Source organism: Bacillus sp. FSL M8-0071 (genome assembly GCF_037975455.1).
GTDB lineage: Bacteria > Bacillota > Bacilli > Bacillales > Bacillaceae > Bacillus > Bacillus subtilis.
In genome coordinates this window covers 1862126-1977468 of sequence record NZ_CP150256.1, presented here as the reverse complement: position 1 = coordinate 1977468, position 115343 = coordinate 1862126, and the positions used below count along the sequence as shown (strand labels likewise).

Annotated in this window: 100 protein-coding genes and 9 pseudogenes (2 of these 109 running past the window's edge); 41 read left to right on the top strand and 68 right to left on the bottom strand. The window is 41.7% G+C overall.

Translation table 11 applies throughout. From position 1 onward, the window contains the following. The 16 genes and pseudogenes from ppsB to nrnB form a co-directional block, all read left to right on the top strand. Positions 1-3738, top strand: the end of a protein-coding gene (ppsB, locus tag MKX71_RS09865; protein ID WP_339232007.1) for a plipastatin non-ribosomal peptide synthetase PpsB. It extends 3945 nt beyond the left edge of the window; only the last 3738 of its 7683 coding nucleotides appear in the window; the start codon falls outside the window, past its left edge; it ends in the stop codon at positions 3736-3738. Positions 3739-3754: 16 nt separating this feature from the next. After that, positions 3755-11422, top strand: coding sequence for a plipastatin non-ribosomal peptide synthetase PpsC (ppsC, locus tag MKX71_RS09860; protein ID WP_339232005.1), 7668 nt, complete (start codon positions 3755-3757; stop codon positions 11420-11422). Between the two features lie 25 nt (positions 11423-11447). Beyond that, complete coding sequence (gene ppsD, locus MKX71_RS09855) at positions 11448-22262, top strand: plipastatin non-ribosomal peptide synthetase PpsD (protein ID WP_339232004.1); 10815 nt, start codon at positions 11448-11450, stop codon at positions 22260-22262. 7 nt (positions 22263-22269) lie between these two features. Then, complete coding sequence (gene ppsE / locus MKX71_RS09850; protein ID WP_339232003.1) at positions 22270-26109, top strand: plipastatin non-ribosomal peptide synthetase PpsE; 3840 nt, start codon at positions 22270-22272, stop codon at positions 26107-26109. A gap of 107 nt (positions 26110-26216) precedes the next feature. Then, positions 26217-26609, top strand: a complete 393-nt coding sequence (locus MKX71_RS09845) for a DUF1360 domain-containing protein (RefSeq protein WP_015251983.1) — start codon at positions 26217-26219, stop codon at positions 26607-26609. Positions 26610-26744: 135 nt separating this feature from the next. Continuing rightward, positions 26745-28277, top strand: a complete 1533-nt coding sequence (locus MKX71_RS09840) for a glycoside hydrolase family 10 protein (RefSeq protein ID WP_339232002.1) — start codon at positions 26745-26747, stop codon at positions 28275-28277. A 104-nt stretch (positions 28278-28381) separates the two neighbouring features. After that, positions 28382-28549 (top strand): hypothetical protein, encoded by a 168-nt coding sequence (locus MKX71_RS09835; protein WP_032729029.1) that lies wholly within the window; start codon positions 28382-28384, stop codon positions 28547-28549. Continuing rightward, positions 28539-28841 (top strand): annotated as a pseudogene (locus MKX71_RS09830) (DUF5367 family protein). Before MKX71_RS09835 ends, MKX71_RS09830 begins: the two are co-directional and overlap by 11 nt. Positions 28842-28931: 90 nt before the next feature. Further along, on the top strand, positions 28932-30074 hold the full coding sequence (locus tag MKX71_RS09825) for an acyl-CoA dehydrogenase (protein ID WP_101172428.1): 1143 nt from the start codon (positions 28932-28934) through the stop codon (positions 30072-30074). 43 nt (positions 30075-30117) lie between these two features. Beyond that, a complete protein-coding gene (locus tag MKX71_RS09820) occupies positions 30118-31767 on the top strand; it encodes an AMP-binding protein (protein ID WP_339232000.1) in 1650 nt (549 codons plus the stop codon). Between the two features lie 9 nt (positions 31768-31776). Then, entirely contained in the window at positions 31777-33111 is a 1335-nt protein-coding gene (locus MKX71_RS09815) for an acetyl-CoA carboxylase biotin carboxylase subunit (RefSeq protein WP_101172430.1), read from the top strand. A 14-nt stretch (positions 33112-33125) separates the two neighbouring features. Then, on the top strand, positions 33126-33347 hold the full coding sequence (locus MKX71_RS09810; RefSeq protein ID WP_014479957.1) for an acetyl-CoA carboxylase biotin carboxyl carrier protein subunit: 222 nt from the start codon (positions 33126-33128) through the stop codon (positions 33345-33347). Between the two features lie 14 nt (positions 33348-33361). Then, entirely contained in the window at positions 33362-34261 is a 900-nt protein-coding gene (gene ldeG / locus MKX71_RS09805; protein WP_015714026.1) for a hydroxymethylglutaryl-CoA lyase, read from the top strand. Positions 34262-34281: 20 nt separating this feature from the next. Further along, positions 34282-35064 carry an enoyl-CoA hydratase gene (locus tag MKX71_RS09800; RefSeq protein WP_114523485.1) on the top strand — a complete coding sequence of 261 codons (783 nt, stop codon included), beginning with the start codon at positions 34282-34284 and terminating at the stop codon, positions 35062-35064. A 10-nt stretch (positions 35065-35074) separates the two neighbouring features. Further along, positions 35075-36610, top strand: a complete 1536-nt coding sequence (locus tag MKX71_RS09795; protein WP_080344200.1) for an acyl-CoA carboxylase subunit beta — start codon at positions 35075-35077, stop codon at positions 36608-36610. A gap of 169 nt (positions 36611-36779) precedes the next feature. Beyond that, complete coding sequence (gene nrnB, locus MKX71_RS09790; RefSeq protein WP_015714023.1) at positions 36780-37979, top strand: oligoribonuclease NrnB; 1200 nt, start codon at positions 36780-36782, stop codon at positions 37977-37979. A gap of 48 nt (positions 37980-38027) precedes the next feature. Here nrnB and MKX71_RS09785 read toward each other — a convergent pair whose 3' ends face one another. From MKX71_RS09785 to MKX71_RS09775, 3 genes are all read right to left on the bottom strand, one after another. Then, a complete protein-coding gene (locus tag MKX71_RS09785; protein ID WP_003231529.1) occupies positions 38028-38624 on the bottom strand; it encodes a DedA family protein in 597 nt (198 codons plus the stop codon). A 72-nt stretch (positions 38625-38696) separates the two neighbouring features. After that, complete coding sequence (gene galU / locus MKX71_RS09780; RefSeq protein WP_277737176.1) at positions 38697-39590, bottom strand: UTP--glucose-1-phosphate uridylyltransferase GalU; 894 nt, start codon at positions 39588-39590, stop codon at positions 38697-38699. Between the two features lie 6 nt (positions 39591-39596). After that, positions 39597-40043, bottom strand: a complete 447-nt coding sequence (locus MKX71_RS09775; RefSeq protein WP_167408187.1) for a GtrA family protein — start codon at positions 40041-40043, stop codon at positions 39597-39599. A gap of 594 nt (positions 40044-40637) precedes the next feature. Here MKX71_RS09775 and xynD point away from each other — a divergent pair. Continuing rightward, positions 40638-42179, top strand: coding sequence for an alpha-L-arabinofuranosidase (gene xynD / locus MKX71_RS09770; RefSeq protein WP_192858407.1), 1542 nt, complete (start codon positions 40638-40640; stop codon positions 42177-42179). Positions 42180-42309: 130 nt separating this feature from the next. Continuing rightward, on the top strand, positions 42310-43578 hold the full coding sequence (gene xynC / locus MKX71_RS09765; RefSeq protein WP_015251993.1) for a glucuronoarabinoxylan endo-1,4-beta-xylanase XynC: 1269 nt from the start codon (positions 42310-42312) through the stop codon (positions 43576-43578). 258 nt (positions 43579-43836) lie between these two features. Here the strand turns inward: xynC and MKX71_RS09760 are convergent, their stop codons facing one another. The 3 genes from MKX71_RS09760 to MKX71_RS09750 form a co-directional block, all read right to left on the bottom strand. Further along, positions 43837-44100 (bottom strand): YnfE family protein, encoded by a 264-nt coding sequence (locus MKX71_RS09760; RefSeq protein ID WP_003231535.1) that lies wholly within the window; start codon positions 44098-44100, stop codon positions 43837-43839. Positions 44101-44167: 67 nt separating this feature from the next. Next, on the bottom strand, positions 44168-45667 hold the full coding sequence (eglS, locus tag MKX71_RS09755) for an endo-1,4-beta-glucanase EglS (protein WP_003231540.1): 1500 nt from the start codon (positions 45665-45667) through the stop codon (positions 44168-44170). A 302-nt stretch (positions 45668-45969) separates the two neighbouring features. Beyond that, positions 45970-47367, bottom strand: a complete 1398-nt coding sequence (locus MKX71_RS09750) for an alanine/glycine:cation symporter family protein (RefSeq protein ID WP_339231998.1) — start codon at positions 47365-47367, stop codon at positions 45970-45972. A gap of 509 nt (positions 47368-47876) precedes the next feature. On the opposite strand from MKX71_RS09750, the gene MKX71_RS09745 reads away from it, so the two are divergent. Next, positions 47877-48230, top strand: coding sequence for a hypothetical protein (locus tag MKX71_RS09745; protein WP_014476950.1), 354 nt, complete (start codon positions 47877-47879; stop codon positions 48228-48230). Positions 48231-48255: 25 nt separating this feature from the next. Then, on the top strand, positions 48256-48381 hold the full coding sequence (locus MKX71_RS09740; RefSeq protein WP_003231548.1) for a hypothetical protein: 126 nt from the start codon (positions 48256-48258) through the stop codon (positions 48379-48381). Between the two features lie 46 nt (positions 48382-48427). On the opposite strand, the gene parC is transcribed toward MKX71_RS09740, so the two are convergent. From parC to MKX71_RS09725, 3 genes are all read right to left on the bottom strand, one after another. Continuing rightward, positions 48428-50848, bottom strand: a complete 2421-nt coding sequence (gene parC / locus MKX71_RS09735) for a DNA topoisomerase IV subunit A (protein WP_339231996.1) — start codon at positions 50846-50848, stop codon at positions 48428-48430. Positions 50849-50851: 3 nt separating this feature from the next. Continuing rightward, complete coding sequence (gene parE / locus MKX71_RS09730; protein ID WP_014479944.1) at positions 50852-52819, bottom strand: DNA topoisomerase IV subunit B; 1968 nt, start codon at positions 52817-52819, stop codon at positions 50852-50854. Positions 52820-53217: 398 nt separating this feature from the next. Continuing rightward, positions 53218-53625, bottom strand: coding sequence for a CoA-binding protein (locus MKX71_RS09725; RefSeq protein ID WP_003245606.1), 408 nt, complete (start codon positions 53623-53625; stop codon positions 53218-53220). A gap of 168 nt (positions 53626-53793) precedes the next feature. On the opposite strand from MKX71_RS09725, the gene plsY reads away from it, so the two are divergent. Beyond that, positions 53794-54375, top strand: a complete 582-nt coding sequence (gene plsY, locus MKX71_RS09720) for a glycerol-3-phosphate 1-O-acyltransferase PlsY (RefSeq protein ID WP_003231560.1) — start codon at positions 53794-53796, stop codon at positions 54373-54375. An 87-nt stretch (positions 54376-54462) separates the two neighbouring features. After that, positions 54463-54750, top strand: a complete 288-nt coding sequence (locus MKX71_RS09715; RefSeq protein WP_003231562.1) for a HesB/YadR/YfhF family protein — start codon at positions 54463-54465, stop codon at positions 54748-54750. A 30-nt stretch (positions 54751-54780) separates the two neighbouring features. On the opposite strand, the gene MKX71_RS09710 is transcribed toward MKX71_RS09715, so the two are convergent. From MKX71_RS09710 to acnA, 7 genes are all read right to left on the bottom strand, one after another. Further along, on the bottom strand, positions 54781-55080 hold the full coding sequence (locus MKX71_RS09710; RefSeq protein ID WP_024571429.1) for a hypothetical protein: 300 nt from the start codon (positions 55078-55080) through the stop codon (positions 54781-54783). Between the two features lie 15 nt (positions 55081-55095). Continuing rightward, positions 55096-55512, bottom strand: a complete 417-nt coding sequence (locus MKX71_RS09705) for a YbgC/FadM family acyl-CoA thioesterase (RefSeq protein WP_017696516.1) — start codon at positions 55510-55512, stop codon at positions 55096-55098. Between the two features lie 84 nt (positions 55513-55596). After that, positions 55597-55848: a small acid-soluble spore protein Tlp gene (tlp, locus tag MKX71_RS09700; RefSeq protein ID WP_003231568.1), complete on the bottom strand. Its 252-nt coding sequence runs from the start codon at positions 55846-55848 to the stop codon at positions 55597-55599. Positions 55849-55884: 36 nt separating this feature from the next. After that, positions 55885-56031: an acid-soluble spore protein SspN gene (gene sspN / locus MKX71_RS09695; RefSeq protein WP_003231569.1), complete on the bottom strand. Its 147-nt coding sequence runs from the start codon at positions 56029-56031 to the stop codon at positions 55885-55887. Between the two features lie 64 nt (positions 56032-56095). Further along, complete coding sequence (locus MKX71_RS09690; protein WP_003244964.1) at positions 56096-56221, bottom strand: FbpB family small basic protein; 126 nt, start codon at positions 56219-56221, stop codon at positions 56096-56098. An 81-nt stretch (positions 56222-56302) separates the two neighbouring features. Further along, positions 56303-56815, bottom strand: a complete 513-nt coding sequence (locus MKX71_RS09685; RefSeq protein ID WP_003244797.1) for a redoxin domain-containing protein — start codon at positions 56813-56815, stop codon at positions 56303-56305. 71 nt (positions 56816-56886) lie between these two features. Then, positions 56887-59616 (bottom strand): aconitate hydratase AcnA, encoded by a 2730-nt coding sequence (gene acnA, locus MKX71_RS09680; RefSeq protein ID WP_003231573.1) that lies wholly within the window; start codon positions 59614-59616, stop codon positions 56887-56889. A 227-nt stretch (positions 59617-59843) separates the two neighbouring features. On the opposite strand from acnA, the gene sspO reads away from it, so the two are divergent. The 4 genes from sspO to yneK all read left to right on the top strand — a co-directional run bounded on the left by sspO (position 59844) and on the right by yneK (position 61303). Further along, the gene (sspO, locus tag MKX71_RS09675; RefSeq protein WP_003244839.1) at positions 59844-59990 is read left to right on the top strand and encodes an acid-soluble spore protein SspO; all 147 of its coding nucleotides are present in this window, start codon (positions 59844-59846) and stop codon (positions 59988-59990) included. A gap of 31 nt (positions 59991-60021) precedes the next feature. Beyond that, the gene (locus MKX71_RS09670) at positions 60022-60168 is read left to right on the top strand and encodes a small acid-soluble spore protein P (protein WP_003221237.1); all 147 of its coding nucleotides are present in this window, start codon (positions 60022-60024) and stop codon (positions 60166-60168) included. Between the two features lie 80 nt (positions 60169-60248). Then, positions 60249-60641, top strand: coding sequence for an outer spore coat protein CotM (cotM, locus tag MKX71_RS09665; protein WP_015251997.1), 393 nt, complete (start codon positions 60249-60251; stop codon positions 60639-60641). A 233-nt stretch (positions 60642-60874) separates the two neighbouring features. After that, a complete protein-coding gene (gene yneK / locus MKX71_RS09660) occupies positions 60875-61303 on the top strand; it encodes a DynA interaction protein YneK (RefSeq protein ID WP_015251998.1) in 429 nt (142 codons plus the stop codon). A 30-nt stretch (positions 61304-61333) separates the two neighbouring features. Here the strand turns inward: yneK and MKX71_RS09655 are convergent, their stop codons facing one another. From MKX71_RS09655 to ccdA, 3 genes are all read right to left on the bottom strand, one after another. After that, positions 61334-61825 (bottom strand): CcdC family protein, encoded by a 492-nt coding sequence (locus MKX71_RS09655; RefSeq protein ID WP_010886519.1) that lies wholly within the window; start codon positions 61823-61825, stop codon positions 61334-61336. A gap of 78 nt (positions 61826-61903) precedes the next feature. Continuing rightward, entirely contained in the window at positions 61904-62266 is a 363-nt protein-coding gene (locus MKX71_RS09650) for a response regulator (RefSeq protein ID WP_003245707.1), read from the bottom strand. An 88-nt stretch (positions 62267-62354) separates the two neighbouring features. After that, the gene (gene ccdA / locus MKX71_RS09645) at positions 62355-63062 is read right to left on the bottom strand and encodes a cytochrome c-type biogenesis protein CcdA (protein WP_003231585.1); all 708 of its coding nucleotides are present in this window, start codon (positions 63060-63062) and stop codon (positions 62355-62357) included. Positions 63063-63281: 219 nt separating this feature from the next. Here ccdA and ynzD point away from each other — a divergent pair, with 219 nt between their 5' ends. Continuing rightward, positions 63282-63455: an aspartyl-phosphate phosphatase YnzD gene (gene ynzD / locus MKX71_RS09640; RefSeq protein ID WP_010886518.1), complete on the top strand. Its 174-nt coding sequence runs from the start codon at positions 63282-63284 to the stop codon at positions 63453-63455. Between the two features lie 73 nt (positions 63456-63528). On the opposite strand, the gene MKX71_RS09635 is transcribed toward ynzD, so the two are convergent. The 6 genes from MKX71_RS09635 to yneA all read right to left on the bottom strand — a co-directional run bounded on the left by MKX71_RS09635 (position 63529) and on the right by yneA (position 67890). Then, positions 63529-63747, bottom strand: a complete 219-nt coding sequence (locus MKX71_RS09635) for a YneF family protein (RefSeq protein WP_003221221.1) — start codon at positions 63745-63747, stop codon at positions 63529-63531. Positions 63748-63832: 85 nt separating this feature from the next. Then, complete coding sequence (sirA, locus tag MKX71_RS09630; protein WP_003231591.1) at positions 63833-64279, bottom strand: sporulation inhibitor of replication protein SirA; 447 nt, start codon at positions 64277-64279, stop codon at positions 63833-63835. Positions 64280-64431: 152 nt separating this feature from the next. Then, positions 64432-66435: a transketolase gene (gene tkt, locus MKX71_RS09625; protein ID WP_339231994.1), complete on the bottom strand. Its 2004-nt coding sequence runs from the start codon at positions 66433-66435 to the stop codon at positions 64432-64434. Positions 66436-66603: 168 nt separating this feature from the next. Then, positions 66604-66837, bottom strand: a complete 234-nt coding sequence (locus MKX71_RS09620; RefSeq protein WP_003231595.1) for a DUF896 domain-containing protein — start codon at positions 66835-66837, stop codon at positions 66604-66606. Positions 66838-66900: 63 nt separating this feature from the next. Next, positions 66901-67554, bottom strand: a complete 654-nt coding sequence (locus MKX71_RS09615) for a recombinase family protein (protein WP_015383764.1) — start codon at positions 67552-67554, stop codon at positions 66901-66903. A gap of 18 nt (positions 67555-67572) precedes the next feature. Then, complete coding sequence (yneA, locus tag MKX71_RS09610; protein WP_015252003.1) at positions 67573-67890, bottom strand: cell division suppressor protein YneA; 318 nt, start codon at positions 67888-67890, stop codon at positions 67573-67575. Positions 67891-68039: 149 nt separating this feature from the next. Between yneA and lexA the strand changes: the two genes are divergently transcribed. Beyond that, positions 68040-68657 carry a transcriptional repressor LexA gene (lexA, locus tag MKX71_RS09605; protein ID WP_339231993.1) on the top strand — a complete coding sequence of 206 codons (618 nt, stop codon included), beginning with the start codon at positions 68040-68042 and terminating at the stop codon, positions 68655-68657. Between the two features lie 286 nt (positions 68658-68943). Here lexA and MKX71_RS09600 read toward each other — a convergent pair. Then, positions 68944-69283, bottom strand: a pseudogene (locus MKX71_RS09600) (hypothetical protein). Beyond that, complete coding sequence (gene fosM, locus MKX71_RS09595) at positions 69207-69626, bottom strand: FosM family fosfomycin resistance protein (RefSeq protein WP_014479937.1); 420 nt, start codon at positions 69624-69626, stop codon at positions 69207-69209. The pseudogene MKX71_RS09600 and the gene fosM overlap by 77 nt, the downstream one beginning before the upstream one ends. Before the next feature lie 208 nt (positions 69627-69834). Here fosM and MKX71_RS09590 point away from each other — a divergent pair, with 208 nt between their 5' ends. Beyond that, positions 69835-70284, top strand: a complete 450-nt coding sequence (locus MKX71_RS09590) for a YndM family protein (RefSeq protein ID WP_044052523.1) — start codon at positions 69835-69837, stop codon at positions 70282-70284. A gap of 26 nt (positions 70285-70310) precedes the next feature. Here MKX71_RS09590 and pghL read toward each other — a convergent pair whose 3' ends face one another. From pghL to MKX71_RS09540, 10 genes and pseudogenes are all read right to left on the bottom strand, one after another. Then, positions 70311-71069: a gamma-polyglutamate hydrolase PghL gene (gene pghL, locus MKX71_RS09585; protein ID WP_339231991.1), complete on the bottom strand. Its 759-nt coding sequence runs from the start codon at positions 71067-71069 to the stop codon at positions 70311-70313. Positions 71070-71293: 224 nt separating this feature from the next. Further along, a complete protein-coding gene (locus MKX71_RS09580) occupies positions 71294-71608 on the bottom strand; it encodes a hypothetical protein (RefSeq protein WP_174223677.1) in 315 nt (104 codons plus the stop codon). Between the two features lie 87 nt (positions 71609-71695). Beyond that, complete coding sequence (locus tag MKX71_RS09575) at positions 71696-73336, bottom strand: YndJ family protein (protein WP_339231990.1); 1641 nt, start codon at positions 73334-73336, stop codon at positions 71696-71698. Further along, positions 73333-73949: pseudogene (locus MKX71_RS09570) on the bottom strand (DUF4166 domain-containing protein). The gene MKX71_RS09575 and the pseudogene MKX71_RS09570 overlap by 4 nt, the downstream one beginning before the upstream one ends. Before the next feature lie 4 nt (positions 73950-73953). Continuing rightward, the gene (locus tag MKX71_RS09565; RefSeq protein ID WP_339231988.1) at positions 73954-74760 is read right to left on the bottom strand and encodes a hypothetical protein; all 807 of its coding nucleotides are present in this window, start codon (positions 74758-74760) and stop codon (positions 73954-73956) included. A 126-nt stretch (positions 74761-74886) separates the two neighbouring features. Beyond that, positions 74887-76101 carry a Ger(x)C family spore germination protein gene (locus MKX71_RS09560; RefSeq protein WP_038827867.1) on the bottom strand — a complete coding sequence of 405 codons (1215 nt, stop codon included), beginning with the start codon at positions 76099-76101 and terminating at the stop codon, positions 74887-74889. Beyond that, positions 76091-77182, bottom strand: a complete 1092-nt coding sequence (locus MKX71_RS09555) for a spore germination protein (RefSeq protein ID WP_064671429.1) — start codon at positions 77180-77182, stop codon at positions 76091-76093. The genes MKX71_RS09560 and MKX71_RS09555 overlap by 11 nt, the downstream gene beginning before the upstream one ends. 29 nt (positions 77183-77211) lie before the next feature. Then, positions 77212-78774: a spore germination protein gene (locus MKX71_RS09550; RefSeq protein WP_339231987.1), complete on the bottom strand. Its 1563-nt coding sequence runs from the start codon at positions 78772-78774 to the stop codon at positions 77212-77214. Between the two features lie 293 nt (positions 78775-79067). Continuing rightward, positions 79068-79256 carry a hypothetical protein gene (locus MKX71_RS09545; RefSeq protein ID WP_339231986.1) on the bottom strand — a complete coding sequence of 63 codons (189 nt, stop codon included), beginning with the start codon at positions 79254-79256 and terminating at the stop codon, positions 79068-79070. A 37-nt stretch (positions 79257-79293) separates the two neighbouring features. Next, the gene (locus tag MKX71_RS09540; protein ID WP_015713998.1) at positions 79294-79416 is read right to left on the bottom strand and encodes a hypothetical protein; all 123 of its coding nucleotides are present in this window, start codon (positions 79414-79416) and stop codon (positions 79294-79296) included. A 148-nt stretch (positions 79417-79564) separates the two neighbouring features. Between MKX71_RS09540 and MKX71_RS09535 the strand changes: the two genes are divergently transcribed. Continuing rightward, positions 79565-79999 (top strand): SRPBCC domain-containing protein, encoded by a 435-nt coding sequence (locus tag MKX71_RS09535; protein ID WP_015713997.1) that lies wholly within the window; start codon positions 79565-79567, stop codon positions 79997-79999. 62 nt (positions 80000-80061) lie between these two features. Here MKX71_RS09535 and MKX71_RS09530 read toward each other — a convergent pair whose 3' ends face one another. Together MKX71_RS09530 and MKX71_RS09525 are read right to left on the bottom strand one after the other, a co-directional pair. After that, positions 80062-80460 (bottom strand): hypothetical protein, encoded by a 399-nt coding sequence (locus MKX71_RS09530; RefSeq protein WP_009967329.1) that lies wholly within the window; start codon positions 80458-80460, stop codon positions 80062-80064. 16 nt (positions 80461-80476) lie between these two features. After that, a pseudogene (locus tag MKX71_RS09525) lies at positions 80477-80636 on the bottom strand (hypothetical protein). 78 nt (positions 80637-80714) lie between these two features. On the opposite strand from MKX71_RS09525, the gene tatAC reads away from it, so the two are divergent. The 5 genes from tatAC to MKX71_RS09500 all read left to right on the top strand — a co-directional run bounded on the left by tatAC (position 80715) and on the right by MKX71_RS09500 (position 83111). Continuing rightward, positions 80715-80903 carry a twin-arginine translocase TatAC gene (gene tatAC, locus MKX71_RS09520; RefSeq protein ID WP_049140125.1) on the top strand — a complete coding sequence of 63 codons (189 nt, stop codon included), beginning with the start codon at positions 80715-80717 and terminating at the stop codon, positions 80901-80903. Positions 80904-81078: 175 nt separating this feature from the next. Beyond that, positions 81079-81303: a hypothetical protein gene (locus MKX71_RS09515; RefSeq protein WP_015713994.1), complete on the top strand. Its 225-nt coding sequence runs from the start codon at positions 81079-81081 to the stop codon at positions 81301-81303. Between the two features lie 245 nt (positions 81304-81548). Then, positions 81549-81905, top strand: a complete 357-nt coding sequence (locus MKX71_RS09510; protein WP_049140124.1) for a YoqO family protein — start codon at positions 81549-81551, stop codon at positions 81903-81905. 153 nt (positions 81906-82058) lie between these two features. Continuing rightward, a complete protein-coding gene (locus MKX71_RS09505) occupies positions 82059-82781 on the top strand; it encodes a YrpD family protein (protein WP_129010203.1) in 723 nt (240 codons plus the stop codon). Positions 82782-82823: 42 nt separating this feature from the next. Then, a complete protein-coding gene (locus MKX71_RS09500) occupies positions 82824-83111 on the top strand; it encodes a hypothetical protein (RefSeq protein ID WP_163182332.1) in 288 nt (95 codons plus the stop codon). Between the two features lie 122 nt (positions 83112-83233). On the opposite strand, the gene MKX71_RS09495 is transcribed toward MKX71_RS09500, so the two are convergent. Next, positions 83234-84073 (bottom strand): thymidylate synthase, encoded by an 840-nt coding sequence (locus tag MKX71_RS09495; RefSeq protein ID WP_015713990.1) that lies wholly within the window; start codon positions 84071-84073, stop codon positions 83234-83236. 275 nt (positions 84074-84348) lie between these two features. Continuing rightward, positions 84349-84513, bottom strand: coding sequence for a hypothetical protein (locus MKX71_RS09490; protein WP_003231643.1), 165 nt, complete (start codon positions 84511-84513; stop codon positions 84349-84351). Positions 84514-84894: 381 nt separating this feature from the next. Here MKX71_RS09490 and cotU point away from each other — a divergent pair, with 381 nt between their 5' ends. Next, a complete protein-coding gene (gene cotU, locus MKX71_RS09485) occupies positions 84895-85155 on the top strand; it encodes a spore coat protein CotU (RefSeq protein WP_064671425.1) in 261 nt (86 codons plus the stop codon). Between the two features lie 642 nt (positions 85156-85797). Here the strand turns inward: cotU and dutA are convergent. Next, complete coding sequence (dutA, locus tag MKX71_RS09480; RefSeq protein ID WP_003245820.1) at positions 85798-86232, bottom strand: dUTP diphosphatase DutA; 435 nt, start codon at positions 86230-86232, stop codon at positions 85798-85800. 29 nt (positions 86233-86261) lie between these two features. Beyond that, a complete protein-coding gene (locus tag MKX71_RS09475; protein WP_326237571.1) occupies positions 86262-86723 on the bottom strand; it encodes a DUF2691 family protein in 462 nt (153 codons plus the stop codon). Between the two features lie 461 nt (positions 86724-87184). Here MKX71_RS09475 and alr point away from each other — a divergent pair, with 461 nt between their 5' ends. Beyond that, complete coding sequence (alr, locus tag MKX71_RS09470) at positions 87185-88369, top strand: alanine racemase (RefSeq protein WP_116316095.1); 1185 nt, start codon at positions 87185-87187, stop codon at positions 88367-88369. A gap of 101 nt (positions 88370-88470) precedes the next feature. Here alr and MKX71_RS09465 read toward each other — a convergent pair whose 3' ends face one another. Beyond that, complete coding sequence (locus MKX71_RS09465) at positions 88471-89886, bottom strand: sugar porter family MFS transporter (RefSeq protein ID WP_339231985.1); 1416 nt, start codon at positions 89884-89886, stop codon at positions 88471-88473. Positions 89887-90298: 412 nt separating this feature from the next. Here MKX71_RS09465 and yncB point away from each other — a divergent pair, with 412 nt between their 5' ends. Continuing rightward, a complete protein-coding gene (gene yncB, locus MKX71_RS09460) occupies positions 90299-90934 on the top strand; it encodes an endonuclease YncB (protein ID WP_017697666.1) in 636 nt (211 codons plus the stop codon). A gap of 214 nt (positions 90935-91148) precedes the next feature. On the opposite strand, the pseudogene MKX71_RS09455 reads toward yncB, so the two are convergent. The 3 genes and pseudogenes from MKX71_RS09455 to xylA form a co-directional block, all read right to left on the bottom strand. After that, a pseudogene (locus MKX71_RS09455) lies at positions 91149-91314 on the bottom strand (glycoside hydrolase family 11 protein); the annotation flags it as partial. Positions 91315-91418: 104 nt separating this feature from the next. Then, positions 91419-92918 carry a xylulokinase gene (gene xylB / locus MKX71_RS09450; protein WP_213379404.1) on the bottom strand — a complete coding sequence of 500 codons (1500 nt, stop codon included), beginning with the start codon at positions 92916-92918 and terminating at the stop codon, positions 91419-91421. 149 nt (positions 92919-93067) lie between these two features. Beyond that, complete coding sequence (gene xylA / locus MKX71_RS09445) at positions 93068-94405, bottom strand: xylose isomerase (RefSeq protein ID WP_015252022.1); 1338 nt, start codon at positions 94403-94405, stop codon at positions 93068-93070. 247 nt (positions 94406-94652) lie between these two features. On the opposite strand from xylA, the gene MKX71_RS09440 reads away from it, so the two are divergent. Beyond that, positions 94653-95807, top strand: coding sequence for a xylose repressor (locus tag MKX71_RS09440; RefSeq protein ID WP_213385466.1), 1155 nt, complete (start codon positions 94653-94655; stop codon positions 95805-95807). A 137-nt stretch (positions 95808-95944) separates the two neighbouring features. Here MKX71_RS09440 and xynB read toward each other — a convergent pair whose 3' ends face one another. The 11 genes and pseudogenes from xynB to MKX71_RS09385 all read right to left on the bottom strand — a co-directional run bounded on the left by xynB (position 95945) and on the right by MKX71_RS09385 (position 104839). Then, on the bottom strand, positions 95945-97546 hold the full coding sequence (xynB, locus tag MKX71_RS09435; RefSeq protein WP_213379400.1) for a glycoside hydrolase family 43 protein: 1602 nt from the start codon (positions 97544-97546) through the stop codon (positions 95945-95947). 30 nt (positions 97547-97576) lie between these two features. Continuing rightward, on the bottom strand, positions 97577-98968 hold the full coding sequence (locus tag MKX71_RS09430; protein WP_003231671.1) for an MFS transporter: 1392 nt from the start codon (positions 98966-98968) through the stop codon (positions 97577-97579). An 856-nt stretch (positions 98969-99824) separates the two neighbouring features. Beyond that, entirely contained in the window at positions 99825-100295 is a 471-nt protein-coding gene (locus MKX71_RS09425) for a hypothetical protein (protein WP_069149639.1), read from the bottom strand. 129 nt (positions 100296-100424) lie between these two features. Continuing rightward, on the bottom strand, positions 100425-100589 hold the full coding sequence (locus tag MKX71_RS09420) for a hypothetical protein (protein ID WP_003231681.1): 165 nt from the start codon (positions 100587-100589) through the stop codon (positions 100425-100427). A gap of 110 nt (positions 100590-100699) precedes the next feature. Beyond that, positions 100700-100975: a hypothetical protein gene (locus tag MKX71_RS09415; protein WP_041335361.1), complete on the bottom strand. Its 276-nt coding sequence runs from the start codon at positions 100973-100975 to the stop codon at positions 100700-100702. 42 nt (positions 100976-101017) lie between these two features. After that, positions 101018-101336 (bottom strand): annotated as a pseudogene (locus tag MKX71_RS09410) (hypothetical protein). Positions 101337-101444: 108 nt separating this feature from the next. Then, on the bottom strand, positions 101445-102083 hold the full coding sequence (locus MKX71_RS09405) for a DUF3885 domain-containing protein (RefSeq protein ID WP_229762306.1): 639 nt from the start codon (positions 102081-102083) through the stop codon (positions 101445-101447). Beyond that, positions 102080-102310 (bottom strand): helix-turn-helix transcriptional regulator, encoded by a 231-nt coding sequence (locus tag MKX71_RS09400; RefSeq protein ID WP_003231687.1) that lies wholly within the window; start codon positions 102308-102310, stop codon positions 102080-102082. The genes MKX71_RS09405 and MKX71_RS09400 overlap by 4 nt, the downstream gene beginning before the upstream one ends. A gap of 542 nt (positions 102311-102852) precedes the next feature. After that, positions 102853-103233 (bottom strand): UPF0715 family protein, encoded by a 381-nt coding sequence (locus MKX71_RS09395; protein ID WP_339231983.1) that lies wholly within the window; start codon positions 103231-103233, stop codon positions 102853-102855. Positions 103234-103321: 88 nt separating this feature from the next. Next, positions 103322-104224, bottom strand: coding sequence for a CPBP family intramembrane glutamic endopeptidase (locus MKX71_RS09390; protein WP_029317836.1), 903 nt, complete (start codon positions 104222-104224; stop codon positions 103322-103324). Positions 104225-104302: 78 nt separating this feature from the next. Beyond that, positions 104303-104839: a GNAT family protein gene (locus tag MKX71_RS09385; RefSeq protein ID WP_029317835.1), complete on the bottom strand. Its 537-nt coding sequence runs from the start codon at positions 104837-104839 to the stop codon at positions 104303-104305. Positions 104840-105082: 243 nt separating this feature from the next. Here MKX71_RS09385 and MKX71_RS09380 point away from each other — a divergent pair. Next, positions 105083-105315 (top strand): annotated as a pseudogene (locus MKX71_RS09380) (hypothetical protein). Between the two features lie 53 nt (positions 105316-105368). Here the strand turns inward: MKX71_RS09380 and MKX71_RS09375 are convergent. The 10 genes and pseudogenes from MKX71_RS09375 to spoVK form a co-directional block, all read right to left on the bottom strand. Next, a pseudogene (locus MKX71_RS09375) lies at positions 105369-106161 on the bottom strand (hypothetical protein). A gap of 69 nt (positions 106162-106230) precedes the next feature. Beyond that, a complete protein-coding gene (locus MKX71_RS09370; protein ID WP_080262658.1) occupies positions 106231-106665 on the bottom strand; it encodes an SMI1/KNR4 family protein in 435 nt (144 codons plus the stop codon). A 183-nt stretch (positions 106666-106848) separates the two neighbouring features. Next, the gene (locus tag MKX71_RS09365; protein WP_144482428.1) at positions 106849-107100 is read right to left on the bottom strand and encodes a hypothetical protein; all 252 of its coding nucleotides are present in this window, start codon (positions 107098-107100) and stop codon (positions 106849-106851) included. Between the two features lie 130 nt (positions 107101-107230). Further along, a pseudogene (locus MKX71_RS09360) lies at positions 107231-107575 on the bottom strand (hypothetical protein). A 246-nt stretch (positions 107576-107821) separates the two neighbouring features. Further along, the gene (locus MKX71_RS09355) at positions 107822-108112 is read right to left on the bottom strand and encodes a hypothetical protein (protein ID WP_144482429.1); all 291 of its coding nucleotides are present in this window, start codon (positions 108110-108112) and stop codon (positions 107822-107824) included. Between the two features lie 326 nt (positions 108113-108438). Continuing rightward, complete coding sequence (gene glnA / locus MKX71_RS09350; RefSeq protein ID WP_003231737.1) at positions 108439-109773, bottom strand: type I glutamate--ammonia ligase; 1335 nt, start codon at positions 109771-109773, stop codon at positions 108439-108441. A gap of 58 nt (positions 109774-109831) precedes the next feature. After that, the gene (gene glnR / locus MKX71_RS09345) at positions 109832-110239 is read right to left on the bottom strand and encodes a transcriptional repressor GlnR (protein ID WP_014476884.1); all 408 of its coding nucleotides are present in this window, start codon (positions 110237-110239) and stop codon (positions 109832-109834) included. A gap of 110 nt (positions 110240-110349) precedes the next feature. Continuing rightward, positions 110350-111615, bottom strand: a complete 1266-nt coding sequence (locus tag MKX71_RS09340; RefSeq protein ID WP_339202584.1) for an aminotransferase class I/II-fold pyridoxal phosphate-dependent enzyme — start codon at positions 111613-111615, stop codon at positions 110350-110352. 17 nt (positions 111616-111632) lie between these two features. Next, the gene (hflX, locus tag MKX71_RS09335) at positions 111633-112895 is read right to left on the bottom strand and encodes a GTPase HflX (RefSeq protein WP_339202582.1); all 1263 of its coding nucleotides are present in this window, start codon (positions 112893-112895) and stop codon (positions 111633-111635) included. A gap of 132 nt (positions 112896-113027) precedes the next feature. After that, entirely contained in the window at positions 113028-113996 is a 969-nt protein-coding gene (gene spoVK / locus MKX71_RS09330; RefSeq protein WP_003231746.1) for a stage V sporulation protein K, read from the bottom strand. Positions 113997-114638: 642 nt separating this feature from the next. Between spoVK and cwlC the strand changes: the two genes are divergently transcribed. Further along, positions 114639-115343: the 5' portion of a sporulation-specific N-acetylmuramoyl-L-alanine amidase gene (cwlC, locus tag MKX71_RS09325; RefSeq protein ID WP_327842057.1), read on the top strand. It continues 63 nt past the right edge of the window; only the first 705 of its 768 coding nucleotides appear in the window; it begins with the start codon at positions 114639-114641; its stop codon lies beyond the right edge, outside the window.

The following is a 115343-nucleotide window of genomic DNA, read 5'->3' as shown; positions in this document are numbered from 1 at the left end:
GCTGCCGGAAGACCGCACGCCGATCTGGAGCGCGTCATCGGGATGTTCGTCAATACATTGGCGATGCGCAGCAAGCCCGAGGGCCACAAAACGTTCAGCTCCTATTTGCAGGACATTCGCCACTTGGCTCTGACCGCTTATGAGCATCAGGATTATCCTTTTGAGGAGCTGGCAGATAAGGTCGATACAAATCGAGAGGTAAATCGCAACCCGCTGTTCGATGCGATGCTTGTGCTTCAAAGCAGTGAAGATTTCCGGTTCGAAGTGCCTGGTCTGTCGATTTCGTCTGTCACTCCTAAACATGATATATCCAAATTCGATTTAACATTACACGCTGAGGAGCATCCGAGTGGAATACGCTGCCGTTTTGAATACAGCACTGCTCTTTTTGAAGAAGAAACCATTACGCAGTGGGCATCCTATTTTATTGAATTGGTGAAAGGGGTAACGGCGGATACCGAGATGAGAATTTCGGACATGCAATTGCTTCCTGCTGCAGAGCGTAGGTTGCTCCTTGAAAAAATGGGGCAGTATGCGGCTTATCCGAGAAATGAAAACATAGTAAGCTTATTTGAAAAGCAAGCCGCTCAGTATCCGGAGCATATCGCAGTGGTGTGCGGCCATTCTCAGCTTACGTATCGAGACCTGAATGAAAAAGCCGAGCGGGCAGCTGCTATGCTGATCAAACAAGGGGTCAGAACTGGCGATATCGTCGGTCTGATGCTCGATCGGTCACCTGATATGATCATTGGCATTTTATCGATTTTAAAAGCTGGAGGGGCCTATTTGCCGATTGATCCTGAATATCCCAAGGAGCGTATCAGCTTTATGCTCAATGACAGCGGAGCAAAACTGCTGCTGACAGAGCGCGGTCAAAACAAACCTGCAGACTACATCGGGCAAATTTTGTATATCGATGAATGTGAAAACGACTCAATTCCGGCTGATGTAAACATTCAAGAAATAGTAACGGATCAGCCCGCATACGTGATATACACATCTGGAACGACTGGCCAGCCAAAGGGAGTCATTGTCGAGCACCGCAATGTGATCAGTCTCTTGAAGCATCAAAACCTGCCTTTTGAATTTAACCATGAAGACGTCTGGACGTTATTTCATTCTTATTGCTTTGATTTCTCTGTATGGGAGATGTTCGGTGCACTATTGAACGGAGGTACATTAGTCGTGGTCTCTAAAGAAACAGCCCGTGACCCCCATGCATTCCGTTTATTGTTAAAAAAAGAGCGCGTCACTGTACTCAATCAGACCCCGACTGCTTTTTACGGCTTGATGCTTGAAGATCAAAATCATACAGATCATTTAAACATCTGCTACGTGATTTTTGGCGGCGAAGCCTTACAGCCCGGATTGCTTCAAAGCTGGAATGAAAAATATCCTCATACTGATTTGATTAATATGTACGGTATTACAGAAACAACGGTCCATGTAACATTCAAAAAATTGTCCGCAGCAGACATTGCAAAAAATAAAAGCAATATCGGCCGGCCGCTTTCAACTCTGCAGGCTTATGTGATGGATGCTCATATGAATCTGCAGCCTATCGGAGTTCCAGGGGAGCTGTATATAGGCGGAGAAGGTGTGACACGGGGATATCTCAACAGAGATGAGCTGACCGCTGACCGTTTTGTATCCAATCCTTATCTTCCGGGAGACAGATTATACCGAACAGGAGATCTTGCTAAGCGCCTGTCAAATGGCGAGCTGGAATATTTAGGCCGCATTGATGAGCAGGTGAAAGTCAGAGGGCACCGTATTGAGTTAGGCGAAATCCAAGCGGCACTTCTTCAGTATCCAATGATTAAAGAGGCGGCTGTCATTACCAGAGCAGACGAGCAAGGGCAAACAGCTATATATGCTTATATGGTGATAAGAGATCAACAGGCTGCGAATATATCAGACATCCGGGCTTACCTAAAAAACGCCTTGCCTGACTTTATGCTGCCTGCCCGTATGATACAAATTGACAGCATCCCGGTGACTGTTAATGGAAAGCTCGATCAGAAAGCCCTGCCAGAACCTGAAAAACACGCTTATACAGCTGATGATATCAGTCCTAGAAATGAGATTGAAACGGTGATGGCTGAAATTTGGGAGGAGCTTCTTAATGTGAATGAGTTGGGTGTAGGCGCCAATTTCTTTGAGCTTGGCGGAGACTCTATTAAAGCGCTGCAGGTTTGTGCCAGACTGAAGCAGCGCGGATTTGAAACGACAGTACGTGAGATGTTTGAACATCAGACTCTTGGTGAACTGTCCGCCCGGGTTCGAAAAGACGTACGCGCCATTGACCAAGGCCCGGTCGAAGGCGAGATTACTTGGACACCTATCCAGCAGTGGTTTTTCTCGCTATCTCTGGAAAGCCATCATTTTAACCAGTCCGTTATGATCTACCGGGCTGAACGATTTGATGAGGCTGCGCTTAGAAAAGTACTAAAAAGCCTTGTGACTCATCATGATGCACTGAGAATCGTATGCCGGCATGAAGATGGCAGGCAGGTGCAGATAAACAGAGGGATAGATCTTTCAGATGAGGAGCTATATGCACTTGAACTGTTTGATGTAAAGGATAGCCTAACAGAAGCACGGTACACGATTGAGGAAGCAGCCAGCCGGATGCAAGAACATATTCGTTTGGAAACCGGCCCCTTACTTCACGCTGGATTGTTTAAAACCGAGAATGGTGACCATTTATTTCTGACGATTCATCACTTAGTTGTTGATGCGGTTTCCTGGCGAATTTTGTTCGAGGATTTTTCAGCTGCTTACAAACAGGCAGTCTCAGGAGAATCTATTAAACTGCCGCAAAAAACAGATTCATATTTAACGTATTCACAAAGAATAGCTGACTACTCTAAAAGCCGCCAGGTGCAGCGCGAAGCAGCGTACTGGGATGAGTGCGAGAACCGTCACATCCAGCCTATTCCAAAAGACAATGACGCAGCATCTAACACATTCAAAGATACAGAAGTGATTGATTTTGAGCTATCTCGCCATCACACAGAATTACTACTAACGGCTGCACATAAAGCTTACAGCACGGAGATGAATGATATCCTTCTGACAGCTTTAGGTCTTGCTTTGCAGAAATGGACGGGAAATAACCAATTTAAAATCAGCATGGAGGGCCATGGAAGGGAATCATATCTTGAGGACATCGATATTAGCAGAACTGTTGGCTGGTTCACCTCCATTTATCCTGTGTGGCTTGATATGAGAGATTCCGATCATAAGGACAAAGAAGAGCGGCTGGGCCACCTTATTAAACAGACAAAAGATATGCTGCACCGTATACCGCATAAAGGCGCAGGCTACGGCGTGCTGAAATATATCAGCAAAAGATGGGGCTCTCAGAAAAACAGCCCAGAAATCAGCTTTAATTATTTAGGCCAGTTTGATCAGGATATTCAATCAAATGCCTTTGAGGTGTCTGACATCAAGCCAGGAAATGAGATCAGCCCGAACTGGGAGCGTCCTTATGCACTGGATATCAGCGGCGCCGTTTCTTCGGGGTGCCTGAACATGCACATCATCTATAACAGGGTTCAATTTGAGGAAAAAACAATCCAAACATTTTCCAGGCATTTTAAACAGACTCTGGAAAACATCATTGAGCATTGTACCGGCAAAGAAAACCGAGAGTGGAGCGCATCTGATTTCACTGATGAAGACTTAACGCTTGATGAATTGAGTGAGATCATGGGAGCCGTCAACAAACTATAGGAGAGGAGATTCACTGATGCCGCAGCAACCTGAAATACAGGATATATACCCTTTGTCATTTATGCAGGAAGGGATGCTTTTTCACTCATTGTATGATGAGCAGTCGAGAGCTTATTTTGAACAGGCTTCTTTTACGATCAATGGACAGCTTGACTTGGAGCGTTTCCAGAAAAGTATGGATGCTGTTTTTGACAGGTACGATATCTTTCGAACAGCATTCATCTATAAAAATGTAGCCAAACCTCGTCAAGTCGTGCTCAAGCAACGTCATTGCCATGTTCATGTTGAAGATATTTCTCATCTCAATGAAAAAGATAAAGAACATTGTACAGAGGCATTCAAAGAACAGGACAAATCAAAAGGCTTTGATCTCCAAACGGATGTACTGATGAGAATATCTATTTTAAAATGGGCGCCTGATCATTATGTCTGTATCTGGAGCCACCATCATATTTTAATGGATGGCTGGTGTTTAGGCATCGTCATTAAAGACTTTCTCCATATTTATCAAGCGCTTGGAAAAGGGCAATTTCCTGATTTGCCTCCCGTACAGCCGTACGGGACGTATATTAAATGGCTGATGCAGCAAGAGCGTGAAGAAGCAGCTGAGTATTGGAAAAAAAGGCTTCAGCATTTCGAAAAAGCTTCGCCTCTGCCTAAAAGAACAGATCAAATGTCGGATGGGACATTACAGCAGATCACGTTTACCATTCCTGAAAAAGAAACCTCCGAATTACAGAAAATCGCTGCAGCTTGTGGTGCGACACTTAACACTGTTTTCCAAGCTTTATGGGGAATCATGCTCCAAAAGTTCAATCGCCGCGACGATGCTGTGTTCGGATCAGTTATATCAGGCAGACCTTCTGAGCTAAAAGATGTGGAAAACATGGTCGGACTTTTTATCAATACCATTCCTATTCGAGTCCAAAGTGATTTTCTGTCTTTTTCTGACCTAGTCAGCAGAATGCAAAAGGACATGACTGAGGTAGAAGCTTATAGTTACTTTCCCTTATATGATATTCAGGCGCAGAGCGCTCTTAAACAAGAGCTGATCGATCATATTATCGTCTTTGAAAATACACCTACTCAACAAGAGATTGAAGAGCTGAATCAAGCTGGATCATTTGATTTCTCCGTGAAAGATTTTGAGATGGAAGAGGTAACTAATTATAGATGCAGTGTCAAAGTGATCCCAGGGCGTACTTTGTACGTTCGGATTCATTTTCATACAGGCACTTATCAACCAAATATGATGTCCGAAATAAAAGATTATTTACAGCACATGATCTCTGACGTCATCTCTGATCCATCTCTTCCTGTGTCAAAGATGACGTTGCTAGATGAGGACAAAACACGGAAAATCGTTTCTCAAAATAACAGGACAGTATCAGTTTCACCTGAAGCCCCAACCCTGCATGGGCTGTTTGAGCGACAGGCAGCTTTCACACCGGAGCGGCTGGCCATTCGCTTTTCAGGCGGTTCGCTGACATACGCTGAGCTTGACATGTATGCCAGCCGGCTGGCTGCGCACCTTGCGGCACGCGGCGTCACAAACGAAAGTATCGTCGGTGTCCTGTCTGAACGCTCACCTGACATGCTGATCGCTGTCCTTGCTGTATTGAAGGCCGGAGGGGCCTATTTGCCGCTTGATCCTGCGTATCCAAAGGAGCGGCTGAGCTACATGCTGAAAGACAGCGGGGCATCACTCTTGCTGACGCAGCCGAAATGTTCCGTACCGAACTTTTCCGGAGAGACGCTTGAAGTGGACATGACATCTCTTGCAGGCGAAAAAGCAGAGAACCATGAGTTTACTCCTGCTGATGGCGGTTCTCTCGCCTATGTCATCTATACATCGGGCTCTACCGGGCAGCCGAAAGGAGTGGCCGTTGAGCACCGCCAGGCTGTTTCCTTTCTGACCGGCATGCAGCACCAGTTTCCGCTTTCAGAAGATGACATTGTCATGGTGAAAACCTCTTTTTCCTTTGATGCGTCTGTGTGGCAGCTGTTTTGGTGGGCTCTTTCCGGTGCTTCGGCGTATCTGCTTCCGCCCGGCTGGGAAAAAGACCCCGCGTTGATCGTACAAGCCATTCATCAGGAAAACGTGACAACGGCTCATTTTATTCCGGCTATGCTGAACAGCTTTCTCGATCAAGCGGAAATGTTAGCGCTTGGTGACGGGACAAACCTAAAGCGTGTATTCGCCGGAGGTGAACCGCTTGCGCCGCGTACGGCAGCCCGTTTTGCTTCTGTATTGCCGCAGGTATCATTAATCCATGGTTACGGGCCGACAGAAGCAACGGTAGACGCGGCATTTTACGTATTGGATCCAGAACGGGACAGAGATCGTTTGCGGATTCCGATTGGGAAGCCCGTACCCGGTGCGCGTTTGTATGTTTTAGATCCGCATTTAGCCGTACAGCCTTCTGGTGTCGCCGGCGAACTGTACATAGCCGGAGCGGGTGTTGCCAGAGGTTATTTGAATCGGCCGGCATTAACGGAGGAGCGTTTTCTTGAAGACCCGTTTTACCCGGGTGAACGCATGTACAAAACCGGGGATGTGGCGCGCTGGCTCCCTGACGGGAATGTTGAATTCCTCGGGCGCACGGATGATCAGGTGAAAATCCGCGGCTACCGGATTGAGCCGGGAGAAATTGAAGCGGCACTAAGAAGTATAGAAGGTGTAAGAGAGGCGGCCGTTACCGTACGGACAGACAGCGGGGAGCCGGAATTATGCGCTTATGTAGAAGGGCTCCAAAGAAACGAAGTCCGAGCGCAGCTTGAGAGACTGTTGCCGGGCTACATGGTCCCAGCCTATATGATAGAAATGGAACAGTGGCCGGTTACACCAAGCGGAAAGCTCGACCGAAACGCCCTGCCAGCTCCTGGCGGAGCGGCAGATGCGGAGACCTACACGGCGCCGAGAAACGTGACTGAGATGAAGCTTTCTCAGCTGTGGGAGGACGTGCTGAAAAATGGCCCTGTCGGGATTCACGACAACTTTTTTGACCGCGGGGGACATTCCTTAAAAGCAACGGCGCTTGTCTCACGGATCACCAAAGAATTCGATGTACAGGTGCCGCTAAAAGATGTGTTTGCCCATCCGACAGTAGAAGGACTGGCTGCCGTTATCCGTGAAGGAACGGACAGTCCATATGAAGCAATTAAGCCCGTTGAAAAACAGGAAATCTATCCGGTTTCCTCTGCCCAAAAGCGGATTTATGTCCTTCAGCAGCTGGAGGACGGAGGGACAGGCTACAATATGCCGGCTGTGTTAGAGCTCGAAGGGAAGCTCAACCTTGAAAGGATGGACAGAGCTTTCAAAGAGCTGATCAAGCGCCACGAGTCGCTTCGTACCTTCTTCGAACAGGACGCAGGAGGCGATCCGGTGCAGCGCATCCATGACGAGGTGCCGTTTACGTTACAGACTACAGTTCTCGGCGCACGAACCGAAGAGGAGGCCGCAGCCGCATTTATCAAACCGTTTGATCTCAGCCAAGCGCCGCTGTTCCGTGCCCAAATCGTAAAGGTATCAGATGAGCGGCACCTGTTGCTGGTCGATATGCATCACATCATTTCAGACGGTGTTTCCGTCAACATTCTGATTCGGGAATTCGGCGAGCTGTACAATAATCGGAATCTTCCGGCGCTGCGCATTCAATATAAAGATTATGCCGTATGGCAAGAAGGATTCAAAACAGGAGACACGTACAAAACGCAAGAGGCGTACTGGCTGAAGCAGCTCGAGGGCGAGCTGCCTGTGCTGGATCTCCCCGCTGATCATGCCCGCCCGCCGGTGCGAAGCTTCGCGGGTGACAAGGTCTCATTTACGCTGGATCAAGAGGTTGCATCAGGCCTTCACAAGCTGGCACGAGAAAACGGAAGCACACTGTACATGGTGCTCCTTGCGGCTTACACCGCGTTCTTGTCACGCTTAAGCGGACAGGAAGATATCATCGTCGGCTCGCCAATCGCCGGCCGGCCGCACAAGGATCTTGAGCCGATACTCGGCATGTTTGTGAACACGCTGGCGCTTCGGACGCGTCCGGAGGGCGGGAAGCCATTCGTACAGTATTTGCAGGAAGTGCGTGAGACAGCATTGGAAGCCTTTGAGCACCAGGATTACCCGTTCGAAGAGCTTGTCGATAAGCTTGAATTAACACGGGATATGAGCAGAAATCCGCTGTTTGACGTAATGTTTGTTCTTCAAAACATGGATCAGGAATCGTTGGAGCTGAATGAACTTTGTCTCAAACCTGCAGCACACAATGGGCTTCAAACGTCCAAATTTGATTTAACCCTATATACACAGGAACAGCCCCACGGTTTGCTGACGTTCCAAATGGAGTTTAGTACTGACTTATATAAGAAAAAAACGATAGAAAAGTGGCTTCAATACTTCATCAATATGTTACTCTCCATCATCAAAGACAACAAAGCCGCTCTCGGAACAATAAATATCCTGAATGAGGATGAGACCCATTACCTTATCCACGAGCTCAATCGTACAAAAATAGATTATCCAAGAAATGAAACCATCAGCAGACTCTTTGAAATGCAGGCAGAACAAACGCCTAATGCTGTAGCAATTGTCAGCGACACCCAAGTATTCACTTACGAGGACCTGAACAGCTGGGCAAATCAAATTGCCTCAGTTCTACAGATAAAGGGCGTAGGGCCTGATAGTGTTGTAGCCTTGTTGACAGGCAGAACACCAGAACTCATTGCAGGAATGCTGGGCATTCTAAAAGCCGGGGGAGCCTATCTGCCTATTGCTTCTGATCTGCCTGTTGAACGAATAGCTTATATGCTGTCAGACAGCGGGGCGGCATTACTCCTTCAATCTGAAAAAACAGAAAAACAACTATTAGACATTGAATGTGAACAAATCATAATCGAAGATATTCAAAAGCAAGGAAAAACGAAGAACGTTGATTCTTCAGCAGGGCCACATTCACTCGCATATATCATTTATACCTCTGGATCAACCGGTAAACCAAAGGGTGTCATGATTGAGCAGCGAAGTGTAATTCGTCTTGTTAAAAACAGCAATTATATTACATTTACACCTGAAGACCGCCTTCTGATGACATCATCAATCGGTTTCGACGTTGGGTCATTTGAAATTTTCGGACCGCTGCTAAATGGTGCCGCTTTGCATCTGTCCGATCAACAAACATTTCTCGATTCCCATCAGCTTAAGAGGTACATAGAACATCAAGGAATCACAACGATTTGGCTGACATCTTCTCTATTCAATCATTTGACAGAACAAAATGAACAAACATTTTCACAGCTGAAACATTTAATTATAGGCGGAGAAGCTTTGTCGCCGAGCCACGTCAATCGAATCAGAAATGTCTGCCCTGAAGTATCTATATGGAATGGATATGGCCCTACCGAAAATACAACTTTTTCGACATGCCTTCACATTCAAAAAACATATGAACTTTCCATTCCGATCGGGCGGCCGGTTGGTAATTCCACCGCTTATATCTTAAATCAATGGGGAGTGCTGCAGCCGGTCGGAGCTGTCGGTGAACTTTGTGTCGGCGGAGATGGCGTCGCCAGAGGATATTTGGGCCGTCCTGATTTAACGAAAGAGAAATTTGTCCCACATCCATTTGCACCTGGCGATCGACTGTATCGCACAGGTGATCTGGCGCGCTGGCTTCCTGATGGCACAATTGAGTACGTTGGCCGTATTGATGATCAAGTAAAAGTCAGAGGCTATCGTGTGGAGCTGGGTGAGATCGAATCAGCACTTCGCCAAATAGACGGAGTCAAAGAAGCGGCGGTGTTGGCACGTACAGGACAGTCAGGGAGCAAAGAGCTGTTTGGCTATATCAGCGTAAAAGCAGGCACGAATGCTGAACAAGTGCGTTCTCTTCTTGCGCGTTCGCTGCCAAACTATATGATCCCGGCGTACATTATTGAAATGGAGGCTCTTCCGCTCACATCAAACGGCAAATTGAACCGAAAAGCACTTCCTGAACCAAATTTCACATCTAAACAAACGTACGCTCCGCCTCAAAATGACCTTGAAGACCAACTTGTGTTGATCTGGCAGGAGGTTCTCGGCATCCAGAGGATCGGAATAGAGGATTCGTTTTTTGAATTGGGCGGAGATTCAATCAAAGCGCTTCAAGTTTCTGCACGCCTTGGGCGCTATGGGCTAAGCTTGCAGGTAAGTGATTTATTCCGTCATCCAAAGATAAAGGACTTATCACCATTTATCCGTAAGTCAGAGAGAATCATAGAGCAAGGACCCATTCAGGGAGACGTTCCTTGGACGCCTGTTCAGCAATGGTTTTTTTCACAAGATATTGAAGAAAGACACCATTTCAATCAGTCTGTCATGCTATTCCATTCTGGACGTTTGTCTGAAAACGCCCTTAGACCAGCCTTGAAAAAACTGGCGGAGCATCATGATGCGCTTCGGATGGTTTATCGCAACGATGATAGTCGATGGATTCAAATCAACCAAGGCATTCATGAGTCACAGCTATACAGCTTAAGAACCTCTGATCTTTCACAGTCAGAAAGCGGCTGGGAGACGCAAATCAAACAAGAAGTTGCAGATCTTCAGCAAAGCATCAATTTGCAGGAAGGACCATTGTTGCACGCCGTTTTGTTTAAAACACTGACCGGAGATTACTTGTTCCTTGCGATCCATCACCTTGTCGTTGATGGTGTCTCATGGCGGATTTTGCTTGAGGATTTGTCAGCCGGATATCAACAAGCTGCTGCAGGCCAGACGATCCAGCTTCCGCCTAAAACGGATTCCTACCAGGAATACGCAAGACGCATACAGGAATATGCCCAAAGCAGTAAGCTGATTCGCGAAGAGGCGTATTGGCGAAGTATAGAAGAACAGCAAGCCGCAGAACTGCCATACGAAATACCGCAGCATCTGAACATGGACACCAGCAAAAGGGACTCATTAAGCTTTTCACTGACTGAAGCAGATACCGCCGTCTTGCTGCAAAACGTCAATCACGCCTATGGCACAGATACACAAGATATTCTGTTAACCGCAGCATCCTTGGCGATTTGTGAATGGACAGGAGGAAGCAAGCTCCGTATCGCTATGGAAGGACACGGGAGAGAACACATTCTGCCAGAGTTAGATATCAGCAGGACGGTCGGCTGGTTTACATCCATGTACCCGGCCCTCATAAGCTTTGAAAATCATAGGGATGAGCTCGGAACCTCAGTAAAAACCGTTAAAGATACACTGGGCCGGATACCAAACAAAGGGGTAGGTTACGGTATGCTGAAATACCTTACACACCCTGAAAATAAAAGCATTACGTTTTCAAAAACACCTGAAATCAGCTTTAACTATTTGGGCCAGTTCAACGACATCGAAAGACAGGACACCTTCCGCCCATCAAGCCTTGGTAGCGGAAAGGATATCACTCATACATGGAAGCGTGAGCAAATCATCGAGATGAGCGCAATGGCAGCAGACAAAAAGCTCCATTTCAATCTTAGTTATCCGTCAGCCCGCTTTCACAAAAACACAATGGAGCAGCTTATTAACAGGATTGAACACTTTTTGCTGGACATTATGAAACACTGCGCCGGTCAACAGAAAGCAGAAAAGACACTGAGCGATTTCAGCAGTCAATCATTAACGGCAGAGGACTTGGACAGCATATCCAGCTTGGTGGAAGAATTGTAGAAAATCGTGACAGGGAGACATGAACATGACAAAAGCGAATTCAATTCAGGATATTTATCCGCTGTCTTACATGCAGGAAGGGATGCTTTTCCATTCCCTCCTGCAAAAAGATTCACAGGCGTATGTTGAGCAAGCTTCTTTTACAATAGAAGGAAAAGTCAACCCGCAGTTTTTTCAAAACAGCATCAACGCTCTTGTAGAAAGACATGATATTTTCAGAACGATTTTTATCAGCCAAAATGTTTCCTCCCCCCAGCAGGTTGTTCTGAGAGAACGAAATATCATCGTCCTGGAAGAAGACATTACTCATTTAAACGAGGCGGAGCAATCACAGTTTATCGAGCAATGGAAAGAAAAGGACCGGGACCGGGGGTTTCATTTGCAAAAGGATGTGCTCATGCGCATCGCTCTGATTCAAACAGGAGAGAGCCAGTACTCTTGCATTTGGACCTTTCATCATATCATGATGGACGGTTGGTGCCTCAGCATTGTGCTAAAGGAGTTTCTGCATATTTACGCATCTTATGTAAATGCATCCCCTATAACATTAGAGCCGGTCCAGCCATACGGAAAGTATATCAAATGGCTGATGGAGCAAGACAAAGAGCAGGCGGTTTCTTATTGGGACCATTATCTTTCCGGCCACGAACAGCAAACCGTGCTCCCGAAGCAGAAGAAAAAAACAAAGGGAAGAAGCAGGCAGGAACACGTTACATTTTCATTCTCTAAGGAAGAAAGCAGCAGACTTTCAGAGCTTGCTGCAAGAGAAGAAGTGACACTCAGTACGATTTTCCATACTATTTGGGGCATTCTGCTGCAAAAATATAATAATAACGATGACGCCGTATTCGGTTCTGTTATTTCAGGAAGACCCGCAGAAATCGAAGGCATTGAACATATGGTAGGTCTTTTCATTAATACGATGCCGGTTCGGGTGCAGGGGGCAAAAACGCCATTTCTTCAACTTATAAAAGATATGCAAAAAGACCGTCTTGCCGCTGAAGCGTACAGCTACCACCCTTTATATGAGATTCAATCCCGCTCAGCTATTAAGCAAGGGCTGATTGATCATATTCTCGTATTTGAAAACTATCCGGTGCAGCAAGAGATTCAAATGCTGAACAAACAGGAACATGCTACTGATCTTTTTCAGATTCATAATTTCACTGTCGCAGATGAAACCAACTACAGCTTTTATCTTATGGTGGCGCCAGGGGAAGAAATTCATATCAAAATGAACTATGATGCGGAGCAGCACGATCGGTCTTTTGTGCTCTCTGTCAAAGAGCATCTTCTGAATGCTGTATCACAAATCTTAAATAATCCGAATCTTCCACCTGAAGAAATCGATATCACGACAGATACTGAAAAGCGGCAGCTGATTGGAGAAATCACAGATCGAACACCAGTTTACGAAACCATCCATGCCATGTTTGAAAAGCAAGCGGAAAAGACACCAGATGCTCATGCTGTAATTGATCAAGCCTGCTCATTAACATACAGAGAACTGAATAAAGCGGCTAACAGATTGGCACGGCATTTACGAATGAAAGGCGTTGTGAGACAGGAACCCGTTGCGATTATGATGGATCGCTCTGCGGCGTTTATCACCGGCGTTCTTGGAATCTTAAAGGCAGGCGGCGCCATTGTTCCCGTTGATCCGCATTACCCGGCTGACAGAATCCGTTATATTCTGCATGATTGCGGCTGTTCGCATGTTGTTTCACAAGCGCATCTTTCCTCATCGTTAGAAGACAATTACATTATCACTCATCCAGAAGAAATCGAAAGCAAAGTAGACGGCAGTAACATAAAGTCAGTCAACGATGCTGACGATCTGCTGTATATGATTTATACATCAGGCACAACAGGTAAACCAAAGGGTGTTCAATTTGAGCATCGAAACATGGCTAACTTGCTGAAATTCGAATATACTCACTCCGGCATTGACTTTGAAGCAGATGTTCTGCAATTTGCGACACCTTCCTTCGACGTCTGCTATCAAGAAATATTTTCTGCGCTTCTGAAAGGCGGCACACTCCACATCGTTCCAGAAGACATAAAAAGAGATGTGCCTCAGCTGTTTGCATTTATAAACAAGCATCAGACGAATATTGTGTTTCTCCCAACTGCTTTTATCAAAATGATTTTCAGCGAGCGAGAACTTGCGAACTCGTTTCCTGATGGCGTCAAACACCTGATCGCAGCCGGGGAACAATTAATGATTTCAGACCTTTTCCAAAATGTGTTGCGTGAACGCGGCATACACCTGCACAATCATTACGGACCTTCAGAAACTCATGTGGTATCTACGTATACCATTCATCCTGGAGACCCTATTCCTGAGCTTCCGCCAATCGGTAAACCGATAGGCTGTACTGATCTATATATTTTGAATCATCAAAAACAGCTTCAGCCATGCGGCGTACCAGGCGAACTCTATATTTCCGGCGCAAGTGTTGCCAGAGGATATGTCAATCACGATAAACTGACAAGCGACAAATTTTCATCCGACCCATTCAGGCCTGGTGTGATTATGTACCGGACAGGTGATTTGGCCAGACGGCTTGAAGACGGCAACATCGAATATATCGGACGGGCAGACAATCAAGTGAAAATCAGAGGTTATCGAATTGAGCCGCAAGAAATCGAAGTCACGCTAATGAATCATCCGGACATTAGTGAGGCTGCCATTCTCATCTGGCAAGATCAAAACGGTGAACATGAATTATGCGCTTACTATTGCAGTGTACAAAAGCTGAATGCAATAGATTTACGCAGTTATATGGCTAGTGAGCTCCCAGAATACATGATTCCGGCGAAATGGGTATGGGTTGACAGCATACCTCTTACCCCAAACGGAAAAGTAGATCGCGCAGCACTTCCGGAGCCAGATGCTTCAATCAGCGGAAACCCATATACTGCCCCTCGAAATCTATTAGAGGCAAAGCTTTCGCAACTATTTGAAGATGTGCTAAAGAATGGGCATGTAGGCATCCAAGACAACTTTTTTGACAATGGCGGCCACTCGTTAAAAGCAACAGTGCTTATGTCACGGATCGCAAAGGAATTCCATGTGCAAGTTTCACTTAAGGACATCTTTGCTCATCCGACTGTTGAAGGATTAGCTTTAATCATTCGAGAGGCAGAACAAAATCCGTATGCAGCAATTGAACCAGCAGAAAAAAGGGATACATATCCTGTATCTTCGGCCCAAAAACGAATCTATGTGCTTCAACAGCTTGATGAGGGTGTCGCCTATAACATGCCTGCGGTCTTAGAACTGGAAGGTGCACTGGATGTCGCCAAACTGTCTGCTGTATGTAAAGAACTGATCAGCCGGCATGAGCCGCTTCGAACTTCCTTTGTATCCGGAGCTGATGACGAGCCGGTTCAGCGTATCCACACCGAAGTGCCGTTTACGTTAAGTAAAGAGACCACTATCGAGGGATTTGTCCGTCCCTTTGATCTCAGCCAGGCGCCATTATTTAGAGCAGGCCTTATAGAAGTGTCAAACGAGAAGCATGTATTGCTGGTGGATATGCACCATATCATTTCAGATGGCGTATCCGTTCAGCTCCTAATCCGAGAATTTACCGATCTTTATGCAAACCGGCAGCTTAAGCCATTGCGGATCCAATATAAAGATTACGCCGTATGGCAGCAGAAATTTAAAAAGGGAGACTCGTACCAAAAGCAGGAGACTTACTGGCAGCAGCAGTTTAGCGGGGATCTTCCTATACTGGAGCTTCCAACAGATAAACGACGTCCGGCAGAACGTCAATTCATAGGCGGAAAAGTAACCTTTCAATTGGACAAAGAGATCACGGCCCGCATAAAGCGGCTCGCCCATAAAAACAGAAGCACGCTTTATATGACGCTTCTCGCTTTGTATTCAGCCTTTTTGTCTCGGTTAAGCGGTCAGGATGATATCGTGATTGGTTCACCTATCGCCGGACGGCCCCATGCCGACCTTGAAGCTGTTCTTGGGATGTTCGTCAATACACTGGCTCTCCGCACACGCCCGGCGGGTAATAAGACGTTTGAGGAATTTCTGAAAGAAGTCAGACAGACGGCACTAGAAGCGTATGAGCATCAGGATTACCCGTTTGAAGAGCTTGTGGACAAACTCGGTGTGCAGCGGGAAATGAGCCGGAATCCTTTGTTTGACACAACGCTAGTCCTTCAGAATATGGAACAGCAAAAGCTAAAAATGAATGATGTACAGCTTCAGTGGAACGACTTGGTGCACCCAATATCAAAATTTGATATTTCCCTATACGTTACAGAACATGATTCCGAGCTTTTCTGTCAGTTTGAATACAGTACAGCTTTGTTTGAGAAAGAAACCATCCAAAGGTGGGCCAGCCTTTTCACCACGCTTGTGGAACATACAGCTGCCAGTCCTGAAACAGAATTGGACAATATTCCAATCTTAACAAAAGAAGAAGAGCGAGATTTCATTGAATCATGCCATCTGTTTGAGGAGACGGGCTATTCAATGAATCAAACGCTCCACTATGCACTCGAACAGCAGGCAGCAAAAACGCCTGATCAGACGGCTGTTGTTTTTGAAGATGGAGTGATGACCTATAAAGAATTGAACGAACAGGCTAACCGTATCGCCTGGGAGCTGATCGGACGGGGGGTAAAACCCGAAACGACTGTTGCCATTATAGGAAAGCGTTCACCTGAAATGCTGCTTGGCATTTATGGCATTCTTAAAGCTGGCGGCGCTTATCTGCCCATCGACCCGGATTATCCGGAAGAACGAATCAGCTTTCTGCTGGAGGACAGCGGTACAAACATTCTCCTGCTTCAGTCTGCCAGCCTTCATATTCCGGCATTTACAGGAGAGATTGTCTATCTCAATCAGACAAATAGCGGACTGGTACATCGTTTGTCCAATCCGAATGTGAACGTTCTCCCGCAATCTTTAGCCTATGTCATCTATACATCCGGCTCTACCGGGATGCCTAAGGGTGTTGAAATTGAACATCGATCAGCGGTGAATTTTTTGAATTCCCTACAGTCCCGCTATCAGCTAAAGCATTCAGATATGATTATGCACAAAACATCATATTCATTCGATGCTTCAATATGGGAGCTGTTTTGGTGGCCTTATGCCGGAGCTTCTGTTTATCTGCTTCCTCAGGGAGGCGAAAAAGAACCTGAAGTGATCGCGAAGGCCATAGAAGAACAAAAGATCACAGCTATGCATTTTGTGCCTTCAATGCTCCATGCATTTTTAGAACATATAAAATATCGCTCTGTACCGATTAAGACAAACAGACTCAAGCGAGTGTTTTCTGGGGGAGAACAGCTGGGGACCCATCTTGTCTCCCGATTTTACGAGTTGCTTCCAAATGTTTCAATAACCAATTCCTATGGGCCAACGGAAGCAACCGTAGAAGCTGCATTCTTTGATTGTCCGCCGCAAGAAAAACTTGAACGGATTCCAATTGGAAAACCTGTTCATCATGTCAGATTATATATCCTGAATCAGAATCAGCGGATGCTGCCTGTTGGATGTATCGGTGAACTATACATTGCCGGAGCGGGTGTTGCCAGAGGTTATTTGAATCGGCCGGCATTAACGGAGGAGCGTTTTCTAGAAGACCCGTTTTACCCGGGGGAACGCATGTACAAAACAGGGGATGTGGCGCGCTGGCTCCCTGACGGGAATGTTGAATTCCTCGGGCGCACGGATGATCAGGTAAAAATCCGCGGCTACCGGATTGAGCCGGGAGAAATTGAAGCGGCACTAAGAAATATAGAAGGTGTAAGAGAGGCGGCTGTTACCGTACGGACAGACAGCGGGGAGCCGGAATTATGCGCTTATATAGAAGGGCTCCAAAGAAACGAAGTGCGTGCACAGCTTGAGAGACTGTTGCCAGGCTACATGGTCCCAGCCTATATGATAGAAATGAAACAGTGGCCGGTTACGCCAAGCGGAAAGCTCGACCGAAACGCCCTGCCAGCTCCTGGCGGAGCGGCAGATGCGGAGACCTACACAGCGCCGAGAAACGTGACTGAGATGAAGCTTTCTCAGCTGTGGGAGGACGTGCTGAAAAATGGCCCTGTCGGGATTCACGACAACTTTTTTGACCGCGGGGGACATTCCTTAAAAGCAACGGCGCTTGTCTCACGGATCACCAAAGAATTCGATGTACAGGTGCCGCTAAAAGATGTGTTTGCCCATCCGACGGTAGAAGGACTGGCGGCCGTTATCCATGAAGGAACGGACAGTCCATATAAAGCGATAAAACCGGCTGAAAAGCAGGAAACGTATCCGGTTTCCTCTGCCCAAAAGCGGATTTATGTCCTTCAGCAGCTGGAGGACGGAGGGACAGGCTACAATATGCCGGCTGTATTAGAGCTCGAAGGGAAGCTCAACCCTGAAAGGATGGACAGAGCTTTCAAAGAGCTGATCAAGCGCCACGAGTCGCTTCGGACCTCCTTCGAACAGGACGCAGGAGGCGATCCGGTTCAGCGCATCCATGACGAGGTGCCGTTTACGTTACAGACTACAGTTCTCGGCGCACGAACCGAACAGGAGGCCGCAGCCGCATTTATCAAACCGTTTGATCTCAGCCAAGCGCCGCTGTTCCGTGCCCAAATCGTAAAGGTATCAGATGAGCGGCACCTGTTGCTGGTTGATATGCATCACATCATTTCAGACGGTGTTTCCGTCAACATTCTGATTCGGGAATTCGGCGAGCTGTACAATAATCGGAAGCTTCCGGCGCTGCGCATTCAATATAAAGATTATGCCGTATGGCAAGAAGAATTTAAAACTGGAGACGCGTACAAAACGCAGGAGGCGTACTGGCTGAAGCAGCTCGAGGGCGAGCTGCCTGTGCTGGATCTTCCGGCTGATCATGCCCGCCCGCCGGTGCGAAGCTTCGCGGGTGACAAGGTCTCATTTACGCTGGAACCAGAGGTTGCATCAGGCCTTCACAAGCTGGCACGAGAAAACGGAAGCACACTGTACATGGTGCTCCTTGCGGCTTACACCGCGTTCTTGTCACGCTTAAGCGGACAGGAAGATATCATCGTCGGCTCGCCAATCGCCGGCCGGCCGCACAAGGATCTTGAGACGATACTCGGCATGTTTGTGAACACGCTGGCGCTTCGGACGCGCCCGGAGGGCGGGAAGCCGTTTGTACAGTACTTGCAGGAAGTGCGCGAGACAGCATTGGAAGCCTTTGAGCACCAGGATTACCCGTTCGAAGAACTTGTCGATAAGCTTGAATTGACACGGGATATGAGCCGGAATCCAGTGTTTGATGCGATGTTAGTTGTTCAAAATAATGATTACGAGCGATTGCATCTTCATGATTTGCAAATGAAGCCGGCACAAGTTTCTCATCTCGTTTCTAAATTCGATTTGACACTACAGGCATCTGAGGGCGACGGAAACATTCATTTCCTTTTTGAATATTCAACCGCATTGTTCGAGAAAACCACCATTGAACGCTGGGCATCGCATTTAACAAATGTACTTAGCATCATTGGTAAAAACCCGGAGGTGACACTCAACCATATCGACATCCTGACCCAAGAAGAGCGGCACCAGCTGCTTAATGAGTTTAACACCGGGCAAGCGAATCAATACGGAGTTCAAACAATCAGTCAATTGTTTGAGCAGCAAGCTGCACGAACACCAAAAGCTTCTGCACTTGTCAGCGGAGACAAAACACTGACGTATCAAGAGTTGGACGAGTGGTCCAATGGAATCGCACGTGCATTGCGCAACCGAGGTGTTAAGCCGGACACGCCAGTAGGCATCATGATGCATCGTTCGTTCAGTATGATAGCATCCATACTTGGTGTGTGGAAAGCCGGAGGCTGTTACGTTCCCATTGATCCTGAATACCCGAAAGAACGGAAACGCTATATCCTCAGCGACAGCGGAACGAAACTGCTGATGACAATAAATGAAGCGGATCTGGGAGTACTTGCTGACTTTGAAGGAGAGATCTTGACGATAGAAAGCGCGGAGGCATATAACAAATCGCCGCTGCCGCAAGTGTCGTCTGCCCATCATTTGGCTTATATCATTTATACTTCAGGAACGACGGGCCGGCCAAAAGGGGTGATGGTCGAGCATAAAGGGATTGCCAACACGCTTCTGTGGCGGCGAAACGCTTATGCATTCAACGAGACAGATGCCATCCTGCAGCTCTTTTCTTTCTCATTTGACGGCTTTTTAACTAGTATGTTTACACCACTTTTGTCAGGTGCAAAAGCCGTTTTGCTTCATGAAGAGGAAGCGAAGGATATTCTAGCCATTAAGCATCAGCTGTCTCGTCAACGGATTACACATATGATTATTGTGCCTGTTTTATATCGAGCGCTTTTGGACGTAGTGCAGCCGGAAGATGTAAAGACGCTTAGAGTCGTCACACTGGCGGGAGAAGCGGCTGACCGCGAATTGATCGACCGCAGCTTAGCTATATGTCCGCATACCGAACTCGCCAACGAATATGGACCGACAGAAAACAGCGTGGCGACTACCGTCATGAGACATATGGAAAAGCAGGCATACGTAAGCATCGGCCAGCCGATTGACGGGACTCAAGTGCTGATTTTAAATAGCAATCATCAGCTTCAGCCAATCGGTGTTGCGGGAGAGCTTTGTATAGCAGGAACAGGGCTTGCAAGAGGGTACGTCAATCTTCCAGAACTGACAGAGAGAGCATTCACGCAGAATCCATTTAAACCCGAAACACGAATGTACCGAACAGGAGACGCCGCCAGATGGATGGCCGACGGTACACTCGAATATCTCGGAAGAATCGATGATCAAGTCAAAATCAGAGGATACCGTGTAGAAACGAAAGAAATTGAATCGGTCATCCGGTGTATAAATGGTGTAAAAGACGCCGCAGTAGTTGCTCATGAAACAGCGTCAGGACAAACCGAATTAAGTGCTTATGTGGTGGCAAAACCAGAGTTGAGCACAAATGCTGTACGCTCAGAATTACAAAACAAGCTGCCGGTGTTTATGCACCCTGCGTTTATTGAAAGACTGGATTCACTTCCATTGTCATCAAACGGCAAGCTGGATCGCAGAGCACTACCGAAACCCGTATCGAAGAGCGGAGCTGAACGTCCATTCCTCCCGCCAGCCAGCAAAATGGAACAAATACTGGCAGATATATGGAAAGAAGTACTGGGGGCAGAAAAGATCGGAACAGCTGATTCGTTCTTTGAACTTGGTGGAGATTCAATCAAAGCGTTACAGGTATCTGCGCGGCTTCACCGGTTAGGCAAGCAAATGGCAGTGAAAGATTTGTTTAGCCATCCGACCATTCAAGAATTGGCAGCTTATATCCGTGATTCAGATACAAGTTCCAGCCAAGCTGCGGTTGAGGGAGACGTACAATGGTCGCCTGTTCAAAAATGGTTTCTTTCTCAAGATATAAAAGAAAAACACCATTTTAATCAGTCCGTAATGCTGCATCGAAGCACCTCTGTACAAGAAGACGCACTGCGCAAAACGTTAAAAGCAATAACGTGTCATCATGATGCGCTGCGAATGGTGTTTACACAGAATGAACAAGGAAAGTGGGATCAATATAATCGGCCGCTCAGTCATTCGGACGACGCGTTGTACGGCCTTCAGATGATTGATTTATCAGCTCCGGACGGCACTGATGGAAATAGAGCGTATGAGCCTATTATCAAACGCCATGTACTTGATATTCAGCAGAAAATGGATTTGAAGAATGGTCCGCTGCTGCAAGCCGGTCTTTTCCACACAATTGACGGTGATTTCTTATTTTTATCGGCTCATCACCTCGTCGTTGACGGCATCTCATGGCGGGTTCTGCTTGAAGATTTGGCTTTAGGGTATCGCCAAGCTGCTGGCGGGGAGGATATCAAACTGCCTCCTAAAACAAGCTCATTTAAAGCGTATACGAAAAAGCTCTCTGACTACGCTGAAAGCCAGCAGCTAATGAAACAGCTCAAGTATTGGCGCGAAGCCGAAGAGTATCAAACAGAGGCATTGCCTTTTGATCACATTGATGGCACTAGAGCACACGAGGGACAACGGTCCACGATTTCGTTTACCTTAAACGAGAAAGAGACAGCAGCACTCTTAAAAGACGCCAACAGCGCATATAACACTGATACGCAGGACATGCTGCTCGCTTCTGTCATTCTTGCGCTGCGCCATTGGACCAATCAATCCGCCTTCAAACTATCATTAGAGGGCCACGGGCGAGAGGATGTATTAGAAGGAATAGATGTGAGCCGGACGGTTGGATGGTTTACCGCCATTTATCCGTTATTGGTTAAATTGAACGCAGACTTGCCAGATTCGGAAGAATACATGGTTCATGTTCTAAAAACAACAAAAGATACACTGAGACGTGTACCTGACAAAGGATTCGGCTACGGTGTCATCAAATATTTGACGCCGCCTGGCAAAAAAGACATCAATTTCACAGGTGCACCAGAAATCAGCTTTAATTATCTTGGTCAATTTGAAAGCGGCCGCTCAGCTGAAGTACCTGAGGAGGACGCCTTCTCATTCTCTCCGCTTGGTGCCGGAGGTGATATCAGCACAACATGGAACCGTGAACAGTCGCTGGATATCAGCGCAATCGCTGCAGAAGGAAAATTGACTGTCAATATGACTTATGACAATGCCCGCTTTCAGCGCAAAACCATCGAACAGCTTAGCGAAACATGCCGTCAATTTTTATTACAGCTGATCGAACACTGCCAGAACAAAAGAGAAACAGAAAAGACGATCGGTGATTTTGATGATCAAGAACTAACCGAGGACGCGCTGCAAGAGATCGCTGATATGCTCAGTTTTCACTAATGAATCCGTGAAGAAAGGTGCAGACACTATGGATAACATCAAAAAAATCAAGAACATTTATCCTCTGAGTCATATGCAGGAGGGAATGCTGTTTCATTCCTTCCTCCGTAAAGAGGAGGGGGCATACGTTGAGCAGTCGCTCTTCACCATTAAAGGAAGCCTCAGCTATGAATGGTTTCAGCGCAGCATTCAAGCCATTATCGACCGCCATGATATTTTCAGAACTGTGTTTTTGCCGCACGTCCCGCATTTGTCGGGACCTCGGCAAGTCGTGATGACAGAACGTGAATTCCATTTGTACAGCGAAGACATTTCTCATCTGCCAACAAACGACCAGAATGAGTATATTGAACGCTTTAAGGAGAAGGACAAGCAAAAAGGCTTTGATCTGCAAAAAGACATGCTGATGCGGATTTCTCTATTCAAAACAGCTAAAGATGAGCATGTCTGTATCTGGAGTCACCATCATATTTTAATGGACGGATGGTGCCTAGGTATTGTTATGCAGGAATTTATGCAAATTTATCAATCAATTCATGCAGGAAAACCGCTTTCATTAGACCCTGTCCGTCCGTACAGCACCTATATTTCCTGGCTGACAAACCGAGACAAAGAAAAAGCAGCAGCCTACTGGGATACCTATTTAAAAAACTACAGCACTCCATCACCTCTGCCTCGTGTGTCTGATAAAGAAACAAAAGAAGGTTATCACCGTGAAGATTTGATATTTTCATTAAATAAACCACTGACAGACAAGCTGAAAGAGACTGCAAAACAACACGGCGTCACGCTCGCTACCCTAATTCAGGCGGTCTGGGGTGTGATGCTGCAGCAATATAACCGCACAGACGACGTTGTGTTTGGCGCAGTTGTATCAGGAAGACCGTCAGAAATCCCGGGCGTGGAGCAAATGATAGGGTTGTTTATCAATACCATACCGATTCGAATTAAAACACATCAAGACGAAACGTTTCAAGAACTGCTCATACGATGCCAGAAAGAAATGCTGGAAGCTGAGCCGTTTACCTGCCAGCCTTTATTTGATATTCAGGCAAACACCGCATTAAAACAGGAACTGATTGATCACATTATCGTCTTTGAAAACTATCCGTTACAGCAGAAAATCGCCGATTCCGCTGATCAAACCGATTCACCGCTGCAAATCGATCAAGTTCAAGTATCCGAGCAATCAGGATATAACTTTAATCTTGTCGTTGCTCCCGGCGAAGAGCTTGTCGTCAAGTTCAGCTATAATGCATTCGTTTACGATGCTGCCTGGATCAGCTGTATCAAGAGGCAATTTACGCAAGCGCTTAGCACAGCTGCACAGCACCCTCATATGCCAATTGCTGATTTTTCTTTTCTTGATGCAACAGAAAAAGAGCAGATTGTCACACAGTTCAACAATACAAAAACGGAGTATCCAAAGAATCATACAATTATCGATTTATTTCGCGAACAAGCAGAAAAGACGCCAGACCATACCGCACTTGTGTATGGCAATATGTCTATTTCGTATAAAGAGCTTGATAAACGCTCTAATGCGCTCGCCAGAGAGTTAATTCAAAAGGGATTTCGGAAAAACGAGACAGCCGGAATATTGGCTGCACATTCTCCCGAATTCATGATCAGTGTGCTCGCCGTATTAAAAGCAGGGGGAGCATACCTCCCGCTTGATGCGGAGCTTCCGCCTGAACGAGTCAGCTTTATGCTTGAGGAAACGCAAGCAAAAATGCTGATTGTTCAAAAGGGGCTGGAGCAAAATGCTACGTTCTCAGGAACATGTATGATTGCAGATGCGCAGGCATTGATGGGAGAGAACCATTTTCCTATCAACACCATCTCCAGTCCAGATGATCTTGCATATATCATGTATACCTCAGGATCAACAGGCCGGCCGAAAGGGGTCATGATCACGAATCGCAATGTCGTGTCCCTTATCAGCAACAGCAATTACACGTCTGCGTCCGGTGATGACCGGTTTATTATGACTGGATCTATCAGCTTTGACGCCGTCACCTTTGAAATGTTCGGGGCGCTTTTAAATGGCGCAAGCCTTCATATCATTGATAAATCGACAATGCTGACACCTGATCGGTTTGGAGCGTATTTGCTTGAAAATGGCATCACAGTGCTATTTTTAACGACGGCTCTTTTTAATCAGCTGGCACAGGTACGAGCTGACATGTTTCGCGGACTCCATACGTTATATGTCGGAGGAGAAGCACTCTCTCCTGCCCTGATGAATGCTGTCAGGCACGCCTGTCCAGATCTCGCGCTTCATAATATTTACGGGCCTACGGAAAACACGACTTTTTCAACCTTTTTTGAAATGAAGAGAGACTATGCGGGGCCGATTCCGATTGGAAAACCAATCAGCAATAGCACCGCTTACATCTTAGATACAAAAGGACGTCTTTTGCCAATAGGCGTTCCCGGCGAGCTTTGTGTTGGCGGTGATGGGGTCGCTAAAGGCTATTTGAACAGAGATGACATGACAAATACTGTTTTTTCTCCTCATCCTTTCTTGCCTGGAGAAAGAATTTACCGTACCGGTGATTTGGCACGCTGGCTGCCTGATGGAAACTTAGAATACATCAGCAGAATTGACAGGCAAATGAAAATCCGCGGAAAACGAATTGAGCCTGCCGAAATAGAAGCGCGCCTGTTAGAAATGGAAGGCGTTCAAGAAGCAGCAGTGACATTGAGAGAAAAAGATGGAGAGGCGCAGCTGTACACTCATTACGTCGGTGATCACAAAAAAACAGATACGGATTTTCGCGCCGATTTGGCGCGTGTGCTTCCAGACTATATGATCCCGCAGCACTGGGTGCGTGTGGAGCGGATGCCGCTTACCGGAAACGGAAAAATAGACCGCAGCGCGCTGCCTATTCCAGAAAATAAGCCTGCCAAACGACAGAACATCATATTGCCAAGAAACTTGGTTGAAGAAGAATTGGCGAACATTTGGAAGCAAGTCCTCGGTGTTAACACAATCAGTATTGATGATGACTTCTTTGCTATTGGCGGACATTCACTAAAAGCACTGCAAGTCATACATACACTAAAACATCAGCAGAACATTGACATACCGATTGATTTCTTGTTCGAACATCCGACAATCGCTCAGCTTGCCGAAAAACTTTATTCTAAACAGCTGAGAGCGGCAGATGAACAGCATGTGATCAAACTGAACCAGCACGGCGCGCAAAATCTTTTCTGCTTCCCGCCGATATCAGGATTTGGCATTTATTTTAAAGACCTTGCTTTATTACTGAATGAGAAGGCAGCCGTATACGGGTTTCACTTTATTGAACAAGACACCCGCATTGAACAATATGTTAATTGCATGACGGACATACAGCCTGAGGGCCCATACGTTTTATTAGGCTACTCTGCTGGCGGAAACCTGGCTTTTGAAGTGGCACAGGCTATGGAGCGCAAAGGATTGGAAGTCAGCGACTTCATTATCGTGGACGCTTATCTAAAAGAACAGCCTTTGCCTATCGATACCGGGAATGACGAATCTGCAGCATATCTGCCTGAAGCAGTCAGAGAAAAGGTGATGAAGAAAAAAAGAAACTATCAGGAATATTGGGCACAATTGCTGAATGAAGGCCACATCAAAGCAAGCATTCATTTCATCGAAGCTGGAATCCACCCCGAAACCAGCGGGCATACAGGCTTAACGAAATGGGAAGGCGCCTGCGGAAACTATAGTGAGTACACGGGTTTTGGCGCTCATAAAGACATGCTGGAAGGAACATATGCTGAAAAGAATGCTGACATCATCCTCGACATTTTAGAAAAGATCACTTCAAATAAAGCAATCCCGCACAAACAATAGAGCGGATTCGCGGACAAAAGCATTCTTTGTCCGCTTCTTTTTGTATCAAAGAATGGATCGATGACACTAGGGAATGATAACATCATCCTTTTTCTTGGAGGCTTGTCATGGAGCATTTATCTTTTCTTACGTTTATCATGCTGATTCTAGCCAGTTACAGGCTGACACATTTGATTGTATTCGACAAAATCACAGAATTTATCCGAAAACCTTTTATGAAAAAGAAAAGGATTGTTGATCAAAACGGGCATGTAGATGAAAAAAGCGTGCCGGCTTCTAACTTTGGATACATGCTCAATTGCTACTGGTGTGCCGGTGTTTGGTGTGCCATCTTGATCGGACTTGGCTATCTTTTTTTGCCTCGTATTGCAATACCGCTGATCTTTATTTTAGCCATTGCCGGAGCACAAGCGATCCTTGAAACGGCTGTCGGTGTCGGCGTAAAACTTATTGATGTGTTAAAAAGTCTGCAAACCATGATGAATGATAAAAAGTCCTAAAAGCGGTTCACAACATGCTTTAGGACTTTTTTCGTTTATTTAGTGAGATAGACATTCTGTTAATCACCCTTTTAAAGCCCGGGAATACCGTAATAGCGAATAGTGAAAGTGATGTAATGGGGGAGAAGAAACAGAATGAAGGTTTGCCAAAAGTCGATTGTCCGTTTCCTTGTCAGCTTGATCATCGGAACGTTTGTCATTTCCGTTCCGTTTATGGCCAATGCGCAGTCTGACAGGGAGCTGAGAGCCGTATGGATTGCTTCCGTATTGAACATTGATTGGCCGTCAAAAAAAGGGTTATCGGTTGAAAAGCAAAAGCAGGAGTATAGCAAACTGCTGGATGATGTGCAAAAAATGGGAATGAATGCCGTTATTGTTCAGATTAAACCGACGGCTGATGCCTTTTATCCGTCCGCTTACGGACCTTGGTCTGAATACTTAACAGGTGTCCAAGGGAAAGACCCGGGCTATGATCCTCTTGCATTTATGATTGAAGAAACCCATAAACGAAATTTGGAATTTCACGCGTGGTTTAACCCTTACCGTATTACAATGAATCATACAGATCTTAATAAATTGTCTGAGAGTCACCCGGCAAGAAAACATCCAGATTGGGTTGCCGCCTACGGAAACCAGCTGTATTATCATCCAGGCATTCCAGAAGCGAGAGATTTTATCGTCAAAGGCATTGAAGAAGTCGTAAAACATTATGATATCGATGCTGTTCATATGGATGATTATTTTTACCCTTATAAAATAGCAGGACAGGAATTTCCTGATCAAGCACAGTATGAACAATACGGAAAAGACGCTTTTTCTAATATCGATGACTGGCGGCGGGACAATGTGAACCAGCTTGTCAAACAAATCAACCAAACAATTAAAGCTGCAAAACCGTATGTCAAATTCGGCATCAGTCCCTTTGGAGTATGGAGAAACGCCGCAGATGACCCGACCGGATCGAATACAAAAGCAGGCGTCAGAAATTATGACGATCTATATGCAGACACAAGGCATTGGATCCAAGAAGGCGACATCGATTATATTGCTCCGCAAATTTATTGGAGTATCGGCTTTAACGCAGCGGCGTACGACGTGCTGGCTGATTGGTGGAGCAATGAAGTCAAAAATAGGCCTGTTCACTTATATATTGGCCAGGCAGCATATAAAATCAATAACAATTTTGATCCGCCTTGGTCCGACCCTGAGGAATATGTGCGGCAAATCACTTTGAACCGCCAGCTTGAACTGGTGAAAGGAAGCATGCATTTCAGCCTCAAGGATCTCAACAAAAATCCGCTTGGCATCAAAGACAGGCTTATCGCCGATCTTTACAGCAAGCCGGCACTGGTTCCGCAAATGCCTTGGCTTGACAATACCGCCCCAAAAAAACCGAAGCTTACGAAAGTCACCGAAGACAAAAACGGCAATCTTCTGCAGATTAAAGATCACCCATCAAATCAAAAAACGAAAGAAACAGCCTATTATGCGATATACAGAGCCGAAGGGAAAAAGCAGAGAACATTGCTGGCAACGCAAAGAAAAACACATGAGCAGCAAACCTTCTTAGATAACACGGCAGATCCCAACAAGAAATATACGTATTATGTCACTTCAGCAGACCGGCTTCATAACGAAAGCAAAGCTTCCAAACGAACAACAAAATAAGAAATGAGAAGGACGGCTTTCTAAGTCGTCTTTTTTAGTGATTTTGGAGACAGGAAACGATGGTAAACCGCTGTATTTTTTAAAAAAACAAAGGTGAGATTCACATGAATATGGAGGCGGTGTTTGGACATTTTCCATTATTGGAATCTGAGAAACTAGTACTAAGTAAAATCGAAGAGAAACACGTACAGGACGTGTTTTACGTTTTCATTTCTAGTCTGGTTAGGTGCCACATTATTTTTTGTGCTGTTCGGAGATGCTGTGTTGACTGATCCGGCTGAAGAAGCCTTTTTGACGAACTTTCTTCTCTTGGAAGCGGGCACCGCTCTTGTTTTATGCCTTGTGTTCTTTCTCTATCAAAAACTCGATCAATCACAGTTCGCGGTGATCAAGCTATATATGCGGATCAGCGGTCGGTTTATTGATTGATACGATTTCCCTTTGGAATCTCCCCTCATCTTCCCGGCTTTATCAAAGGGCCAAGTTTTTGCGTTTGCGATATGGATGGTATGCGCTTACTGCATGTATTTGCTCATTCCGCTGAAATTATCACATAAAAAATGATCCAGTTTTAATTTTCAGACTTTTCTTGTCAGGGAATGATTATAGAACTCGCCTAATAGGATGTTACAAAGATGTGAAGGAGGAAACGATGTGAATTTTGAGCTGACAAAAGAACAACAAATGGTGCGTGAAATGGTAAAAGATTTTGCGAAAAAAGAAATTGCTCCTCACGCTGAACATGTAGATCAAACAGGCGAGTTCCCGATGCAAACATTTGAAAAAATGGGTGAACTCGGCCTGATGGGTATTCCATTTCCAGAAGAATACGGCGGATCTGGCGGTGATACGATTTCATATGCCTTAGCGGTTGAAGAAGTCGGCAAAGCCTGCGGCAGTACTGGATTAAGCTATGCTGCAGCGGTCTCGCTAGGCGCAAGCCCTCTTTACTACTTCGGAACAGAAGAGCAAAAACAGACGCATTTGACGCCGCTGGCTTCAGGCACAGCACTCGGATCATTCGGCCTGACGGAGCCAAATGCCGGCTCAGATGCAGGAGGCACTCAAACAAAAGCGATTTCAAATGGTGACGAGTATGTAATCAACGGCGAAAAGTGCTGGATCACTAATGCAAGCTACGCACGCACAGTTATTGTAACCGCCGTAACAGGCAAAAACAAAGACGGAATAAACATCATCTCCGCATTAATCGTGCCAACTGACACACCAGGACTTACGATTACGAGCCCGTACGATAAAATGGGCGTACGCGGTTCGAATACAGCGGAAATTTTGCTTGAGGATGTAAGAGTGCCTGCGGCCAACTTACTTGGCGATCCAACAAAAGGGTTTAAACAGTTTCTATATACGCTGGACGGTGGTCGAATCTCCATCGCTGCTCTTGCAGTCGGCATTGCTCAAGCGGCCCTTGACGCATCATTGGCATATGCGAAAGAACGAAAGCAGTTTGGACAGCCGATTTCTTCATTTCAAGCGATTCAATTTAAGCTTGCTGACATGGCGATGGAAATTGATCTGGCACGGCAAATGGTGTTAAAAGCCGCCTGGCTGAAAGATCATAACCGCCCGTTCACCAAAGAAGCGGCGTACGCCAAGCTATTCGCATCTGAAATGGCGACAAGAGCTTGCAATCAAGCCATTCAAATCCATGGAGGTTCAGGCTATATGAAAGAGTATGGGGTGGAACGGATGCTGCGGGACGCAAAATTAATGGAAATCGGTGAAGGCACATCTGAAATTCAGCGTCTCGTGATCGCCAGACAGCTTTTAAAATAAAAATGTAAACGCTTTCCTATCATTAAGAAAGGAGGAACAATGAATGGCTGAACTCATCCATTCCACAATCGGCAGGCTGCTGGAACAAACAGCTGATGCGTATCCCGATCGAGATGCTGTTGTGTATCCAGACCGAAATATCCGCTATACGTACGCTCAATTTGACAGTCTGTGCCGTCAAACCGCTAAAGGTCTCATGCGGATGGGGATTGGAAAAGGAGACCACGTCGCCATATGGACTTCTAATATCCCTGAATGGCTTGCCGTCCAGTTCGCAACTGCGATGATCGGAGCCGTGCTCGTAACCGTCAATACCAATTATCAAGCACACGAACTGGACTACTTGTTAAAGCAATCGGATGCCGCCGCGCTTATTATCATGGATTCATACAGGGGCACTTCTTATCCAGACATCGTGAACAGTTTAATTCCAGAACTGCAAGAAGCAAAGCCCGGCCAACTGAAATCTGAACGCTATCCCTTTTTAAAAACGCTGCTCTATATTGGCAATAAACGGTTGCCTGGCATGTATCATTGGGACGATACAGAGATATTGGCGAAAACAGTGACAGATGCTGAGCTTGAAGAGAGAATGAACAGCCTGGATAAAGACAATGTGATTAATATGCAATACACATCAGGAACGACAGGGTTTCCAAAAGGCGTGATGCTGACCCATTTCAATGTCATCAATAACGCTGCTAATATCGCTGAATGTATGGCTTTAACCTCTCAAGACCGCATGTGCATCCCTGTTCCGTTTTTTCACTGCTTTGGATGCGTCCTTGGGGTTTTGGCATGTGTATCCGTCGGGGCAGCCATGATACCCGTGCAAGAATTTGATCCCGTTACCGTCCTTAAAACGGTAGAAAAAGAGAAATGCACAGCGCTCCATGGTGTGCCTACCATGTTTATCGCCGAGCTGCATCATCCGGATTTTGATGCATATGATCTATCGACGCTCCGAACAGGAATCATGGCCGGCTCTCCCTGTCCAAGTGAAGTGATGAAAGCTGTGATTGAAAGGATGGGCATGAAAGACATTACGATCGCCTATGGACAAACCGAAGCCTCGCCAGTCATTACACAAACGAGAGCAAATGATTCCTTCATAAGAAGAGTCGAAACTACCGGCCGTGCCCTGCCACATACTGAAGTGAAAATTGTAGAACCCGGGACATGTCAAGAAGTTCAAAGAGGCATGCAGGGAGAGCTGTGCACCCGCGGCTATCACGTCATGAAAGGCTATTATAAAGACAAAGAAGCGACCAGAAAAGCAATCAATCATGACGGATGGCTGTTTACCGGAGATCTTGCTGTCATGGATGAAGACGGGTACTGCCGCATCACTGGAAGATTAAAAGATATGCTCATCAGAGGCGGCGAGAACATTTATCCGCGGGAAATTGAAGAATTTTTATACCGGCATCCCGCTGTTTTAGATGTACAGGTCGTTGGTGTGCCTGACGCCAAATTCGGGGAGGAAGCTGCAGCCTGGATTAAACTGAAAGACGGTAAAAGCGTTTCACCTGATGAGCTTAAAGCCTATTGCAAAGGGAAAATCGCCCGCCACAAAATTCCGCGTTATGTTATTTTTACGGATGACTATCCGATGACGGCCTCAGGCAAAATTCAAAAATATAAACTGCGAGAAAAAACGATTGAAATGTTCAACCTATCATCAAGTCAATGAGGTGAAATCATGTTTACAAAAGTACTGATCGCCAACCGCGGAGAAATTGCAATGAGAATTATCCGAACATGCAGCCGTCTCGGCATTAAAACGGTCGCTGTTTATTCAGAAGCAGACAAGGACGCGCCCCATACAAAAGCCGCTACAGAGGCATATTTGATCGGGGAATCGAGAGTCAGTGAAAGTTATTTAAATATAGAGAGAATCATAAAGACGGCGAAAAAAGCAAAAGCCGACGCGATCCACCCGGGATATGGATTGTTATCAGAAAACAGCCGGTTCGCTGAACGCTGCAAGCAAGAAAAAATCGTGTTTATCGGACCTTCCCCTGATATCATCGCAAAGATGGGCAGCAAAATTGAAGCGCGAAAAGCAATGGAGGCTGCAGGTGTCCCTGTGGTGCCGGGCGTTTCTGAATCCCTCGGAGATATAGAGGCAGCCTGCCGCACCGCAAGTCAAATCGGCTATCCTGTCATGCTGAAAGCTTCAGCGGGCGGAGGGGGCATCGGAATGCAGCGTGTTGAAGATGAAGAAGCATTAAAAAAAGCGTACGAGGGAAACAAAAAACGCGCAGCAGATTTTTTCGGTGACGGGTCGATGTATATAGAAAAAGTTATTGAACATGCGCGTCACATCGAGGTTCAGCTTTTGGCCGATCAACACGGCCATACAGTACATCTGTTTGAACGTGATTGCTCTGTTCAGAGGCGCCACCAAAAAGTCATTGAAGAAGCACCGTCTCCATTTGTAGACGATGAACTAAGAATGAAGATCGGGCAAACAGCGGTAAAAGCAGCGAAGGCAATCGGCTATACGAACGCAGGCACCATCGAATTTATAGTTGACCAGAAGCAAAATTTTTATTTCCTCGAAATGAATACGAGACTGCAAGTTGAACACCCCGTGACTGAAGAAATAACTGGCCTGGACTTAGTTGAGCAGCAGCTGCGGATTGCTGCGGGCCATACACTCACATTCTCCCAAAAAGACATCCAACGGAACGGGCATGCGATAGAGGTTCGAATATACGCGGAAGATCCCAAGACCTTCTTCCCGTCACCAGGTACGATCACTGCGTTTTCACTTCCTGACCAAAAAGGAGTCAGACACGAATGTGCGGTAGCAAAAGACAGCACCGTTACCCCTTTTTATGACCCGATGATTGCTAAGATGATTGTCAAAGGCCAAACCAGAACAGAAGCAATTGAAAAACTAGAGACAGCGCTTCGCGACTATCGTGTAGAGGGAATCAAAACAAATCTTCCGCTTCTCATACAGGCTGCGGCAACAAAGGCATTTAAAGAAGGGGATGTCACGACTGACTTTTTGAAACAACACCTATAAAGGAGGCAGTTGTCATGACGGTTAGCATACAAATGGCAGGAAACCTGTGGAAAGTCCACGTCAAAGCCGGCGACCAAATCGAAAAGGGCCAGGAGGTAGCCATTTTGGAATCGATGAAAATGGAAATCCCGATCGTTGCAGATAGAAGCGGAATCGTAAAAGAAGTCAAAAAAAATGAAGGCGACTTTGTAAATGAAGGAGACGTACTGCTCGAACTGAGCAATTCCACTCAATAATTTGGAGGAAGACCATGTCATATCCTAAAAAAGTGACAATCAAAGAAGTCGGCCCGCGTGACGGCTTACAAAACGAGCCCGTATGGATCGCAACAGAGGATAAAATAACCTGGATCAACCAGCTTTCCCGGACAGGGCTTTCGTATATTGAAATCACATCCTTCGTTCACCCGAAATGGATTCCGGCGCTTCGAGATGCTATCGACGTAGCAAAAGGCATCGACCGTGAAAAAGGGGTAACGTACGCGGCACTTGTCCCGAATCAAAGAGGACTGGAGAATGCGCTTGAAGGAGGCATTAACGAAGCTTGCGTTTTTATGTCCGCCAGCGAGACGCACAACAGAAAAAACATCAATAAATCCACTTCTGAATCCCTTCATATACTCAAACAAGTAAACAACGACGCAAAAAAAGCAAACCTCACAACAAGAGCCTACCTCTCGACTGTTTTCGGCTGTCCGTACGAAAAAGATGTCCCCATTGAACAAGTCATTCGCCTTTCAGAAGCTCTATTTGAATTCGGGATTTCTGAACTGTCGCTTGGAGATACGATTGGAGCGGCTAATCCCGCCCAAGTGGAAACTGTACTTGAAGCTCTTTTGGCACGATTCCCGGCTAATCAAATTGCCCTGCATTTTCATGATACGAGAGGAACCGCTCTGGCCAACATGGTCACAGCACTCCAAATGGGCATCACGGTGTTCGATGGCTCGGCAGGCGGGCTTGGGGGATGCCCATATGCGCCAGGTTCATCAGGAAACGCCGCAACTGAGGATATCGTGTACATGCTTGAACAGATGGATATCAAAACAAATGTAAAGCTAGAAAAACTGCTATCTGCGGCCAAATGGATAGAAGAAAAAATGGGCAAACCGCTGCCGAGCAGAAATTTACAGGTGTTTAAATCATCTTGATAAAAGGGAGGACGCATACAATGGGAGACTCTATTCTTTTTACTGTTAAAAATGAACATATGGCGTTGATCACCTTAAACAGGCCTCAGGCAGCAAATGCTCTTTCAGCGGAAATGCTTAGAAACCTGCAAATGATTCTTCAGGAAATTGAATTCAACTCAAACATCCGCTGTGTCATCCTCACAGGCACCGGTGAAAAAGCGTTTTGTGCAGGGGCAGACCTGAAGGAACGGATAAAACTGAAAGAAGATCAGGTTCTGGAAAGTGTATCTCTCATTCAAAGAACGGCGGCTTTACTTGATGCCTTGCCGCAGCCGGTCATAGCTGCGATAAATGGAAGCGCATTAGGCGGCGGACTAGAATTGGCATTGGCATGCGACCTTCGAATCGCAACTGAATCAGCTGTGCTGGGACTTCCGGAAACAGGGTTAGCTATTATCCCGGGCGCTGGAGGGACCCAAAGGCTGCCCCGGCTGATTGGCAGAGGAAAAGCAAAAGAATTCATTTATACAGGCAGACGCGTGACCGCACACGAAGCAAAAGAAATCGGCCTTGTAGAGCATGTCACGGCTCCTTATGACCTTATGCCAAAAGCAGAGGAACTGGCCGCAGCCATTTCTGCCAACGGGCCGATCGCTGTCCGTCAGGCTAAATTTGCAATCAATAAAGGATTGGAGACAGATCTCGCTACAGGTCTTGCGATTGAACAAAAAGCGTATGAACAAACCATCCCGACAAAAGACAGGAGAGAAGGGCTTCAGGCCTTTCAAGAAAAAAGACGGGCCGTATACAAGGGAATATAAAAGGGAGGCAATGCTCATGGATTATGAAAAGGAACGAACAGAACGGGCTGAACGGATTCGAAAAGGCGGAGCGGAAAAGTATCATCAAAGCAATCGGGAAAAAGGCAAGCTCTTTGTCAGAGAGCGGCTTTCCCTTCTCTTTGACGATGACATTGAGCTAGAAGACGCTTTTTTTGCGGAATGTATGTCAGACGGGCTTCCCGCTGACGGAGTTGTAACCGCTATTGGCAAAATCGGCGGCCAAACCGTTTGCGTCATGGCGAATGATTCAACAGTGAAAGCGGGGTCATGGGGAGCAAAAACAGTTGAAAAAATCATCAGAATTCAAGAAACCGCCGAAAAATTAAACTGTCCGCTCATTTATTTAGTCGATTCGGCAGGCGCCCGAATTACCGACCAAATCAATGTCTTTCCAGGGAGACGCGGTGCAGGAAGAATTTTTTACAATCAAGTCAAATTATCGGGACGCATTCCGCAAATCTGTCTGCTTTTCGGACCATCTGCAGCAGGTGGCGCTTATATTCCGGCCTTCTGTGATATCGTCGTTATGGTAGACGGTAACGCCTCCATGTATTTAGGCTCGCCAAGGATGGCGGAAATGGTTATTGGAGAAAAAGTGTCTCTTGAAGAAATGGGTGGCGCCCGTATGCATTGCTCAATCTCCGGCTGCGGAGATATTCTTGCAGAAACTGAAGAAGAAGCCATACAGCTGGCGCGGGCTTATTTGTCTTACTTTCCGGCAAATTTTCAAGAAAAAGCGCCCATTCATGAGAAACGCCCGCCAAAACACTTCGACACTCCGCTTGCCGACGTCATTCCGCAAAATCAAAACGCACCTTTTGATATGCATGAGCTGATTGAGCGGGTCATAGATGAAGACTCATTTTTTGAGATCAAAGCCTTATTTGCACCGGAATTATTGACGGGCCTCGCACGAATCCACGGACAGCCTGTCGGCATTGTTGCAAACCAGCCGAAGGTAAAAGGAGGCGTCTTATTCCACGATTCAGCAGACAAAGCGGCTAAGTTTATTACCTTATGTGACGCTTTTCATATCCCATTGCTGTTCTTAGCCGATATCCCCGGTTTTATGATTGGCACAAAAGTAGAACAGGCTGGGATTATCAGACACGGAGCGAAAATGATTTCTGCGATGTCGGAGGCAACTGTTCCAAAACTCTCTGTCATTGTCCGAAAAGCTTACGGGGCGGGGTTGTATGCAATGGCAGGGCCGGCATTTGAACCGGATTGCTGTCTAGCGCTCCCAACCGCCCAAATCGCCGTCATGGGCCCTGAGGCCGCTGTAAACGCTGTCTACGCTAAAAAAATCGCCGAGCTGCCAGAAGAAGAGAGAGCCGCATTTATCAGCAGCAAACGGGAGGAATACAAAGAGGACATCAATATCTACCGTCTGGCTTCAGAAATGATCATTGATGCTGTTATCCCAGCCAATTCGCTGCGTGATGAGCTGGCCAAACGGCTCAAGGCATACATGACAAAGGAAATGACATTTACCAATCGAAAGCATCCGGTTTATCCAGTGTAAAAGCAAGAACTTAGGAGCGCAAAAAAAGCGCTCCTTTATATATTTACAATAACAACATTATGTAAACTAATTACCATTGCATAAAACGCTTGGTTTTTTAGAATAGTAAATAAAGGCTGCCGCACCTCTAGCGGCAATTGTCAGTTTATCATAAAAAGGGGCCCACATTATGTATCATTTATATTCACATAACGACTTGGACGGAGTAGGGTGCGGAATCGTAGCAAAATTAGCGTTCGGAAAAGACGTAGAGGTCCGGTATAACTCTGTCAACGGCTTAAACGCACAGGTGCAGTACTTTTTAGAAAAAGCGAAGGAGAGCAACAGACAGGACGCGTTATTCATCACCGATCTCGCCGTCAATGAAGAAAACGAAGAGAGATTGAATGAGTATGTTCATGCAGGGGGCAAAGTGAAGCTCATTGACCATCATAAAACAGCCCTTCATTTGAATGAGCATGAATGGGGATTTGTCCAGGTGGAATACGATGATGGAAGGCTCACATCCGCGACATCGCTTTTATATGGCTATCTCGTTGAAAATGGCTTCATGAAACCGACAAACGCCTTAGATCAATTCACAGAGCTCGTCCGCCAATACGATACATGGGAGTGGGAGCGGTACGATCAAAAACAGGCGAAGCGGCTTAATGATCTTTTCTTTTTGCTGTCAATCGATGAATTTGAAGCAAAAATGATCCAGCGCCTTTCCACGCATGACGAATTTTTCTTCGATGATTTTGAAGAAAAACTGCTTGATTTAGAAGACGAAAAAATCGAGCGCTACCTCCGCAGAAAGAAAAGGGAAATGGTACAAACCTTTGTTCACGAACACTGTGTAGGCATCGTTCACGCTGAATCGTACCATTCAGAGCTGGGGAACAGGCTAGGGAAAGATAACCCGCACCTCGATTACATTGCGATTTTGAGCATGGGGTCAAAACGAGTCAGTCTCCGCACCATTCATGATTACATCGATGTGTCAGAAATCGCCGGCCGATATGGCGGCGGAGGGCATGCAAAAGCGTCCGGCTGTTCAATAACCGATGAAGTATACGAGTTGTTTGTAGCTGAAGCTTTCCGCATTGATCCTGTACGGCCGGATGCCTTCCGTAACATCTATAATCTAAAGGGATCTGCGAATGGATCATTATATGAAAATCGCGCACAAATGAGATTTTTTCTTTTCCCTTTAGACAACGAATGGAATATTCAAATTAACGGAGAAACCCAAGACGAAACATTCGCAGCGTTTGAAGAAGCAGAATGGTTTATTAAGAGAAATTATGCCGCATCGCTTGTGCGGGATGAAGTGTTTGTTGCATTTTTAGCGGAGAATCTGAAGCTGGCAAATCAACATCGCAAGTAAAAAAATATGCATAGGGGAGCGTCAGTCACCCCTATGCATATCCGCTAGCTATCGTTTAAATATGGCTGTACGTTTCTTAATCACAAAATAAAGGGCTATCACGACAACAGCCAATATCATAATCGGTGTTGTATAAGTGCCCGCTATATTCTCAACATCATCCCACTGGCTTCCTAGCTGTATGCCTAAATAAACAAACAGAATAGACCATGGAATGATAGCAAGCACAGTCAGTACCACAAATTTGAGAAAAGGCATTCTGGCAATACCTGCCGGAATGGATATGGCATGTCTGACAACCGGTATAAAACGAGCCGAGAAGACAACTCCGGCGCCGTATTTCTGAAACCAGTTTTCCGACATGTCGATATGATGCTTTTTAATCAATAAATACTTCCCGTATTTGTCCAGAAATGGCCTGCCGCCATAGCGGCCGATCCAGTAAATAAAGATCTGGGCAATGGTGCCCCCGATAACACCCGCAATAATTGCGCCAATAAATCCAATCGTGCCCTCCGATACCATATAGCCGCCATAAGCTAATACAATCTCACTCGGAATGATTTCAATCATTAACCCAATCGCAATACCCGCATATCCCATGTTCGTCAGCCATGTTAAAATTTCGCTTATCAAACTGCCCACATTCTTCACAACCTGTCCTAATCTTTTTCACTATTATATGACTGATTGACGAGCAAGATGGTTACAATTTTTTTACCGCAGCATTTCTTTCGTTTCCCGTTTGATCACATCTTCTAAATAGGCCAAAAGCTGAGATCTCATTTCGGGACGTATTAAGCCGATTTCGGTGCTCGCTTTAAAACAGCCCAGCTTATCGCCAATGTCATATCGATTTCCTTCCAGCAACCGGGCATGGATCGGCTCCTTACGGCAAACCTCACGAAGCGCATCTGTCAGCTGAATTTCGTTGCCCGCGCCTCTGCCAATTGTCTTCAAAACGGAGAAGATCGAAGAATTCAGCACATAACGTCCCATTACTGCGATTTCCGAAGGTGCTTCTTCAGGAGAAGGCTTTTCCACTAAATCGTTCACTTCGTATACATGCCCTTGAGACCCTGATGTATTTATAATACCATATTTGCTGACATCCTCAGGGAGAACTGACTGTACACCGACAACCTCTGTGCCATAAACGTCATATACATCCATTAATTGCCGAAGAGCCGGTGTTTCAGACACCATAATATCATCACCTAAGAGAACGGCAAAAGGCTCATCTCCGATAAAATGCTCCGCACACAGCACCGCATGGCCTAATCCGAGCGGTTCTTTCTGGCGGATGTAATGAATGTTGGCCAAATCGGCAATCTGCTGCATTTCCTTAAGTGTCTCCGTCTTGCCTTTTTCCCGGAGATTGAATTCCAATTCCGCCGACCGATCAAAATGATCTTCAATCGAGCGTTTGTTTCTCCCTGTAATAATCAGTATATCTTCAATTCCTGACTCTGCGGCCTCTTCTACAATATATTGGATTGCTGGTTTGTCGACGATTGGGAGCATTTCTTTAGGCTGCGCCTTTGTCGCCGGCAGAAATCTCGTTCCTAAACCCGCTGCGGGTATAACCGCTTTTCTCACTTTTTTTCTCATTCATCTTCACTCCTGATCCTGTATGTTTTTCAGCGAATCTCCAAATACCCAGATTCGGTTTCCGATAAAATTCATCATCATTCCGCCGATAGTGGCGGCGAGCTTACTCACCAAAAGCGAGCAGCCGCAATTTTGAAACAAATAAAGTAGCAAAAAGGTGATCCCCGACGCGGCAATATTAATCATGAGAAAACGCACGACCTCTTTCCCGTCAGCCTTACGTTTCACACAAAACGTCCAATTCCGGTTCCACACATAGCTGTTGGCGATACCTGCAGTATAGGAGCAGATCTGCGCCGGCAGATAAGAGACATGACAAGCGGTAAGAAGAAAGAAGACACCAAAATCTATCAGCGTATTGCCGACGCCTACGGTGCAAAAACGGCCTAAGGTCTTTATTTTTTCTTTCAGCGTAACGGACCTCCCTTCATAAAAGATGCGAGTGGCAGTCATATTTGTTGATATGGATTACTATAGCGGACAGTGTTGAATAAACAATTAATAAAATATGAACAAAACATGAAAAAGCGGGTATACCGCTCAATAGTCTTATACTCTTGAAAAAAACAGCCGCATTGAACGGCTGTTTTTTGTGTCTGAAAACATACAAATATAAACGGAGTGTTAGCCCCATCTTATCAATGAATAAATGTATCCAGTTCCTTTGTAGAATCGAACACTAACTCCTCCAAAAGTTTCTATACACAATTTTTTTAATGATGTAGGATGTTAGATAAAGGGATATCTTGGATAATGATGTAATCTCCGTTCAATGTGATTAGTGGGAGGCCATGAACAATCCTGTCTTTTTATTTTCTGGACAATGGTCGCTAGGAATGGAGAAGTTTTTTTGAACAATTTTGAAGGAGTGGTGCGATCTCCTCGAAGAAAAGAGAGAATGGAGACACATGAAGATGAGCTTTCAGAACAACTGGGAACATTGCTAAACAGCTTCCGGCTACTTTATGCGTGCAATCTTCGTGACCTGTTGTTATCAAATTCCAAAAGAAAATCCCCCATTTTAAGGAAAAAGGAGGATGTGAAGTGATGAGGAAAAAGTGTAGCGTATGTTTATGGATTCTAGTTTTATTATTGAGCTGCTTATCTGGGAAGTCTGCGTATGCTGCCACTAGTACTACAATTGCAAAACATATAGGGAATTCAAACCCGCTTATCGACCATCATTTGGGAGCGGATCCGGTTGCGCTGACCTATAACGGAAGAGTCTACATCTATATGTCAAGTGATGACTATGAATATAATAGCAACGGAACAATTAAAGATAATTCATTTGCCAATTTGAATAGAGTATTCGTCATATCTTCAGCGGATATGGTGAACTGGACAGACCACGGAGCCATTCCGGTAGCAGGTGCCAATGGAGCTAATGGAGGCCGTGGAATTGCAAAATGGGCAGGTGCGTCATGGGCACCGTCAATCGCAGTAAAAAAAATCAATGGCAAGGATAAATTCTTCCTTTATTTCGCAAACAGCGGCGGAGGTATCGGGGTTCTCACCGCAGACAGCCCGATTGGTCCATGGACCGATCCAATCGGAAAACCGCTCGTAACGCCTAGTACGCCAGGAATGTCTGGTGTTGTATGGCTTTTTGATCCGGCAGTATTTGTAGATGACGACGGAACCGGTTACCTGTATGCCGGCGGAGGCGTTCCTGGCGGTTCAAATCCAACGCAGGGACAATGGGCCAATCCTAAAACGGCAAGGGTCATAAAATTAGGGCCTGATATGACGAGTGTTGAGGGAAGTGCATCTACAATTGATGCGCCTTTCATGTTTGAAGATTCCGGATTGCACAAGTATAACGGAACATACTACTATTCCTATTGCATCAATTTCGGCGGCATGCACCCGGCCGATAAACCCCCAGGTGAGATCGGCTACATGACCAGTTCAAATCCCATGGGTCCCTTTACATATAGAGGGCACTTCCTGAAAAATCCGGGTGCATTTTTCGGAGGCGGCGGAAACAACCATCATGCTGTTTTCAATTTTAAAAACGAGTGGTATGTGGTGTACCACGCGCAAACTGTCAGTTCCGCTCTGTTCGGGGCCGGCAAAGGATACCGTTCTCCCCATATTAATAAGCTGGTGCATAACCCAGATGGATCCATCCAAGAGGTAGCAGCAAATTATGCAGGTGTAACACAGCTTTCCAATTTGAATCCTTATAACCGGGTAGAAGCTGAAACGTTTGCTTGGAATGGACGCATTTTGACAGAGAAGTCCACAGCACCCGGCGGGCCAGTAAATAATCAGCATGTAACAAGCATTCAAAATGGAGACTGGATTGCTGTAGGAAATGCAGACTTCGGAGCGGGCGGTGCCAGGTCATTTAAAGCAAATGTAGCATCCACTTTAGGCGGGAAAATAGAAGTGCGCCTCGATAGTGCAGACGGTAAGCTTGTTGGAACTCTGAATGTGCCTTCAACAGGCGGAGCGCAAACGTGGAGAGAAATAGAAACTGCAGTAAGCGGGGCAACCGGTGTGCACAAAGTATTCTTTGTATTTACCGGAACAGGTACAGGAAACTTGTTTAATTTTGATTACTGGCAGTTTACGCAAAGATAGCACTCGTAATGGGACCGCTTAAAAACGAGGCGGGTGAAGTACGAGCCATCACCGGAACAGCCCGCCATTATGGATATGCCATGCAGATTTTTTAATACCGTAAAAGACACATGACGAAGGAGAGGAATAAATGATTCCACGCATTAAAAAAACAATTTGTGTATTATTAGTATGTTTCACTATGTTGCCAGTCATGTTAGGGCCAGGCGCTACTGAAGTTTTGGCAGCCAGTGATGTAACAGTTAATGTATCTGCAGAGAAACAAGTGATTCGCGGTTTTGGAGGGATGAATCACCCGGCTTGGATTGGGGATCTTACAGCAGCTCAAAGAGAAACTGCTTTTGGCAATGGACAGAACCAGTTAGGATTTTCAATCTTAAGAATTCATGTAGATGAAAATCGAAATAATTGGTATAAAGAGGTGGAGACTGCAAAGAGTGCGGTCAAACATGGAGCAATCGTTTTTGCTTCTCCTTGGAATCCTCCAAGTGATATGGTTGAGACCTTTAATCGTAATGGTGACACATCGGCTAAACGGCTGAAATACAACAAGTACGCAGCATACGCGCAGCATCTTAACGATTTTGTTACCTTCATGAAGAATAATGGTGTGAATCTTTACGCGATTTCGGTACAAAACGAGCCTGATTACGCTCACGAGTGGACGTGGTGGACGCCGCAAGAAATACTTCGCTTTATGAGAGAAAACGCCGGCTCAATCAATGCCCGCGTCATTGCGCCTGAGTCATTTCAATACTTGAAGAATTTGTCGGACCCGATTTTGAACGATCCGCAGGCTCTTGCCAATATGGATATTCTCGGAACTCACCTGTACGGCACACAGGTCAGCCAATTCCCTTATCCTCTTTTCAAACAAAAAGGAGCGGGGAAGGACCTTTGGATGACGGAAGTATACTATCCAAACAGTGATAACAACTCGGCGGATCGATGGCCTGAGGCATTGGATGTTTCACAGCATATTCACAATGCGATGGTAGAGGGGGACTTTCAAGCTTATGTATGGTGGTACATCCGAAGATCATATGGACCTATGAAAGAAGATGGTACGATCAGCAAACGCGGCTACAATATGGCTCATTTCTCAAAGTTTGTGCGTCCCGGCTATGTAAGGATTGATGCAACGAAAAACCCTAATGCGAACGTTTACGTGTCAGCCTATAAAGGTGACAACAAGGTCGTTATTGTTGCCATCAATAAAAGCAACACAGGAGTCAACCAAAACTTTGTTTTGCAGAATGGATCTGCTTCAAACGTATCTAGATGGATCACGAGCAGCAGCAGCAATCTACAACCTGGAACGAATCTCACTGTATCAGGCAATCATTTTTGGGCTCATCTTCCAGCTCAAAGCGTGACAACATTTGTTGTAAATCGTTAAGAGCACAAAGACACACATAAATAATAGAGTGTCTGAATTGGCGATTTTCCGATTGGGAAATCGCTTTTTTATTTTGTTGCTGAATTACAGGAAGAAGAAAGGATGTACATAAAAACAGCAAAGCTTTATTCTTCATCTTTTCTAGTTTACATAATATATATTCTAGGAAGTAAACAAAATAAATAAATTTCTGTCTCAATATCAAAGTATACTTAAGTTAGTGAGACAGAAATTGAAATTTTACTGCTGAATGACAAATCAAAAAAATGGTGTTGTCAATCCATAATAAACGGCTTCTAAATCTTCCAGCGTCATATCGCCATATGCGCATTTGATAACAGAATCAGCAAACACATCATAGTCATAATCTGTAGAAAATCCTTGCTGCAGCTGTTTTTCGTAAACTTCGATCTGATCTTTTTGATGCTGGATGTCTTTTTCCTTACCTGGATAGTCGGGACCATTTATCATATTACTCATTTTTTTATACAGCACCATATACTGTTTCAGTATTTCATCCACAACGCAAACCTCCTATTAGATGATAAAAACGGACATCGTTACTGATGTCCGCCAAAAAAAAGCTTAACTAATTTGGTTCTGTTCCCCAAATCAGTTTTCCTTGATCATATAATGTGATTTTTTTCGTTGTTTTAAACGTATTTGATTTGAAAAAGGAATAATCGCCGCTTTGTGCATAATTGCTCCAGTCATCATTGTGAAGACGGAGCTGAATATTCCCTGTGCTTGCTCCCGGTGCCAACGTTCCGTTTTTAAATCCAAGTTCCAGATAGGTATCTGCACCTTGCTTTGGTTTATGCAACGTCACAAACTTGTGTGTCACATTGCCGCATCCAATCTGCGCGTAGTCACAGTCAAAGTTTTGGCCTTTGTTTTTCGCTTTATACCAGTAACGGGCAGTGACATCTTTTAAATCAACCGTGGTATTGCCGTTATTTTTTATTTGAAGCTGCGGACGGATTTGGTTGCTGTTCATACTCCCATCCCCTGCTCTGTACTGTACAGAAATACCATTTTCCTGTGTGGGTTTATCTTTTGATGGCGTTTCAGGAATGTCCTTCGTCGAATCTTTGGTGCCGAGAATGTTTTCTCTAACGAATGTTCCTGAAGCAGATAAATCTGACAACCGCCAGCCGCCTGTTTTAGATGCCCCCGGCTTTAAAGCTGAGGATGATTCCTGCTTATCAGAAAGATTCCAGTTCACCCAGCTGATGGTCTTGCTGTCGAGATATTTCAGCCATTCCCTCGATTGATCAAGGAATACACCGCCATTGCCAGACGCGTCGCTTGTTCCCCACTCTGTCACAAAAATAGGTGCTCCTTTGCTGAGTGCATAGTTTGCTTTATCCCGTAAAAATTGGCCGTGTGTGCCGGCATAAAAATGAAGTGCGTACATAACGTTTGCATCTTTTAGCTGGTCATCGGCAGCATCATTCACATCCTGGCTCCATGTACCGGTTCCGACAATGATGATGTTGTCTGGATCATTTTTGCGGATAACTGAAATCACTTCTTCCGCATATGGTTTAATATCACGCTTCCAGTTCACATCACCGTTTGGTTCGTTTGCAATTTCATAAATGACGTTTGGCGTGTTTCCGTAAAGGCTTGACATTTCCTTGAAGAATTCTTTTGCCTTCTCTTTATTTTGGTTTGGATTACCGTCATTTAAGATATGCCAGTCAATGATGACATATATCCCAAGCTCTTTTGCCGCTTCAACCGCTTCTTTTACTTTATTTTTCACGGACGGGTTGTCAATATAACCGCCATCTGCCGTATACATCGCTGCACGGAAAACGGTGATACCCCAATCATCTCTCAGCCATTTTAAGCTGTCTTTATTGACATATTCTCCATACCATTGCAATCCGTGTGAACTGATCCCCTTCAGCTGTACCGCTTTACCGTCTCGGTTAACGAGCTGTGTACCTTTTATGCTAAGCTGGCCATTCTTGGCTACTGGCGTTTTTGTCCCTGCTGCTGATGCCGGCGAAGCTATCATGCCGCCCATTGTCAATAACGTAATCAATAAACACGTAATAAAAATAGAGATTGACCGTTTCATATCTGATCTTTTCCTCCTTCGCATCATTTTGGCTCTACACTTCTTATGAGCACGAACTCATTGTAAAAATCTTTCTCATGATTGTCTATCAACCTAATTTCTTGTTTTTGGGAGGTTTAAAAGCCTGTCAATTTGCTCTACCTCCAATGAATAAGACACACATGACACATATAGAACAAAGAAAACTGGACTGAATTGGGACTTTACACGTCATTTTTCATTCGAGTCGAAAAATTAAATTTATTTCCAATAATGAAAAAGCTGCATTCAACTATTGAATGCAGCTTTGTTTTATATTTATATTATACTTCTTGTTTCTCATCTTCCCATGTTTCAGCGTTTTTCAGCCCTGGGATGTTTTTCGCTTTGAATACAGGATCAAGTCCTTGTTTACGCTGTTTCGCGTAATCTTTATACACTTTGTAGGCAACGTTTGACAGCAGCGTAATCACAATTAAGTTGATCAGCGCCATGATACCCATAAAGAGGTCCGCCATATCCCAAACGATTTGGAAGCCTGATAAAGATCCATACACAACCATAGCAATTACAGCGATACGGTAAATGTTCAGCCATGTTTTGCTTGTTTTAATAAATTCAATGTTTGTCTCGCCATAATAATAGTTGCCGACAACTGAACTGAATGCAAACAAGAACATTGCGACTGCGATGAAAGTCGGCGCCCAGCCTCCAATATGATGGTTAAGAGCAGCCTGTGTGACTTGGATGCCGTCGCCTTTTGGCGTTACACTGTACAGCAAAATAATAAATGCTGTGGACGTACATATGATAAATGTATCGAAAAATACGCCTAATGTTTGAATAAAGCCTTGCTTTGCCGGATGGGATACATGAGCCGTCGCAGCCGCGTTTGGTGCGCTCCCCATTCCTGCTTCGTTTGAAAAAAGTCCGCGTTGCGCACCGATAACGATGATGCCGCCTATTCCGCCGCCGACGACTTGTTCAAAACCTAAAGCATTTTTAACAATTGTAGCGATAACGCCAGGGAAAGCCGTAATATTCGTGATGACAACAAATAAAGCGATAAAAATATAAATGCCTGCCATAACCGGCACAATTAACTGTGAAACAGCGACAACACGTTTTAAACCGCCGAAAATGATAAACGCAGTTAAAACCGCCAGAACTATGGCTACAACTATTTTATTCACATGGAATGCGCCATCCAATGCTCCAGCAATTGTATTTGTTTGAACAGCGTTAAAAATCAAGCCGAATGAGACGGTAATTAAGATTGCAAAAACGATGCCAAGCCATCTGGCACCAAGACCCTTTTGAATATAGTAAGCCGGGCCTCCGCGGAAATCCTCCCCGTCTCTCACCTTATAAAGCTGCGCTAACGTACTCTCAACAAAGCTTGAAGCCATGCCTACTGCAGCTACTACCCACATCCAAAATACAGCGCCTGGTCCGCCTGTCGCAATTGCTAAGGCTACACCAGTCAAATTCCCTGTGCCGACTCGGGATGCGGCCGAAATAAAGAATGCCTGCATAGATGAAACACCTTTATTTCCTTCCGGCTTCTCCCCTACTATTCTGAACATTTCAATAAAATAACGGAATTGGATAAAACCAAAACGTATGGTAAAAAATAATCCAAGCCCTATTAAAATATAAAATAGGTATTTCCAGATGAAATCACTTGGAATATTAATCAAACTATTGAAAAAAGACTCCATATTTACCTCCCGTTTTCATCAATTCAATACGAATTCGATTTTGATGTTAGATTTTTTAACATAACGAGTTTTATTATATCACAATATGACGAATTAGGAAGTTTTTTCGAGAAGAATATTGTCATAGCCAGATGTTACTCTGTCGACCCCTTCTCTATTATTTTCCTACGAATAAAAACATTCCTTGCAAGCTGGCTTTAAAAAAAGAGTACCCTATTAACAATGTAATCATTTCTTCCCATTCTCTTGCCTTTCTCTTTGATTTACACATAAATAAAGTAATAAATCCTAAACAACAAACATATCATTTAAAATATGTTTTTATTCACACCATAAACCGGGTATACATACGCTAATAAAAGAAGTTTTCTCTTTCAAAAATAAGCAAAAAGATATATACTTAACAAAGTTAAGTTTATTTTTAAATTTAATAAATCAGGTTTACTTTTAGGATGGATTGGGGTATTATTATAAAAATATTCAGTAATATTAAAGGAGGGGGAGATCATTTGAAAAAAGTAACGATATTGAAAGCATCCATCTTATTCTTGGCGATTGCCAGTTTTCATTTGCTCTCAATTCCCCACGCCTTTGATATCGGCCATCATTATAAAGCCGTAGCCGACCAGCAGGAAATGCATGAAATGAAAGCCGGCCAAAATGCTGATGATGAGAAGAAATCCATCACAGGGGCATTTACGCTGACCGCTTTATGGGCAATGGCTGTTCTGCTGCTGACCGCTGAAAGCAAAAGTACGGGATACTCCCGCAGACGTCAGCGGAAAAAAAGCTTTATACTGGCCAAATTTTATCAATCGTCTTATTTCGGCAAACTTCATGTTCAACATCACCCGATTATGTAACGAAAATATGGGGAGGCTGTTAAACATGTTGTTTATCTTAAGAATGGTGATTTTAGGCTTATTTTCTTTCACAGCGCTGAATTTATTTGTATGGCAGGGGATTGAAGTCATTCATGCTGTAACAGATCTATTCACCAACCATGAAAGCTGATAAAAAACAAACGAAACCCGCTCATATAGTATGAGCGGGTTTTTTATTATTGTTCTGTATGAAGGCGCCAAACAGCTGTAACCTTGCCTGATTCCTCTTCATCAAAAAAGAAAGAGCCATTGCTGTATCTGTCGTTTGTCCGCAACTCTTTTGCCTGCAGTTCTTTTCTATCGCCTTTTTCTGTTTCTGCCATTAGCCGCTGTTCAAGACCGCAAGCGAACAGTGCTACAACACGGTGAGGATTCTTTTTCAGTTCCCTTAGCATTACGACACCGCGTTTTGCGCGGGATGTCTTCTCGAACTCAGAAAGACTCATGCGTTTTACCGCTCCCCGCTGTGTGAACAAGACAATTGAATCAGATTGCTGAAGGATCTCACCGGAGACAACAAAGTCATCCTCTTTTAAGTTAATCCCTTTGACACCTGCCGCACGCGCGCCAACTACATTCACTTCGTCTTCTCCAAACCATAGACCATACCCTAAGTGAGTGGCCATAAAGATCTGGCTTTCCCCATTTGTTACATGTACATCAATCAGTTCATCTTCACCCTTCAGATTTAAGGCTACAAGCGCCTTAGAATAACGCTGTGCTTTATAATGGGTGAGCTCTGTCTTTTTCACCATCCCGTTTTTCGTAAAGAATAGAAGATATGCCGACGGATCAAATTCTTTTATCGGTATAGCCTTTACAATCGTTTCATCACGGTCAATAGTGATCAGATTTGAAAAATGCTGGCCCATGTCCTTCCATCTGATATCAGGCAGCTGGTGAACAGGACAATAGATGTAGCTTCCTTTGTTCGTAAAGAGCAGCAGCACGTCTGTCGTATTCATTTCAAACTGATGCAGCATCCTGTCCGTATCTTTCATTCCGAAGTCCTGACCGTTGGAAGCGGCAAATGAGCGCTGGCTCGTCCGTTTTAGGTAACCATCCTTCGTAACGGTTACATATACATCCTCAGATGCAACCATGACTTCGAGATTGATTTTAATTTCTTCAATTTTTTCTTCAATCACGGAGCGTCTCGTATCTGCATATTTCTTTTTCAGTGCTTTTAAGCTGTTTGTAATCACTTTTAGCAGTTTTTTATCATTGCTCAGAATAGATTCGAGCTCTTCAATTTTTTTACCGAGCTCTTCTGCCTCTTCCTTAAGCGCTGTAATATCTGTATTGGTTAAACGATATAGCTGCAATGACACGATGGCTTCAGCCTGAGGCTCCGTAAATTCATATTTCGCGATCAAATTGTTTTTAGCGTCACGTTTATCGCTAGAAGAACGGATTGTTGCAATCACTTCATCTAAAATAGACAAAGCTTTCATGAGCCCTTCTACGATATGATGTCTGTCTTTTGCTTTTTGAAGCTCATAAACGGACCGATTTGTGACAACTTCCTTTTGGTGTCCGATATATGCATCCAAAATAGACGGCAGGCTCATCAGCATCGGACGGCGGTTATGGATAGCTACCATATTGAAGTTATATGTGATCTGCAAATCAGTATTTTTGTATAAGAAATTCAAAATACCTTTGGCATCAGCTTCTTTTTTCAGTTCAATGACCACTCTCAGCCCTGTTCGATCCGTTTCATCACGAACCTCTGAGATGCCTTCAACCTTTTTATCAATACGGAACTCGTCCATTTTTTTTACAAGGTTTGCTTTATTTACTTCAAATGGAATTTCAGTAATGACAATTTGTTCTCGTCCGCCTCTGATTGTTTCAATTTCAGCCTTTCCGCGGATAATGATTTTTCCTTTTCCGGTTTCGTAAGCTTTTCTTATCCCTTCAACGCCCTGAATAATACCGCCTGTCGGAAAATCAGGCCCTTTAATGACTTCCATGAGTTCATCAACAGAGCAAGAAGGCATTTGAATACGCTTAATGACAGCATCAATGACTTCTCCCAGATGATGAGGGGGAATGTCGGTCGCGTATCCTGCTGAAATCCCGGTAGATCCGTTGACCAATAGGTTAGGAAACATCGCCGGGAGTACGACAGGCTCCTTGCTTGTATCATCGAAGTTCGGCACAAATTCAACCGTGTTTTTGTCAATATCCCGAAGAAGCTCAGATGCTATCGGAGATAATCGTGCCTCTGTATAACGCATGGCTGCCGGGGGATCTCCGTCGATGCTTCCATTGTTTCCATGCATTTCGATTAACACATTACGAACTTTCCAATCCTGGCTCATCCGCACCATTGCTTCATAAACCGAGCTGTCACCGTGCGGATGATAGTTACCGATGACGTTACCGACCGTTTTGGCCGCTTTTCTGAAGTTTTTATCAAACGTGTTTCCATCTGTATGCATTGCATACAGAATTCTGCGCTGTACCGGCTTTAATCCGTCTCTCGCATCGGGCAGCGCCCTGTCTTGAATAATATATTTACTGTAGCGTCCAAAACGGTCGCCGATCACCTCTTCTAATGGTAAATCATGAAATAATTCTGGCTGTGACAATCATTAAACCTCCTCAGCGACCGATAAGTTTTCATTTTCTAAAATATTGCTTTCTTCATCTAAGCCGAAAGCGACGTTTTTCTCAATCCACTTTCTGCGCGGCTCTACTTTGTCTCCCATTAACGTCGTTACACGTCTCTCTACACGTGCCGCATCGTCAATTTTGACCCTAACAAGTGTGCGGGACTCCGGATTCATCGTCGTTTCCCACAGCTGGTCTGCGTTCATCTCTCCAAGACCCTTATATCGTTGAATGGTATAGCCTTTGCCGACTTTTTTCAGGACATCACCCATCTCTTCATCAGACCATGCATATTCAATGATTTCCTTTTTCCCGCTTCCTTTACTGACCTTATATAAAGGTGGCAGCGCAATGAACACCTTGCCATGCTCAATGAGCGGTTTCATATAGCGATAGAAAAAGGTAAGAAGCAGCACTTGAATATGGGCGCCGTCAGTATCGGCATCGGTCATTATGATGATTTTGTCGTAGTTGATGTCATCGATTGAGAAATCTGCTCCGACTCCCCCGCCGATCGCATGAATGATCGTATTGATCTCTTCATTTTTAAAGATATCAGCAAGCTTAGCTTTTTCTGTATTAATAACTTTACCGCGTAAAGGCAGAACCGCTTGGAATCTGCGGTCTCTTCCCTGTTTGGCTGACCCGCCTGCTGAATCTCCCTCAACGAGATACAATTCATTTTTTGCCGGGTTTCTTGAACCCGCAGGCGTCAGCTTTCCGCTTAAAGTCGCTTCTGATTTTTTTCGTTTTTTGCCGCTTCTTGCTTCTTCACGGGCTTTGCGTGCCGCTTCGCGCGCCTGACTCGCCTTGATTGCTTTTTTGACAAGAAGCGTTGCGGTGTCCCGATTTTCCTCTAAAAAGTAAGCAAGCTGCTCTGAAACAATCGCATCAACCGCTGATCTTGCTTCACTGGTACCGAGCTTTCCTTTTGTTTGTCCCTCAAATTGAAGAAGCTCCTCAGGAATGCGGACAGAAATAATGGCTGAAAGCCCTTCCCTTATATCGGTGCCTTCAAGGTTCTTATCCTTTTCTTTCAGCAAAGCCACTTTTCGTGCATATTCATTAAAAGCACGCGTCATCGCAGTTTTTGCACCTGACTCATGCGTCCCGCCGTCTTTTGTTCTGACATTGTTGACAAACGACAAAATATTTTCAGAATAACCATCGTTAAACTGGAACGCAAAGTCCACTTCTATAGAATGATGCTCACCCTCAAACGAGACCACTTCAGACAAGACGTCTTTTTCTTCATTTAAATAAGCAACAAACGCTTCTATGCCGTTTTCATAATAAAAGACCTCATGCTGGTCATTGCGTTCATCAATCAGCTCAATTTTCAATCCTTTTAACAAAAACGCAGACTCTCTTAAGCGCTCAGAGAGCGTTTCAAAATTATAAGTGGTTGTGCTGAACATCGTTGGATCTGGCTTAAAGTGTGTAAGAGTTCCCGTCTTTTTTGTTTTGCCGATCTTTTCGAGAGATGTAACCGGTTTTCCTCCATTTTCAAATCGCTGCTGATAGACAAAACCGTCCCGCTCAATGGTAACCGTCAGCCATTCAGATAAAGCATTCACGACTGATGCACCAACTCCGTGGAGCCCGCCGCTTGTCTTATAGCCGCCTTGGCCGAATTTTCCTCCGGCATGAAGCACCGTTAAAATCACTTCAGGGGTTGGTTTGCCGAGCTTATGCATTCCGGTCGGCATGCCGCGGCCTCTATCCTGTACAGAAATACTATTGTCTTTATGTATTTTGACGATTATGTGATCTCCATGGCCGGCAAGCACCTCGTCGACAGAGTTATCTACAATTTCATAAACCAAGTGGTGCAAACCTCGCGCGTCAGTAGAGCCAATATACATACCCGGCCTTTTCCTGACAGCCTCAAGGCCTTCGAGCACCTGTATGGCATCTTCGTTGTAATCAAATTGCTGTTTTCTAGCCAAACGTACAAACCCCTTTCAAAAACTAACATTGTCTTTCTCTTTTTCAGTGTTACACATCATTTGTATATAAGATATTTTTTATAAACCTCGCCTCGAGCCAGTACTGCCTTGGACTCCTCATTATAACCAATATGTTTGCAATCGCAACATAGAGCTAACGAATCAGTTCTTCTCAAAACATCGGCTAGTGCTGTATTTACACTATGAGAACGTATGTTTGTTTATTATATATAAAGCAGCAGACCTTCGCAAATCGAACGGCCAAACCCAGCTGGACAAGGTATTCAAAAAAAGCTGTTCAAGCTTTATTGTATCTGTTTCACCGTAATACGCAAACAATATCTTAAAATTAAAAAGCAAAAATCCTTGAATTTACAAGGATTTTTGCAGTTCTGCACCTATTTTGTTACAGCGTGTGCCACTTTTATGCACAGATCCATGATAACCGTTCTGCCTTTTTCTTTTAGCATCTGGTATGCTTCCTCATTAACTAGCCCTTGCTGTGCCCAAAATACTGGCGCATCTGTCTCTAAAAACTCTTCCGCCACTCCAGGAAGCTGTTCTGAGCGCCGGAATACATTTACGATGTCAATCGGACCGTCAATCTCTTTTAAAGATGAAACGGCTTTGACACCTAGCGCCTCATCAATTGTCGGGTTCACAGGGATAATTTCATAACCCGCGTCCTGCATTGCTTTTGAAACCATATGTGACGTTCTATCCGGACGGTCTGAAAGCCCTACTACGGCTATACGTTTGCTTCTTTGAAGAATCTCTTTAATTTCCGCTTTAGAAGGGTTTTGCATCGTATGTCACTCCTTTTCCACTTATTTTACACGATCAAAACAGGAGAAATCAAAATATGATGCATGTTTGATTGGATTGTAAGCAAACTTTACAAAAAAACTTATCATCAGATCATGACATCTCATGTTAAAATAAAAAGAAGGGAATTTGAAAAAGGAGAAATGTAGATGTTAATTGCTTTATTGATTATTTTGGCCTACTTGATAGGCAGCATTCCATCTGGCTTAATTGTGGGCAAGCTTGCCAAGGGAATTGATATTCGGGAGCACGGAAGCGGCAACTTAGGCGCTACCAATGCATTCCGTACATTGGGTGTAAAAGCTGGTTCGGTCGTCATAGCCGGAGATATTTTGAAAGGGACACTGGCAACTGCATTGCCTTTTCTCATGCATGTTGATATTCACCCGCTTCTTGCAGGAGTCTTTGCGGTTTTAGGCCACGTGTTTCCCATCTTCGCCAAATTTAAAGGCGGTAAAGCCGTGGCGACATCAGGAGGCGTTTTGCTATTTTACGCACCCCTGTTATTTATCACGATGGTTGCGGTATTCTTCATCTTTTTATACTTGACTAAATTTGTTTCTCTCTCATCGATGTTAACAGGGATCTATACTGTTATATATAGTTTCTTTGTCCATGATACGTATTTATTGATTGTCGTTACCCTGCTCACTATTTTTGTGATATACAGACACCGAGCGAACATTAAACGAATTATCAATAAAACAGAACCTAAAGTAAAATGGTTATAAGCTTAAAAAACTTCTCTTTTGACACAGAATAGCCTAATACGTTTATAATAGAGAAAATTCAAATGAAGAACAAAGGGGTGTTCTGTTATGAATATGACAATTAACGAAGACGCATTGAACTGGTATAAAGAAGAACTCGATTTGGAAAGCGGAGACCAGGTTCGCTTTTTCGTCCGCTATGGAGGCTGCAGCAACGTTCAAAAGGGTTTTTCTCTCGGTGTAGCGAAAGATGCCCCACAAGAGGCTGGAGTCACTGCAGAAGCTGACGGCATTACCTTCTTTATTGAAGAAAGTGATTTATGGTACTTTGATAACCACGACCTTCTCGTCAGCTATTCAGAAGACGCTGATGAACCGGTTTTTGAATACCAATAAAAAAGAACGCACATCATGTGCGTTCTTTTTTTACAAATGAAATCGTATAAGATGATCGGTTAGGTTTTCTTGTTCCAAAATATATTTTTGTGTTTCACCCAGCAGATCAAAGTGGGGAAATTCACTTTTCTTATGGATCCATTCTTTTTTTAACCCGTACGCCGCTCCCCACTGAACCAGCTTATCAATGTCTGCACAGCCGGCTTTTGTCACGGTCCTTGCTTCTGGAAATCGGTCATCCAGCCAGTAATGTGTTAAAAATGCGATTTCTCCTCTTTTCACTGCTTGTTTCCACCGGTTAAGTTCCTCTCGTTTCACACCAAACGCCATATCCCATTCACTTCCCTATTTTTTGGCCTTTTCATATGCTGTGTGCCAATCAGGAAAAGCTTTGCGGAATTGAATTGGCTTAAAGCTTTCTTTATCCACACAAATATGAGATGAGGTGGCTTTGATGGAAAGCTCACCGGCCGGATTATAAATGTGATAACCATAGACGGTTTTAAAGCCGTTATATTCCTCTATCCATGTATGTACAACCGCGGTTTCTCCGTAATGAAGCGGCTTTTTATAGGAAATGTTGATATCAACGACTGGGGACAGAACGCCTCTTTTTTCCATATCACTATATAAAAAGCCTAAGTCCTTAATTAAGGCCGTTCTGCCGACCTCCATCCACACAAGATAATTAGCGTGATAGACAATTCCCATTTGATCTGTTTCTGCATAACGCACTTCTATTTCTTTTTTTGATACATGCAAGATTACTCTGCTCCCTTAACGTCAATTTAGCCCCATTTTACCATAATCAAATCAGAAAGAAAAAAACCAGGTTTCCCTGGTTTTTTAAGAACGGTATCCGTTTTGTCTCGCTGCAGATTCGTCCTGTATTTCATTACGAAACGCTTCAATGCTCTGTTCGCGCCTTGCATTTTTTTCTTTGATACGCTGTTTATCTTCTCCTGAAGCAAACTCCATTGATGCTTCTGCTTCTTCTATATTTTCAATTGTATTTTGAACCATATCCTGCAATTTTTCCACATTGTCAGAACGATCATCAGGATTAGGCTGCTGATATTGATTTTGGTTCTTTGTCATTCGGATGTACCTCCTAGAAATAAACTCGAATTTTCGCTACTCGCCTTTTGTCTGCATGATAATCGGCCGCTGTCCTGAAGTATCATGCATTTTTTCCCCTTTATTGGCTTTATATTTTACAGGCTTTGTACCCAAGTGGCTTGGAGCATATTGAGGCTGACCGTTTTTCTTGTTGTTTCCCATGTTTATCCCTCCTCAACAGATAGGTTTCTCAAAAGGAGGGGTAAACATGAATACAAATTAAAGGTTATTTTTGCTTAAATCGCTGTTCAAGCTTTTCCTCAAGCTGATTTAAATACTCTGTATTGGTCATCAGCTCTTTTTTGTTTTCCATGACGAGCTCATGAAAAGAACGTTTTCTCATCTTCTTCACGCTTCTCACCTCCGCATATTCTTTTATTTTTTCCAATTCTGAAAACTTGTAAGCATATCTGAGCATAAAAAAAAACTGAATCTAATCAAGATCCAGTTTTTGTTCCATTTCTTTTTTTGTCATGGTGCCAACATGTATGTCTTGGATAACACCTTTTTCATCTAAGATATATGTCGTTGGATATGACATCACGTTATAGTCAGCATTGATCCCTTTTTTATCAATCAGAATGGGGAACGTTAAGTCATAAGTATCAGCAAACGCTCGGACCTGTTTCTCACTTTTCTCAGCTGAAGTGAAATTTACCGCAACAACCGCAAGTTTGTCGGCGTACTCTTTTTGCAGCTTTTCCATCGCAGGCATTTCCTGACGGCACGGCTTACACCAAGTTGCCCAAAAATTGAGCAGCACTTTTTTGCCTTTTGCATCCTGTAAAGAGCTTTTCTCTCCTGATAGCGTTTTCAAAGAAAAATCAGGTGCTTGTTGCCCCTCTTGAATTCCGACTTCTTTTTTGCTGTATGTTTGATATAAATTCCATCCCGTATAACCGACTAGCATGATAAGCAGGATCCCTGCGAGCCATTTTTTCAGCATATGCCACCTCCGCAGCACATTGTGTCATAAAAAGAAGAGAAAGCGAAATGCCTTCTCTTCCTATTGATTCATCAGGACTGCTTCATTTTTTCACGAAGCACCATTTGAAGGATGCCGCCATGGCGGTAGTAATCAATTTCAACTTCACTATCAAAGCGGACGACTGCTTCAAAAGTTGTTACATTGCCGTCTTCATTGATTGCTCTTACAGTCACAAGGTCACGAGGACGAACTGTTTCATCAACATCTACCTCGATGACTTCTTTACCCGTTAAGCCGAGTGTATCCGCATTTTCACCTTGTTTAAACTGAAGCGGCAGCACACCCATGAATACAAGGTTGCTTCTGTGAATTCTTTCGAAGCTCTCTGCAATGACCGTTCTGATGCCGAGAAGGTTTGTTCCTTTTGCAGCCCAGTCACGTGAAGATCCCATACCATAGTCTTTTCCTGCTAATACGACAAGACCAGTTTTATCTTCTTTGTATTTCATGCATGCATCATAGATGGATGTTACTTCACCAGTCGGCCAGTACGTCGTAAATCCGCCTTCTGTACCCGGTGCAATTTGGTTTTTGATCCGAATGTTTGCAAATGTTCCTCTCATCATGACTTCATGGTTTCCGCGGCGGGAACCGTAGGAGTTAAAGTCGCGAGGAGAAACACCTTTTTCTTGCAAGTACTTTCCGGCAGGCGTATCTTTTCCGATTGCCCCCGCAGGAGAAATATGGTCAGTTGTGACTGAATCGCCGAATTTACCGACAACACGCAGTCCTTTTAATGGCTCAACCTTGCCTGGCTCAACAGACATTTCTTCGAAGAATGGCGGATTTTGAATGTAAGTTGACTCGCTATCCCATTTATATAAAGCTTCATCTGTTGTTTCAATTTCGTTCCAGCGCTTGTTGTCATCAAATACTGTTTCATACTCTTTGCGGAATAGCTCTGGCGTAACAGTTTGCTTAACAAGTGCATTGATTTCGTCCATTGACGGCCAAATATCATTAAAGTATACGTTTTGACCATCCTTGCCCACACCGATTGGATCGGTTTTTAAGTTAATGTTTACCGTTCCAGCCAGCGCATATGCCACAACAAGCGGCGGTGAAGCAAGATAGTTGCCTTTAACAAGCGGGTGAATACGTCCTTCAAAGTTACGGTTTCCGGAAAGGACAGACGTAATCAGAAGATCATTTTTCGCAACCGCTTCTTCGATTTCCGGTGAAAGCGGACCTGAGTTCCCGATACATGTTGTACAGCCGTACCCAACGAGGTTAAAGCCAAGCTCTTTCATGTATGGAAGAAGGCCTGAATTCACAAGATATCCTGTAACAACTTTAGAACCCGGTGCAAGTGACGTTTTCACGTAATTAGGCACCTTAAGCCCTAACTCAACCGCTTTTTTCGCTACCAGTCCGGCGCCGATCAGAACGTATGGGTTTGATGTATTTGTACAGCTTGTAATCGCAGCAATGGCGATCGCACCCGTTTTCATAACTGTTTCTTCGCCGTTAAGGAGTTTAAACTTAATTTCTTTATTTTCTTCCTCAGCATTTAAACCGAATCCTTGGTTACCTGCAGGGCTGACTAATTGCTTTTTAAACGTTTCCTGCATAGCAGATAGCGGGATCAAATCCTGAGGACGCTTTGGACCCGATAAGTTTGCTTCAATTTGAGACAGGTCAATTTCAACCACATCAGTAAATTGAGGGTCTTCCGCATCTGGAGTGTAGAACAAGCCATTGCTTCTGCAGTATGCTTCAACAACATCAATATGTTCAGGATCACGGCCAGTCAGGCGCAGGTAGTTAAGCGCTTCTTCATCTACTGGGAAGAATCCGCATGTAGCACCGTATTCCGGAGCCATATTCGCAATTGTTGCGCGATCTGCAAGCGGCAGTTCAGCAATTCCCGGTCCGAAGAATTCAACAAATTTACCGACAACGCCTTTTTCACGCAGCACTTGTGTTACTTTTAACGCCAAGTCAGTAGCTGTTGTTCCGTTCGGAAGCTTGCCGACAAGTTTCGCGCCGATTACCTCTGGAACTGGGAAGTAAGAAGGCTGTCCAAGCATTCCCGCTTCAGCTTCAATTCCACCGACACCCCAGCCGAGAACACCGATACCGTTAATCATTGTTGTGTGTGAGTCTGTTCCGACAAGCGTATCAGGATACGTTACAAGCTCGCCGTCTTCTTCAATGGCATGGACAACACTTGCCAAGAACTCAAGGTTGACCTGGTGCACAATACCTGTTGCAGGCGGTACTGCCTGATAATTGTTAAACGCTTTCTTTGCCCAGCTTAAAAATTTGTAGCGCTCTGCATTTCTTTCGAATTCCAAGTCCATATTTACTGCTAATGCATCTTCTGTACCCGCTTTATCTACCTGTACAGAGTGGTCGATAACAAGATCAACAGGAATTTCAGGGTTGATTTTATCAGGATCTCCGCCGACAGCTGCCATTGCTTTACGCAGTGAAGCCAGATCTACTACTGCCGGAACCCCTGTGAAGTCTTGTAAAATAACACGAGACGGTTTGAACGGAACGTCGATATCCTTTAATTCGGCAGTTCCCCATTTTGCCAAATTTTCCACGTGTTCTTTTTTGATAACGAAGCCGTCAACTTGACGCAATACTGATTCTAAAAGAACTTTGATGGAATAAGGAAGCTTCGAAACCTTTCCTATACCTGAATCTTCTAACGCTTTTAAAGAGTAGTAATGATATGTTTTCCCATTTGTAGTAAACGTTTTTCTCGCTTGGAAAACGTCTTTTGCTGCAGTTTTTTGCTCGTTTGCCATTCTCCAAAATCCCCCTTCAGATCAGATCATTCTCAGATGAACATTACATTCCATCACAATTTTCTCACAATTTCATATTAAAACAAAATCATACATAAGTAAATATCAATGTTTTTATTAAATACAATAAGTTCGACTTATGAGAAAAATGTACCGGTAATTTTTACTGTTTACGCTCTCTCATATAACACAATAAAAGAAGCCATATTATGATTGAGGTGATAATGATGGTCAAAAGAAAAGCGAATCACGTCATTAACGGAATGAATGACGCAAAAAGCCAAGGCAAAGGCGCCGGCTATATTGAAAACGACCAGCTTGTACTGACTGAAGCAGAACGCCAAAATAACAAAAAAAGAAAAACCAATCAATAACACCGAACTCTTTTAAGGAGGTTCTCATTTTATGACCAATAAGAATACAAGTAAAGATATGCATAAAAACGCCCCTAAAGGACACAATCCCGGCCAACCTGAGCCTCTAAGCGGAAGCAAAAAAGTAAAGAACCGAAACCATACAAGACAAAAGCACAACTCAAGCCATGATATGTAAGAAAAGCAGACCTTAGTGTCTGTTTTTTTATGCGTTCACCCATTTATAATCCACCGCATATGATGTAAAGCAAGGTTGATATGTGGAGGAATGCTTCCATGAACCATTCAAAACGCAACGATGCGAATGATTTCGATAGTATGGATGAATGGCTTCGGCAATTTTTTGAAGACCCCTTCGCCTGGTACGACGAAACATTGCCTATTGATTTATATGAAACAAGTCAGCAGTATATTATAGAAGCGGACCTGACTTTTTTACAGCCTACACAAGTAACAGTTACCCTTTCTGGATGCGAGTTCATCTTAACTGTCAAATCGTCAGGACAGACTTTTGAAAAACAAATGATGCTTCCTTTTTATTTTAATGACAAAACCATTCAAGCCGAATGCGAAAATCAAATACTCACAGTCGCCGTCAATAAAGAAACAGAAGATGGCTCTTCTTTTTCTCTTCAATTTCCTCTCAGCTAAACATAAAAAGTCACTTTCATCCCCTATTATGAAAGTGACTTTTTTTCCGTCCATTTATCGTCAAATACCCTCTAGTGACTCTCCCATGGCCAAATAGCAGATTCACTATACAATAGAATATGATCTACTATCTCTTTTGACTAGACGTCTATCACTTTTTTCTATTCTTTTTTTACTGTGTTCTTCTAATCTCTCTTCGTATACAATATGGTTAGAATAAGGGGGAATGATTGATGCTGGAAGGATGGTTTTTATGGTTTATTCTGTTTTGGGTGATCATGATGGTAGTCTTATTATCAATCGGCGGTTTTTTCATGTTTCGAAAGTTTTTAAAGCGTTTACCAAAAGAGGACGGCAGATCAGAGCTTGATTGGCAGGATTACTATATTGAAAACAGCAGACATTTATGGAACGATGAAAACAAACAGTTTCTAGATGAATTGACTGCGCCGGTGCCAGAGCTGTTCAGAGATGCAGCAAAAGCCAAAATCGCAGGCAAAATCGGTGAGCTTGCAATAAAAGAAAAGGTAGCAAAGATTGATCAGCAACTTATGATCAAAGGCTATATTCTCGCAACTCCTAAAAGAGACCATACCTTCTTAAAAAGGCATCTGCGGGACAAAAAAATCGATTTGGAACCTTATCAGACCCTTCTCAAATAAAAAACCTTTCCTGACAAGAGGAAAGGTTTTTTAATTCATTTGAATATTAGATGACTGCAGCTCGTTATGAAGTTTTCGATATGATAAATACATGGCGATTCTCCAAGGCACAATCATACCGAAAGCCAGAATCCAAAACATTCCGCTCAGTGCACCATAATCAATTGATGTGCTCAAGATCGATTTCATCACGATTCTGATCACCAAAAGACCGACTAATATAAAAACAAATGCTTTAGAGCGTTTCATGTAAATTTCATTATTTTTAATTTCGAACTTAGAAGTTTTGATTAGAAAAATAGAGAAAATCACACCTAAAGTGAATGCTTCCAAAAACTCTGCACCAGTTACCCAAAATACCGGAAATAAAAACATTAACGCTCCCGTACTCATAAAAATCGGCGGAAGAATGATTTTTTTTGGTGAAACAGGCTTGTCAGAGGACTTTATTCTGACCACCATCACAGCTACAGCCATTAACACAGCAATAATCGATGAAACTATAATCATCATACTTATCATTCCTTTGTTTCTCGGAGTGTTGATACTATATACTATACTCCAAAACAATAAAAAAAACCATTTTGAAAAGAAATGACTTTAATGTCCCATAACGCGGCTTACAGCTTCCAGCACTTTTGTTTCCTCAAACGGCTTAACAATAAAATCCTTTGCCCCCAGCTCAATTGCTTCCGTTACAATTCTTTGCTGGCGCATGGCGGTGCACATGATGACCTTCGCTTTAGGATCAAAGGTTAAGATATCACGAAGCGCTTTTATGCCGTTTTTCACCGGCATTGTAATATCCATTGTCACAAGGTCCGGGCGCAGTTTTTTATACAGGTCCGCTGCTTGTTCACCGTCCGCCGCTTCGCCTGCGATTATGTAATTTGCCTCTTCCAAGATCTCTCTGATTTTCACTCTCATGAACTTGGCGTCGTCTACAACTAAAACTCTTGTCATATTCCCCTCCAACAATCGATTTCCACAGATAATAGTCTTATTGTACCAAAAACAAAAGGATTAGTAGTAGTACGAAAGTAATTTACCGTCAAAAACCAGTAAAGCCTCCAAAAAGATCTGACAGCAAAATAATGATCAGGCTCATCCAATTAAAGAATAACAGCACACCAATCACAATCATCAAAACGCCACCAGCTTTCATAATGAAAAGCTGGTTCTTCCTTATCCACTTCAGCTTTGTGATAAAAAAAGACAATAAAAGAAACGGTACCGCAAAACCGAGTACATATAACATCATGTATGGCACCGCTGAGCCCGGATTGGTGCCTGCAAGTGTGATAACAGCAGCTAATATCGGACCGGTACATGGTGTCCATCCAGCTGCAAATGCCATTCCGATTAAGACCGACCCTAAAAACCCGCTTGGTTTATGCTTAAAATGGATTCTCCGCTCTTTCATCATAGCCTCAGGCCGGAACACACCGAGTGTAATGAAACCGAACAAAATAATAAGCAACGCGCCAATTTGCCGAATCGCATCGTGATAATCCCTAAACAGGCTGCCAATAAAAGATGTTCCATAGCCTAAAGCAATAAAAATGACTGAAAAGCCAAGCAAAAAACACAAAGTATGAAACAGGCTTCTTTTCTGCAGCAGCAGCTTTTCAGTTTTTACATCGTCCATGCTGACCCCTGTAATATATGACAAAAAAGCTGGGTAAAGCGGCAGGCAGCAAGGCGAAATAAAGGATAAAAACCCCGCTCCGAATGTCAAAAAATAATTCACGTCTCCCATGTCATCATCCCTTCATGATTTGACATTCCTTCAAGTTATGACAAAATCATTTCATTTTTTTAACACTTTCACTTGAAGGATTTCTATTTTCAGAAAAAACTTATATAATTTAATTTGACATTGAGACATTATACTCCTTCTCATTTGAAAATTAGTATAAATATGGATATAATATAAACATTCACTTTGAAGATCTAATGTATGAAAGGATACATCCCTGTGATTAGAGAGCATCTATTAAAAGAAATTGAAAAAAAAAGAGCAGAGCTGCTGCAAATTGTCATGGCGAACGGAATGACATCTCATATTACGATAGAGCTCAGTCAGGAGCTTGACCATCTTCTCATACAATATCAAAAGCAGCGCCTTCGAGCAGTAGCGGGTGATGAATGATTGCAAAATAAAAAACCCGTATAAGGGTTTTTTATTTTATAACCATGTTTCTCTATATCATAATCTTTACGTATTATTTCGTTTGATTATTCATGGCTTTCATCATTTGATTGATTTTCTTTTGAGAAGGTTTCATTCCCATTTGCATCATCATCATGCGTAACATTTGTTCATTAATAGGCGGATTCTTTTTCAGGTAGCTCATCATATATTTACGAGCAATAAAAAACCCGAGTGCAACACCTATGAGCAATGCAACAACGCCCACTAGGATGCCAACCCATAAAGTCATTTTATTTCCTCCTTCATGTTGTCTAGTTTAAAGTGTACTAAACCAAAAGCTATTATACAACATTTACATCTCTTTTTCTTCGGTTTTAGACAAAATTTCTTTCTTTCACCGGATTTAGCCATCCGTAACGCTTCGAATTGAAATCCATTGCTAAGAAGCAAGGGCTTACTTTTCTTAACACTTCAAAGAATATCGTTTCTGCCTCGTAATCTCCCGAAGCCACAATTTCTATCATGTGCTCCTTCATCATAAACGTCGCGTGGCCTTTTGCTTTCGGCAAAGCTATTCTATAAATATAATCCAGCTGCCTGTAATCCGTCTTGTTTAAATTCATTTTTAACCGCTGATGCATATGTAAAATAGGGATTGGTTGTGTAATATATTGAATCTGTTTCTCTGTCATTTCATACTGCTGCTTTTCAAGGCTTGTCCAATGATAGTCTTGAAACAGCTCAAACATAACCGATTCCCGGCCGAAATAGTGATTGGCAAATTCCTCTTTGATCAGGTACGTATAGTAGTGACGTTCCATCTTTTCATCCCCTTTTCCAGCAGCATTTCATTTGCTCTCTATTATACAAAAGAAGAAAAGAAAGAATTGTCTATTACTGTTAAACAGCCAATACTATTTTTGTCGGATAAACAAGAAAAAGAGGATGATTTGACTCATCCTCTTTCAAAAGCTTACTTATTGATTAATGCCTTAACTCGATTCACTACGTTCAGAACTGAGAAGCCGTATTCGTTAATGATGGTTTCACCAGGAGCAGATGCACCGAATCGGTCTATGCCGAGAACGTCACCTTCAAGCCCCGTGTATTTGCCCCATCCAAATGATGAGCCCATTTCAATTGCAAGACGTTTTTTCACATCTGCAGGAAGGACTTTGTTTTTGTATTCATCAGATTGTTTCTCAAAACGGTCCATTGAAGGCATGCTGACAACAGAAACATCGATATTTTCTTTTGCCAATTCAGCCTGCGCTTCAATTGCAAGACCTACCTCTGATCCGGAAGCGATGAGAAGAGCGTCAGGTGTTTCGTTTTTAGATTTAGAAACGACATATGCACCTTTTTCTACTCCTGCCAATGCTTCTTCAGCTGTTTGATCGATGGTAGGAAGGTTTTGACGTGTAAGCACTAGCGCTGTTGGGTGGTCAGTGCTTTGCACTGCAAGCTTCCATGCTGCTGCTGTCTCATTGCCGTCTGCTGGACGGATCAAAGAAAGGTTAGGCATCGCACGGAGTGAAGCAAGCTGTTCAACAGGCTCGTGCGTCGGACCGTCTTCACCAACCGCAATACTGTCATGTGTGAAGACATATGTCACAGGAAGGCCCATTAACGCTGCAAGGCGAATCGCAGGACGCAGGTAATCAGAGAAGACAAAGAAAGTTCCGCCGAATACACGAAGACCGCCATGAAGCGCCATACCGTTTAAGGCTGCACCCATCGCAAATTCACGTACACCAAACCAGAAGTTTTTGCCTGAGTAATCAACCGCTGTAAAATCACCGGCATTTTTAATAGTCGTTTTGTTCGATCCCGCTAGGTCAGCAGAACCTCCGACAAAGAAAGGAATTTTTTTCGCAAGTCCGTTGAGAACTTCACCGGAAGATGCACGGGATGCCAGGCTGCTTCCTTTTTCATACACAGGAACCTCTTGATCCCAGTCCTTCGGAAGCTCTCCTTTGATTGCCAGTTCAAGCTGTTCAGCAAGTTCAGGATAAACTTCTTTATATTTAGCGAATTGAGCATTCCATTCTTGTTCTTTTTTCTCACCTGATTCTTTAACAGCTGCAGCGAAATGCTCATAAACTTCTGACGGAACGTAGAAGTCTTCTTCATATGTCCACGCGTAAGCTTCTTTTGTTAATTTGCTTTCCTCTTTACCAAGCGGCGCACCGTGAACACCGGATGTACCGGCACGGTTAGGTGAACCGAATCCGATTGTCGTTTTCACTTCAATTAATGTAGGTTTCTTTTCATTTTGGCGTGCTTTTTCGATAGCCGCTGTTAATTCTTCAATATTGTTTCCATCCTCAACATAAAGAACTTCCCAATTCATTGCTTCAAAACGCTGTTTCACGTTTTCAGAGAATGAACGGTCGAGGTCTCCATCAAGAGAGATGTCATTAGAATCGTATAGTACGATCAGACGGCCAAGCTGAAGATGGCCTGCGAGTGAAGCGGCTTCAGAAGAAATACCTTCCATTAAATCACCATCACCGCAAATACTGTATGTATAATGATCGACTACGTTAAATGAATCGCGGTTGTATGTTTCCGCTAAATGGCGTTCAGCAATTGCCATACCGACTGCCATGGCAATTCCTTGGCCAAGCGGACCTGTTGTAGCATCAACACCGGCAGTATGTCCGAATTCCGGATGTCCTGGTGTTTTGCTGCCCCACTGGCGGAATCCCTTAAGATCTTCAATACTAAGATCAAATCCGCTTAAATGAAGCATGCTGTATAATAGTGCTGACCCGTGTCCAGCAGATAAAACAAAACGGTCACGGTTAAACCAGCCAGGGTTTGCCGGACTTACGTTCATAAATTTTGTCCACAGCGTGTATGCCATTGGAGCGGCTCCCATCGGCATCCCTGGGTGACCAGAATTTGCTTTTTCAATAGCGTCTATTGACAGTGTGCGAATGGTAGCAACTGATTTCTTTTCAATTGTATCCATAAAAATCCCCTTCCTTATGTGTTGTACCCTTACATCATAAATGTCTGACGACTTTTTCTCAACTGTTTCAGCTTAAATTTGAGAGAAACTTGTTGAATTTTGTCACATAAGAGTTTTGATTATAGTATATGCAAAAGAGGAATACGATATTGCCGTATTCCTCTTATATTAGTGAAGTTTGTTATTTCTTTGTTCTCTTTTTAGCTTTTCTGGTGTAACATCATTGCCTTCTGGGTCAATGATTTTCACACTTTTTAACGTGTTCTTCATAGAAGAACGAAAACCTTTCAAGTACTCTTGACGGAGCTTTTGCTGTTCGGCTTTTTCTTCTTCTGTAATAACGCCAGCTTTAGCTTTGGCAGCAAGTTCATTAATTCTGGCAATTTTCGCGTTTGAAATCATGTTAAACTCCTTTATTGCATTTTGTCTATATAGTACTAGATCAAAAAAAGTTTTACAACTGATTCACTCTGCTGTCTCTTCATTCTCTATGTATTCCTGAAAACGCCGGTGAACGGTTGCTTTAGAGACATCATAGCCAAACCCTCTTAGAGTAGCCGCGATTTCAGCAAACGTCAGTTTATTCGCTCTCAGGCGGACGATCTCAGAGATTGGCACCTCTATTTTTTCTTTTCCACTGTTCTCATGTTGGTTTTTTAAGTTTTTTTGCGGTTTAAAACCGTTTTTTACTGCACGTTTCATTCCCCGTCTGATTTTCATGTTGTGAATCTTTCGCTGATACTCTTCCACAATGCTGACGATTTCCAAGACCATTGAGTCAGCCTCCGATAACTCCAGTTCACCTCTATGAGCCGTTGTATAGACTTTCACACCTTCTCTATAAATACAATGAAGCAGTGCGATTTTTGCGTTTCCCCGTCCGAGCCTTGTCTCATCCTGAACCAAAATGACATCAATTCCAGCGTTCTTAATCTCATCAAGCAGCTCAAATACACCATCCCGATCCATTTCATATCCGCTGGCTTTTTCTGAAATCACTTTGACCACTTCCATGCCGTTCTCCGCTGCAATGGCCGTAAGCTCCTCCTCCTGCCGCTTTAATGACGTTTCCTGCTGTTCTTTATTTGTGCTTACACGGGCATAAATGAGTGCTTTCATTTTATCTCTCTTTCCTCTCTATTTTACAGTTGCTAATTCATATGCATCCTGATGCTTCTTTTTCAATGGGATCACTAACTCATCACCCGGCTGGATATCAGAGGTTTGAAGTTGATTTTTATCAGCTACCCATTCAATAAAATCATTTTTGTTTATCTTTTTTGTATCTGCTACCTGATCAGCAATTGACCAGAGTGTGTCGCCTTGCTGGACTTCTATTTTAACATACTGATTAAGCTCTTGGCCGCTGCTTGTATATGACAGCATAAGGATAACCGCGCTCAAAATCACTGTGAACAGACCGACAAAAATAATAGATTCTTTACTCATGATCATAACCTCCAACAGGAATGTTTGTTCGCATTTTTATAATTTCAGTATATACGAACAAACGTTTCTGTCAATTGTTTTTTCGAACCTATGTTTGTACTGTAAGGAAAATCATGCTATAATCTTCTTAAAATCGACGTTTTGAGGTGCGAAAAATGACGAAGCTATCAAAAAGGCAACTTGATATCCTCCGTTTTATTAAAGCAGAGGTTAAATCAAAAGGATATCCGCCTTCCGTGAGAGAGATCGGAGAGGCTGTCGGGCTTGCGTCCAGCTCTACTGTCCACGGCCATTTGGCCCGCTTGGAAACAAAAGGGCTGATCAGACGGGATCCGACAAAACCAAGAGCAATAGAAATTCTTGATGAAGAAGTAGACATTCCGCAAAGCAAGGTCGTTAATGTACCGGTCATCGGGAAAGTCACGGCGGGATCTCCTATTACTGCAGTAGAAAATATTGAAGAATATTTTCCGCTCCCTGACCGCATGGTTCCTCCAGACGAGCATGTATTTATGCTGGAGATTATGGGAGACAGTATGATAGATGCTGGTATTCTCGATAAGGACTATGTCATCGTTAAACAGCAAAACACAGCGAACAATGGGGAAATTGTAGTTGCGATGACAGAAGATGATGAAGCAACTGTAAAACGATTCTATAAAGAGGATACCCACATTCGCTTGCAGCCTGAGAACCCAACGATGGAACCTATCATTTTGCAGAATGTCAGCATTCTAGGGAAAGTGATTGGCGTGTTCAGAACCGTCCATTAATCTATTGATCTATCAGATGCATAAAATAACCCCCTCTTCCTTTACGGAGAGGGGGTTTGTTGTTCAAAAAAAGCAGGCTCGCCCTGACTTTTGGGTGCGAGCCTGAATAGGAGGAAAAAGAACATCATGTTTACACCATAATTATCCACCAAAAGATTGTTGAAGTCAAGAAATTTTCTTTCCTTTAGGAAACTTTTATCAAAATATGAACATTTAAAATATTAGACGCCATCTTCTTAAAAACGTTTCATTTTTTAGGTCGTGGAAGGATACGGTTTCATATTTCTTAAGGGGCGAAGCAATTGAAATATACTGAAAATTTAGTACATAGTTTAATTAGTTCAACATTCTGATAAAACAGCTCGCTTTCTTCATATAAAATGTAATATGTATTTCAATTTCACCTTCACCCAATCACTTGTGCAGTTCAAAAGATATGGCATCGTTGAACAAGTCGGGTAGAAACCTTCCCCAAACATAAAGTCTCCACCAACACCCTTCTTTAAATTTAACCTTATATGAAATATGGTTGTGATATCAAAAGTTTCATCATAAAAAGTGCATATGCGTTTTTTCTTGTTTGTAATATCGAAGCCTGTCTTGAAGGGTTCCGGTATGAAATTCAAATTTGTGGCCGTCAGGGTCGGTAAAATAAATTGATTTTCGATCGCGTTCATCTCGTTCTCTGCCAGGCAGAATATTGACATGAAGTCTTTTTAATTTAGCTGATACCTCCTCAAATTCATGATCTTCAATTGTAAAAGCAATATGGGTATAAGAAAGCTTAATGTCATTTCTCGGGATGTCTGGTTCTTCATTAAGCGCTAGCCAGATGCCGTTCATGTCAAAATATGCAGTTGTTCTTCCCTTTACCAAAAGCTTTGCATCAAACACTTTTTGATAAAAATCAATCGATGTATCCAAATGCGAAACTGAAAATAGCAAGTGATTGATTCCTTTTATCTCCACAAATCATTCCCCCCCTTGATAGCTGATCATCCACATATACGACTTTTTTCATAAGAAAGTTTCATACAGCTGAAAAAAATACCAGTGTAAACAAAAACGGACTGTTTAAAATAGTAACATGACCATTATGAATGGTTTTGAATTGCATTATTTATCATTTGTTTACGCCCAAGAATTTTCTTCAAAAAATAACAATTTAGGTGGTCAAATGAAACATATCATTGCGCTTGCTTCAAAGATTGCTTTCACTCTCGCCCTTTTATATGTGATTTTGGACAGAGTCTATCACGCATCCTTTTTAAGTGTGATGTTTATTGCACTTTTCTTAGGTTTTGTTTCCTATCTTTCTGGTGACATGCTCGTCTTACCCAGAACAAACAATATTACAGCTTCATTGGCTGACTTTGGCCTTTCATTCGTTATTCTTTGGGTATTTGTTTTAACCCAAACAAGAAACGATTTCTCACCATTTGGAGCGGCTCTCCTTTCCGCTGCCTGTCTTACTGTTTTTGAATACTTTTTTCATCGGTATTTACTGAAAAATGTGCTTGATGAAAATTTCCGAAATGAACTGTCAACGAGAGATAACGCGTTGCAGTATCAAACGGAAGCCGCGGACGAGCTGTTTCCCGAAACGAAAGAGAAACATAAGGAATAGGAGGCTGTCTTATCGCCTCCTATTTTTCAGTAGCTATTTTTGAGAAAACGGAACATCACTTCTGTAAACTCATAAAACCTCTCATTTTGAGTAACAGCTCTGCTTTTTAAAGAAAAGATGCCGAACAAAGACTTTCTAAAGCCTGTGCTCATTTCTATCTGGATACTTAAACCTGTTTTTGATTTATTTGCAATGTTATTCGGACTAACGCCCGCATGCGGATGGTCCATATTGAGCAATACAGCAGGAAAACCGGCATGCTGCAATTTCTCAACTAAATCTGCCGCTCTTACGCGATCTGTACCGCCGACTTCGATCTGCTGATCTTCTTCTGCGTACCCGTGTAATGAAATGACATATTCATGGTTTCCCGTCATTTTAAGGGCCCGAGGTTCATCAAAGTGCGTACTCGTAATGTGCAGGACTGAGTTTCCTGTCGATTTTAAGCCTTCAAATAAATACATCGAGTACTCTTTGCTGAGCTCTCTCGCTACTTCACTTGTCCCGCCTTCAATACCTCCTCCGTGAATAGCTAAAACAAGAACAGGGCTTCCGGTTTCTTTCGTAACAACGCCGTAATCAGAAGGATCTTCATTGTTTTTTAATTCCTCAAAATTCTGATATACATCTTCAGCATAAATTGAAGAAATCGGAGTAAACACCATAAAAATCAACAATAATTTTACAATTTTAATAGTTGATGGAAAACGTTTGGCTATGTTACAATCAACATGCTTCAAGGAATGGAGCAAACGGCGGAGCAGGGATACTTTGGCCGGTTTCATCTACTCCGCCTCTAAGTCCAAATCAACAGGATGTAGGTCTCTTTGAGGCTTTAGCACGAATTCTCTTGTCCTCCTTGTTAAATTTTTGTTAAATTCACAATATTATATACCATTAGCCCGGGCGCTGTTCTTCTCATTTTTGAATTTATGAAAAGTAAGCTGGCACCACCTCCCCCATTTCCATACAAAACAAAAATGCACCTGCTCTTTGGCCTGTGCATTTTTTATTTTCTCTTCATTCTTCGTTTTTTTGCTTGATTTAATTTCATGATGTTTTTTTCAATTTTTCTTATGTTTCGCCTTTGCGGGATTGTTTTCATTTCATAATAAACAGAAATAAACCCGCTTAATGTCACTGCTGCAATATAAAGGACGCGCTGTTTGATCATCCGGTCAGCTTGTCCATGATCATTCGCTTCTTTTTCCAGCCTTTCGATCACAGTTTTATCAAACAGCTGATCGACATACACTTGTTTCATTCCCACTGCAAACCCAGCAGCCAGCCAAAGAATCAGAAATAAACTGATATAAAACACCATAAACCCTTCCTTTCCTGTCTTGATGCGGCGCAGAATTTTAAAACAGTTCATCTCATTACAACTGGCAGACGAAGCTTCTTCTTTGTGTTAGGTTCTTTCAATAGGCTGGTTAATATGTGTAATGCTGTAATGAACAGTTAGAAATTTTATTCCAAACAGCCACATATGATGAACAGCGGTTAATTTGTTGTCATGTGCAGCTTCTATCAGAAAGGTTTCAGATAAAGGAAGCGGACAAGTTCCCGCTCTTGTTTGCAGATAAATCCCCTCATCCCCCGCTCTGCTTTTTCTCCGCCTGCTTGTTAAAACCAGCTTCTCCTGATGATGATATGGTTTTAAAATACCTGTCATGCTGCTGAATGGAAGCGGTAAAGAAATATTCATATACCCCTCTCCATTTGAACGATACACTGAATAAAGAGCGGTAAAAATGGTTTCGTTTTTTTCATTTGTTCTAATCCAGGCACGTACTCTTTCCCTTCCGTCTTTTTTAGAATGAACACCTCTTATCTTGCTGTACATCCTATACCAGTCAGGGTTCGTCGAAAGATGTATTTGGCCGATTCTTCTGCTGAACCATTCGTAAATAATTGCAAGCGGCCGAAACCACGTGCTCCATGTTACTTTTGCTTTAATATTGTATTCGATGGTTTGTTCATAAAACGAAAGAATGAGCTGCGCCAGTTTTTCTGGTGAAAAAGCTTTTGAACGCAGGCTGCCCATATCATCCACAAGTCCGCTGTACCGAGCGTTATTTTCAGCTTGAATGCTAGCTAAAAATTCTTCTCCAATCTTTCTTTTTCCGTAGATACGGCTGAATGTCTTTACACTGTCTGTATCAAAAGACTTCGGATCCTCTATTATCCACCCTATGAGAGCGGGCAAGATAACACCAAACGCGTTGACAAAACCGTGAATCCAAATCATCTGATTGATGGTCAATGTAACTTCTTGCCGAAATACACCAAATGAATAAATCATCGAGAAAGCAATCGTTATCATTAAAACAGCGGAAGAAACCCAAATAAGAAATGTCCCCGTCTTGGTGCGAAAAGCTGCCGTGAACACCAAAAATGCATGAAGATAAATCGCCGCCATATAAATGCTAACCGCAATGACATCAAGTGTTTTTGAATATGTGATGCCCAGTGCGATAAGAAGGGGCGAAAGCAAAATCACCCATGTTATCCAACTATACAACATCCGATGTTTTCTAATGGTTCTGCCGAGTAATCCGTTGAAGATCGGGATCAGAAAAGCAGAATAGTGAAAGTGGACAGCAGTAAGCAAAATGATGAGAGGGCCAAATTGCATGATCTGCAAATGGGCAGCATAAGCAAAAAACCAAAATCCTCCTCCCGCCAAATAAATAAGACCGAACAAAACTGATGTCTCTTCGATTCTATGTATCTTTGTTTCCCAAAGGCGGAGGATCGCATACAATGCAATAAAAACTGTGTACATCCACCAGATTAGCGCGAAACCTCCAACCTCCGTCACTAGAGCCAGCACCGCAAAGAATGCGGCTACCGGATAGCACTGGATTAGCCCATATTCCATAAACTGAGCAGCACGAACCGGCGATTGACGAAAAACAAAAGGGAAAATTCCCGGCACAAAAAATAGAATGGATAACAAAACGAGTGCCTCTGCCACTGAAATATCCGGTGCTTCCGCTGCAAGAAATCCTATAAAACAAAGCGCACTGACTATGCCATTTCGTTTCATGATTCTCTCTCTTCCTCCTGAAACGTTCCTTTATAAAAGAAAAGAGTGCCAAGAATTGTATTTTGCACATGCACTTCAATGGTGAAACAATTCTTTTTTCATCAAACGTTTCGCAAACTACGGATGTACCGGTCAGCCATTTCGGCAACGGGATTCTTTTTCCAAATATCAATAGCCATTGCTTTCCCGATGTGATTGTAAGAGAGCCGTCAAGAGATGCCTCGAACGTCAAAACAGACAACAGCAGATGAGGTTTGCCGAAGAAATCAAGTATTCTATTTTTTTTCTCGTCATATATCATTATCGCGTCAAAGAAACGTTTTTTGCCTTTAAAGAAAAATGTACGATTCCATTCTATCCCTGTATGTTGTGATTTCAAAAGACAAGTTCTATTTTGTATTGTAAATGGAATGTCTTTGCCTCTTTCTGAAAAGAAGCATCTGAAAAAAACACCTAGCTTTAACAGCATTCTAACCAGAAAAGAGCCTCCGCTTATTTCTGACATCGTTCCCGTCCCGCTGAATGTATGAGACCCGTCTAATTGGTACCGTTTCTGCAGCTTGGGATGCAGCAAATGATAGTTAATAATTGATTTTTCATAAATCGAACTCACAATGTCACTTCTTTCTCTTTCGTTTTGTGCGCCTGGCACTGGGGAGCTGCAGGCTAAGAGCGCCGCTTGCAGCGGAAAACACACTCAATAGAACCCACATGAATATTTCGGAACCTAGACAAGCAAACCCAGCAAAAATACAAGCCTGGACACCATGAATGATCCATTTTCTTTTTAAAGGAATCAGCCACAAAATAGCTAAGCCTATCTCCGCTGTTCCTGCCAATATGCTTGTCTCAACACCTGCAAAGCCTTGATAGAACCAAAACAGGCTGAAAAACAGACACATGAACACATAGATAATAGCGGATCGAATAAAGCGCTTCGGATGTTTATTTTGCTCTACCCAAAGCCTTAATGCATCAAAGCTCCAGGCAGTCGCCCAGCCAAGCAGCGGTCGAAATAATAAACGATCGATCCATCTTCCCGGCAGTCCGTAGGCTGTTTTGTATTGGTACTGTGTTAAAAACGTCATTTTCCCATTTTCTCTCTGTATATACTTCCAGTAGCCGCTTCCATGCCGAATCAGAGATAACGGATGATTAGAGCCAAAAGCCAGTGAAGAAGACCTTTCAGATGAACATTTGTTGAAAACACCGACGGTTTCTCCTGTACCTGACACCTTTAATCCAAAGCCTACCCTTGTTTCGTAAAGAAACTTCTGTTTTTCGCATGGTTGTCTATTCAAATACGTAATATTTGAAAACCGGAGATCCCATTCCTTATGCAGTGATGGGTTTTGTGTATATTCCCAGAGTGTATCCAGATCAGATTTCATTTCGATTTCTACATAAATCTGTTTCTGCCTCACAGCCCCTTCTCCCTTCTATTTCAAGCAATTCCTATATTAGCATATTGGTCGATTTGAAAAGTGTATATCTCTCCAAAAAAAGTATAAAAAAGAGAAGAGAGGTTTCCTTCTCTTCCCTGGGATTCATTACTGAGTTTTAACCGTGCCGTAATGAGTAATTGTGACGTTCACACTGTATGTGATGTCGGCTTTACTGAAGGTGTCATCCCAGTTATTTTTCACCCTTTTCCATAAGTGGGGATATGTAAGTCTTAAAGATTCATCAAAACCCGCAACATCTGCTTTATAATCACGCTGAATTTTTTTTAATACCTGACCAACTATTTTCTTTACTTCGTTTTCAATAGTCGTTTCGAGACGATCTATAAACTGGGTGTCCAACGCCTCTTTTGTGTTCCAGTTTTCAACCAAATCGCCTTCTGATTCAATATCGACATGGAATGAAATATTTTTCCCTTTTACGATTGGCTGAATTTTGCTTTTAATTTTATTGATATCGTACGCTATCGTTTGTTGGCTCTTTTTATCATGGCTTTTGACAACTCCGCCTTTCCCTTCTCCTCTAATCCATGTAATTCCCTCAGTTTCATATTCATTTAAAGTGCCTATCATTTTTTTCGATTTTCCGTTGATTACAGCTGCTCCGGAATACTTGACCGCTCCATTGGCCGCAACCACATTTTGCAGTAAAAAACTGCTGCCAGAATGCAGTTTTCCAATTAGTTTCGCGAGTGTCATAGGGGGAAGAATTCTGGAAACTTTATGTTCATTTTCACCTAATCCAATCAGCCGAAATGCCGGAATTTCTCCGTTCTCTTTCAGCTGGAGAGCGTCTCTTGCTTCCCCTTTAGCAGATAAAACAAGACAGCTCAGCCTGATTTCATTATCACGAAAAAATTGATCCAGCATTTCGTCGATAGGAAATGTGTGCAGCACATCTTCACTCATGACAACAACTTTTAAATGCGGGCTAAACACTTCTCGGTCCCGTCTTAATGCAACCTCACTTCCGATCTGCTGTAATGAATCCCCTGTTTCACTTATATTAATGTACGCTTTTTGCGCTCCTTGTCCGCTACCGCCTCCCCCGCTTGTGCCCGCGCCTGCCGCTTTTTCATTAACAAATTGATAGGTCAGCGTAATGTTGTCTTTTTTCGGATAGCTCCCGCCCTCTTCTTTTAACTCTTTTTCAGTGTTCGTTTCTTTTCCTTTATCAATTGCGATAGCGAATGTGAGACCCAGATCTTCTATTTCCCGACTGCTCCAGCATCCTGTTACGCAAATCATCAGCAGACATACCATGACCATAGCAGGCAATTGACGTTTTAGTTTACTTTTCACCTCTTTTCCTCCATTTCGAAATGACTAACAGCAAAATCGGCAAAGCGCCAAATATATACAAAGCGATATGACTGACCGTATCGCCCAATATAAAGACGTCATTTTCATTTTTCGGCATGCAAGAGAGGATATAAATAACAGGAAGCAGCACAAACATACATGAAAGGGGTTTCTTTTTAAAAACTTGTGAGACTCCCAGGGAAGCTGCATAAAAAGTGATAATAAACGTAGCAAAAAGCTGCATAATCCAAATCACAAGCAGGAATGATTCAAACCGTTCAAATATTAAACCAGGTATTTCAAAACTTCTCATCAGGTCAAGCCCCGGCCATGTTCTCGTCACAACTCCCTCAACTGATAGTGCACCGATTACCATAATTAGCGTAATCATATAAAAACTGGTCACAACGCCTGTCCCGATCACAACCGCTTTCACCGCATTTTTCGGCTTTTTCATAAATGCTACTAAAATGAGCATAATTTCTGAACATGTAAATGAAAGGTTCGTTGTCTTTACTCCTCTGAGAACCGGCATGATTCCATCACCTAATACAGGACGCAAATTGTTGATCTCAAATATGCCTAAACTCATGAGGGCTATCGTTAAAAAGATGATGACCGTAATCGGAAAAATCATTTCAAAAAGCCGTGCAATCGGATCTAGGCCTTGTGTAATTGAATAAAGCCCAATCCAAAGAACTGTCATAATGATGGCCCAAGACGGTGTCCCTTCGAGGAGAAAAAAATCCACGATTTCGGACATGACTCTGACTTCAAATGCACCGAGTGCCAGAAAATAAGTAATAAAAACAATACTGATCAGATGCCCGAGCCATTTTCCTACAATATGTCGGGAGTATTCATAAAAGGTCTCCTTAGGATACTGCTGGCTTAATTTAACTATAATCATCCCGGCTATTACCGCTAGAACCCCGCCTAATAAAACTGAAATCCATCCATCAGGAGATTGTGTTTGTTCTGTTACTGTCCGAGGGAGCGTAAGAACTCCGGCAGCAAGCATATAATTAATGATGATAATCGTTGCCTGAGCGGTTGTGATTTTACTGGTTGGGCTGAACATGAGACTTTATCACCATCCTGTCGAGTTCATCACTTCACCCGTTTTGTATTATCTGTATTCATCATTTTAGGCCGGCGCTTCATGACTAAAAGAGGCATTCTGATAACAAAGTCTTTCCAATCTTTTAAGTGATAGGGCACTGCCGGACTTGCGTATGGCACACCAAAGCTCTTTAGCTTTACGACATGGCTGCTTAGCAGCAGATAATACATAATGACTCCAAACAATCCAAACACCGCCGCACAAAACATCGCGCCAAACCGAAGCATCCGAAGTGCTATACCTGTGCTATAATGCGGGATGGCAAATGAAGAAATTGCTGTGAGCGCAACAACAATGACCATGATTGGACTGACAATCCCCGCCTGCACAGCTGCTTCCCCGATGATTAATCCGCCAACTATGCCTATTGCGGGTCCAATTGGTTTTGGCAGACGAAGCCCCGCCTCTCTTAAAATTTCAATCGCGACTTCCATAAATAAGGCTTCAATCAGGGATGGGAACGGAACACCTTGGCGCGTCCCGGAAATTGAAATCGCCAGCTTGGTCGGAATTAACCCCGGATGAAAAGAAATAAATGATATATATAAAGCGGGTGCGAATAACGTTATCATTGCTGCGATGAACCTCAGCAATCTGATGAGCGAGCTCGGGAACCACCGTTCATAATAATCTTCAGGCGATTGAAGCATCATGCTGAAAGTGACTGGAACAATCAAAGCAAACGGAGTGCCGTCAAGCAGAATGGCTACTCTTCCTTCCATTAATCCGCTTATGACGCGATCAGGACGTTCTGTACTCTGTACTTGCGGGAACGGGCTCAAATAATTATCCTCAATTAACTGTTCAACGTAGCCTGACTCCGGCAGATGATCGATCTCAATCCCTCTCACTCTTTTTCTTACTTCCTCGACTACTTTTGGATCTGCAATGTCATTCATATAAGCGATGATTAAATCCTTTTTTAATCGTGTTCCTACTTCAAATCTCTGCAATGTTAATTGATCATTTTTTCCTTGCTGTCTCAAAAGAGCTGTATTCGTACTCAACTCTTCTGTAAAGCCTGTGCGCGGCCCTCTGACAAGCGCTTCTGAAAGCGGCTCCTCGATACTTCGATTTTGTTTTTTTACAGTTCCCAGAAGAAAGGCCTGCGGTATTCCATCAATGAGAAGCGCTGTCGACCCCATGAAAACATTCAACACGATATCACTGATTTTCTCTGATTCTATGACATCACCGATTGATACGATTTGATTTTTTATCTGTTTCGAAATTAAAATACCTTTGCCGGATTGAGAAATTTCATCGCTTACCTGATTAGGTTGATTCATGACTAACACTGATAGTCCTTTATTAATCAAGTTCTGATCAGACAGTCCTTCAACAAAGATCAATGCCGCTTTCACATGTAATTGAGTGATTTCAAGCTCACGGAAATGAACGTCCCCGTTATGTCCTATTTTTCTTTTTACATGTTCTAAGTCGTATCCGATGTTACCGGTTAACACATCCTGATCCTGCTTTTCAGCTGTCGAATAATCTGATTTATGCTGCTTCGGTGTTTTGTACTGATTGTTCCGCCACCTCATCATTGCACCTTCTTATACATGAATCCAAGTAAACACTTTATAGATTACATATGGAACGAGAAATACTACTAACGCTTGAAACCACACATTCCAATCAGTAAGTGTTGATATCATGTTATCCATCTGTCATTTCCCCTCTCTCTAATAGGATTATTTTTCCCGTATACCTATTTTTTATGTTCGTCTTTTTTCTCAATAAAAAAAGCATGATGAACATTTCATCATGCTTTTAAAGAAATCAACCTGACCATTTTGCATAATTAACACAAAATGAGCCTTTTAGCAGTCTGGGAAAACTAAAATTCCATCTTGAAGCTTTCTGCCTGATCTGAAACTTCCACAGGAATCCCCATTATCGTTTTCGGTTTGGAAACGTAAACAAAGCGCATTTCTTCCTCTAATTGCTGAAACGCTTTTTCACTAACTAAAATTCTGGCCGGCTTCCCTGGACTGTTATCAATGGCTGCTTTGATTTTTCCAAGCATAAAAAACCTCCTGTTTTAGAAAATGGCTCATTTACTATTAAAACAAAAATCGCAAAATAAATTGGCTGAACAGGAATTCCAGTTCAAACATAACAGTTGCGGCTGAGCAAACAAGCATGAACGAAATGACAACATACACGTCTCTCTCTTTCTCGAACATGCAGAATTCTCCCATTCACAGATCAGACTGGCGACTGACACGCTGTTGAACAGCAGCTCTAGCATAAATAATGCACGCTATGGACATGATCTTATTAGTTATTATATGATTGAATTGAAAAAACATCATATGTCAAGAGGTAAACGAAATGGCTCAAAACAACGAAAATACATTACCAGATATTACAAAAAGTATTACCCTAGAGGCTCCCATTCAGAAAGTCTGGGAGACAGTCTCTACTTCAGAAGGCATTGCCAAGTGGTTTATGCCCAATGACTTTCAGCTCAAAGAAGGACAAGAATTTCACTTACAATCACCGTTTGGGCCGTCCCCTTGTAAAGTTTTGGCTGTTCAAGCTCCAACTGAACTTTCTTTTGAATGGGATACAGAAGGATGGGTCGTTACCTTTCAATTAGAAGACTTGGGGGAAAAGACAGGGTTTACCCTTATTCACAGCGGCTGGAAAGAGCCGAATGAAGTGATCGGCAAAGCAAACGAGAAAAGCTCCGTCGTTCGCGGCAAGATGGATGGCGGCTGGACTGGCATTGTAAATGAACGGCTTCGTAAGGCTATCGAAGAATAAAAAAGAGAGAGTATCTCTCTTTTTTGTTTTTTTCAAGGGTTATACTTCACAATTTGAGTCCATCAATCATAAAACGTAACAGTTTTAGATTTACCAGAGTAATCGGTAACAAAGAACTCGGCCTTGTTATTGCTCCCATCTACAAATTTTCCAATACTGCCAAAGGTGTGGCATTCTCCGGGTGAAAAATAGTTTGCCCCTACATAATCATCAGGATTGTCACCGGGATCATCCTCATATAAGTGCAGTGAAACAGAAAAAGGAGTGCTTCCTGAAAGGCACACTCTAAAATCTCCTCCGGTCGAGTATACCGTCGGACTTGAGTAAGTATATGTGTAAGTCCCCAACTTATCCCACTCTCCAGCCCCCGCAGTTCCGGCTTTTTCTGCTTGTGCCGTTAATGGAAAAACCGCAGCCAACCCTAAAACAGACAAAAATCCAACTACCTTAGTGAATCTCATCAGCTACACCACTCCTCTATTTCAATGATAGCCGCAGATACGTTTGTATCATTTTCGGCAGAGCTACATAATTGATCCAGCCTGCCTCCCTGCTTCTTAGGCAGGTGGCATTGGACATTATATTCAGCAGCAGCCGTTTTATGAATCTGCCTTTGTGCTGGTTTTAAAATGTTCAAAATAAATGCATTCCCATTTGTACTGCTATCTCTTATAATTTGTTTAAAAGGTTGTACTTCAATCAGGGGGAAAAGGATATGGAATTAAGCTTCACAAAAATACTCGTTATTTTGTTTGTGGGTTTTTTAGTATTTGGGCCTGATAAACTGCCGGCGCTTGGCCGTGCAGCAGGAAAAGCCTTATCAGAATTTAAACAAGCAACAAGCGGACTGACTCAGGATGTCAGAAAAAATGACTCAGAAAACAAAGAAGACAAACAAATGTAGGATAAATCGTTTGGGCCGATGAAAAATCGGCTCTTTATTTTGATTTGTTTTTGTGTCATCTGTCTTTTTTTAATCATTTGGACAGCCCTTTTTTCCTTCTATGATTTTAACTGTCCAAGCCGCAAAATCTACTCGCCGTATAATAAAGCGTAGTAAAAATAAAGGAGGAGTATATATGGGTTATTACAAAAAATACAAAGAAGAGTATTATACGGTCAAAAAAACGTATTATAAGAAGTATTACGAATATGATAAAAAATACTATGACCACCATGATAAAAAATATGATGACTGTGATTACGACAAAAAATATGATGACTATGATAAAAAATATTATGATCACGATAAAAAAGACTATGATTATGTTGTAGAGTATAAAAAGCATAAAAAACACTACTAAACGCCATTAACATCTCCTCGTTTTTACTTTCCCCCGGCTATTGCCGGGTCTTTTTTGTTTATGCACTATATGTATATTTCTGAATCTTCCCTTTCTATGAAAACCTTGGTGACTGAATCTAAAAAACGATAATGAAAATTTAGTACATAGTTTAGTTAGTTCATAAGTGAGCGCATTCAGTTTATTGCAGTTACAAAGAAACTTTTATAAACTCTTTGAGGATCATACATAAAAGGAGAGGTTTTTTGTATAGAAACATCGTATTTTATCTCATTTTACTTTGTCTATTTATATCAGTTGTCATGAAAAGCTTTGAGGTGATAAGCACAATAGCCAATGTTATCTGCTTTGTTTTCGTATTGCTATACCTTAAAGACGACATGAAAACATACTCACGTAAAGCGTTAGCAATCCTAAGTATTTGTTTTCTTTTCTTAGTCGGTATCTGTGCTTTTATCATTTTACAAGGACAGACATTGATGAAACGTCACCTCTTTTTTACAGGCTGGGAAACGATAGCGGGCATTCTTTTAATGATCGTTTCTTTAAGCATTTGTACTTTTATTTTGAGGAAAATTTCAAATCGGATAAAACGATTGTGATCTCGTTCTTTCCTCTGATAAAGTTACATAGCTTTCAGATTGGAGAAGCTTTTCGTCCCATTCAAAATGAAATATTTTGTCGATTTATATACATCAATCCAGTTCCAAAATAAGGTATAATAAATGGCGAAACCACTATCAAAAGGGGGAATTTTGGTGAAAAAAGTATTGATTGCAGGTGCAGTAGGAACAGCAGTTCTTTTCGGAACCCTTTCATCAGGTATACCAGGCTTACCCGCGGCAGACGCTCAAGTCGCAAAAGCAGCATCCCAGCTGCCTAACGGAATCGGCGGCCGTGTCTACCTGAACAGTACGGGCGCCGTTTTTACAGCTAAAATCACACTTCCTGAAACTGTCAAAAACAACGACTCGGTCTCTACTCCCTATATTTATTCTGGCTTTAGGGCAACAAGCGGAACTGAAGCCGATATCGGGCTTCAGTACAGCAAACAATACAACGTCTGGAAGCCCCTCATGAAGGTTGGGTCCAAAAATGAAGAAACGTACATCGAAGGAAAAGACAAATTCACATACAATAAAGGCTTCCGCCCTGGAAGCACAGTCCAAATGACAATCTATAAAAATTTAAGCGGCAATACGCGCATGACCCTTTGGGGAACGAACAATGACGGCTACACCGGACGGATTATCACAGAAATTCAAGGAACCAACATCGGCACGATTTCAAAATGGAAAACCCTTGCTACCGCGGCTGTTTCGTATGAAAGCCAGCGTGATGCGATCAAAGCAACCTTTTCGACATCTTTTAACAACATCACAATCGACAATAAAGCCGTCACTCCTGTGGTAGATACACAGGATTTCGCAAAGGTTTCAGTTGCAGGAAATAACGTTACGATCTCTGTTCATAAATAAACGAAGCAGCAAAAAGCCGCCAGCATTGTCTGGCGGTTTTCATTGGAGCATACTGGTCATAGTTCGTTTCTTCAGCTCTTTTGTTTAAACCTAACTTTAATAAGGGTGGAAATTGGTATGAAATATGAAAAATCAAGTCTTTTTGGAATGATTTTAGTTATTGTAGCACTTCTAATATCTATATATTTTATGTGTAATACAAATGCGTTGGTACCTGCTGGATATGATTTAGCTATTCATGGAATTGTAATATCTAGAACTGTAATGATTGCTTTTACTTTGTATTTAGTTTCAAAGTTAGGATATTTTCTTCTGAATAAAAAAAATTAACTGTAGAGTTAATCTTTTTTATGTATTATACGTGTTTGTCCTTCAATTTTTATTCATCTTCCAGATTGCTTAATGAAATTAGGATACCTGCTATCCATTCACTGCACAATAAAAAGGCAGCATTAAACCGCTACCTCAAATAAAAGCTTGTCCCCATGTTTATAGTTGATTAATTTGAAATCATCAATGGTAAAGTTATAAAAATCTTTCACTTCAGGATTGATCCATAGTTCAGGTGCTTCAAACTGTTCTCTTTCCATTTGAATTTTCAAATTGTCTATATGACGTGTGTACACATGGCAATCCCCAATGTTAAAGATATATTCACCAAGCTCATAACCAGTCACTTGAGCAATCATGCGCTGCAACACATTGTACTGGAATACATTGAATGGATTCCCCAACGCCATATCATTGCTCCGTGCTCTTACCTCGAGGTGGAGCTTACCTTGCTTCACATACCATTGAGTTTCGTATACACATGGCGTTAAGGACATTGCGTCTAAATCATCAGGATTCCACAGCATTGTAATATGTCTGCGTGAAGACGGGTTGTTCTTCAATTGATGAAGAAGATAGTCTACCTGATCCACTTTTTCTCCATTTAGACTTCTGTTTTTCTTCCCCAGCTGAAATCCATATGCATGTCCGATGGTGCCGTCTTCTTGTTTCCACTGATCCCAAATATGTACGCCCATCTTGTTTAAATCATTAACATCATTAGATTTCAGCTGCCAAATCCAGAGCAACTCTTTAATGGCTGTTTTCCAGGCAACCTTTTTTGTCGTTAAAATCGGAACCTCTGAGTTGTCAAACCTCATTTGCTTACTGATTACACTTAGAGTATGAGCCGGTGTTCCATCTGAGTCCCACTTGGTTCTCACATCAAACTCTTCGTCTGAGATTCCATTATTGATGATATCCTTTATAATTGAATTGTATTGTTTATCGAATTGCGTCATGACTATTCATATCCTTCTTTCATTTTCAGTTGCTAAGCATAATTTATTACGAATGCAATATTATCGCAAATACTAAGCACTCGCAGATAAAATGAGATTCTTATTCCACTCACTGTGTGTTTAAAGAGGAGTTAATAACCCCCTCTTTTACACCTGTATTTCTCCATAACATAGTCTGTCACATAGCTCATAGTTACCGCCAGTTTGGTACATACACCGTTGATAACATTGTTGAGGATTATAAGAAATGGTTTGATATTGCGGCACATAAAAATTCAAATAGTCAGGTGTTTGTGTATACCAAATTGGAAATTGTCTAAACACATTAAATCCTCCAATAGCTTTTTCTGATTTAATGCATTGTATTTTACCTCAATATCAATTGTCATTTGTCCATGTGCAATTGGGCTTTCTTTAAAATAAATTCTCTCTAATTTCATTCATTTTTTTTATGATATTTGGCAGCGGTTCATTACTTATATGATCTGTTTCTAACCGGTTTTGATGTTTGTTTTGATGTCTAACTCTAAACCCTTCAAAAGCAGTGTTAAAAATCACATCATAGAGCTCTTGAATCTTAACCATAACATTCAAATATTCTTCAATGAGAAAGTCCCTTTTTACGTATACTAATCTTCTCTATACACTTTACTATTATTTTACAGTGATTGAGTGCTCTCTCTCGCTCTTAAACAGCTATCCGTTTTGTTTTTCAGAAAGTGTTTTAAACAGCCTCTTTTTACTATTCTTATTTTATTTGACCATACCATATCATTTAAACTTCATAAATTAAATTCGAATAACATAAAGGAGGAATTTAATTGGGTTATTATAAAAAATATAAAGAAGAGTATTACACTTGGAAAAAAACATATTACAAAAAGTATTACGACAATGATAAGAAGCATTATGATTGCGACAAGTATTATGATCATGATAAAAAACATTATGATTATGATAAAAAGTATTATGACCATGATAAAAAGTATTACGATGATCACGATTATCATTACGAAAAAAAGTATTATGATGACGATGATCATTATTATGATTTTGTCGAATCATATAAAAAACATCACTAAATCTCTTAAACGTCTATTTATTCCCCGGCGACATACCGGGGGCTTTTTTATGATATTTATCGACGATACTCAGATTTTTTTGTGAAGTCTTATGTCTCATTTCATTTTATATTTTGAACTTGTTCTCATGGCTGCTGTAAATTCAATTATTAATGAACACATGTCATTTAACTTGGCTTATTATTAGTGGCATTACTAGTTTTTAGTTGCCTTCCCCTATTTATAAAAATTTAGATAAAAGTATTTCTTTATAGAGATGCTTGTTTCATCGACAACTCAATCCTAAATGTGGTAAAATCGATAAAAATGTAAAAACTGTAAATATAATAAAAGGAGCATCTTTATGTATATAAGTATTATAATTTTAGCATCCATGCTTTTATGGGGGGCAGTTATCCACGAGCTAAGTAAACCTTCAAAAAAGCAAAGCACCAGAAAAATTGTTTCTTTGACATCTTTAGGTTCTTTATCGACTTTAGTTATTACTATTTCACTTTTTCAAAACTTCCCTTTTTAAACTTTGTTTTTAATTAAATCCTTCGTATTAAAATATTCATTTTATACATAATATTTATATGTACCTTGGCTGAAACCTCCATTGATCAATCACACAGCATGAAGACAGCCAAGGATTTATTTTGTTTACTTCGTACCTGTTGAACCGAGTCCTCCTCTATCCTCGTTTCCCAAATGCTCGACTTCAACCAATTCAACCGCCGGCATTTTCTTCATGATTCTAAACTGGCAGATACGATCACCCTTCTTAATTTCAGTATCACGCAATGCATAAGCAGGAAAGAACCAGAAATCGTTGTCTCCCTTATATGACTCATCGATAACACCCATTGAATTTGTTTGAATAACGCCAAAGTTCTTATATGTACTTGAACGAGGGACGACATGTGCTTCGTAACCTTCAGGCAGCTCCATTGCAACACCTAATGGGACAAGCTTAAATTCATCTTTTTTGATTGTTACATCTTCAGCTGCCCGAAGATCAATCCAGTCTCCCTGCTCAATTTTGCTGATTCTTGTTTGTGTTTCATCTAGATACTTGATTTTAATTTGCATTGTCATGTACTAGCTCCTTTAATTTTTATTGACTATCATACAGTAAGGCTTGTTCTTGTGTCATTTTCATCAGTTATAAATTGCACGTCTTCAAAATCATTCTGTAAAGCATTGAAGTACAGTTTTTCAATGATATTTTTGTTTTTACAGTAAATCGAAACGTAGCTATTATCTGCTATCAAAAGGACAAGTTCGCAATCACTGTCAGCAAACTCTTCATATGTATTGACTTGATTCACCATTTTTCCATATGGAAATGCTTTCAGTTCAACGAAAATGGTATAGTACTGATTCGTTTTTAATTGTTGCTCAAAAACTGCCCCTTCAACAATTGCGTAGTCATGAAAAAGCTCCTCATCATCGAGCTCTCCTTCTACAACAAAATAAGATTCCCCACTCGTTTGCCACCTATAATTAGCTATTTCTACCGGCCGCAGTATTCTCCATAGAAAATCCCCATATTCATTCGGTATTTGAAAACTAACTCCCCTATTCATGTATACCCCTTACTTAAACGATTTTTGTGAATACGAGTTTAATTATATACTCTGATGTTAGGTTTATGGAACAAGGAATCGACTGCCTTTTCAACCGATTATCTTTTACAGAATTTCCTCAGCCCTTCTCATTTAAAAGGTTCTTCCAATGTTCATAACAACGGTAAGTATTTCCTGATTAGATTTCTCGTTATCATCTAGCCTTAGAAAAAAATGTCCCGAAACAAATAATCATTTTTGTAATCCTCGGTCGCCGTACCCATTAACACCCCACTTACAAGCCTCATGTATCCCGTACTTGCTATTCGAACATTGATAAGCACCTTCTCGTATCACATGGATTTGCTGTTGAATGATTTCAAATAAAGTTGAATAAAATAAGATCGAATCATCCAACAATTAACATTTATTCTTGCGGCAATAGGTGGTAGTTACAATCCATAAGAAGGAAGGAAGCGTTGATGATAAAGCTTTGCCGAGAAGTTTGGATCGAAGTCAATCTTGATGCCGTTAAAAAGAATTTGCGAGCGATCCGCCGTCATATTCCACATAAGAGCAAAATTATGGCTGTCGTAAAAGCGAACGGTTATGGTCACGGGTCTATAGAAGTGGCGCGTCATGCACTTGAACACGGGGCGAGTGAGCTTGCTGTTGCCAGCGTGGAGGAAGGAATCGTTTTACGAAAAGCGGGGATTACAGCACCTATCCTTGTGCTTGGTTTTACGTCCCTTAGTTGTGTGAAGAAGTCAGCGGCTTGGAATATAACATTATCAGCATTTCAGGTTGATTGGATAAAAGAAGCAAACGAGATATTGGAGAAAGAAGCAAGTACTGATCGGCTGGCTATTCATATTAACGTGGATACCGGCATGGGACGATTAGGTGTACGCACAAAGGAAGAGCTTTTAGCAGTAGTGAAAACCCTAAAGGCAAGCGAATTTCTCAGATGGACAGGGATTTTTACACATTTTTCAACAGCTGATGAACCAGACACAACACTCACAAAGCTGCAGCACGAAAAATTCATCAATTTTCTCAGCTTTTTAAAAGAACAAGGGATTGAGCTGCCCACCGTGCATATGTGCAACACAGCTGCAGCTATCGCATTTCCGGAATTTAGCGCTGATATGATCCGTTTAGGTATCGGCTTATATGGTTTATATCCTTCAGCCTATATTAAACAACTAAATCTCGTTAAGCTTGAACCTGCGTTAAGTTTAAAGGCACGCATCGCTTATGTGAAAACCATGCGGACAGAACCCCGAACCGTTAGCTATGGTGCTACATACATCGCAGAACCTAATGAAGTAATTGCTACACTCCCGATTGGCTATGCTGACGGCTATTCTCGTGCCCTTTCCAATCGCGGGTTTGTTCTTCATCGCGGAAAACGAGTGCCAGTGGCGGGAAGAGTAACAATGGATATGATCATGGTCAGTTTAGGAGAAAACGGTGAAGGTAAACAAGGAGAAGAAGTCGTGATTTACGGTAAGCAAAAAGAAGCCGAGATTTCCGTTGATGAAGTGGCTGAAATGCTCAATACGATTAACTATGAAGTCGTGTCTACATTAAGCCGCCGCATCCCTCGTTTTTATATAAGAGATGGCGAGATTTTTAAAGTATCAACTCCAGTATTATACGTGTAGAACATCTTAAAATGCTGAATCAAAATCCCTCTACCAGAGGGATTTTGTTTTTTCTGAAACTAAAAAAATCCCTCCTATAAGAAGAGAGATTTTCAACATATTTATACCTCAATAACTGATTGTTCAGGAGTATTATGATCGTGTCGAGAACGAAAATGCTCTTCTAATTCTTCAAGTGTCCGCCCCTTTGTTTCCGGCATGAATTTGTATACAAAACCGATTGCCAATACACCTAAAGCCACAAATATAAAGAATGTAAAAGACAAACCTACAGAGCTAAGCAAGATCGGGAAAGCAAAACCGATCACAAAGTTTAATATCCAAAGGAAAAAAACACTTATCCCAGAACCAAGTCCTCTTAACCTTTGAGGGAATATTTCCGCTATGACAAGCCAAGTCACAGGTCCTACACACCCTTGCATAAAGGCAAGAAATAAAACGGTCAAAGAAAGCACTACATAAGGAAGTGCCATAGATCCATCAAGCACAATTGAGAAAATCGCAATCAATAGGAGCGCTGTAGTCGTCCCCGCCAAACCAATCAATAATATTGGACGCCGTCTCACTTTTCCGACCAGCCAAATCCCAAATATAACTGCAATAACTGATATCAGCCCATTTCCAATATTAGCGATTAAAGCCGCTTTTGTACCAAAACCAGATTCTTTAAGGATTTGTGTGCCATAATACATAATCGAGTTCACACCTGTAATTTGATTCACGATGGCAACACCGATTCCAATCCATAAAAGACGGCGCAGCCATGGTGTAGAAAAGTCCTTGAGTGATGCCTTTTCTAGTGCTGTATCTTTTTCTACCGCTTCTTGAATTTCTCTACATTCAGCTTCTGCACGTTTATCTTCTCGAATTTGTTTAAGAACTCGCAACGCCTCACTGTTTTTGCCTTTGGAGATTAGCCATCGGGGGCTTTCTGGTACCTTAAGCATACTGGCAAATAACATGATAGCTGGAACAGCACAAATGACTAACATGTATCTCCAAACATGTCCCGTATTTGCCATTGTTACACCGAGGATCGCATTAAAAACATATGCTAAAAATTGCCCGCCAACAATCATTAGTTCATTTTGGGTTACTATACGCCCTCTCTTTTCATGCGGTGCCATTTCTGCTAAAAAGGCCGGCACCATCGCCGAGGCTCCTCCAACAGCCAGCCCCAGTAAAAAACGAAAGGCCGCCATGATGAAAACATTAGGTGCTAACGCTGTTCCCAGTGATGCCAGGAAAAATAAAAAGGAAAGATTAAGGATCATTTTACGGCGGCCATATCGATCAGCCAATCTTCCGCATAACAACGCTCCAAACGCGGCACCTAATAATAGAATACTCGTAACAAGCCCTTCTGTAACCGGTGTTAAATCAAGCTGATCTGGCCTTGCCATAAAAGGTAAAGCTCCATTTATAACTCCGGTGTCATATCCAAAGAGAAGCCCTCCAAAAGTTGCTGAAATCATTATTAATTTCAACCTTCGATTTCGATGTTCATTCATATCCATTTCCCCTGCCTTTATTAAGAATACTTAATAAGCTCTTTCAGTGTGGATATTGAGTCAAAACTAAAGTCATCTCTATCTTAGATTTTCGCCTCTGGATTTGTAACTGTTTACATTTTTAGCCAATAGAATAAACCTAAGTTATTAGTTGTTATGTTGTAGTAATGTTTTTGTCACATTATTGTCATTTCTCATATTATCATAATTCCAAAAGCATTTTCAGTCAATATTATTTTCAGGATTATTTATTTCCGCTATGTGATGGTGATGTTTTGATCATCTCGTTGTGAAGTTAACTATTGGCAATTTGAGTGTTATAAGTTCCCTTGAAGTTTTCCATTCACAAAAAATGTCCATATCGTTATAATGATGATGTTTAATCGCGAAAAGAGAAAATGATAAAGAGGGAATCAATATGAAGAAGATTTTGATCAGTATGATCGCAATCGTTTTAAGTATTACTTTGGCAGCTTGCGGATCACATCACGCAGCCAAAAACCATTCAGATTCTAATGGGACGGAGCAAGTCTCTCAAGATACTCAATCTAATGAATATAATCAGACAGAACAAAAGGCCGGCACGCCTCATTCAAAAAAGCAGAAGAAATTGGTCAATGTTACATTAGATAGAGCAATAGATGGAGATACGATTAAGGTTATTTACAACGGAAAGAAAGACACAGTTCGCTACTTGCTCGTTGATACACCTGAGACGAAGAAACCAAATTCTTGTGTTCAACCATACGGTGAGGATGCGTCGAAACGAAATAAAGAATTGGTCAACAGCGGTAAGCTACAGCTGGAATTTGATAAAGGCGATCGCAGAGATAAGTATGGAAGACTGTTAGCATACGTTTATGTTGACGGCAAATCTGTTCAAGAGACATTATTGAAAGAGGGATTGGCCAGAGTAGCATATGTATATGAGCCTAACACAAAATACATAGACCAATTCAGACTAGATGAGCAAGAAGCAAAATCAGATAAACTGTCAATTTGGAGTAAGAGCGGTTATGTGACAAACAGAGGATTTAATGGCTGTGTGAAATAGAAAAACACTGTTTGTTAAAAAAAGCAGCAAACCTAGCAGAATGCAGTTTCCAAAGAATTAGAAAGAGATGATGGCGTGTCTAGTTTCCATTCTGCTTATCAAGCTAAAATCATGCAACTAGCCTGTAAAATTCCCGCTGTATAGTAACAATAAAAAACACCCCTTCACGTCAATGTGAGGGGGTTATTTGTGTGTAAACATCCTTCCTATTTCATCATAAATCAAGAGATCCCTCTACCGTCGTTAGCGCGGTTTCATATATCTTACCCATTGGCATTCCTAAGCTTTCTCACTTCTTGAAGTGTTCGCTGACAGAATACGGTTCCGCTCGTTCGTTTTGTCTGCTGGACACTCCAATACTGTTTAAAGGTTGCCATACCTTATTCTCACCATCTTTTCAAAAGAAGGCAGCCATGTCATCAAAGGCCTTTAATGATGATTGATCATTAATTGTTCTTCGGTTGATCTCCAGACAATAACATCATTAGTTTTTTCGAAAGCTCTTCAAAGCTGTATTGAGATCCTTTGTGTGAGTGTAAATGTTCTTATATAAATCAAATAGTGTTTTATATTTTTGTACATTTTGTGCCTTTGGATAAAATGCAGCAGCCTCACGAATGAACTGCTCTGCACATTCTTCAAGTGATTCAAACCAACCGCTTCCAAAGGCAGCCAGCATTGCAGCCCCCATAGCTGGCCCTTGTTCATTTTCTAACTTAATTACCCTCGCATTGAAAATATCAGCTTGCATTTGCAGCCACGTATCATTTTTAGCTCCTCCACCAATAGAAACAACAGTATGAACTGATTTTCCCGCTTCGCGGAATAGCTCAATTGATTCATGTAAAGAGAATGTGATACCTTCCATTATTGCCCTCAAAAAGTGCTTTCTATTATGGGCTCCATCCATTCCGATCAAGCTTCCCCGAATAGAAGAATCAGCATGCGGCGTTCTTTCACCAACCAAATAAGGAGTGTATAGCAGTCCATTGGCTCCTATCGGAATAGCTTCCACCCCCTGCAATAATTGCTCAAACGATTCGTTTGGTGCAAACGTTCTTTTAAACCAGTCCAAGCTGTATCCTGCAGCGAGCGTGACGCCCATCGTATAAAAAGAATCCTTTTTTCCATGATTAAAAAAGTGGACTTTCCCTTTAAAGTCTCTTTCTTTTTCTTCTTCGTAGGAAAGTATGACCCCTGACGTCCCAATACTGCATAATGTTTTTCCGGAAGAAAGGATACCTGCTCCAATAGCGCCGCAAGCATTATCTGCTCCCCCAGCGTACACTTTTGTTTTTTCTAATAGCCCGGTCTTGGCGGCAACGTGCGGAAGCAGCGACCCTACACAATCATGAGATTCAACAAGCGGAGGACAAATATCTGCAGAAATACCAATTTGATTGCAAATATCATTGCTCCACTTCTTGCGAGTAATATGTAAAAGTAAAGTTCCTGCTGCATCGGAGTATTCGGTGTGAATGGCACCGGTCATACGGAATCGCACGTAGTCTTTCGGAAGCAAAAACACAGCAGTTTTTTTAAAAAGTTCAGGTTCATGTTCCTTTACCCATAACATTTTAGGTAATGTAAACCCTTCTAAAACACGGTTTTTTGTGATGTCAAGAAGATGATCGCCAAATTTCTCGGTCATCCTTATACATTGAGGCGTTGTTCTGGTATCATTCCAAAGAATTGCATTACGTAACACCTGACGATCTTGGTCAAGCAGTACTAATCCATGCATTTGTCCCGAATAGCTTATCCCGTCAATATCCTTGGCTTGAACATTGGATATAGAAACCAATTCAGCCAATGCTTCAATTGTTTGCTGCACCCAGTCTTCAGGATTTTGCTCACTATATCCCGCCTTCTCTTGGATGAGCGGATACCTTTTGGACGTTTCTGCACAAACCTTGCCGTTTTGGTTAACTAAAATGGTTTTAACAGCACTCGTTCCAAGATCTATTCCAATGACATACTTCATTTTTTCACTCCTTGCCCTTTTAAAAACCATTCACTCTAAATAAATCCTAATTATAGAAGTTACCCGTCATAACAACAAGCAATAGGAAAGGAATCATGACGGGTAATTCAGTGACTTGGTATTGATAGCAGGATCTGGAGCTTATCCTGTTATACTTCCAAAATGTATTGGTTCAATATCGCTTTTAATTTCTCCTGTCTTCCAGATTCGTTTTTAATTAATTTATGATTTAGCGCATATTGCTCAAGTGTGTGGAAATTAGCTCTTCCTTCTATAATTTCAAGACCAATCCCTTCAGTAAAACTGCGGTAACGATGTTGAATCACATCTTCAAACACACGATCTTCGATTAATTTGTGGGCAACTTTCAATCCTCTTGCAAACGCATCCATCCCTGCAATATGGGCATATATTAGATCATCAGGCTCAAAAGAAGATCTTCTGACCTTCGCATCAAAGTTTAATCCGCCGCTTCCTAGGCCGCCATTTTGCAGGATTTCGTACATTGCTAATGTCGTAGAATATAAATCCGTCGGAAATTCATCCGTGTCCCAGCCTAAAAGAGGATGACCCTGGTTTGCGTCAACAGAGCCAAGCAGACCATGTACTCTTGCCATGCGTAATTCATGTTCGAATGTATGCCCGGCTAATGTGGCATGATTGGCTTCAAGATTTAATTTAAAATGATTGTCTAAGCCATATTGCTTCAAAAAGGCAATGGTTGTTGCTGCATCTGTATCGTATTGATGGGTGGTCGGCTCTTTTGGTTTTGGCTCAATCAAAAACTGCCCTGTGTACCCGATTTCCTTCGCATAATCCACTGCCATATGCATAAATCTAGCCAAATTATCAAGCTCAAATTTTAAATCGGTATTTAACAATGTTTCATATCCTTCACGGCCGCCCCAAAATACATAGTTCTCAGCGCCAAGCTCTTTTGCTGTTTCTAACCCTTTTTTCACTTGTGCTGCAGCATACGCAAACACATCTGCATTGCAAGAAGTCGCGGCACCATGGACGAAACGGGGATTCGTAAACATGTTTGCGGTATTCCATAATAGCTTAACGCCGCTATTTCTCATGTAATCTTTAATCATGCCCACGATCATATCTAAATTTTGGTTTGTCTCTTTTAGCGTACTGCCTTCTGGTGCAATATCCCGGTCATGAAAAGCAAAGAATGGTGCATCTAGTTTTTCAAACATCTCAAATGCTGCTTCTACTCTCATCTTCGCTAGATCCATGCCTTTATAGTGATCCCATGGTCTTTGCATCGTAGCTGCTCCAAAAACGTCTGTACCATCAGCAGTAAATGTATGCCAATAGGCAATAGAAAATCGCAAATGCTCTTTCATCGTTTTTCCGCCGATTACTTCTTGAGGATTATAATATTTAAATGCTAAAGGATTAGTCGAATCTTTCCCTTCGTAAACCACTTTGTTTGCGCTTCCAAAATAGTTGGTTGAACTGGAATGAGATTGAGCCATGTGATTTCCCCCTTAAAAATAAATTCAAAACCTGATCATTCAAATACAAATGCATTTTATTTCATATTGTAAGTTACCTATTAGTTTGTTGTTTAAACAAACTAACTTACTTTCATCTTATATAACCTCATCAGTATTTTCAATATTTTTTTAGTTTTTTATGAACGCATTAGATATAATAAAGGGAAGATTCGCTATGTACTATGTTTATACTTAATTTAAAGATTAAACAAATGGAGTGGATGAAGTGGATATCGCTGATCAAACCTTTGTCAAAAAAGTAAATCAAAAGTTATTATTAAAAGAAATCCTTAAAAATTCACCTATTTCAAGAGCAAAATTATCTGAAATGACTGGATTAAATAAATCAACTGTTTCATCACAGGTAAACACGTTAATGAAAGAAAATCTGGTATTTGAAATAGGTCAAGGACAATCAAGTGGCGGAAGAAGACCTGTCATGCTTGTTTTTAATAAAAAGGCAGGATACTCCGTAGGAATAGATGTTGGTGTGGATTATATCAATGGCATTTTAACAGACCTTGAAGGAACGATCGTTCTTGATCAATACCGTCATTTGGAATCCAATTCTCCAGAAATAACGAAAGACATTTTGATTGATATGATTCATCACTTTATAACGCATATGCCCCAATCTCCGTACGGGCTTATTGGTATAGGTATTTGCGTGCCTGGACTCATTGATAAAGATCAAAAAATTGTTTTCACTCCGAACTCCAACTGGAGAGATATTGACTTAAAATCTTCTATACAAGAGAAGTACAATGTGCCTGTTTTTATTGAAAATGAGGCAAATGCTGGCGCATATGGAGAAAAAGTATTTGGAGCTGCAAAAAATCACGATAACATTATTTACGTAAGTATCAGCACAGGAATAGGGATCGGTGTTATTATCAACAATCATTTATATAGAGGAGTAAGCGGCTTCTCTGGAGAAATGGGACATATGACAATAGACTTTAATGGTCCTAAATGCAGTTGCGGAAACCGAGGCTGCTGGGAATTGTATGCTTCAGAGAAGGCTTTATTAAAATCTCTTCAGACCAAAGAGAAAAAACTGTCCTATCAAGATATCATAGACCTCGCCCATCTGAATGATATCGGAACCTTAAACGCATTACAGAATTTTGGATTCTATTTAGGAATAGGCCTTACCAATATTTTAAATACTTTCAACCCACAGGCCGTAATTTTAAGAAATAGCATAATTGAATCGCATCCTATGGTTTTAAATTCAATGAGAAGTGAAGTGTCGTCAAGGGTTTATTCCCAATTAGGCAATAGCTATGAATTATTGCCATCTTCCTTAGGACAGAATGCACCGGCATTAGGAATGTCCTCCATTGTGATTGATCATTTTCTGGACATGATTACAATGTAATTTTTTATGGAATGGACAGCTCATCTTTAAAGATGAGTTTTTTAATTCTAGGGGTATTTCTGAAGCAATAGTGACATAGGCACCTTCTCATATGAAAAAGGAGTTCTAAAATAGAAATCTCCTTTTTCATGTGCCAATTATTTTTCTTTATAACGAAAATATCTAAAGTCGGCCGGAATATGATTACCACTGGTATCTTGGCATTGCATCCCTACAAAGGCCCCTGTGAAGAATCCTCCCCCACGGATGTAATCATCTGATAATTTTTTCGATTCCAGTGCTATGTCAATTTTGTGCCAATCTTCTTTGTTAAAAGAATAGAAATAATAATATTTGTCTTTTTCAATATTTACTCTTAAATATACATACTTTACTTCACGAGGAATAACAATTTTATTATTTAATGGCTGTGAAAAAGAAAAGTTGTCACATATTGTTAATTCAAGAATGCGGCCAAGTTCTTCATCATGTGTTACTTGAAGAGCCGTCCAGTTCTCTGTATTGTAGTAATTCACCAATCCAGCGGCTTGTTGAAAATTTTCCGGATAAAACTCAACAGCAGTTTCGGCTTCAAAATGGAGACTTTGCCAGCGTCTGGCTACAAATGCCTGAGTAAATGTCGAGGTCAATGATTCATGACCGAATAATCGTAAATGATTTGGCGCTTGAGTCAATGAACCTAATTCATTCGTGAATGGAATCCTTAAAGTTTGAAAATTTATATTTAATGTTGAATCCTCAAATTCATCAACTTCCGGGTACGTTGCTTCAAATATTGTTTCGGGTATAGAAGGTGCATCTACCTCCAAGCTTCCTTCTTTTCCACCTACTATATAGGGCCATTCATCTTTCCAGTAAAGTTTTTGAATAGCTGTTTCTCTGCCCAAAGGACAGTATCCTCTCTGCTGAAAAATTGAATCATCGTCAGGATGAATAGGACGTCCCGTTAAATGAGCTAAATACCACTCATCTGTATGTGTTTGAACAATGGATGCATGACCACATTTTTGCAATGGATTTCCTGGGTCATGCCATGACGTTAAGATTGGATTATCGGGATGAACTTCATATGGCCCCTCAATATTTGCAGAACGGGCAATTGTAGCAGCATGTTCGTACCGTGTTCCTCCTTCTGCAGTTAATAAATAATAATAGTTCCCGATATGATAAAGGTGCGGAGCTTCTGTCAGTTTTCTATCAGTTCCTTCAAATATAACTTTTGGTTTACCGATTAATTTTTGCTCTTTATCAGAATATTCCTGTATAACAATTCCTCCAAATGAGTGCCGATCAATACGGTGATCCCATAACATATTTAATAAATATTTTTTTCCATCCTTATCATGGAACAAAGAAGCATCAAATCCCGAGCTATTTAATGTAATCGGCTCACTCCAATCACCATTAATCGTTTCACAAGTAACTAAATAATTGTGACAATCTTTCCATGCGCCATCTACTACCTTAACATCCGTATAGATCAGCCAAAACTTCCCATCACTATAGCTTAAACATGGTGCCCAAACCCCACCTGAATTTGGATTTCCTTTCATGTCTAATTGTGAAACTCTCTGTAATGGATGTGCAACTAAGTGCCAATTTACTAAATCTTTTGAGTGGTGTATCTGGACTCCCGGAAACCACTCAAATGTAGATACAGCGATATAATAATCCTCTCCTGCCCTACAAATACTTGGATCGGGATTGAATCCTTTAAGTACTGGATTGGTAATCTTCATTTGGGACTCCTCCTCAGTTTATTTTCTTTTTTAAGCTTTGAAATCATCAATATGATCCAAATAAACTTTGTCTCTATTCTCTAATTCTCGAACCATGTTTTTATATTTTTTCTCATCTAAGTTATAGAAATTAATATCAATTAAAGCTAGAACCAGCAAGAACACGGGAATAATGGTTGTTGTAATTAAAATCCCCGTTAATGCCGCCGGGGTTTGTGCCTGATTTGCCACATATCCAAACTTATCAAGAACCAGACCCGGAACAACTCCTCCTAAGGCCATACCAAACTTAAAGAAAAATCCGATTATAGCGTAAATGAGCCCACCCATTCTTTTTCCAGTCCTGTACTCTCCATATTCTATTGTTTCAGGAATAAGCGCCCACATATATCCCCCGGCAGTGAGACTTCCAGCAGCAGCGATTAATCGACAGAAAAGTATGAGGTAAACATTACTTGGCGGAACAAACAGTAAAGCTAAGAGGCCGATAATATTCAGTAATAATGCATAGTTTAGTAATTTCTTTTTCCCCAAAAATTGATGAAGCCTTGGAATAAACGGTAAAATGACCAAAGCGGGCAAACTTCCTATCAAACCGTACCACTTCACCAAATCCTCTCTTTCTAAGTTATACGTTACGTAGTAAATGCCAACCGAATTACTGATGGAATTCACTCCAAAAATAATAATAAAGAAAATACTTAATACAACAAGTGGACGATTAACACGAAACTGCTCAAATATATCCGTAAATTTAATTTTTTCTTCGGATTTTTGAAGAGTGACCCGCTCTTTTGTGCTTTTAAAACAAAAGATTAAAAGGCACCCGCCTATCATTCCCAAAATACCCATGGTTAGTTGCCAGCCAAGAGACTCGTTGCCGGAAGTATCGCTTAAATAAGCAGCCAGTAAGGGAACAAAAAATGCAACGACAAGTCCCCCAAGATTCGCAAATAACATGCGAACAGAAGTTATACTAACCACTTCTTGATTATTTCTAGTCATTGCAGAAGTTAACGCGCCATATGGAACGTTTATCGTTGTGTATGTAAGCGACAAGCCAACATAGGTTATATAGGCATATATTAATTTCCCCATATCCGAAAAGTCTGGTGTTGTAAAACAGAGTATTGCCAGTATGACAAATGGAAAAGCTCCGAATAAAAGATACGGTCTAAAGCGTCCAAATCTGCTGTTCGTTCTGTCAACTATTGTTCCGATAAAAGGATCAGCGAGAGCGTCGATTATTCTAACCACTAAAAACATAGTACCGGCTGCTGCTGCCGATAAACCAAAAACATCTGTATAGAAGAACAAAAGATACGTAGACACTGTTGCATAAATTAAATTACAAGCAAAATCTCCAGACGCATATCCAACTTTTTCAACCATGCTAATCTTCTTTACATTTTCACTGAGCATGATTTCTCCCCTTTTCGACCCTTTAATATGGAACAGTGTGAAAGGTATAACAATTTCTCGAATTTACGGTCAGTTAACTTTTATAAAAGCGCTTTCAAAACAGTGCGAAAAAATATGGTGATCAGCAAGCAAAAAATTCATCTTTTCTCGTCATACCTTATATACCTGGAAAAGGATAAAAGCCTCATTCTTTCGTTTCTTATATTGTTTAGCTCCATTAAATCGATCCTCTTATCCTCCTTCCATCCATATTCAGTAAGACCTTATCTTGTGGACAATGAAAGTTCATCTTATTAGTTTGTTGATCGAACAAACTAACTTGATTTAATATTATAAAATCCTTTCAACTTTTTCAACATATTCTTCAGAAAGTTTAAACAGAATGAATTAAATATTGATTTTTGAATGTTTCGTTATATTCAGTGTTTCAAATATTTGCGAATGTCATGTATCATTTAACAACGATCAGTCCGAAAACAGATTCTTGTGTAACCACATGACAAAGATGATCTATGCGAAATAAGGAATTGGTTAGTGGTAAGCTGCATTAACAGTTTGATAAAGGTGATAACAGGATGTATGGAGACTGTTATCGTAGATTTATGCTGATGGCAAACTTGGTCATGAGTAGAAAGAAAAGGAATGGCCAGAGTAGTTTATGTTATAAGTCCAACCCTACATACTTATATCAATACAGGAATAAATAAGAAGCAAAAATAGAGAAGCTTTCAACAGGAGTAGAAATGGCTATTTGACTGTCTGAGGATTAAAGACTGTGTTAAACACTATGATTTATCCAAACTTATTTTAATCTTAAAAATTTAATTGAGGGTGAAAACAAAAGAGAATACAGAAATTAATTCTGTATTAATTTATTCAATATGTTAATTTTACTTTGGTCTTTATGATTCTTCTTCCTTCTTCTATAGCCATCTAATAAAGACTTTTTATAAACCTTGAGGTAATCATCAATCGTTAGCAAATGATATTTCGCTCCGTCATCTTCAAAAACCTCTAGGTTATTATAGTCTACATCTGCAAATGGTTTTAAATCCTCAATGTAAGCAATGCCTATTTTGGTATTAGTTTTCTTAAATTCATGCTCATGTAAATCAACCATTTTGTATCCATGCAGTTCCATCACTTTTTTTAGTTTTCCCCACTTTTCCTCTAAAAAAATTAAAGGAATAAGGATATCAATATCTTCTGGGGAAAAGCCCAACCCAGTTACCTTTTCAAGACCTAAAGAGCCATATAATAATGGAATGATGTCTAGCTCTTTATTAAAAATTTTAGCTATATTGATAAATTCATTATACAATTTCATTTTCCATCCCCGATATTTGGTAATTAATTATTTAAGATTCAACTGCCTCTTGAATTTTCATAAGTCCTTCAATACTAATACCTCAAAGGGTTATTTTTTCAATAATCCTGAAAGTCATCTGTACAATATCTAAAAAGCCTTAAATACTGAATTAAAGAAAAACATCAATATGATAATGGCTAGCACAACAACAATTTCAAAAGTATGTGAACTGCCATCTTCTTTTTCTCGTTCTTTCTTCTCCCTCATTTGCTCCCTATACTTTCTTTGTATTTCATCCTTTTTTTTATCCATCTTACTCGACCCCTTTCATCATAAAGTAAAGCCAAGCAATTCTGAAAATTTTTTATTCCTTCTTTTGACAAGCTCGAAAATACCAATGTATAAGCGTAATGCCTAATGGATTAAACTCCAAATAACAAAGTCCCTCCGATAAACCAGAAAAAAGGAAATGGAAACATAATTGCATTTAAGACAATCCCATATACAGCACACCGTTTATTTGTCTTTATTGAAACGAACGCTAAAATGATTCCTATAGGAGAAAGTAATAATGGAAAAAACACCGGCATTCCTTGCCATGGAATTGACATAACTCCCGTAAAAAAATTAATAATTAAGATAGCTGAGATAATTGGAATCGTGATTGAAAAAATAGCTGCAGCTTTTCTAACATTCATATTGAAAGCAAGTCTCCGTTCTCTTTAAAATCGTAGTTTTATTTAGTCTTGAGAAAGTTTGTCAAAATCTCTTTCTTTCATTTCAGGCAGAGTGATATCAATCCCTAACCTTTTTATTAATTCTTGTACGTAGCTTTTTATTGCAAGCATATTAAATGGGAAATCGAAATCAAATTCCTCTTTAACGCTTAGAATATCCATTGCATACGAACAGTTATGCTTCATACCCAAAAGAATACGATTGATCAGATAACTCAAAGTGAGTAACTAAATAAACACTAATAAGGTTTCCACCTTGAGAATCAAAATCTACTAATCTTTCATCAAGTACTAATAAAAATGCAGATCTCTCATCATCAATACCAACTGAAAAAATTCTAAGTTTCTTAGTTTCAATAACCGTTTAGTATGTAAGGCCCCCATAATCTAATTCTGCTTTTTCTGGTATAAATCGTTTTATGAAAGAGTATTACATGCACTTATACTCTTCTACCCAGTCGTGATATTTTTCATAAAGTGGACGTATTCGTTTGAAATCAAGAGCTATGACTTCACATCCACGGTCATCATAGATAAAGAAAATAATGTCTTTTGTAATGTTCACAAAGAAAACATCAGGGTAATCAATAGAATAGCCTCCGAATTTCGGTTTCAATGGAAAATCTTCATTACTGGCTGCTTTAAGTAATTCAGTTACACGTAAGTCTCGAGGTTTGCATAACAAGGAAAATTGTTGCATCTCGTATTCTTCAGCGTTATTGATTTCGAAAGGGTAGGGATATGTCTTCACCAGAATTTGATTCAAATGATTTTTACACTTTAGAAACGGTTGATAGACCTTTAATTTTCTTATACATTTCTCTTTCTTGTGCTTATACATATTCGTCACAAGAAATATGTCATCGTTTTGTTCAAATAATTCATTAAAAATGATTGTTATTTGCTCATATACAACTTGGAACCTCTTAAGATTCAATTCTTCTTTCTCTTTGAGTTGATAGATATTTTCCCCAAGACAAAAATGGATTCCTATGCCCCATTGATTATAGATGCTAGGAATGAATTCGAGGTTTTGAAACCTTTCCTCCATATACTTCATTATCTTCATTTAGACATTCTCACTTTAGGAATATGATCTTTTTGGAATATCAACAACTCATGCAGTTCGATGTTTTGATAGGGCCAGACTTTATCAAACAGCTCTCTCGGATACCGCTCCATTTCGTTATTATATAGCTTTCTGACAGTTGGATACTCATGATCAATATCTCTGGAAAGTTTCCGGATACTGATCTTTCTTTGGTCTATAATCGTTTTTAACTTTGATTTAATCATATTCTCACCTTTTAGTTATTTTTGATCACTTAAAATGATCATTAAGTTTATAATGGATCCTTGACCTCGCTGAATTTAATAATCCCGCTCTTCATGTTCAAATCCATAAGTACCTTTTATCCACACATCGCCGCAGCCTGGACTTTTTGTTATTTCCAACTGATCACCTTCTACTCGGTCTGCTGCACTGTAGTCCAAATAACTTCCTGTGAATTCTTTCTCGCTCCTTGATAATATCCATCAGTTAGAGCTATTCTGCTAAGTTTCATATTTAGAGTACAGTCTTTATTATTGTGTATTGTGAATTTATAACCAAGTGAGGTCAAAATTCCGGTCGATCAAAACAAAGTCTACATTTGTTTAATCCACCGTTAGCTTTGCTTCAGCATTCGGAAGAGTAAAACTTGAGACTAAGCCTAAGCAAACCAAAGTTAAACGATTAACCCTTTTCATCCCTCTCTCCCTTACCCATTTATGGCATAATTCGGTAAATAAAAGGGCTTTTTGACCGTGCATAAGGAAAAGGATTGTGATGATTTAAGCTACGCTGCTACCCTCCCAATGTTTTGCAGGAAAACCGAGTCCCAGATCCAAAATATTACGGCAAATGAGACGCTAAACAAGTAAACTTCATATCCCATCAGAAAGTTTAAGGTGTTTTTTGGATCAGTAATGAAAGCGAAGAATAACCATACTAAGAAGGAAAAGAATATGTATATGAGTAAATATTTCGTGTTAAACCTTTTTGGATTGCGATTTAAGAAATATTGAACAGGTGCAGCAAAGATTAAATAAAAGATAAAGAGAAGAACACTTATTAGGAAGTATGGTATGTAGCCGTCATAACCAATGCCAAAAACATAAACAACAGCAGCTGATAACGCGGACAAGACATGAACAAATATGATCCTTAAAACTTGCATGTTTATAACCTCTTTCTAAATGAATGCTTCTTCAACATTGTCTAGATCCTCCTTAAAATCACTTTAAAACTACTGTTCTACTCAGAAATTAAACATCTTGGTCGCATTTCTCATTCTTCCGCCATTGAATAGTATTTCGGCGAGTTATCGCAACAGGTATTAATAGTAGAGTACCGACAATAAGCAACATAAAAAAGATCACAAACAGCGCACCTGTTCCCGGAACAATTTCTTCATAGGTAATAAAGCGCTCCTTCCCCTGCAGGACGAAGAACCGAGAATTTTCAAGAAAGGCTAGATGAAAAGCGATAGACGTCCATAAGCTTCCTGTTACAATACGCAGGAGTTGAAGGATGCATCCAAAAGTCAACAATAAAACGATGTAATCTAATGTGATAGCAGGTGATTCAATTCCAGCTATATATTGCAAAACACTTACAATTATTGGTGCAAGCACAAACAGGATTGGTTGTAGGAGTAAGGCCATAAAACAGTTCCAACGCTTATTTAGAGCATAGTACACCGTCCCACGAAAAGTTAATTCCTCTGGAAAAGCTTCATAAAAGAATGCGATAATCATATTTAGGAGCAATGCTGTCACTAAATGGACAGAGAAGTGAAATTGTGTAACTTTGATCCAGCCTAATAAATGGGCGATAGCGAAACCAGACCCGGATAATACAATCACATATATTGCTCCTATTATGGCTTTCGGAATGGCTTGCCGCCACTCAGACAGTCCTATAGAATAAAAGGGTCTACTAGACATCCGTTTAAGAAGAATGTAGAGCAACGGGACAGTTATTAATGTGACTAAACCTGCTTGGATGCCTTGCTTCAAAAGCTTGGAAGCTCCTGCTTGGCTAGCCATTGAACCGACTAAAGTAGCAAAAAACAAAGCAAATACGAATGTTCCCCAACTGAGCAAGACAGTTCCTAACCATTTATGATGATTGTCTTGTTTTCCGCTTTTGGTGAGATGAATTTGCATTTGGATACCCCTCTCACATCATTCATATTAAGCACTATAAGCCCTACTATCACTATACGTTCTATAGCTGTTATGGTTTCAAATTCCTGCATTACCCCTCTTACAATTCCACTCTTCCTCTAAAATAGCGTAATAATATTCATCCCACCATTCATTGCCTTTCGGAATACATTTTTTAAAAAATCCTTCTCTTCTCATTCCGATCTTCTCCATAACTCGGTATGAAGGAATATTCTCAGGTTGACACGTAGCTATAATCCTATGTAAGTTCATTTCTTTAAATCCATATTCCAAGATAGCTTGGGCTGCCTCAGAAGCATACCCTTTATTTTGATAATTGGGATTAAACACCCACCCAATTTCATATGTATGTTCACCAAAATACTTATAAAAAACAATATGGCCTATAAGAAAGTCTTGATCTCTTAGTATGACAGGGAATTTTTCAGCGTTATCACCTTTGTTTTTATTTACAAATGCCTTTGCATCTTCTTCAGTAAAAACCACTTCAGGTATATACTTCATTACATTACTATCAGATGTATACTCATATACAGCTTGCCAATCTTTGAATTCAAATTCACGTATCAATAACCTTTTTGTTGTTATGTGCATTAAAGCAACTCCCCTCTAATATACTTAATCTTTATTTCAATATGAAGACAACAATAACCTCTTTAAAACTATCCTTATTCAACAATATTGCCTCTTGCTAGAACAACTCAAGGATTTCTGACTGTGAACAAGCAATGGAATATGATTCTCAAAAATAATTCCCTTACCTTTCCCTGAGGGATAATTATGAAGGAACAATATGGTAAAAAAACGGAAGTTCGAGTAGTTCTGTAAAAAGAAGAGTTGTATTCTTTGGCTAATGACTTTATTAAAACAAACGATAAAGATTTTGAATCAATTGATTACACTGATGATTATGAGGTAAATCCAATGGGCGGCATTGAAATCAATGGTTGTTATCTAAATAGAAAAAAGTAATACGGGGAATTTAGGACAAAACTAAAGACGAAGTAAGATCATTTACTGTGGATGCAACTCGTAAGCCAGAGTGCGAAGATAAAATATATGAGGATTAAACAAACGTCCCCTTACAATAAGTAAGGGGATGTTTTGTTATCAACAAGATTGTTTAATTTAATTGGTATTCCTTGTTAATCTTTTTAAGATGTGAAATTTCAACTTCGTATTGACTTCCATAAACTCTGCTTATTTTTTGCACTTCTTCCTTTGATCCGAAGAAAATAACTTTAAAATCATCATTTACGTATTGAACTACAAAAAAAACCATCAAAATCATGAAATGTATTTTTATTTATCGAAATAAAACCACTTGATTGAGCTGTTGTTTTTACACTAATCCGTCTGCCATCACTCACAACATCAAATCCATGCTGATTAGTTTGACGTGCCAGAGTGCCGTTGGTTTGGATTGCACAAATGAATTCACCGATTCTGCCAATTAAATGCCTCAATTCTGTAGGCTTACAGTTCAATACATTCATTTCATATCTCAGGATTTGGTTATATTCATTATAAAGGTTTACAAGTTGTTCTTTACTAATGATTTCGGCTTGATCATTTATTTGGTTATTAGTAATAAAAGCTTCTCGGAGTGATTTAACACCGTTTACCCATTTGCCTACGATAACTTCCTTATCTTCCCCTTTTGATTTTCTGAAAATAAGTCCTGTATAAAGAGAGTTTTCACCTAAGTATTTGTAAGAACTTCTATTCACATATTCAAAGAGGTGCTTATTAAAAGAAATCCCCTTATTATACCGGTTATAACAATAATCTGATAAAATAATGCTATCCGGATTAGTTCCGTATTTTTCTTGAAGGGTTTTCTTTACTTCTTGAGGTGAAACCAACTCATTGATCTTATTTTTCAAAGCATCTTTAATTTGCTCGTAAATTGTCATTATACTTCCCTCAAATAGCAGATTCTTTGGTTGTTGAAATTAGTCATAATTTTTTCTTTTGCCGAAGTGTTATTCTGAAACCAGTTTATAATACTCTTGGAGATTCGGATTTACTTCCCAATATTTCGTTCCATTAGAAGACACTAGCATATCAAACCATATCTCGAAATTAGAATTTAAGTTAATCGCATCTTCAATATCGTCAATTGAGTCTAGATATAACATATAACCTAATCCTTTTTTTGATTTGTTTGTGTCTATGACATACCTTCCATCAAAATGATATCCTATTAATAAGTATCCCTCTGGGAAATCTTGAACCTCATTATATTCAACGATTCCCTCTAAGCTAAGTATTTCAATGCCATCAAACATTTCCATCCCATTGTGTTGTAACAAAAACTCTTTAAAGTCATTAGGAAAAGTAACACCTAATTTCTTTTCTAAGCCGCTAATTTCTTGAGGAGTTGCTGGATTTTTGAAATGAAAAGTAGCATCTTCCAAGACATAGCCCCCATGATGGAACACAGGAAATGTACCATATTTAGTAACTGCTTTCTTAATACCATCTAATGTCATGTGAACTAACTTTCCTTCTTCCATAAATGCTCCTCCTCCTTAAATCATCTCACTAAATTTTACCATACAGAACATTAAGATAAATTTAAAAGGGACATAAACTGTTTATTAAGAAACAATTTTACTCATAATTAAAGCAGGATTAGTGGTGAACAAAATGTAAGTGTTATATGCTGTTTTAATTACTACCCTATCTTTTGAGCCATAAGGAAACCCAATCCTTACTGCGCTTTTCTCCTCTCCCCCATAGTTTGGATCAAGAAATACATCATTGATTTCTTTGATTGGAATTTCAATTTTGGATCGCTGCCAATTGATAATTAAGTTTTCATTTGATTTTTCAACGTTGATTCCAAGCATAAAAACATTCCCCTTTTGACTATGAATTCAGTGAAACAAACACGCTTTAAAATTTAATAAATCCAAAAAGTTATACTTACGGGAAATATGACTATAAGCAAAAGAGCCCTTTCAGGCCCTTATTTTTCTTTTACCCTTGGTATGAATTTGTTACAAACTCTTTTGCTTTATTAGCAACAGTTTCCCAAGTGGCGGCAGCATGATCAAGATCCGCAGAAAGCTTATTGATATCCTCATTCTCAAACCCTTGGGCGAGTGAATAAAATTGATTTTCTATAGAATGCCAGATGCCTTCGATTTATCCTATAAACTCCTTAGACTTTTCTGCTTGAGCTATTAAATTAACCAAGTCTATATTGATACTGTGAAGCATCCCCAAAACTTTTACTTCTAATTCTGGAATCTGTATATAATCTTCATCGCTTGGACTTTGATTTTTCTGTTTCTTGAGTAATTGACTTAAAGCTTTCCACACAGTATTGTCCTCCTATGATAGCTTCTTTAGACGTGCCTCTATGAAAATGGTCATTTGGTGATCAGCTTCACGAAATGTCTCAGCAAATGTTTCAATTCCGGTATCCTAGAAACATGGCGTTCGATAATCATGCCCACGGAAGCCCCAGCTGTGTGGATCAGTTGCAAGCATAAGCATTCTGCGATTCATTACCGACCTTGTCAAAGGGATGCTAAATAAAAAAAGAACCTTTATTTTACCATTGGCTTACTGGCTTACTTTTGAAAATTTATAAATTATTATTATATTGAACAGTGTTGGTATGATGTATACAAGACCAGTTCCAAGTAGACCTATTACTGAACTAGAAATTAATAAAATGCTGAAGATTGGTTTATTATTTGTCTGGATTGAAGCAAGCATGGTTATAATTCCCGCCAAAGCACCTAAAAACCATAAATTCCCCAAAGTGTAAGAGTCATCTATAACCGCAAACAGTTGAGCCAGTACAGAAAAAACCACTCCTAATCCCCCGGAGAAGATAGTCAATTTTTTCATAGAAATCTCCTTTTTGAAAATTGATTTAGATTTCAACGCAATTATGGATTTATTTGGTTATGATGTCAATGATAAACATCCGCCTTGCTCATCTTATTATTGCCGGTAGAAGTATTGAACAATGGAATTATCACAGAGTTTGTCGAATTATTTATGCGTATTGCTTTCCTTAAGGATGGAATTATTTTCCTAATTGAAAATTTAGACATAGAATTATTAGTGACATAGATAAAAGTGACCCTGCTTTTTAGCAGTGCCGCTCCATAATTTATTACCTATTAACATAAAAAATCCCCTGACACCAATAGTGCCAAGGGATTGAGAGATTAATACTGAGACATATACTGTTCGCGTTCCCAAGGATGTACTTGTGTTCTAAACATATCCCATTCGATTTCTTTTGCTTCGATGAAGTGTTCGAATAGATGCTCGCCCAGCGCTTTGACCATGACTTCGTTTGATTTGAATTCTTCTAGTGCTTCCGCAAGTGTTGCTGGAAGGTCAACGATACCGTTTTCCATGCGCTCTTCTTTGCTCATCACATAGATGTTGCGGTCGATTGGAGCCGGCGCTTCCAGTTTGTTTTTGATTCCGTCTAATCCTGCAGCAAGCAATACGCTAAGTGCAAGGTATGGGTTTGCAGCTGGGTCTACGCTGCGTACTTCAACACGTGTGCTGATGCCGCGAGAAGCCGGGATACGGATAAGCGGGCTTCTGTTTTGCGCGCTCCATGCTACATAGCAAGGTGCTTCATAGCCAGGAACAAGACGTTTGTAAGAGTTTACTGTCGGGTTTGTTACTGCTGTAAAGCTTGTTGCGTGCTTCACGATACCTGCAATGAAGTGTTTCGCTGTTTCACTTAACTGAAGATCTGCGTTTTCGTCAAAGAATGCGTTAACACCATTTTTGAAGAGTGATAGATTGCAGTGCATACCTGAACCGTTCACGCCGAACAATGGTTTTGGCATAAATGTCGCATGCAGGCCGTGTTTGCGGGCAATTGTTTTGACAACTAGTTTAAATGTTTGGATGTCATCACAAGAGCGGACTGCTCCAGCATATTTAAAGTCAATTTCGTGCTGACCAGGTGCTACTTCGTGGTGAGATGCTTCGATTTCAAAGCCCATCTCTTCAAGCTCAAGCACGATATCGCGGCGGCAGTTTTCTCCTAAATCCGTTGGAGCTAAGTCGAAATATCCGCCTTTGTCGTTTAGTTCAAGCGTTGGCTCGCCTTTTTCGTCCAATTTGAATAAGAAGAATTCAGGCTCAGGTCCAAGGTTGAAATCACTGAAGCCGAGGTCTTCCATTTCTTTCAGAATCCGTTTTAAGTTGTTTCGCGGGTCACCTTCGAAAGGTGTGCCATCCGGATTGTAAATATCACAGATGAAACGTGCTACTTTACCTTTTTCAGCTGTCCATGGGAAGATAACAAATGTATTTAGATCTGGATACAGGTACATGTCTGACTCTTCGATACGAACGAATCCCTCAATAGAAGAACCGTCAAACATGACTTTATTATCAAGCGCTTTTCCAAGCTGGCTTACAGGAATCTCAACATTCTTGATTGTTCCAAGAATGTCAGTAAATTGAAGGCGGATATACTTCACGTTTTCTTCTTTTACTAATTTTTCGATATCTTCTCTAGTGTACTTTGCCATTTGGTAAAATTCCTCCTCTTAAAAGGTAAATGTATATAGCAAAACAGTTGCTAACGGATTAATGAAAGAAGCGGGACATGTCGCCTTGACGGAATGTATTCCCTCTTTGAAAACGGCCGGCTTGCATGAGCTCGTTTTTCAGGAGCTGTCTCAGTTCGTCATCGGACAGATCATGTTTCATTGGTTTTTTCGTCTTCTCGCTTTGTTTTTGCTCTGGCTCAGCTTCGGCTTTCGCCAGAATCTGTTTAATTCCTGCCATGTTTACACCTTGTTCTATCAGGTGCTTGATTTCTAACAGTTTATCTACATCATGAAATGAAAATAATCGTCTATTCCCTTCACTTCTGGCTGGAAATATCAGTCCATTTTCCTCATAATATCGAATTTGTCTTGCTGATAACTCAGTTAACTGCATGACAATTCCTATTGGAAATAAAGGCATTGAGCGGCGAATATTATCACTCATCTCAATTTCCTCCTTTTCTTAACTTAGTTTCATTATAGGTGATGTTATATTTTGTGTCAATACGATGTAAGGATTCTTAACATCAAAATACAGAGAAATTTTTAAAAAATTTAAATTAATTGCTTTTGCATCAATGAATCCACTGCACTGCATATGGCATTCTTCACATGCGAATAGGTTAATCCTCCCTGAACATACGCTACATACGGCGGGCGGATAGGGCCATCAGCTGATAATTCGATGCTTGCTCCTTGAATAAACGTCCCTGCTGCCATAATGACATCATCCTCGTATCCAGGCATGTAGGCTGGATAAGGCGTCACATGAGCATTGATTGGCGATGCAAATTGAATAGCCTGGCAAAAAGCAATCATCTTTTCTCTGTCAGAAAACTCAACGGATTGTATTAAATCCGTTCTTTTCGCATCCCATTTCGGGTTTGAAGTGAAGCCGAGTTTTTCAAGGAATCTCGCTGTAAACACCGCTCCCTTTAAACTTTGAGACACAACGTGAGGCGCCAAAAAGAAGCCTTGGTACATTTCTTGGAGCGAGTAAAGAGATGCCCCCGCTTCTCTGCCGATGCCGGGTGACGTCATACGGTATGAGCAAGCTTCAATCCATTTCGCTTTTCCGACGAGGTAGCCGCCTGTTTTCGCAAGGCCGCCGCCGGGATTTTTAATGAGAGATCCCGCCATCAGGTCGGCTCCGACATGGCAAGGCTCAAGCTCTTCCACAAATTCTCCGTAACAGTTGTCCACAAAGACGATCAGATTTTCATTGATTTCTTTTACAAAACGGATCATTTCTTTTATTTCTCTAATTAAGAAAGAAGGGCGATTCGCATATCCTTTTGAGCGCTGAATGCCGATTACTTTTGTCTTCGGATTGATCGCAGCGGCGACTGCATCATAGTCTATCTTTCCGTCTTTCGTCAGATCAACCGCATTATAGCCGATTTGAAAATCCTTTAACGAACCAGCGTTTTCTCCACCCCTGACGCCCACAATTTCCTCTAGCGTATCATACGGCTTGCCCGTGATATAAAGGAGCTCGTCCCCCGGTCTGAGGACACCGAACAAAGCAATTGAGATGGCATGTGTGCCTGAAATGATTTGCGGCCTTACAAGCCCCGCTTCTCCGCCAAACACATCCGCATATATGCTTTCAAGCGTGTCTCTTCCGATATCATCATAGCCGTATCCAGTAGACGGCGTGAAATGAGTGTCGCTTACTTTGTGTTTTCTATAGCTTTGAAGCACTCTCCACTCATTTCGCTCGCTGATTTCTTCTATTTGTTTATGAATGCCGGCAATGTCCGCTTCCACTTCCATTGCCGTTTTCTTCAATAATTCTCCGTGTGTTAATGTGTCAAACATGTCTTTATATTTCCTTCCTACATATACTTCTTTAATTCACCGATGATACTTTGCTCTTCTTGGACATAGCCGGATATGTCATACTGTTCATTTTCTTCATTAAAATAGAAGCGGTCTACCATCGTTTCCGATTTGATTCTGGAAAGGAGCTTCCCTTCACTTGCCGGCACATGTGCTCCAAAAGACGTTAACAGTTCTTGGCGCAAATAGCGCTGAATCGCTTCTTTAAAGGCTGCAGCGTCGTCCTCAAATTTCGCACTGACCATAATGTGATCCCTTCCGGCGGACGGTATAAAATCAGGCAGTTTTTGATCACGTTTATTGTAAGCCGTCAGCATCGGGATATCATCTGCTTCAAGCTCCTCGAGAAGCCGAAGCACTGTTTTTTCATGTCCCGCATAATCCTCATTTGAAGAATCAATTAAATGCAGGATCAAATCCGCTTCTTTTACTTCCTCAAGCGTTGAGCGGAATGCAGCAATCAATGTCGTCGGAAGATCCTGAATAAATCCTACTGTATCTGAAAGAAGAACACTGTAGCCGCTTGGCAGGACCATTTTTCTGGTCATCGGGTCCAGCGTGGCAAACAGGAGATCTTCTTCATAGCTGTCAGCACTCGTCAGGCGGTTGAACCATGTTGATTTCCCTGCGTTTGTATAGCCGACAAGCGCAATTTGAAGCACACCGTTTTTCTTTCTTCTTTCACGGTATCGGCTTCTATGGCGAATGACAGTGGAAAGCTGTGTGTTGATTTCATGAATGCGATTTCTGATATGGCGGCGGTCGGTTTCCAGTTTCGTTTCCCCGGGACCTCTTGCCCCAATTCCACCGCCTTGCCGGGAAAGGTTGATCCCTTGTCCCGTCAGACGCGGCAGTGCATATTGCAGCTGAGCCAGCTCAATTTGAAGTTTGCCTTCTCTCGTTCTCGCCCGCTTTGCAAAAATATCTAATATCAATTGCGTGCGGTCAATCATCTTCACTTCAATTGCTGTTGCCAATGACTTCAGCTGACTTGGCGACAGTTCATCATTAAAGATGAGGAGATCAGCTTCAAGCTCTTCCACCAGTGCCTTCAGCTCTTCTACCTTCCCTTTTCCTATATATGTAGCGGCGTCAGCCCTGTTCCGTTTTTGTGTGACGCTGGTCAGTACTTTTCCGTCTGCTGTTTTCGTCAGAGATGCTAGCTCTTCCATAGAATTTTCAAAATGCTCATCCGTGATATGCGGCAGCTGACATCCGACTAAAATGGCTTTCTCCTGAATCGTTTCTTGTTCGTTCAAATGGATGTTCCTTTCTTTTGCATATTGGGCAGTAGTATTATCATACCAAACCCTGCATGTGTATACCACAAATCGATTGCTTTGAAAAGCGGAAATACGAGCAAAAAACAGACCTCTCAAAAACAGAGAGGTCTATGCAGATCCAGATGCTTCTTCTTTAATGGAAAGATCTTGGCTTTTGATGGTCATCAAGTCGCTTTTTAAGTATTGGTCTCCCATTAAAAGCCTCATGGCTTGTGCTCTGATCGATTTTTCGATCACATTTCTGACAAAACGTCCATTGCTGAATTTAATGGGACTTGTCGTGCTTTTCACTGTCATTAAGTAATCTTTCAATTTCCATTCAGCTTCTTGACTGAGCTGGTATTCCCTTTCATCGATCATTCGTTTCGCAATCTCCATGAGCTGGGTCACAGAGTAATCCGGAAAATCAATGGAGATGGGAAATCTTGATTGGAGTCCGGGATTTAACGAGAGAAAATGATCCATTTCCCGTGAATATCCGGCGAGTATCAAAATAAACTCATGCTGTTTGTCTTCCATATGCTTGACAAGTGTGTCGATCGCTTCTTTCCCAAAGTCCTTTTCGCCGCCTCTTGCCAGCGAGTAGGCTTCGTCTATAAACAAAATGCCACCTAATGACTTTTTGATTAAATCTCTCGTCTTTTGGGCGGTGTGTCCGATATACTCCCCGACCAGGTCAGCCCGCTCCGCTTCTATTAAGTGGCCTTTTGACAGGACATTCATTTCAAAGAACAGCTTGCCGATGAGCCGTGCAACCGTCGTTTTTCCCGTTCCCGGATTTCCTTTAAACATCATGTGCAACGCTTGCTTTCCAACCTTCAAGCCTTGCTCCGCGCGTTTTTGGTTCACAAAAATCCAGGCGTATATTTCCTTGATGTTGCGTTTCATTTCCTCCATCCCAACTAATGCGCTCATCTCTTTTTCGATTTCCTTCAAAATGCCGTGCTTTGCTTCGTTTTTTTGCAATGCAGCCTGATATTCCGCCTCTGCCTCAGCATTCGTCAGCACCTGCTTTTGCCCGTTCAGAATAATGTTGATCTGTCCGTTGTTTTTATAAGTCACAGCGCGCTCCAACATCTTCACCTCTCTGTTCTCTCTATATGATATTCAAGCGGATGCCGATTGTGACAAACGCCTATCATGTGTCGAAACAATTGCTTTTTTCGGGAACAATAAGGAATCCTGCGCTTTCCCGAGAAATACTTTATTTCTTATTGTATTCACGGACATGGGGTGGACAAACCATGAGATTTTGTTTTTAATCATTTTGTCAGAGTATTATAGTGAGCTTCTTTTTCTCATTATTATCCCCATTCGCCAATCCTTTTTTCATGTAACGGGCTGTTTTTTGTACGAAGCGTATTACCCGCCGTAAGATACCTGAAGTGTTTTTCTTTTTTTCGATTTATAAAGTGGTGTCTTTAATGAAAGGAGCTTTTCTCATCAATTTACGTTTCAAATGCTTGATTTAATATGAACGCAAAGCTTAAAACCAACAGGAATCAGTGCAGGTTAACCGAACTCAAAGTACATACAAACATATGGCGTATGCACAGATTTCATGTCGGACCGTATCTGTTGTCGCTTCATGTTGAATTGTGCGCTTTCCCGAGAAATAATTTCTGGATGTGAAAGGGTTATTTCCTCATTTTTCAGTTGAATGATAATCGTACAAGCAGAAGCCGTGTTTTTTCATATCCTGTAATGAGGTGATGAAAAATGGTTAAAATTTTTATTGATCCTGGCCATGGCGGGTCTGATCCAGGCGCAACAGGTAATGGCCTTCAGGAAAAAACGTTAACCCTGCAAATCGCTTTAGCCTTACGTACGATATTAACTAATGAATATGAAGGCGTTTCTCTGCTGCTGAGCCGGACAAGCGACCAATATGTCAGCTTAAACGACCGGACAAATGCCGCAAATAACTGGGGAGCAGATTTCTTTTTGTCCATTCACGTTAATTCCGGGGGAGGCACAGGTTTTGAAAGCTATATTTATCCAGGTGTAGGAGCCCCGACGACGACTTATCAATCGGCAATTCACTCTGAAGTGATACAAGCTGTCGACTTTGCCGATCGCGGCAAAAAAACGGCGAACTTCCACGTCCTAAGGGAGTCGGCAATGCCTGCCCTCTTGACCGAGAACGGCTTCATTGATACCGTTGCCGATGCAAATAAGCTGAAAACGAGCAGTTTTATTCAAAGCTTAGCGAGAGGACATGCAAACGGGCTGGAGCAAGCCTTTAACCTTAAAAAGACTTCCAGCTTAGGGTTATATAAGGTTCAAATCGGCGCATTTAAAGTCAAAGCGAATGCCGACTCGCTCGCAAGTAAAGCCGAAGCCAAAGGTTTTGACTCGATTGTCCTTTTAAAGGACGGATTATACAAAGTGCAGATTGGCGCATTTTCATCCAAAGACAATGCA

Coding starts and splice junctions, on each gene's coding strand:
- ppsC (WP_339232005.1), top strand. CDS start 3,755: ATGCCGCAGCAACCTGAAATACAGGATATATACCCTTTGTCATTTATG.
- ppsD (WP_339232004.1), top strand. CDS start 11,448: ATGACAAAAGCGAATTCAATTCAGGATATTTATCCGCTGTCTTACATG.
- MKX71_RS09845 (WP_015251983.1), top strand. CDS start 26,217: ATGGAGCATTTATCTTTTCTTACGTTTATCATGCTGATTCTAGCCAGT.
- MKX71_RS09840 (WP_339232002.1), top strand. CDS start 26,745: ATGAAGGTTTGCCAAAAGTCGATTGTCCGTTTCCTTGTCAGCTTGATC.
- MKX71_RS09835 (WP_032729029.1), top strand. CDS start 28,382: ATGAATATGGAGGCGGTGTTTGGACATTTTCCATTATTGGAATCTGAG.
- MKX71_RS09820 (WP_339232000.1), top strand. CDS start 30,118: ATGGCTGAACTCATCCATTCCACAATCGGCAGGCTGCTGGAACAAACA.
- MKX71_RS09815 (WP_101172430.1), top strand. CDS start 31,777: ATGTTTACAAAAGTACTGATCGCCAACCGCGGAGAAATTGCAATGAGA.
- MKX71_RS09810 (WP_014479957.1), top strand. CDS start 33,126: ATGACGGTTAGCATACAAATGGCAGGAAACCTGTGGAAAGTCCACGTC.
- ldeG (WP_015714026.1), top strand. CDS start 33,362: ATGTCATATCCTAAAAAAGTGACAATCAAAGAAGTCGGCCCGCGTGAC.
- MKX71_RS09800 (WP_114523485.1), top strand. CDS start 34,282: ATGGGAGACTCTATTCTTTTTACTGTTAAAAATGAACATATGGCGTTG.
- MKX71_RS09795 (WP_080344200.1), top strand. CDS start 35,075: ATGCTCATGGATTATGAAAAGGAACGAACAGAACGGGCTGAACGGATT.
- nrnB (WP_015714023.1), top strand. CDS start 36,780: ATGTATCATTTATATTCACATAACGACTTGGACGGAGTAGGGTGCGGA.
- galU (WP_277737176.1), bottom strand. CDS start 39,590: ATGAGAAAAAAAGTGAGAAAAGCGGTTATACCCGCAGCGGGTTTAGGA.
- MKX71_RS09775 (WP_167408187.1), bottom strand. CDS start 40,043: ATGACTGCCACTCGCATCTTTTATGAAGGGAGGTCCGTTACGCTGAAA.
- xynD (WP_192858407.1), top strand. CDS start 40,638: ATGAGGAAAAAGTGTAGCGTATGTTTATGGATTCTAGTTTTATTATTG.
- xynC (WP_015251993.1), top strand. CDS start 42,310: ATGATTCCACGCATTAAAAAAACAATTTGTGTATTATTAGTATGTTTC.
- eglS (WP_003231540.1), bottom strand. CDS start 45,667: ATGAAACGGTCAATCTCTATTTTTATTACGTGTTTATTGATTACGTTA.
- MKX71_RS09750 (WP_339231998.1), bottom strand. CDS start 47,367: ATGGAGTCTTTTTTCAATAGTTTGATTAATATTCCAAGTGATTTCATC.
- MKX71_RS09740 (WP_003231548.1), top strand. CDS start 48,256: ATGTTGTTTATCTTAAGAATGGTGATTTTAGGCTTATTTTCTTTCACA.
- MKX71_RS09725 (WP_003245606.1), bottom strand. CDS start 53,625: ATGCAAAACCCTTCTAAAGCGGAAATTAAAGAGATTCTTCAAAGAAGC.
- plsY (WP_003231560.1), top strand. CDS start 53,794: ATGTTAATTGCTTTATTGATTATTTTGGCCTACTTGATAGGCAGCATT.
- MKX71_RS09715 (WP_003231562.1), top strand. CDS start 54,463: ATGAATATGACAATTAACGAAGACGCATTGAACTGGTATAAAGAAGAA.
- MKX71_RS09710 (WP_024571429.1), bottom strand. CDS start 55,080: ATGGCGTTTGGTGTGAAACGAGAGGAACTTAACCGGTGGAAACAAGCA.
- tlp (WP_003231568.1), bottom strand. CDS start 55,848: ATGACAAAGAACCAAAATCAATATCAGCAGCCTAATCCTGATGATCGT.
- sspN (WP_003231569.1), bottom strand. CDS start 56,031: ATGGGAAACAACAAGAAAAACGGTCAGCCTCAATATGCTCCAAGCCAC.
- MKX71_RS09685 (WP_003244797.1), bottom strand. CDS start 56,815: ATGCTGAAAAAATGGCTCGCAGGGATCCTGCTTATCATGCTAGTCGGT.
- acnA (WP_003231573.1), bottom strand. CDS start 59,616: ATGGCAAACGAGCAAAAAACTGCAGCAAAAGACGTTTTCCAAGCGAGA.
- sspO (WP_003244839.1), top strand. CDS start 59,844: ATGGTCAAAAGAAAAGCGAATCACGTCATTAACGGAATGAATGACGCA.
- MKX71_RS09670 (WP_003221237.1), top strand. CDS start 60,022: ATGACCAATAAGAATACAAGTAAAGATATGCATAAAAACGCCCCTAAA.
- cotM (WP_015251997.1), top strand. CDS start 60,249: ATGTGGAGGAATGCTTCCATGAACCATTCAAAACGCAACGATGCGAAT.
- yneK (WP_015251998.1), top strand. CDS start 60,875: ATGCTGGAAGGATGGTTTTTATGGTTTATTCTGTTTTGGGTGATCATG.
- MKX71_RS09655 (WP_010886519.1), bottom strand. CDS start 61,825: ATGATAAGTATGATGATTATAGTTTCATCGATTATTGCTGTGTTAATG.
- MKX71_RS09650 (WP_003245707.1), bottom strand. CDS start 62,266: ATGACAAGAGTTTTAGTTGTAGACGACGCCAAGTTCATGAGAGTGAAA.
- ccdA (WP_003231585.1), bottom strand. CDS start 63,062: ATGGGAGACGTGAATTATTTTTTGACATTCGGAGCGGGGTTTTTATCC.
- MKX71_RS09635 (WP_003221221.1), bottom strand. CDS start 63,747: ATGACTTTATGGGTTGGCATCCTAGTGGGCGTTGTTGCATTGCTCATA.
- sirA (WP_003231591.1), bottom strand. CDS start 64,279: ATGGAACGTCACTACTATACGTACCTGATCAAAGAGGAATTTGCCAAT.
- tkt (WP_339231994.1), bottom strand. CDS start 66,435: ATGGATACAATTGAAAAGAAATCAGTTGCTACCATTCGCACACTGTCA.
- MKX71_RS09620 (WP_003231595.1), bottom strand. CDS start 66,837: ATGATTTCAAACGCGAAAATTGCCAGAATTAATGAACTTGCTGCCAAA.
- MKX71_RS09615 (WP_015383764.1), bottom strand. CDS start 67,554: ATGAAAGCACTCATTTATGCCCGTGTAAGCACAAATAAAGAACAGCAG.
- yneA (WP_015252003.1), bottom strand. CDS start 67,890: ATGATCATGAGTAAAGAATCTATTATTTTTGTCGGTCTGTTCACAGTG.
- lexA (WP_339231993.1), top strand. CDS start 68,040: ATGACGAAGCTATCAAAAAGGCAACTTGATATCCTCCGTTTTATTAAA.
- MKX71_RS09590 (WP_044052523.1), top strand. CDS start 69,835: ATGAAACATATCATTGCGCTTGCTTCAAAGATTGCTTTCACTCTCGCC.
- pghL (WP_339231991.1), bottom strand. CDS start 71,069: ATGAAACCGGCCAAAGTATCCCTGCTCCGCCGTTTGCTCCATTCCTTG.
- MKX71_RS09580 (WP_174223677.1), bottom strand. CDS start 71,608: ATGGTGTTTTATATCAGTTTATTTCTGATTCTTTGGCTGGCTGCTGGG.
- MKX71_RS09575 (WP_339231990.1), bottom strand. CDS start 73,336: ATGAAACGAAATGGCATAGTCAGTGCGCTTTGTTTTATAGGATTTCTT.
- MKX71_RS09555 (WP_064671429.1), bottom strand. CDS start 77,182: ATGTTCAGCCCAACCAGTAAAATCACAACCGCTCAGGCAACGATTATC.
- MKX71_RS09550 (WP_339231987.1), bottom strand. CDS start 78,774: ATGATGAGGTGGCGGAACAATCAGTACAAAACACCGAAGCAGCATAAA.
- MKX71_RS09545 (WP_339231986.1), bottom strand. CDS start 79,256: ATGCTTGGAAAAATCAAAGCAGCCATTGATAACAGTCCAGGGAAGCCG.
- MKX71_RS09540 (WP_015713998.1), bottom strand. CDS start 79,416: ATGTTCGAGAAAGAGAGAGACGTGTATGTTGTCATTTCGTTCATGCTT.
- MKX71_RS09535 (WP_015713997.1), top strand. CDS start 79,565: ATGGCTCAAAACAACGAAAATACATTACCAGATATTACAAAAAGTATT.
- MKX71_RS09530 (WP_009967329.1), bottom strand. CDS start 80,460: ATGAGATTCACTAAGGTAGTTGGATTTTTGTCTGTTTTAGGGTTGGCT.
- tatAC (WP_049140125.1), top strand. CDS start 80,715: ATGGAATTAAGCTTCACAAAAATACTCGTTATTTTGTTTGTGGGTTTT.
- MKX71_RS09515 (WP_015713994.1), top strand. CDS start 81,079: ATGGGTTATTACAAAAAATACAAAGAAGAGTATTATACGGTCAAAAAA.
- MKX71_RS09495 (WP_015713990.1), bottom strand. CDS start 84,073: ATGACGCAATTCGATAAACAATACAATTCAATTATAAAGGATATCATC.
- MKX71_RS09490 (WP_003231643.1), bottom strand. CDS start 84,513: ATGAAATTAGAGAGAATTTATTTTAAAGAAAGCCCAATTGCACATGGA.
- dutA (WP_003245820.1), bottom strand. CDS start 86,232: ATGACAATGCAAATTAAAATCAAGTATCTAGATGAAACACAAACAAGA.
- MKX71_RS09475 (WP_326237571.1), bottom strand. CDS start 86,723: ATGAATAGGGGAGTTAGTTTTCAAATACCGAATGAATATGGGGATTTT.
- alr (WP_116316095.1), top strand. CDS start 87,185: ATGATAAAGCTTTGCCGAGAAGTTTGGATCGAAGTCAATCTTGATGCC.
- MKX71_RS09465 (WP_339231985.1), bottom strand. CDS start 89,886: ATGGATATGAATGAACATCGAAATCGAAGGTTGAAATTAATAATGATT.
- yncB (WP_017697666.1), top strand. CDS start 90,299: ATGAAGAAGATTTTGATCAGTATGATCGCAATCGTTTTAAGTATTACT.
- xylB (WP_213379404.1), bottom strand. CDS start 92,918: ATGAAGTATGTCATTGGAATAGATCTTGGAACGAGTGCTGTTAAAACC.
- xylA (WP_015252022.1), bottom strand. CDS start 94,405: ATGGCTCAATCTCATTCCAGTTCAACCAACTATTTTGGAAGCGCAAAC.
- xynB (WP_213379400.1), bottom strand. CDS start 97,546: ATGAAGATTACCAATCCAGTACTTAAAGGATTCAATCCCGATCCAAGT.
- MKX71_RS09430 (WP_003231671.1), bottom strand. CDS start 98,968: ATGCTCAGTGAAAATGTAAAGAAGATTAGCATGGTTGAAAAAGTTGGA.
- MKX71_RS09425 (WP_069149639.1), bottom strand. CDS start 100,295: ATGAAATTGTATAATGAATTTATCAATATAGCTAAAATTTTTAATAAA.
- MKX71_RS09420 (WP_003231681.1), bottom strand. CDS start 100,589: ATGGATAAAAAAAAGGATGAAATACAAAGAAAGTATAGGGAGCAAATG.
- MKX71_RS09415 (WP_041335361.1), bottom strand. CDS start 100,975: ATGAATGTTAGAAAAGCTGCAGCTATTTTTTCAATCACGATTCCAATT.
- MKX71_RS09405 (WP_229762306.1), bottom strand. CDS start 102,083: ATGAAGATAATGAAGTATATGGAGGAAAGGTTTCAAAACCTCGAATTC.
- MKX71_RS09400 (WP_003231687.1), bottom strand. CDS start 102,310: ATGATTAAATCAAAGTTAAAAACGATTATAGACCAAAGAAAGATCAGT.
- MKX71_RS09395 (WP_339231983.1), bottom strand. CDS start 103,233: ATGCAAGTTTTAAGGATCATATTTGTTCATGTCTTGTCCGCGTTATCA.
- MKX71_RS09390 (WP_029317836.1), bottom strand. CDS start 104,224: ATGCAAATTCATCTCACCAAAAGCGGAAAACAAGACAATCATCATAAA.
- MKX71_RS09385 (WP_029317835.1), bottom strand. CDS start 104,839: ATGCACATAACAACAAAAAGGTTATTGATACGTGAATTTGAATTCAAA.
- MKX71_RS09365 (WP_144482428.1), bottom strand. CDS start 107,100: ATGCTTGGAATCAACGTTGAAAAATCAAATGAAAACTTAATTATCAAT.
- MKX71_RS09355 (WP_144482429.1), bottom strand. CDS start 108,112: ATGAAAAAATTGACTATCTTCTCCGGGGGATTAGGAGTGGTTTTTTCT.
- glnA (WP_003231737.1), bottom strand. CDS start 109,773: ATGGCAAAGTACACTAGAGAAGATATCGAAAAATTAGTAAAAGAAGAA.
- glnR (WP_014476884.1), bottom strand. CDS start 110,239: ATGAGTGATAATATTCGCCGCTCAATGCCTTTATTTCCAATAGGAATT.
- MKX71_RS09340 (WP_339202584.1), bottom strand. CDS start 111,615: ATGTTTGACACATTAACACACGGAGAATTATTGAAGAAAACGGCAATG.
- spoVK (WP_003231746.1), bottom strand. CDS start 113,996: ATGTTGGAGCGCGCTGTGACTTATAAAAACAACGGACAGATCAACATT.